Here is a 115,343-nt window from a genome sequence, read left to right on the forward strand (position 1 = left end):
TGCCAGGAGAAGCGGGCCAGCGCCACCAGCATCCCGGCGACCGTCCACCCCACGAGAACCATCAGGTGTCCCACAGCGAATCCGGCACCGCCCGTCGGCTCGAACGTTCCCGACATCGCCAGAGCGAAGTGCTTCAACGGCAGCAGGGATCCGAGGACGTCGAGCCAGCGGGGCAGTGCGGCGCCGATGAGGAACACGTCGGAGATGAAGGCCAGGCTGATGAGTACGCCCTGCGCCAGTGTCTGCGCGGCGAGGACGGTGCGGGTCGACGCCGCCAGATCCAGTCCCAGAGCGGCGCAGCAGGCGATGCCGAGCAGCAGTGTCAGCAGCAGAGCCGGCACCTTGCGCCAGATCTCGACCGTGGTGGTTTTGCCGGCACCGTTGGGGCCCAGCAACGCGAAGATCTCACCGTCGTCGACACGGAAGCTGATCCGGTCGACGGCTCGGACCGGGCCGTACACCGATGAAAGACCTTCGACTTCGATGGCCGTCATAGCTTCAGCGTCAACCGCTGCCGGGACGACGGTAGTGACCGGGTCTGGCAGAGTTGCAGGTCACGGAACGTCGTGGCTCGGCGACGACGTGCCACTGGTGAGGTTCTCGACGGCCGCGGCCACGGCGGCCCGGTCCAGGGAGACGGCGGCCTCAGCGAACCCTTCGCGTACCGATGTGCGGTCGCGGGGGCCGACCAGATCGAGCAGCGCACTGACCGGCCGGTTGTCGGCGAGATAGAAGGCGCTGAACGACCGGATGCCCCGGTCGAGAGCTGCCTCGGCGAGCACCTCGACCAGGGCGGTGGCCAGGCCCGCGCGCCGCCAGGACGGTGTCACCGCGACCGCGACCTCGGCGATGCCGTCGGCGGTCCCCTCGTACCGTGCCACGGCGATACCGGCTCCGGTCTCCGGGTCGATGGCGACCAGCGCGAAGCGGCGCCGGTAGTCGACCGTGCACAGGTAGGTCAGCAGTTGCGGGGTGATTCGTGGTGGCGACCCGAGGAACCGGCGGTGCACAGTGTCCGGGTCGGCGGTGCGGATCGCGTACGCCAGCGGGCCGCGGTCGGCCGGGATGATCGGGCGCACGAAGACCGTACGGCCGTCAGGTAGACGCACGTCCCGCTCGAACTGCGCCGGGTAGCCCGGCGGAACGGTGGTGGGGTGCCTGATCGGGCCCGACGTCACGGGACCAATGATCGACGACCGCCGTGCCCGCAGAGATCGGATGATCGGCTGAGCCGGATGCCGGGACCCGGGGGCGGTGGACACCGCAGGTCGGGTCCGGGGCCGACCGGGGACAGCCACAGTACCGATGAGTTCGGTGATGCCGTGCTTGCCGACAGCGGGCGGCCAGGTGTTCCAGGAGCAGCGTACCGATGCCGCGATCGTGTTGCCGGCCGGCGGGTCGCCGAGCCGCTCAGCGGAGGCGACCCCGACAAGAGCGTCGCCCTTCGTGGGCGAGCACGTTGACGTTCTGGTCGTTTCGGGCCGGCACAGCCATTTCGCCTCGCCGGCGAGCGTGGCCGGGCTTGGCTGGGTGACGAAACGCAGTGAGACGGCGGCGGTTGTGGACGCTGGACCCCTGGCGGGCGCGGCCGGTTTCCGCCGCCGTGCAGCGGGACGGCCGCGCCGGACAGCGACGCCGGTTCCGAGTCTTCCGATGACCAGGGGCGAGATGTCCACGTTCAGGGCAGGAAGAGCGGGCATCCGGCGCGCTGGATCATGGCGCGGCTCACCGAGCCGAGCCTTGTCGCAGGGTGCCCCCGACCTGCGCGTGTGCGGCCGGAAACAATCGTGCGCAGTTCTCGATCGCTGCGCCCGAGGGCAACGACCCGTCATAGGCGGCGAGTAGCCGTACCGCGGAGCCGTTCATCAGAGTCCTGACCCCGCGCACCGAGCCGGGTTTCCGGGCGCGCGGAATCCGTCACCAATCAGCTGATGAGCGGTCGCATCCCGCCGAAAGTGAGCTGCTTCAAGACATCGGCAGTGAGAAGGACGAGCATGCCCGGATCGGGATCCTGGCCGGATCGCTGATCTCCGCGCTGCCGGCCATGGTGGGCCTGCGGGCTCGTAACCGGCATTACCGGCACCTGTGCGCGGCCGAGGCGGTTGACGCCGACGGCATCCCCGACGTCTGGGACGACGACGCGGTCCGGCGCTGACCGACGGCGGGTCTTCCCGGCCGGTACGTGACAGGCGTACGGTGAGCGACAGGTGTGCCGGGAAGTCTGGTCGGCGGTCAAGGATCCACGCCCCGATCCGGAAGGCTTCCCGCGATGACCGATCCCGCGCTGCGCGCCGTCGACCTCACGAAACGCTACGGTCGCCTGACCGCCCTCGACACTCTGAACCTGGACGTCGTCGCGGGGGAGGTGTTCGGTTTCCTCGGCCCCAACGGTGCCGGCAAGTCCACCACCATCCGTCTGCTGCTCGGCCTCGCCCGTCCCTCCGCAGGGCGGGCCGAGGTGTTCGGCGTCGACGCCGCCGACGTGGCCCGCGCCCACCGGCACCTGGCCTACGTGCCGGCCGATGTGGCGTTGTGGCCGCAGCTGACCGGCGCCGAGATCCTGCACCTGCAAGCCCGCACCGGACCGGGCACCGATGTGTCCTACCGCGACGAGCTCGTCGAACGGTTCGCCCTTGATGTGTCGAAACCGGCCCGCACGTACTCCACGGGCAACCGGCAGAAGGTCGCCTTGGTCGCCGCGTTCGCCACCCGAGCCCCGCTGCTGGTGCTCGACGAGCCGACCAGTGGCCTGGACCCGCTGATGGAACGCGAGTTCCGCACCGCGGTCCGCCAGGCCCGCGACCGCGGGCAGACCGTCTTCCTGAGTTCGCACCAGCTCGCCGAGGTCGAAGCCGTCTGCGACCGCGTCGCCATCCTGCGCGCCGGCCGCCTCGCCGAGGTCGCCACCATCAGCGACCTGCGCGGCCTGCATCGGGCCGAGATGACGATCAGCTACACCGGCAGCGCACCCGACCTCGGCATGATCCCCGGTGTCGAGGCGATCGAGCCGGCCGGCGGACAGCGCCTGCGGTTCATCCTGGCCGGTGATCCGGCCCCCGCGTTACGGGCCCTCGCCGAGGCGCGGGTCACCGGGCTGAGCATGCGGGAGCCCAGCCTGGAGGAGATCTTCCTGGACTACTACGGGACGGAGACGGCCCGATGAGCCTGGGCACCCGTCCCGCCGTCGCCGGCTCCCGGGTGACGTCGGATCCCGCGCCGGGGCGGGCCGTCACGTGGCTGGCCGTTCGTCAGATCCGGCGCGGCGCACTGATCGTCGTCGGGCTCGCAGCAGCGATGACGGCGCTGGTCGCCGCCACCTACGCGCAGGTGATGGCCGATCCCGCGGCGGCCGGCAGTCTGAAGGCCCTGGCCGGGAACCCGGCGATCCGGACGCTGTTCGGCGCCCCGATCGGCCTCGACACCGCCGGTGGCTTCACCGTGTGGCGGGTCGGCACCGTCATCGCGGTTCTGCTCGGCAGCTGGTCGATCATGGTGACCACCCGTATCACCCGCGGCGAGGAGGACGCCGGCCGCTGGGATCTGCTGCTGGCCAGCCGCCTTCCGGTTCCGGCCGTGCTGCTGCGCCACCTGGCCCCTGTGATGGTGGTCGCGGTCGCCACCGGGACCGCCATCACTGCCGTTCTGCTGCTGGCCGGCACCGCACCGGCCGGCGCGGTGCTGCACGGCGCCGGAACGGGGCTTCTCGGGATGTTCTTCGCCGCGGTGGCCGCGCTGGCGGCCCAGGTCTTCCCGGCCCGTACGCCCGCGACCGGGACTGCGGTGGCGGTGCTGGGCGTCGGTCTGCTGGCCCGCATGATCGGTGACGGTGTCACCGCCCTCGGCTGGCTGCACTGGCTGTCGCCGTTCGGTCTGCTGTCGCTCACCGGGCCTTACGTCCACGACCGTGTCCTACCACTGCTGTCACTGGCCGCCGCGACAGCGCTCCTCACGGTGCTGACGTTGCTCGTCGCCCGGCGTCGCGACGCCGGCGACGGTCTTCTGCCCGCAACGGCCGGGCGACGTCCGCGGACCCTGCTGCTGGCGGGGGTGGCAACGTTCGCGGTCCGTCGGGTGCTGCGGCCGATGGCCGGGTGGATGCTCGGTATCGGCGCCTACTACCTGCTGATCGGACTGACCGCGGTGTCGGTCACCGATTTCCTGCGCGACAACCCGGCCATGGCCGGCGAGGCGTCGCAGGCCGGCTTCGACGGGCTGGGCAGCATCGCGGGCTTCGCCGCGACGCTGTTCGCGATCCTCGCCATGCCCATCGGGGGTTTACGTCACCGTCCGGATGACCGCGTTCGTGGCGGCCGAGTCCGACCGGCGGCTCACCCTGCTGGCGAGTCAGCCGCTCACCCGGCTCCGGCTGATCGGTGCCGAGATCACCGTCACCGCCGCAGCCGCAGCGGTCCTGGCCAGCGGCGCAGGCCTGGCGACCTGGCTCGGTGTCACCGCCATCGGCGGTGACCTGGCCGTGACCGACGCCCTGCGCGGTACGTGGAACGTGTTGCCGATCGTGTTGCTCAGCCTCGGCGCGGCGGTGTTCGCGGTCGGTTGGGTGCCACGCTGGACCGGGCTTGTCGGTGGCCTTCCCACCGTCGGCGGGTTCCTGCTGCTGGTCACCGCCGAGAGCGTCGCAGCACCGGCCTGGGTTCGCGACATCTCACCGTTCGCTCACCTGGCGCCCGTACCACTGGCTGAGGCCGGCCTGGCGGATTCAGCCGTCATGCTGGCACTCGCCACGCTCCTGACCGGGCTCGGCATCGCCGCCTATCGCCGCCGCGATCTGCTGTCCTGACCGATGGCGAACAACAAGCGCGTACCGGTGAGGCACCTGCTACGACACTTTCCGGGCCTTGCCGACGGTCACTACGGGCGCCGCCGGTGAAGCGTTGACCGGGGCGGGTGATGAGCCGCCCCGGCGCGAACGTGTCAGCGTTGCAGGGTCAGCAGCCCGGGGCGCCACGGCAGTTGGTCGTAGGCGCCGCCGGCGTTGGGGTTCTTGCCCTGGTAGAGCAGTTGCAGGTTGCAGGGGTCGACGGTCTTGGTCTGGTCCGGGTTGCTGCGGACCAGGTCGCCGTGGCTGATGTCGTTGGTCCAGGTGGCGCCGCTGTTGGCCTTGCCGGCGAACGGGTTGTTCTCGGTGGCGGCCTGCGGTGTCCAGGTTCCGTTGAGGCTGGTGGCGGTGAAGGATCGGAAGTAGCGGCTGCCGCTGGCCCCGATCGCCTCGACGATCATCAGGTACTGGTTCTGGCCCTGCACCTTGTAGACCTCGGGTGCTTCGAACAGGTTGTTCCTCGTGTCGCTCATGATCGTGGTGTAGGAGGAGCCGAAGTTCCCGGGGAAGTTCCCGATCGGCATGCTGGCCCGGTAGATCCTGCCGTTGTCACCGGCGAAGAACAGGTACATGTTCTGCCCGTCGGCGATCAGGGTCTGGTCGATCGGGCCGGTGCCGGAGTCGGTGATGCTGCCGGTGAACAGCGGCTGCGGCGCGGACCAGCCGTTCGGGTTGGTCGGGTCGCTGGAGGTGCGGTAGATGAACGGCCACTGACCCCACTGGTAGGCCAGGACCCAGATGTTCTTCGGGGCGAAGTAGAGCAGTGTGGGTGCCACGGCGCCCTGGCTCATCGCGTTCTGGCTCGCCGACGCCATGTCGGACCAGTTGGTGAACGGGGTGAAGTTCATCGAGCCGTACGACGAGCCCTCGACCTTCGAGGCGTACACCAGATGTTTGCCGTTGTGGACGACGTTGGTGAAGTCCTTGAGCGACACCCAGCCGTTCTTCGGGTTCGCCAGTACGCCGCTCGACGACCACCGGTAAGTCGACGGCAGCGTGCAGTTCCCACCCGGGGTTGACGGTGACGGGCTCGACGGTGAGCTGGGCACCGGCGCTCCGGTGCAGGCCACCCCGTTGAGGCTGAACGCCGACGGGACGGGGTTGCTGCCGGTCCACGAGCCGGTGAAGCCGAACGACACCGAGCCGTTGGTCGGCACCGAACCGTTGTAGGCCACGTTGGCCGCGGTGACCGTGGTGCCGCTCTGGCTCACCGTGGCGTTCCAGGCCTGGCTGACCTTCTGCCCGGAACCGTAGGCCCAGGTCAGCGTCCACGCCGACAGGGGGTCGCCGAGGTTGGTGACGGCCACGTCGGCGTTGAAGCCGCCCTGCCACTGCGATGACACGGTGTAGGTGACCGAGCAGCCGGCCGCCGCCGCACCCGCGGGCAGGGCCACGGCGACCGCCGCCGAGGCCGTCATCAGCGCGGCCGACGCCAGGCCGGCCTGGAGCAATCGAGATCTGGTCATGAGTTCCTCCTAGGGCGTGGTCAGGTCGAAGCGGTTGACGGTGACCGTGCCGCCGAGGGCCTGGGTGGCGTGGTTGAAGATGCCGAACCGGTAGCCCATGAAGAACTGCCACGCGTTGTTGAGCGTGAACGCCGGGCCCAGCGTGGTGAAGGTGCTGCCGTTGGTGCTGTAGGAGAAGGTGGCCGTACGCCCGGAGCCCGGCCGGATGTCGGCGGAGACCCGCAGCCAGATCTTGCCGCCGGAGACGTTCGTGCCGGCCGCCTCGCTGCCGGTGCCGGTGGTGGCCCAGCTGGAGTTCATGGTCAGGCCGTTGGTCATCGAGACCCTCGTGGCACCGTTGTCCTTGCGGATGCCGATCCATGCCGACGAGTCGCGCAGCATCGCCAGGCCGGCCCGGTCGCCGTTGGCCATCTGGGAGTAGTCGAGTTCGATGGTGGCGGTCGAGGACGGGCCCTGGATGCGGTGGGTGAGGGTGTTGCGGGCGTTGTACAGGTCGTTGGTGACCGTCGCGGTGGACAGCCGCAGCCCGTTGCCGACGCTGTACTTGCTGGTGTCGGGGTTGTGGTTCCACTCCCAGCGGTGGCCGAGGCTGGTGAACGTGTCGGGGCCGGTCATCGGCTGCACGGTTTTCGACGTCGTGATGTTCGGCTTCGGGTAGGTGGCGCCCCACCGGCCGTTGACGGTCGTCAGCACCGGCCAGTCGTTGGTCCAGGTGATCGGCGCGAGCGTCGGCACCCGGCCGCCGGGGAAGGCGTCGGTGAACGCCATGTACCACCAGTCACCGGCCTGGGTCTGGACCAGGCCGCCCTGGTGCGGCACCCCGCCGCCGGAGATCGGCCCGGGAAGATCAAGAAGGACCTGGCGTTGTTCGTACGGACCCCACGGGCTCGTCGAACGCAGGACATACTGGCCGTTGGCCGGACGGGTGAGCCAGATGTAGTAGTAGTTGCCGCGCTTGTACATGCGGGCGCCTTCGAGGGTGCCGATGCTCGACGGTGTGGTGTAGACCGTCTGTGCCCGTACCTGCGAGGTCAGATCGGACGACAGCTGGGCGACGCTGATCGTGCCGTTGCCGTAGGCGACGTACGGGGTGTCGTTGTCGAACAGCAGGCCGGCGTCGTAGTAGCAGTTGTTGATCCGGGCCTTCTTCGACCAGGTGCCGTCGACCGCGGTGCTGGTGTAGACGTAGGTGCGGTTGAACTCGGTGCAGCCCAGCCAGTAGTAGGTGCCGTTGCTGGGCCGGTAGTTGAACGCCGACGCCCAGATGCCCTTGACGTAGGCGCGGCCGCCGGACAGGTCGTAGGCGGCCGAGTCGAAGTCGAGCCGGGGCACCGAGTGCCCGGCGTACTCCCAGTTGACCAGGTCGTAGGAGCGCAGGATCGGTGCGCCGGGCGAGTAGTGCATGGTCGACGCCGACCAGTAGTAGGCGTCGCCGACCCGGATGATGTCGCCGTCGGCGAAGTCCTGCCAGACCACCGGGTTGGTGAAGGTGCCGGTGCCGGGGGTGGTGGTGCCGAGTTTGACCAGCTGCCACTGCTGGTTGGCGCCGTTCCAGTCGGTGTACTGCACGATGTTGGCGTTGTCGGCGGTGGACGCGCCCTGCACCTCCAGGGCCTTGCCGCTGTTGCGGTTGATCAGCTGGATGTAGCCGTCGATGTCCTGGACGCTGAACTGCTGGTTGGTGGCGTTGTTGTCGGCCCACTGGACGATCGCGGCGCCGTCGGCGGTGGATGCCCCGGACACGTCGAGGACCTTGCCGGAGTGCTTGGACCGCAGCCGGTAGTAGCCGCCGCCGGAGTCGACGAACTGCCACTGCTGCTGGGCCTGGTCGTTGCGGGTCCACTGGGTGATCCGGGCGCCGTCGCCGGTGGCCAGGTTGTACAGGTCGAGAGCCTTGCCGCTGGTGCGGTTGACCAGCACGTAGGAGGCGCTGGTGTCGATCGTCGCGGCGTCGGCGGGGGTCATGGCGGTGAGGCCGAGGGCCACACCGAGGACGGCGGTCAGCACGACCGCGGCGAGTCTTCTCATCGGATGCTCCCGGAGGTGCCGGTGAACTGCCACCAGTTGACGTTGAACAGGTATCCGCTGCCGCCGGCGAAGCGCAGGTAGAGGTCCTGGGTGCCGGCGGTGCCGCTGACCGGGCAGGTGACCGTGGTCCAGGTCTGCCAGCCGCCGGTGCCCGGCACGGTGCAGGTCCCGGCGAGCGTGCCGGTGGGGCTGCCCAGCCGTACCTCGATGCGGCCGCCCGCCGCGGCGGAGGCGACCCGGGCGGAGAACGCGGTCGCGCCGGCTCCGAAGGCGACGCCCTTGACCTTGACGTGGTCGCCGTTCTCGAGGAAGCCGATGTTCATGCCGCCCTCGCTCGCGCGTTCGGTTTCCACGCCGGAGCTCCAGGCGATCGTCTCGGCCTCCTGCCGGGTGTACGGGTTGAGCGTGCCGTTCTGCGGCGCCCCGCCGGTGGTCATGGTGATCTGCGGGATGCTGCCGTCGGCGTTGTAGGTGAACTTCTCCACGGCCACCGAGCGGGTGAATCCGCCGCCGCCGGGCAACGCGCCGTTGTGGTAGAAGAAGTACGAGCCGCCGTTGAAGTCGACGATGCCGGCGTGGTTGGTGAAGCTGCTGCCCTGGGTGGGCATGACCGTGCCGCGGTAGGTCCACGGTCCGGTCGGGCCGGGCGCGGTGGAGTAGCCGATGAACTCCGAGCAGCACTTGGCGGCGAAGACGTTGTAGTAGAGGCCGTTGCGTTTGTAGACCCAGGGGCCCTCTTCGTACAGGGTGGGCCGGTTGGCGTCACCGGTGCGGGTGCCGAACCCGGCGGTGGTGAGCGGGATCTTCGTGGCGCTGCCGCTGTAGCTGATCATGTCGCTGTTCAGGCGCACGTACCAGAGGTTCGGGTTGCCCCAGTACAGGTAGGCCTGGCCGTCGTCGTCGATCATGACGGTCGGGTCGATCTCGCCGTTCTCGACCAGCGGGCGGCCGAGCGCGTCGGTGAACGGGCCGGTCGGGCTGGTGGACACGCCGACGCCGATGGCCATCCGGCCGGTGGCCCGGTTGGTGACCGGCACGTACCAGTAGAACTTGCCGTTGCGCTGGACGACCTGGCCGGCCCAGGCGTCCTTGCTGGCCCAGCTGAAGGTGGCCAGGCTCATCGGCGAGCCGTGGTCGGTCCAGTTGACCATGTCGGCCGACGAGTAGACCCGCCACTCCTTCATGGTGAACCAGGTCGAGCCGTCCTCGTCGTGGCCGGTGTACAGGTAGACGCGCCCGTTGTGGACCAGCGGCGCCGGGTCGGCGGTGTAGATGGTCTGCACGATCGGGTTGTCGGCGCGGGCCGGAGCGGGCGCCACCGCGGTGAGCAGGGTTACGGCCAGGCAGAGCAGGCCGGTGAGGGTCTTCCGTGGCATCAGACTCGGCTCCATCGCTGGTTGGCGGCGGCGCTGCAGGTCCACAGCAGGACCGGGGTGCCGTTGGCGGTCAGGTTGCGGTCGACGTCCAGGCAGAGTCCGGAGGCCGTCCCGCGTACCGTGCCGTCGCTGTTGAAGGTCCACTGCTGGTTGGTCTGGCCGTTGCAGTCCCAGAGCTGGACCTTGCTCCCGGCGGTGGCGCCGGTCGGGGCGTCCAGACACTTGCCGAGCGCCTGGATGCTCTGGCCGCTGACGGTCCAGCGCTGGTTGGCCTGCCCGTTGCAGTCCCAGATCACCGGTTGGGTGCCGTTGGTGGTGGTGCTGTTCGGCACGTCGAGGCAGCGGCCGGAGGCGGCGCTGACCAGGGTGGAGCCGGTCGGCGTGGGGTTGGTGCCGCCGCCGCTGACCCGGAATACCGCGGTGCCGTGCGCGGGCACACTGGCGCTGATCGTGCCGGTGCTGCTGCTGGTCGCACCGGACCACGCGTCCAGCAGGGTGAAGGAGCTGCCGGACTTGCCGATCGCCGCGGCGGTGGTGGTGATCGTCGTGGTGGAGCCGCCCTGGTTGAACAGGGCGACCGCGACGTCACCGCTGGCGAGCCGCTTGGCCAGGACGCGGCGGGTGCCGTCGAACGACACCTGGCTCCCCTGGAGTCCGAGGGTGTCCTGGTTGATCGCGATGAGGCGCGGGTTGGTGAGGATGTCGCGGGTGGTGGTGCTCTGTGAGCGCACGTCGTTGCCGGCGATCAGCGGTGACGCCATGATCGCCCAGAGGGCGAAGTGGCTGCGCTGTTCGGTCTCGTTGAGTCCGGCCCGGCCGACCTCCATCATGTCCGGGTCGTTGAACGCGCCGGGGCGGGCGTACCCGGCGAGCGGCACGGTGACGTCGACGATGTTCTTGACACCCATCGGGTAGCCGTTGGTCTGGCCGGTGTCCCACGCGGCGCTGATGTCCTCGGTGGTACGCCAGATGTTCGCGACGTCGCCCCAGTTGCGCTGCGGGCCGGTCTTGGCGTGGATGCTGTTGGAGTTGATGCTGTAGAGGATCGGCCGGCCCGTCGCGGCCAGCGCGTCGCGCATCTTGGCGAACGTCGTGACCTGGTCGTTGATGGACCCGGACGGGGAGCACCAGTCGTACTTGAGGTAGTCGACGCCCCAGGCCGCGAACTGGCGGGCGTCCTGTGCCTCGTGTCCCTGGGCCCCGGTGGCGCCGGGGTAGCTGTTGAAGTACTGGGCGCACGTCTTGTCGAGCGGAGCCTGGTAGATGCCGAACTTGAGCCCCCGGGCGTGCAGGTAGTCGCCGAGCGCCTTCATGCCGCTGGGGAAGCGGGTCGGGTCGCCTTGCAGATTGCCGGCCGAGTCCCGGTTCGGGTTCATCCAGCAGTCGTCGACGACCACGTACTGGTAGCCGGCGTCACGCATACCGTTGCTGACCATCGCGTCGGCCACGCCGCGGATCAGTGACTCGTTGATGTTGCACCCGAAGGTGTTCCAGCTGTTCCAGCCCATCGGCGGGGTACGGCCCACGCCGTTGTCGAGCGCGCGGGCGGCCGGGGCACCGAGCAGCGTCAGGGCCGCCGCCAGCAGAATCGCCAGTGCTCTTCTCATCGCCTCGTCCAGTTCTGTGCGGCGGACCCGGAGCAGGTCCGCAGGGTGACGGTGGAGCCGTTGGCGGTGCCGCCGCTCTCCAGGCACAGGCCCGACTGGGCGTTGCGGATCGGGCCGCCGGCGGTGTGGCTCCAGTTCTGGTTGGCCGCGCCGCTGCAATCCCACAGCTGGGCCTTCGCGCCGCTGGTGGCGCCGGTCGGCGAGTCGAGACACTTGCCCAGCGAGCGCAGCGTCTGCCCGTTGGCGGCCCACTGCTGGTTGGTGGCGCCGCTGCAGTCCCAGATGATCGGCTGGGTGCCGTTGGCGGTGCTGCTGCCGGGGACGTCCAGGCAGCGGCCGGAAGCGGCACCGACCAGTGTGTTGCCGCTGCCGCCGGTCGGGTCGCCGATGGTTCCGGGTACCGAGCGCAGTGCGGCGTACCAGGTGGCGGCCATCTTGTCGTAGCCGGCGGCGGTCGGGTGGACTCCGTCGATCAGGTCGGCGGTGGTCAGGGCCGCGTGCATGTCGACCAGGTGCACCCGGGCGCCCTTGCTCCGTACGACCGTGGACAGGGCGCTGTTGTAGGTGCGGGCGGCGGCCTCCTGCCCGGAGTTGGCCAGCGGGATGATCGTGGCGACGAAGACGTCCGCCGACGGCACGGTGCTGGTGATCCGGTCGATCAGGGTCGACAGCCGGCCGGGTGCGCCGGACACGTTGTAGTTCTGCAGGATGTCGTTGGTGCCGATGTGCAGCAGCACGGTCCGTGGGGTGGTGGTGCGCAGCCAGCCGGTGACGTTGGCGTCGATCTGGTCGATGCGCCAGCCGGGATGGCCCTGATGGTCGTGGTCGCCGAGGTTGGCCGGCCCGTTGAACTGGGTGCCGACGAAGTCGACGCGGTATCCGGCGGACGCCATGCGCTGCCAGAGCCCGATCCGGTAGCCGCCGGGGATCTGGGTGCCTTCGGTGATGGAGTCACCGAGCGGCATGACGCGGGTGCCGCCGTTGGATTCCGCGGCCGCCGCGTCCGGATGGAAGAACACAAAGGCCACGGCAAGAGCGGCAGCGAGTACGGTCGAACAGAAATGCCGTCTTCGAGTGGGCATGGCAAAGCCTCCTGGGGAACGAGCAGGATCGTTATCGCTCACACATCCGCATTTGACGGGCAGCGGACTGGGGATGAGAGCGCTAACACCTTCCGGCAGATTGCCAGGATGTTTCCAGACATTCAAGGATGACTTTTTGTCCGCGCGGTCTCGCTCACATCGCGAAAGAATTGGTTTCCGTGAAAGTGTTATACCGCCGGCACATCGATTGTCGGGCTCGCATTCTCAGAAGATTGTCGATTCGCACTCTCCGGCGCGACACGGATCTTGTGTTCACGGGGTGTGGCAGGGTCCCATCGCGGCGAGATGTGACCACGGTCACGGAACTCGTCGTCGTGGGCGGACAGGACCAGTAGTGAATCTTTCTCAGAGAGCCCGGATACGTGCCGGTGACACCGCGGTCTTCGGGCAGCTCTTCGAGGACCATGCGCACGAGGTGTATCGCCACGTCGTGCGCAGTTCCGGCAGCTGGAGCGCAGCCGAGGACGTGGTGTCGCTGACCTTCCTGGAAGCATGGCGGTTGCGCGACAAGCTGCGACCCGAGGGTGACAGCGTGCTGCCCTGGCTGCTCGGCATCGCCACGAACGTGCTGCGCAACACCAGGCGTACGGCCCGCAGGCACGCCGCCGCGCTGATCCGGATACCACCGGCCGAGGCGATGCCGGATTTCGCCGACGAGATCGTCGATCGCATGCGTGACAGTGAGCAGCTGGCCGCAGCAACGGCTGCACTGGCTCGGCTCCGGCCGGCCGAACGGGAGGTCTTCACCCTGTGCGTCTGGTCCGGGCTCGACTACGCCCAGACCGCGGAAGCCCTCGGTGTGCCCATCGGTACGGTCCGGTCCCGCCTGTCGCGTGCCCGGATCAAGCTCCGGGAGATGGCCGCGCGAGTTCCGGCGCCACGGGAACCCGGCGCGGGCAGCGGACAGGAACAGGGTGGACGTACTGGTATGGCCCGGTCGAATCAGGAGCGAAACCGATGAACCACACCTCAGGGCCCGATTCTGCGGAGCGCACCGAACTGGCCCGACTGCTGCCGGCGCCGGGGAAACCGGAACTGCCCGCCGGCCGCCACCTCCTGCTCAAGGAAGCCTTCATGCAACAGATCACCGAACCGGCCGTCGTCCCGTCCCGGCGCAGCATCCTGCTCGCCGCGCCGGTCGCCGCCGCGGTCCTGGTCGCGACGCTCGCCATCGGAGTCACGGTGCTCGACAGCCGTGCGACCGGCGGGCCGTCCATCGCCGCTGACAGCCCGCGGGTGGTGGTCGCGGCTGGTGACGCTGCCGGAGTGGCGCCGCTGATGGAACGGGTGGCGCTGGTCGCCGGCAAGAAGCCCCGGGTGCCGGTCGGCGATGACGAGTACGTCTACATCAAGAGCAGGGTTGCCTGGCTGGACTTCGTCAACGACGGCAGATCCGGTAACAAGGACGCCGGTGTCGACCCGATGGCGCTCAGCCCGGTGCGCACCCGCGAGATCTGGCGCCCCGCGTCGCAGGGCAGCGAGGGCCTGGTCCACGACCGTGGCGATACATTCGGCTTGCACGACACGGAACCGAACAGCTATTACGCCACCCTGCCCACCGACCCGGCCGCGCTGCTTCAGCAGGTCTATGTCGTCACCGAGGGCCAGGGCCACGGTGCTGACGCGGCAGCGTTCGACTTCATCGGCACGGCACTGCGCGAGTCGCTGCTGCCCCCGCAGGTGGCTGCCGCTCTCTACCGGGCCGCCGCGAAGATCCCCGGTGTGGTCCTGGTGGCCGACTCCGTCGACGCGGAAGGTCGCCACGGCGTCGCGGTCGCCCGTACCGACGAGGTGGACGGCCAGCGACGCGAATGGATCTTCAATCCGGCCACCTTCGAGTACCTCGGCGAGCGGTCATACCTGGTGCGTGACACCGATCTGGGCAAGGCCGGCACGCTGACCGGCACCACCGCCGTCCTGCAGCGCGGCGTCGTCCGCAAGAAGGGCGAGCTTCCCGAGTGATCACCCGACACCCCGGAGGTCACAGTGTCGAACGCATCGGCGGATCTGTACACATCGGATGATCGTGGTTGGCATGTCGACCGGCCGCCGAGAACGGCTCCGCTGCGGTCGAGGGCAACGTGAATCGGAGGGGTCAGAACTAGAACCATTTTTCAGGCGCCGTCGACGCGCTGTCGATCTCTGGAATGAATGCGAGGTAAGTGTCGGTCCTGTACAGCGAGCTTCGGGTCTAATCCCGGTTGCGGAGCTCCTTGCGCTTCGCGTCTCACTCTCTGTGTCGAGGTCGGCAGAGGATGAGAGATCCGCTCACGATCTCGCGGAGAAAACATCACATGCGGATTCTTCTACTCGTATCAGCGTTCAACGGCCTTAGCCAGCGGACGTGGCGCGTGTTGCGGGAGGCGGGTCATGACGTTGGGGTCCTCCTGGCCTCCACTGAGTCAGAGATCATCGATGGCGTACGGGCGGCAATGCCTGACCTGATCGTCTGCCCCTATCTCAAGGACCGGGTACCGGCAGAGGTATGGCGGCATTGGCGCACAGTGATCGTTCATCCGGGTCCGGTCGGTGATCGTGGACCCTCATCGCTGGATTGGGCGATCAGCGAAGGTGTCCCCCGATGGGGTGTCACCGCTCTGCAGGCTGTGGAGGAGATGGACGCCGGTCCGGTCTGGGCGACGCGCACATTCGCCATGCCACCCGACGTACCCCGCAAGTCCACGCTGTACAACGGGCCTGTCGCCGATGCCGCCCTGCACTGCATCCTCGAGGTCGTGGCCAAGGCGACCGACCCCACATTCGTCCCGGTACCGGCCGAGATGATGCCGACCGAGATTCCCGGAGCCAGGCTGCGCCCCTTGATGCGGCAGACCGATCGGTGCTTCGACTGGGGCCAGCCGAGCCAGGACATCATCCGGGCGATTCGCGCCGCCGATGGGTCGCCCGGTGTCCGTACATCTGTGGCGGGTCTCGATGTGTATGCCTATGACGCCCATCCGGGCCCGCCCGTGCCGGCGTCAGCGGGAACCCTACTGCACCACCGGCAAGGGGCACTCCTGGTCGCTACTGGCGACGGCAGTGTCTGGCTTGGTCATCTACGGCTGGCCCCGACGAGTGCGGGACCAGCAGGCGTGAAACTGCCCGCCGCCGACGTACTCGGTTCCCGTCTGGCGGGGATCCCTGAAGGCCCGGTTGATGTCGACGCCGATTCGGGTTTGCTGTACCAGCAGGTCCGGTACCGACGTACCGGCTCAATCGGCTGGGTGCAGTTCGACTTCTACAACGGCGCGATGGCGCCGTCTCATTGTCTGCGGTTACGCAACGCGTTGCGGTACGCGGCGGCTCAGGACACCGAGGTGCTGGTGCTGGTCAGTGGTGACGACGTCTTCAGCAACGGCATCCACCTGAACATGATCCACGCTGCCGCCGACCCGGCCGCCGCGGCCTGGGCGAACATCCGTGCGATCAATGAGGTATGCCGCGAAATCCTCTGCTGCACGGGCCAGACCGTGATCGCCGGGTATGCGGGAAGCGCCGGTGCAGGTGGCGTCATGATGGGCCTCGGCGCCGACATCGTCGCCGCCCGGGACGGGATCGTGCTCAACCCGTACTACGACATCGGCCTCTACGGATCCGAGCTGCACACGCTAACGCTGCCACGGCGCGTCGGCGGCGCCACAGCACGTCGTCTACTCACCGAGAAGCTGCCGCTCAGCGCTGAATACGCCCGCAGTATCGGTCTGGTCGACCAGGTAGGGCCGCGAGACCCGTCCGCATACCGGACATGGCTGACCGATCTGGCTGAATGGCACGCATCGCAGCCGGAAAGCTGGAATCTGGACGGCCGCAAGTACCCGGCACCCGGCCATGAGGAGCTGCCCTCGGATGCCTACGAAACCCGGGAGTTGGCGGAGATGAGCTATGACATGTTCGCGGACCGCTCCGGCTTCGCCGCGGCTCGCCTGGCGTTCGTCGCCAAGGCCAAGCCCACGCATACACCGGAACGTCTGAAACTGTCGTCGGCCAGAACCGCTGAACAGAACGTGATGGCGACCACCTGACCCGGGATCTCCCCGTTGGTACCGGGTGGGATCATCGGGTGCTTCGGCAGTCGACGATCCGCCCGAGCCCTGGCGGGGCCCGCACGGCAGCGCCAGCACCGGTCTGGAACGCCGTCACAGACGCGCGCCGACGTCCCCGGTGAGGCCAGCTTCTTGGCCTCGCCGGCAACCACAGCGAAGCCTTGCTGAGCTCACCCACGCATGATCAACCGGCAGCCCTTCCACGGTTTGTCGCGGTGCCCGGAAACCCATGGGTTCCCGGGCACCGTCGCGAGCGGCAGCCGTCAGCCGGCGCAGGTACGCCGGTACGGCACCTCGGGAATGTAGCGGGCCCACTCGTCGGCGCCGAGGCCGCGACCGGTGATGGCACAGGCGTATGCGGCCGGGTCAGCGCGCAGCTTGTTCAGCTTCGCGTAGTTCCACAGCGTGACGGCCGCGGGCCGGCTGGAGGACTGGGCGGCGACGGCCATGGTGCGCCCGTCCGGCTTGAACAGCACCGCCTGCGCATCACCACCGAGGCCACGCATCGAGACGAGCCGGATCGGTCCGGCCGGGTTGGCGGTGTCCCACAGGAACACCTCGGAGTCCTCGTCCCCGGTTGCCAGGGTGCGCCCGTCCGGGCTGAAGGCCATCGTGGCCACCGCGTCGTAGTGGCCGTCCAGCGTGGCGAGCCGGAGCGGACGGGACCGGTCGGTGACGTCCCACAGCATCGCCAGGGTGTCGGAGCTGCCGCTCACCACGGTGTGCCCGTCGGGGCTGAAGGCCACCGCGGTCACCACCTCGCTGTGTCCGGCCAGCGTGGCGAGCTGTACGGGGGTGGTGCGGTCGGTCATGTCCCACAGCGTCAGCCGGTTGTCGGCGCCGCCGGTGGCCAACGTGTTCCCGTCGGGGCTGAAGGCGATCGCCGCCCCGAACGTGCCGCCGCTCAGCGTGGCCAGCAGGGCGGGGCGGGTCCGGTCGGCCACGTCCCACAGCAGCAGCCGGGTGGGGTCGGCGACGACGGCGAGCGTGCGCCCGTCCGGGCTGAACACCATCGGGTTGAGCCCTGCCGCGGACTCGGGCAGACCCGGGAGCGTGACCGGCTGGTCCGGTTGGGTCAGGTCCGTCAGCGTCAACTGCCCGTCCTGGCTCCCGACGGCCGCCGCCGTACGGCCGTCGGGGCTGAACGCCACCGCCCGTACCTCTGCGCCGCGGATGGACAGGTCGGCACCCTTGACGGGCCGGGCGGGGTCGGTCACGTCCCAGGACTTCGCCGTGCCGTCGGCGCCGGCGGCGACCAGCGAACGTCCGTCCGGACGTAACGCCGCCGCCTGGACCTGCCCGCCCTGGACGGTGAGCGCGGCGAGCGAGTCCGGATTCCCGACGGGCCTGACGTTCCAGAGGGTTGCCGTGTCCGAGCTGTCAGCGGTGACCAGTGTTTTCGCGTCCGGGTCGAAGGAGACCGTGTTGATCGCGCCGTTGGCCCGTGCGGTGATGACCGGCCTGGGCCCCTCCGCATACGTCATGTCCCACACCATCGCGGTGCCCTCCAGGCCACCGGCGGCCAGATAGTGTCCGTCCGCGCTGTAGGAGATCGTGTTGACGTTGCCGGTGAGGTCGGCCATGCGGTGGTACGGATCGTTGTCCGGCTCCACCGGCGGCATGGTCGGCGGCGTGACCGGATCGGTGTCCGGCTCCTCGGGTGGCATGGTCGGCGGTGTGATCGGATCGGTGTCCGGCTCGTCGGGTGGCATGGTCGGCGGCGCCATCCGGTTCTGGTCGACCTGGGCGGTGGCCGTACGTTTCATGTCGTACAGATCCACCTCGCCGAGGAAGCCCCCGGCGGCCAGTGTCGATCCGGTCGGATCGAACACCATCGACATCATGCTGAAGCTGGCCATCTCGCGGAGGCTGACGGGATCGGCCCGCTCGCTCAGGTCGAAGATCGAGGTGAATCGGATCTTGTTCACGACCAGGGTGGCGCCGTCCGGGCTGAACGCCAGACCGACCACCGGATAAGGAGCCCAGTTGTCCATCGTGGCGAGCTGCCGGGGCCGGGACCGGTCGGTCGTGTCCCACAGGGTGGTGATCCCGCCGCCGTCGCCCGTGGCGAGGGTGATCCCGTCCCCGCTGAATGCCACCGCCTGCACGAATCCCTCGGACGCCACCGTGGCGAGCCGGGCCGGATGGCGACGGTCGGTCACATCCCACAGGACCGCGGTGCCCTCCTGGCCGGCAAAGACCAGGGTCCGTCCGTCCGGGCTGAACGTCAGGTTGGTGTGGGCCCAGGCCGGGTCGCTGAGCGTGCTGATCCGGGCCGGCTTGGTCCGGTCGGTCGTGTCCCACAGCGACACCTTGCCGTCGGTGCCGAGTGCCGCCAGGACACCGTCCGGCCCGTAGACGGCCGATGTCACGTCGTTGATCGTGCCGGCGTAGCTCGTCGCTGTGACGACACCGGTGACTTCGCGCAGCGTCGCGGCGTCGGGCAGCAGTTCCTGGGCTGCCGCCCCCAGCATCAGGGCCGTCTTCGGATCGCTGCCGATCGTCGCGTTGGCCTGAGTCGTCAGCCGCCGACTGATCGCGACCAGCTGCTGATGGTCAGCTTTGGCCTGCTGCCTGGCGGCTTCCGCAGTCGCCTCCTTGGCCTCCTGCTGCTTCTGCTCGGCGATCTTCGTCAACCGCCGTGCCTCCGCCTCCAGCTGCTGCGCCTCCTTCTCCAGCTGCTGTGTGCGCTGGCTGGCCTCCTTCGACAGCTGCTGGAGTTTCCGGGTCCGCTCCGCCGCCTGATCGGCAATCCGCTGCTGCCGCCGGGCCTCGGCGGTCGCCTGATCGGCCAGCCATTGCTGTTCCTGCGCCGACTGCTTCGACTGCTTCGCCTCAGCCGCCGCGGACACCGCCAGGGCCTGCTGCTCCTTCGCCACCTGCTGCTGCCGGGTCGCCTCCTGCGCGGACCGCTCGGCGCTGCCGCGCTGCACCTCCGCCACCTGCTGCTGGTGCAATGCCTCGGCTGCCGCGGCCGTCGCCCGGTTCGCGTTACGCACCGACGACACGCTGGTCAGCACCGCCAGCAAGCTCAGCACCACCAGCATCGCCAACGCCCCGGACCCGAGCCGGCGCGCCCGGCGGTGATGCCGGACGTCCTCGCCCTCCAGCTCGTCCTTGCTCACCCCGTGCATCGGGGCGGCCAGTTGGGCGATCGCGTCCCGGAAGCGGGAATGCTGCAGGCTGAGATGCTCGCTGCCCCGCGCCCACCGCAGATCCAGGAACAGGGGCTCCTCGGCGAACACCCCACGCAGTGCCGCGGGTACGGCCGTCGAGTCCTCGGTGAAGTCGTGACGCTCCGGGTCCCACGCCCATTCCCCGTCGGTCACCACGGGCAGGATCCGGTCCGCGGACTTGGTGGCGATCCAGTGCTCGATCTCCCGGTTCACCCACCGCGATTGCGCGGCTTCGGGCGAGGAGAGCAGCACGAAGTACTCCGAGCCGTCCAACGCGGTCTGGATGGAGGACCACAGACCCGGGGTCACCGCCAGTCCGGTCTGATCCCGGAAGATCCACAGGGCGCGCCGGCGATGCCAGGGTTTGGCCAGGCGGTGCAGGCCCCGTTGTACGGCGGGAGCCAGCCGGCCGTCCGCGGCATGGCTGTACGAGATGAAACCGTTGAAGGTCACTACGGGTCCCCCGGCGATCAAAGACGTTCGGCGACCACAGATTGTCGCCTGTCGTTGCCTCTTCAGGAAGGCCCAAGATCATAGCGTCACGGTGCCGCACCACCGTGACGGGTGCAGTCATGCCGGCGGGCTGGGGTGATCAGGCAGAACATCGAATGTGATATGGCTCCCTCCGCTGCGCAGATGCGGATATCCGAATGCTCTGAATGCGTCAGGCCGGCGGCGGGTCTCTCCTCGGGCCGGACTTCGCCGCAGCCGCAAATTGGCTTCGGCGGCCGAAGTTCGACGGTGGGCCGCGTAGCAGACCAACGCCGCACCGGATGAGGCCACCAGGGCTGCATCGCTGCTCTGAACCGGCGGTACTGGAAAGGATGGGTATTCCTACGAGTTCGGGGCCAGGACAATACGAGACGTCAGTTCGGGCAACGACAGCAACGACCGTGCCGGTGGGACTACAAGTCGGTGTAGCGCAGGTGTCCGGAGGTCTTGGCGCGGCTCACGATGGTGACCCGGTCGCGGTAGGCGGGCTCGGTGGCCTTCAAGGTCCTCGATCGCAGGGTTGGTGGCGGCGAAGGTCAGGGTGAGCAGGTCAGCGAAGCCGCGGTCGCCGGACTGCATCGCGTACACCCGGCGCACGTAGCCACAGAACCCGGCCCACGGATCGGGGTCGGCGAGCGCCTGGGCGTCGGCGTAGTCGGTCATCTTGTCGGTGCACTCTCAAACAGTCACTCAGATGAGTACAACGCGCACACCGAAGATCGACAGGGCACCGAGAATGATCAGTGCCGCCCCGACCGCGACCCGCCGGAAGGACCGCTTCGGATCCTTGGTGAAGATGCCGATGGCGGTGACGACGATGCCGGGAATGATCAGGGGAGTCCCGGCCAGAACCGGGGCCACCGGGAAGTCCGGCTTGCCGATCTTGATGGTCAGCATGGTGAACACCATCTGCGTGCCGATACCGAAAAAGATCACCGCCACGCCGGTGCAGCGACGCAGCTCGCTGCCCGCATCGACGTGGCTCATCTCGTTCTTCCTCGGGGCGGCCATGCATCGACGGTAGCGAAAGCGTTAAACCGGCGATGCCCCGTCTTCGCAGGTAAGGATCACCGACTACTACGACGAGGCCGGCGTCGAAGACCGCACCGCCTGCGAGCGTGCGGGCATGAACGCCTACCTCACCAAACCCGTGCGGACGCCCGTCCTGACCACGGCGCTCACCCTGCTGCTTCGGGTGTGGCGCGACGATGCAGGCGCCGACCCGACCAGACCCGCGCTGGCGGCCGGCCCGGCTCAAAGGGTCCGCATCCAATATCGGCGCCGATCGCCTGGTGAACCTGGGCGCCGACGTGGAGGGCAAGGCCCGGGCCGGTCACCTGCCCGACCCCGCCGCAACGGTGCACGCTATCCGCGACGAGTTCCAGACCATCGCACCGACCTGCGCCGACATCACCGAGGGTTTGCACCCCACCCACCATTGACCAGGCCAGCACCCGGGACCCGTGGTCACCGGCGCAAGATCGCGGCCGGTCGATCATTGCGGGCCGGTCGGCATCGACCACTCGTACCCGCGCCCACCTGACGGCCGCTCCCGGTACGAGCGCACGGTGCGGCGGCCGGTGATGGCCGCCGGACGGCCATGTGGCGCGATAATGTGCGGCGTGCGACGCCACCTCACGCCAGCCGGGCGGCCTGAGCCGGTTCCGGGGCACCCGCGCGGCACGGCGTGCCGTGGCTAGGCCGGGGTGGACCAGACACGGCGCGGCAGCGGCGGCATCGACCGTGTGCGCGGTCGGCACCGGGGCGCTCACCAACCTCGCCACCTCGTCGTGGACCTGGCCACTCGGCACCGCCCTGGTGGCCATGGCCAGCGTGTGGATCGGCATTGAGGTGTGGCGGTCACGGCACTCCGAAGCCGGCCAACCGCCCGGCTCCTCCGGCGTAGCGGCCCGCCGCGGGCTGGTACGCGAGCAGGTCAACCGCATCTCCGATGCGTTGGTGAACCTGGCGGCCGGGCCGGCCGATATCCCCCGCTTCTTCGTCCTCGAAGTCGACGAGCGGCGGGGAATCTTCGCCCAGTTCCTGCGCACCGAGACGGGCATCTGGGCAGAGATCGTGTCATCACAGTTCCTCGCGCCGTGGCATCGCCTCACCCCGGATCAGGAGGGCATGCTCATCGAGCATGGCTGGCTGGCGCCGGACGAGGTGAGCCCGAATTTCCATCGGGAGTTCGTGATCACTCCACCGGTCAAGCATCTGCGGGGCTACGCCATGCTTGTCCTGGACACGCTGATGCACGTCTACGGCGTCCACGAGAGCGATCCGATCACCATCGAGTTCCGGGACGGCTGAACGGCGGCGGCCTCGAGCGGTGTCGGTCAGGCGGCGTGTGTGTCGCGGCGCAGGCGATAGCCGGGAACGCCGGGGAGGTGTTGCGGTCGGCGATAACGGCGGACGGGTGGTCGAGGAAGACGGCGACCTGGTGGTCGTCGCCGAGTTCGCAGGCCGCGGCCAGGGTGCCGAGGTTGATCGCGTCGAGGTCCTGCAGGTCGTGCAGGTCGACGACCAGGCGCAGCGGACGCGTGTGGCGTACCGCGTGCGCGATGGTGCGCTGCATGTCGACCGCGTCGCCGGCGTCGAGGACACCGTGGGGCTGGATGATCATCGTGCCGTCCGGACCGGTCGCCACGTCGACCGCCGCACCGCTCACCGCGCGACGTTCCGTTGCCCGAGATCTTCCCGAACGGTCAGGCTAGAACGCTCCATATGCGACATCCGGGCGCCGCGAAGGCGATCGCGGCCACTACCGCGCGGCCGGCCGATTTCACCACCAGAGTGTGATCGCGCCATCCGTGGGATCCCGGCCGGGCGGATACCGCGCGATGTGAGCTGCGAGCCAATTTGTGTTCAGGCGCTCAGTGACGCGGTGATGCCGTCGAACCAGCATGCGAAGCCCTGGTGGCCGTGCCGGTCCGGGGCCGTGTACGGGGGAGGTCGCTGTGGCGTTGCTCGTGGTGGCTGAAGACGATAGCGATATCCGCGGCATCCTGTTGCGCCTGCTACAGCGTGACGGGCATACCGTCATCGAGGCCGAGGACGGTCAGGCCGCGTGGCGGGAGGTCTTGGCGCGTCCTGGTGTCGAGGCGGTCGTGACCGACATCGACTTGCCGGTGATGTCAGGGTTGGAGCTGTGCCGCAGTATCCGGGCGGACCAGAATCGTGCCTGCCTTCCGGTGATATTGGTCAGCGGCAGTCTCATGCCGGGCGATCAACGGCCGCGGCAGGCCCAGGCCACGGCCATGCTCCCGAAGCCGTTCCGGTCGGCTGAACTGCTGAGATGTTTGCGTGAGGCTCTGGCGGCCGGTCACTCGCCGGGGCAGGAACCCTGTGCCTGCGGCGGGCGCACCGCCGAGCGTCACTGAGCAACTCAAGGTGCGGCCGGGGGTCAGGGCGCCGGGTCGCCTCCAAGAGCGGGCAGCCCGCCGGTCCTGGCGAGGATCCGCCGGACATGGCCCTGCGGGTTGATGACCCGGAGCAGGACGCCGATGGTCCATGAGTCGAGGATCGCGGCATCACTCAGGTCGACGTGGACGGCGGTGGCATCGGGCAGATGGCTCTGCCCGGCCAGGGCGTCGGTGAGCTCGTCGCCGACGCCCAGGTCGGGTTCTCCGCGCAGCGTCACTGTCGTAGTGCCGCCGTCGTGGTGGGTCGCGTACTCTCACGTATTGTTGATCTTGTTTTCTTCTGTCGTGGTCCGTCGCGGTGCCCGCCGTGCCACCGCCGTCGCAGGCACCGAGCGGGGTCTCCGGTGGCCGTACGCATGCAGTAGTCAGCTGTCTGCGAAGGGTGGCTCCGTCCATGCCGTAGGCCGGACAGCTGGGGCGAGCGATGGGCCGCGAAGGCTCCGGGGGCCAGGAACTCATCACGAACCATCCAGAAGGTTGCCGGCGTGGTCTGTGTGCGGTGGCCTGGATGTGCCTTACGTGAGCATGGTTGTGGTTTGCAGGTCGAGGGTGAAGATGGATCCGCCGGTGGGGTTGGGTTCGTGGTGGATGTCGCCGTGGTTGGCGTGGGCGAGGCCCCGGACGATGTACAGGCCGAGTCCGGTGCCGCGGACGGTGGTGGCGTCGCGGTCGGCACGGGTGAGGCGTTCGAAGAGCCGTTCGCGGAATTCCTCGGGTACGCCGGGTCCGTTGTCCTCGACCGCGACGTGGACGTGTCCGGGGTTGCTGGCCGGCTGGCTGGTGCGGATGGCGGTGGCGCCGCCGCCGTATTTGGCGGCGTTCGACAGTAGGTTGACCAGGATCTGCTGGAGTTGGCCGGGGTGGAACAGGACCCGGGGGTTCGGCCCGTGCACCGGTAGGTGTTCGTTGTCCGTGGCGGCTAGGGCGAGGGTGATGTGCTCGTGAAGGTCGAGGTCCTGGCGGGCGGCGGTGAGTTTTCCGGCGTCGATGGTGACCATGGCGAGGACCTCGCCGACGATGCTGTCGAGGCGGTCGGATTGGCGGGTGATGGCGGCGATGCTGCGGGTGCGCTGGGCGTCGGTGAGGTCGGGCCAGTCGTCGGTGAGCAGTTCGGCGTTGCCGCGGATGCTGGTGAGTGGGTTACCGATTTCGTGGCCGAGCATGCCGATGATGTCGAGTTTGAGTTGGTTGGCGGCTTCGAGTTCGGTGTTGCGTTCGGCGAGTGCCGCGGCGGCGGTGTCGCGGGCGTGTTCGGCGGCGCGGCGGCTGGTGATGTCGGTGATGACGCCGAGGATGTGCTTGGGACGGCCGTCGGGGTGGTGGGTGAGCGAGACGGTGGCTTCGACGTCGACCCAGTGGCCGTCGGCGTGCCGGAGTCTGCCTTCGTGGGTGTAGTGGTCGGTGTCGCCGGTGAACAGCCCGGCGATCAGGTGGCGTGAGTCGGCGAGGTCAGTGGGGTCGAGCAGGTCGGCGTCGGTCAGTTGCAGGAGCTGGTCGACGGTGTAGCCGAGCATGCGGGCGTAGGCCGGGTTCACCGCCAGGAACCGGCCGCCGAGTTCGCGGACGACCTGGCCTGCCGCGGAGTTGGTGAATTGGGCGCGTAGGCGTTGTTCGTTCTCGGCGAGGGCTTGCTCGGCCGCCCGTTCAGCGGTGATGTCGGTGTTGATCTCCAGGACTTGAGGGTCTTCGTCCTTGCCGGTCGGGTGGTGCAGCACTTGCTGGCTCAGGACGGTGACGGTGGTGCCGTGTGCGGTGTGGTGCTGCAGTTCGCCGTCCCAGCGGCCGTCGCGTAGCAGGATGCGGGCCTGGTCGTCGGCGGTGCTGGTGCCGGGGAAGGCGGTGCCGAGTAGCCGGTGGCTGATCTTGTGGCGGGCGGCGGTGGACGGCCAGCCGTAGAGGTGGGTGGCGCCGTGGTTCCACCAGCGGATCCGGCCGTCGAGGTCGCGGACGATGACCGCGGCGGGGATCAGTTCCAGCAGCCGGGCCTGCCGGCGGAGTTGGATGTCGGTAGCGCGGCGGCTGGTGACGTCTTCGACCTGGTTGACCAGGTAGAGCGGGCGTCCGGTGTCGTCGCGGACGGCGGCGGTGGTGACGGCGACCCAGACGGTGTGTCCGTCCTTGTGCCGGTATCGGTACTCGGCGCGCGCCGGTGTGCTCGGGCCGATGTTGACGCGCTGGAGGTAGTCGGCGCCGCCGGGCACGTCCTCGGGGTGGACCAGGTCCCGGTAGGTCATACCGGTCAGTTCCGTGGCCGTGTACCCGGTGATGCCGGTCATCGCCGGGTTGGCCTGCAGGTAGTTGCCGAGGGTACCGGGTTCAAGGCTGATCAGGGTCACGCCGAGCGGAGAGTTGTCGAACGTGAGCCGGAACCGCTGCTCGCTGATCTCCAACGCGGTCAGGGCCCGGGTCCGGTCGGCGAGCAGGTCCGCGAGTTCGGCCTGCACGCGGGCCATGGCGGTGATGTCGAGCAACTGTACGACCGCAGTGGGGGCGTCGTTCTCATCGGTGATGATCGACGTGTGTGCCGAGACCGTCACCCGGCGGCCGTCGCGGTGACGTATTTCCAGCTCGCGGTGCCGGGGCCCGTGTCCGCGGGCCAGTAGAGCCAGGCCCCGTTCGACGGCGGCGGCGGGATGGCCGGTGAGGTCGGCCAGGTGCAGATCCGTGGCCTGTTCGCCCGGGTAGCCGGTCAGGTCTTCGAAGGCGGGGTTGGCCAGGGTGATCCGCCCGGCGCCGGGGCCGGCAGCGGTGACCAGGATCTTCGCGACCGGGCTGTTGCTGAAGACGGTGACGAACCGCTGTTCGGAGCGGGCCAGCTTCTCGAGGGCGGCCAGGGTTGAGGTTCGCTCCTTCTGCAGCGCGTCGACTGCCTGGGTGGCACGGTCCAGCAGTTGCTGGCTGCGGGCAGCGTCGTCGGCGTGTTGCAGTGCGCCACTGAGGGCGTGGGCGAGCAGGGTCAGTTGTTGCTCGTCAGCGTCGTCGAAGGCGTACGGGCGGCCGCTGCCGGCCAGCAGCACGCCCGTGATCCGTCCCCGGGTGTCACGGAGCGGAGCTGCGACCAGCGATCGGGTACCGGTCGCGGTGCGCATCGCCCGGCTGGCCCTGGGGTCGGTGGCGGTGTCGTCGCATCGCACCGGTATACCGCCGGTGACCGCGAGACCGGCCAACGATCCGGTCAGCGGCGCCGCCGGGATCGCCTGGCCGGCGAGCCGGCCGGTCCCGGCGACGGTGTGCAGCAGGGCGGCGGTCTCGTCGAGCATCTGCACCACGCAGGTATCACCACCGGGCAGAACCGCCAGGGTGCGGTCGGCCATCAAGGCCAGCACCGCCTCCCGGTCGGAGGCTGCCGCGGTGATCTCGCGCTGGACCTTGATGGTGGCCCGCAGCCGGTCGGTCTCCCGGCCGGCCAGGACGGCCGCCTGCCGGCTGGCGGTGATGTCTTCGATCTGCACCAGGCGATGCTGCTGCCCACCGGCTGCGTCCATGCGGCTGTTGCTGGCGCGTACCCACACCACCCGCCCGTCCGGGCGTAGCACGCGCTGCTCGTAGACCAGGGTGGCGTGCGGGTCGGCCGCCATCCGGTCACGGTGCTCATCACCGGCTCGCAGATCGTCGGGATGGGTGAACTCCGCGCATCGCCGCCCGAGGAGCTGTTCCGCAGGCCGGTCGACCAGCCGCGACAGCGCCCGGTTGACGTTCTGCAGCCTGCCGGTCTCGTCGGTGACCGCCATGGCGAGCGGGCTGGCCTCGAACACGGCACGGAACTGCGACTCACTGCGGCGTAGCGCCTCCTCGGCGACGATCGCGTCGGTCACATCCCGGGCCATCCCGCACACCAGAGCCGTGCCCGGCAGCGGGGCCCCGCCCCACTCCAGCCACCGATAGTCACCACTCTTGGTCCGGTAGCGATTGCGTAAACCCTGCGCAGACTGATCGCCTGCCTCGGCCACCCGCTGCGCCTCGGCGACAGTGGCCGCGACGTCATCCGGGTGCATCAGCGTGGTCAGCCGGACATCCTGCATCTCAGCCTGGCTCCAGCCGAGAACCCGTTCCCAGGCGGCGTTGACCCGCACCACCAGGCCGTCGGGTGTGGTCACCGCCAGCAGGTCCGGCGTGGCATCCAGGACCGCCTCGACCAAACCCTCAACACCCGGCGACGGCGGCTGCTCGATCACCTCCGCGACAGCGCATCGCGCATCAGAAGGCCCCGCAGGCACCGCCATCAAACCGGCCGACACCCGTACGCTGGAACCGTCCGGCTGAACCAGCCGGCAGGCAACCCGCGCCGCTCTGATGTCATCCTCGAGCAGCGCCTGAAGCGCTGCACCGACGGCGGGTCGATCCGCCTCGGCGACCAACTCCTGCCACGGCAGGCCCCGCAGCTGGTCGGGTCCACGACCCGACAGCACACAAAACTCGTCGTTGGCGTCAGCCAGCACCGCGCCACGGCCCGGACCCAAGTCGATCACGACCCTCGGCACCAAACTTCGCGCGAACGCTTCCGCCAGCAGCCCGCCACCCTCATCGGCAGGCCGGTCGAGGAACTCGACACCCACGAAACCCTCTTCGGCAGACACACGGCAATCGTTAGAGGCCCCCACCGATCACACTGCCGCCCGTCGAGCACGACCAGCGCCGAACGCCTCATCACCCCTGCGGGCGACTGCCATCACATTGGTACCGGAGATGCTTCACCTGCACCCCGAACGCGCGGGCTGGTGGCTCTTCAGACGCTGGGGGCAGTACACGTATTCCGACGGTGGGAATGGGCTGGCCCTGCTCGCCGCGCATTGCGACCTTTCGAGGAAAACGGGGTACGGGCGATCGCTGCCGCCCGTCTCGCCTGAGGCCGGCAGATCAGACGGCATCTGTCCAAGGGCCCAGTTGCTCCAGGTCCACAGCAGTGACGTTAATCCGCACGTCAGCAGCATCAAGGGCTTTACGTGACCGGTGCGAATTTTGCATCTAATGCTATATCGCACCTTTTACTGGGGCAGTACAGGCATTCCAACGGCGTGAATGGGTTGGCTCAGCTGCCCGCTGCGCTTCGCCTCCAGCCCGGCAAACTGCGGACCAACGGTGTGCACTCGGCGCCCCCTCGGGCCCGGTCTCCTCATATATCTCCTGCGCGATCTTCGCCTGGCGGGCGGTGAGCGTGGGTTTCTGGCCAAGCCGTCGAGGGTGCGTTCGGACATCAGAGAGTGTTCGAACTCGGCGATGGAGCCGAGGATCTGGAAGAACATTCGGCCCATTGCGGTGGATGTGTCGATCTTCTGGTCGGGCACGACTAGGCCGACGCCGAAAAGGCGAGCCCCGCTCCGACGAGTGGTCGTCGGAGCGGGGCTCGATTCATGCGGCCAGGCGGTCGCGCCGATGCTCGGCTAGGAGAGCGACGCCGTGAGGCGTTCGACCAGTTGGCCGGCTTCCTCGCGGGTCTGGTCGCTGATTCCCTCGACGGCGCCGTTCGCGATGGGCATCAGGAACGTGCGGATCGCGGCGACTCCGCGACGGAGCCGGCCGGGGTTCTGTTCGTGCTGGACGATCTCGCCGACGATCTCTTCGGCGGCGTCCTCGACGTCCTGCCGGTCCTGCTCGGGGAGTCCGAAGGTGGGCAACGCGCGGATGAGGTCGGCGACCGCGGCGGCGAGCGGTTCATAGCCTGGGGCGATCTGCTGACCGCCGGCATTCTGGACAACGTCGCGGTTCTGCCAGGCGAGCTGGTTGCCCTCCGCGGCTGCGTTGAACACCGGCCCGTGGTAGTTAGTGGTCGGTCCGTAGCCGCGCTGATCGCGGAGGTATTGGGCGACGTCGCCGGACCAGTCGGTCACGCAGTCGATTCCTTCGGTGGTGATTTCGGCGCGCACCGGGCCGCGGATCTCTGCGACGGTCGCGCCCTTGATCAGGTCTTTGTTGGCCAGGTATTCGGCGGCGTGCTGGATCTCGATTGCGGTGAACGGTGTGCCGTCATTCTTCGCCGCATCGGTCTGCCCGAATCCGTCGGTGAGGGGGAGGCGGACGGCAGCAACGTGCTGCCGGTAGAACCAGCGGAGCAGGCCGGTTCGGCAGGCCGCAGCGCGGATGGCGGGGTCGTCGCGGCGTTCTCGCATCTGGCTGACGTAGGCGAGTCCGCGTCCGGTGAGGCTGATCCTCGGGCTTCCCATTGTGTCCGACCGTTCGGTCATGTCGGCGTCGTAGAGCGCTCTGCTGATGGTGAAGGCGTCGTCCATGTCGAGGCCGAGGCTTTCGCAGAACTCCAAAATCGGAACAACCTCGGTGGATTTGCCTCTGGCTTCGGTGTAGACGTAATCCAGGACTTGATCAAGGTGCGATAGCGCGTCAGGCATTGTGGATCTTTCCTCGCCTAGTCGAATGGCGGGAAGGATGCTACGGCGGAATCCTTCAACGTCAAATCGCGCGCTGACTCCGGCTTGTCGGATTGCCCTACATTGAGTTGGTGCAGCTCTTCATTGGAGGGATGATCACCCTCACCGTCACCGCGATAGTGCAGATATTCGTCATTCCGATGGTCCAGCGGCGGACTCGCCGGCTGGAGCGGTGGGAGGAAGACCTGGTCGAGTTGGCCACGATGCACGACGAGGAGATGGGCGCGCCACTGGACCGGCATTCCGGCGCGGTGATCGGGTACGCCCTGGCGCTTGATCAGCTCCAGCGCGGCGAGGACGGGTCGAGCCAGGAGAAGGTCGACCAGGCGCACCAGGAGCTGGTCGAGTCGTGGGACGCAGTCGATGAGCTGTGGCACAAGGTGCTCCGCATCCGGAACCGGGTTCGCCTGGTCAACCGCGACGCCCCTCACTGGAGCCGGATGGAGCGGGTGACGATGGATTTCGGCACGGTGCTCGCTGAGCTGAGCCCGCACCCGTCACCGCACAGAGGACTCCTGGACTACGACGAGCAGGACGCGGCGACCTCCCGCCTAGCGGAGCTTCACGACTATGTCGGCGAGGCTATTCACCGGGTCAGCGACACGATGCGCCCTCCGCCGACGTATCCGTGGCGCCGCTGGTGGATCTTGACGAAGTGGCACGCGCGCCGGGTGACGGGCACGCTCAATCCGGCGCCTGCGCCGTTCGACATGGAGGCCGCCCTGGCGAAGATGTGGGATGAGTCGGAGGCGCGGAGGGCTGCTGTCGGCGAGCTGTCGCCGGAGGAGCGGGAGAAGGTCGAGATCGATTGATCGAACATGCGCTCGATAGCCTCGGCGGGTGGCGTGGAAGCGACAATGGTCGTACGAGCTGCGCTGGCAGCCGCACTACCGGGGACTGCGGTCTGCGGCGTAGGTAGCCCAGTTGCCGTTGGCTTCGTGCGCCCATTTCGTCGCGGTGTCGGTATGGACTCCGAGTAGGTCAGCGATGACGACGGCGGGGAGTTCAGCCGCGAGTTGGAGCATGGCGTGGTTTTGTTCACGAGTTTGGGCACCAGATGTCGCTGAGTTTCGGCACCATCGATATCTCACCGATTTCGATGTTCGCGAGTTTGGGCACCACCCTCCGGTGGGTTGGGAGACGCTGTCACCAGTCAGCGGACCGCTCACGCAATGTGATGGGTACCAGAACGTGATCGCGTCCGCGGATAGATTCACTGGTCGGGAAGCGAGCCGAAGCGGTCGGCGTCAGCGCACGTGCTGAGCGATGACACGGGCGCAGTCCAAGGATTCGGCGTGGGTGGTGTCAACTTCGATGTCGTACATGACGCCCTTGTGCACTTTCTCAGCCTGCAGCGCGGCCATCCCAGGTACGCGGTCACCCCGGGCGAACTCCCGCGCTGAGGCAGCCTCCGGCGTGCAGCGGACACCGACCCACAGAACTTCCAGTCCGTCGAGGTGGCCGTGGAGGCGCTCCTGCGAAGCCCGGCCGTCGAGAAAGACGTCGTCGATGATGATCCGTGCACCCGCTCGAGCCATGGCGGCAACCCCCTTCGTCCAGGCCGTCTCGATTGCTCGCCATTCCTCGCCGAGGACCACTTCGCCGCCCTGCCCGAAGGAAATACCGGAGCCGGACTCGAGGAGGGCAGGCGGCAGACGGTCGACCAGGTCGTCCACACCCATGTTGATCCACGGTTGAGGAAGGATTGCCTTGAGGCAGCGGACGATGCCCGACTTACCAGAACTGGACCCGCCGTTCACAACGATGACGTTGATGCTCACCCGACGAAGCTCCCTCCAGGAATCAGCCGTCCCGCGATGCGACGAAGCGGCTACAGCATCGAACGATGATGCCGGCCAGCCAGGATAGCGACATTCTTGATCGCGGCCGCGCGGGTTTGCTGAGGCTTGCCGAATGGCCGGTGACGACGCGCTCAACTCGGCTCCATGTCCGGGTGCCCGCGTCCGCCTCGCTTCGTGATCGTATGCACGGAGCGTGAACGGGCTCCAGAGCCAGCGCCGGCACTGCCGGTGTAAAGATCCGTAAGTGGTGCCGGTTCTCGCGAACATTGCGGCACGTGGCGCCGGTAAAGCGGTGCCGAAAGTCGCGAACAACTGGCGCCCAAACTCGCGAACGAAGCCACATGGCGGCATTGCGGTTGCTGCGGGCGTAGATGTCGAGAGCGTTGAGTCGGCGCATGAGGGTGGCGGCGTCTGCGGGGCGGTCGGGGTGTCGGCCGGGGAACAGCCAATGGTCGGTGTAAAGAGTTCGAGCCATGCCGACGGGCCGCCGCTCGGGAAGGCTGGAAGCGAGGTCGGCCAGGGGTGATGGGAGTTGGAGGGCGTCAGTGCCGACGTCGAGCATGGTGGTGCCGTCGACGTGGCGTAGGTGGCCGGTAGTCAGGCGCGCGATGCGGGCCACCGGTTGGGCATAGAGCAGTACGAGCAGGCCAGCGAAGCGGTCACTAATGGTGGCGGCGGAATCGTCGTGCAAGAGGGTGCGGGCCAGGTTCCAGCGGTGTTGGTCATGGGCGAAGTGCAAGGGCTGGCTGGTCTGGTGTTTCGGCAGCTGGATTCCGGTGATGAGCCGGTGGCTGTCGGCCCAGGAGAGAAACGAACGCAGGGTGTCACGGCCGGGGAGGAGCGCGTCGATGTCGGGTTGGCGCAGGGTGTCGAGTGATCGTCCTTGCTGACGGATGTTGGCCAGAAGCCGTGCGGCGGCGGTGATCTCGTGGCGGGCGCGATATCCGGCGGCGGGCCAGCTCGCGGGGCGGGGTCGGTCGTTGCGGATGCGGTGGATGACATGCCAGGTGGCGTAGGAACGCAGCAAACGTCGGTCCTTGGGATCCTCGATGGCCTCGGTGGTGCGCTGGGCGAATGCTTCGAGTCGGGCGAGGTGTTCGTTGCGTTCGGGCAGGGCGTCGGCGGCGACGAGCATGCGGCGCAGGTGCTCGACGGATTTGCCGGCTGGTTGGCGGTCGAGGGCGTCGTGGGTGAGCAGGAGGTGCCCGGAGGCGAGCTGGGCGAGGAGGGTGGCGCCGCGACTGCGGCCGAGCCAGCCGAGGCCTGTGGCGGGGTTGTCCACCGACAGGACTGCGGCGCGGATCGGTTGCAGGGCGGGCAGGATGGTGCCGTCGGGTTGGACAAGCAGCGCGTCGAGGCGGTCGGTCAGGTGGCAGCGCCAGCAGATGGCGTGGCGTCCGGTGGTGGTGCCTCGGCAGCGGGTGACGGTGCCGCATCGAGTGCAGGCGGTGATCGCGGCCTGGTGGCAGGTGCCGCACAGGTCCGGTGAGGTGGCGGTGGCCTTCACTCGGACGCGGCGGGTGCGCCCGCAGCCGCCGCAGAGTCGACTCTCGCCGCGGTAGCAGCACGGGCCGAGGGTTTCGGTGTGTCCTCCGCGTCCGCCGGCGCGGACGATTGGGTGCACGAGCTTGCCGCACCGGTCGCACGGCAGCTTGGGCTGGGCGGACTTGCGGTAGCAGTTCGGGCAGCGGGCGGTGCCGTCGGCGGCGCGGGCGTTGACCCGCTTGGTCTGGCCGCAGCCGCCGCAGGGCTCCCAGGTCGCCGGATCCTGGTGGAAGCAGTTGCGGCAGCGAGCCCGGCCGTCAGGCATGCGCTGTCGGACCGGCTTGTCCTGTCCGCAGAACGCGCAGACGGCGCGGCTCACCGCAGGTCGTCGCCGACGATGCGGGCCCGTTTCGGTCGGCGGGCAACCGACGTGGTCGGTGCCTCGCCGCCCGCTGCTTTGCGGGCGCGTCCGCTGCGGGTCTCGACGGTGGGCTCGAACAGCTCGGCTGCGGTGCAGCCGAGGATGTCGCACAGCGCGGCAAGAACGGTGAGGTTGAGCCGTTCGGGCGTCTGGGCGACGAGCCGGTAGACCTGCACCGGTGACAGGTCGACGCCGCGTTCGGCCAGGTGAGGGTGGATGTCGGTGGTGTGGAACATGCCGTTGGCGGCCATGACTTCACGCAGCCGCCAACGGTAGCCGACCTTGCGTGTCATCCGTGGCCTTCCTTCCCGAGTGCCGGGCCGAGAGCTCGGCGCAGCATGGTGTTCTTGAAGTCGGAGCTGACGCCGGTGTAGAGAGCCGTGGTCGAACCCCACGCGTGACCGACCTGCTGCTGGACGAAGAACGGGTCGAACCCGTCCTCGATCAGATGCGTGACGTACGAGTGTCGCAGACAGTGCGGGTGCAGCTCGGGCGGCAGACCCACGGCGTTGCGATACTCGGCGAACCTCTTGTTTATCGACACGACGGAGATCCGGCCGCCACGTTCGGTGGGCCACAACGCAGTCCGCTTGCCCGGGACGTAGAGGCCGCGGATGTCCTCGACGTATTCGGTGAGCACGTCGACGGCCCAGCCCATCGTGGTGAGTACGTTGCGGCGCCGCGGGGGCGAGCCCTTCACGGCCTTGCCGTACCGGACGTTGCACATGCCGTAGCGGCCGAACTGCGGAGCGGCGGCGTTGCGGGTGAAGTCGATGACGTCCAGCATCGCGACCTCACGACGTCGTAGTCCCCAGGCGTAGGTGACCTTGAACAGTGTTGCGTCCCGGAATGCAGCGAGCCAGCCCTTGCGGTTCAACCGTCGGGCCTGGTCGACCTGTTCGTCGGCGAAGTCGAAGAACTCCTGCAGCTCGTCGCGGGTGAACGGCCGTACCTCGGGCCGGGCCTCGTGGTCGCTGGTATGCCTGGCGGTGTCCCACTCGTGGAAGATCTGCACCGGATGGGTTCCGAAGTCCTGCTCGCACCGGTCGGCCCATCCGTAGCGGGCGTCGGTGATGAAGGAGCAGAACAGCGCGACGTCGTTCTGGTAGCCGCGAATTGTTGAGTGCGCTCGGCCGCCGCGCAGCTCCGTGGTCCATTCCTCGACGTCCACCGGTGTCCACTGCCATGGATACGAGCCGACGAACTGCGCGAACCGACGCACCGCGTCCGTCCGCTGCTTACGTGTCGAGGCTGCGAGCATCCGGCTTGCCTGTTGCCGGTCCCACCCGGTCAGCATCGCCGCGAACATGGCCTCGGCCGGATCCAGGTGCCGAACCACCCCACGATCAGCAAGCACAAGGTGCGCGGCACCCGCCAAATCGACTGCCCGAGAGACCACCACAGCACCTTCACCAGGGGAACGAATCATTCTTCTGATGAAAGGCTACCTGACGACTGTCCTGGTTAGACATCCGAAAGCCTGCGTCGCCTACTGGCTCCGTGGCGGCTATAGTTTGGCCTGGTGAAGGCGATATAGCGGTTGGCACAACGGTGTGAATCCATCATCAGATGAAACTTTCAACGGTTTCACTGGATGCTGATGTGAATGTGGTTGGTGTGCCATCCGGAGGGGTCGTCGCCGCCCCACGGGTTGTTGTAGGGGTGCCAGCCTTCGGTCTGGGTCCAGATCTGGCGGAACCAGATGACGTACTGGATGCCGAGGCGGTCGGCGTTGGCGACCGCCCACGCGGCCATGAGGTCGCCGTGGGTTTTCTGGGCGCCGGATGCCTCGCCGCCGGGGGTCATCATCCAGTCGCAGGCGCGGCCTTTCGGATGTTCGCCGTGGTCGTCGACGCGGTAGCAGTTGGGGGTGGGGAAGCCGGCTGCGGTGGCTTGCCGGACGAGATGAAGCAGCCGGGGTGTCACACAGCCGAAGCCGGTGGTCGGATCGGGACGGATCGTGCAGCCTTCTTGCGGCCATGAGCCGTCGGCGTTGCGTGGCGCCGGCTCGGCGGTGCCGAGGACCATGGAGCAGCCGGGCCCGAGGCCGCCGTGTGACGCGGCCTGCTGGCGTACCAGTGAGATCGCTTCGTCTTCCCATTTCGTGTAGGCGTCGGGGTAGGCGGAGCGTTGGACGGCTTGGGCGGCGTCGGTGAGTGGCATGGTCTGCCAGCCGGCGACGGTGGTGAGTCTGTCGTAGAACCTGCCGGTGGCGTAGGTGGGGTCGCGGAGTTGGGCGGGGGTGCCCCAGCCTTGGCTGGGGCGTTGCTGGAACAGGCCGATGGAGTCGCGGTCGCCGCCGGGCAGGTTGCGTAGTCCGGATTCCTGGAGGGCGGTGGCGACCGCGATCACCCGGCCCCGTTCCGGGATCTGCCGCTGCTGGCCGAGGTGGACGATGACCTGCACGTTCGCCAGCTGTTCGGCGTCCCAGTCGCCGGTACCTGCCACCGTGGTCGGCGGGCAGGTCGAGTTGGTGCTGGTGAGTGCTGCTGCGCTGATGGCTGGGATCGCGGCGAGTGTGATCACGATCCCGGTGACCAGTTTTCGGATCACGGTGTGGTTCCTTTCGCGGCCGTAAACACGAAAAGGGCCTGCCGGCCACCCGGTGGGTGGCCGGCAGAGCCCGCGGTCTTCAGTGGTGCAGGTGGGTGAGGACGTCGTCGGCGTTGGTGACCAGGTGCACGCGCCGGTCGCGCAGCGCGCGGTGGCAGCCGGCTGACTGGGCGGAGGTGACGGGGCCGGGGACGGCCATGGCGATGCGGTTGAGGGCGGTGGCCGCGGTCATGGTGATGACCGGGTAGGTGGTGTGGGTGGTGGCTTCGACCAGGACGGTGCCGGTGGTGAGGGCGGCCAGGAGGCGTTGCCGGGCGAGGAACCGGCGGCGGATGACGTCGGTGCCGGGCGGGGCTTCGGTGATCAGCAGTCCGGTGCTGCGGATGTAGTCGAACAGGTGGTGGTGGCCGGCGGGGTGGGGACGGTCGAGGCTGCCGGGCAGCACGGCGACGGTGGGGGCTTCGGTGGTGAGGGCGGCGCGGTGGGCGGCGGCGTCGATGCCGAAGTTGCCGGCGGCCACGATGGTCCAGCCGGCTCGGGTGCAGCCGGTGGCGATGTCGGTGGCGACGTGCAGGCCGTAGGCGGTGGCGGCGCGGGAGCCGGTGATGGTGACGGCCCGTTGCAGCACTGTGGTCGGGTCGACGGCGCCGGTGACCCAGAGGGCGAGTGGCGGGGCGTAGCCGGCGATGCCGCTGTCGGGGGCGGGGCTGACGGTGGTGAGGTCGTCGAGGGCGGTGGGCCAGTCGGGTTCGCCGGGAACGATCAGCCGTCCCCTGCGGGTGCGCAGGGCTGCGCGGGCGCGGCGTACGTGGGCGGTCTGTTGCCAGCCGGTTCCGGCCTGTGCCAGGTGCCGGTAGGTGGCGACGGCGCCGTCGCGGGTGACCTGAGTGTGGACGTCGGGGTCGCCGGGAGCGGTGAGGTAGGTGAGGGCGACCCGGGCCAGCCGGTCGTGTTCGTCGGATGCCACGAGAACTCCATGAAGGGCGAGAAGGAGGTTCCCGGGCACGGCTGGTCGGCCGTGCCCGGGTTGCGCGGTCTGCGCGGGTCGGCCGGGCAACGGCCTGTGGGGTGGGGGAGGGGGTTAGCGGGTGGGCCGGTAGCGTTCGGGTTCGTCGCCGACCTGTTCGGCGCTGCCGGTGGCGGCGAGTCTGCGCACGGCGGCCAGGATCGCCGCGGGTGCGTGGCCGGGCAGGTGGGCGCCGATGCGTGCCGAGGTCCAGCCGGTGATGTCGCCGAAGTCCGGCAGTGGGTTGGCGCCCATCACCGCAGCTACGGCCTGTTGCAGGTCACCGGACCGGGGCCGGTCGGTGCCGCGAGGCCCGGGGGTGTCGCTGTGCAGGCAGGTGCGGCAGTAGGCGGCAGTCTTGCGGGAACAGCCGTCGCAGTGGGTCGGCATCTGTTCCCGGCAGCCGCGGCACAGTTTCGGTGCCGTGGAGGCCTGAGTGTTCAGTTCGGGTTCGGTCATCGGACCGTGTGGGTCCTTTCTGCTGGATGGTCCAGGTCAGGCGGTGAGAGCGGCCAGTTCGTCGGGGCTGAGGTCGGCGGGCGTACGTCCGGAGCCGTCCGGGGTCTGCTGCAACGCCCACCACCGCAGCAGTGCCCGGCAGGCGGCGTCCTCGGTGGCCGCGGGCGGCAGCTGGCAGGCCCGCGGGGTGTTGCGGTGGGCCGGGTCGGTGAACGCGGTGGCCTGCCACCCGTCACGGCTGGACCAGATGGTGCCGACCATCCCGCCGGGACCGGTCAGCCCGTACGCGGTGGCGGCGACCGGGTCGGCGATGACGAACCAGGCGAGCCCGGTCTCGTCGGCGGCCAGTGTCGCGATGCCGTGGGTCGGGTCGTAGGGCCGCACGAGCAGGTGGTGGCGGCGCAGGTCGCGGCTGGTCGGCCGGTGCCGGCGCCACAGCCGGTACAGGGTGATCAGGGTTTCCCGCCGCTGGCCGTACGCCTCCAACAGCTGGTGGAGTCCGGTGATGTCGGCCGGCAGGGTGTGCGGGTAGACGGTCGCGTGGTCGGCGACGGTGGCCAGGTGTCGCCGGCAGGTGTCGGCGACGGTCGTCAGGGCGCGGCCGAGTTCGTCGCTGACCGCGATGAACTCGGCGGCAGCTTCGGCCAGGGCGGCAGCGATGTCGGTGATCGGGTCACCGGCGAGGGTGTCGTAGTTCCAGACGTGTTCGATGAGCGCGTCGTTGGTGGCCGTCGCGATGGCGGCCAGCGCGGGGTCGTACAACATCGTGGTTCTCCTCGGGCAGGAACGAGCAGCCGGCCGCGACGAGGTCGCGACCGGCTGCGAGGGTGGAAAGGGTTTTAGGGTTGGGTGGTGACCCTGAGGGCCAGCAGCTGGCTGCCGGACGGCAGCCGATGCAGGTAGGCCAGGGCCTGGCTCAGGTAGTGCAGCCGGTCGGCGACCGCCCCGGACGCCGGCCGTAGCAGCCGTCCGTCGGCGGTGATGACCATGTCGCCGGTGATGGCCCGCTGCCAGTGCAGGGTGGCGTAGGTGCCTTCGCCGGCCTGGTAGGCGTCGAGTTCGTTCGGGTCGAGGGTGACGGGCCGGGCCGGGTGGGCGTTGTGGGCCAGCATGGCCAGCACCCGCGGCTGGGCTTCGAACCGGCGGACCGCCTCGCGGTACGGCACCTTGGCCGGGGTGGCCTGGTGCTGGGCGAGGAAGTACGGCCACGGCCGGGCGACCGGCAAACCCCTGACGACCTGGTCCCAGCACCGCCACCGGGCGACAGCGGCCCGGTGCGCGTGGCCGGCGGCGACCGTGAAGTCGAGACGGCTCTTGCGGCCGCCGGCGGTCAGGGTGACCGCACCGAACCGGCGGACGACGCTGATCAGGTGACGCGCCGACCAGCGGGTGAACCAGCCGAGGATCCGGCGGCGCCGGACCGGGTATCGCGGGCACGGGATGCCCGGCGGCAGGTCGTGGGTGTCGACGATCTCCGACGCGGTGAACCAGTCGAACGGTTCGTCGGGTGATGCGCAGACGATGACGGTGTGGGCGGATGTGGACACGGCAGGGTGCTCCCTTCGCAGGATGCGGACAGGTGGGGACAGCACCGGAGCCGTCGCCGAGGGGCGACCGGGCCGACCTTCACGGTGGGCGCGAATGGGTCGCCGCGGGGCGACGGACGGTGTGGTGGGAAAGGAGGTTCTGCGCGGCACCGTATCGCCGGGACCTGACAGCCGGCCCTATGACAGGTCGTCCTGACCAGGGCTGTCAGGTCGTGACAGGTCCAGTTCGCCGTCCGCCCAGTTGGGGTTCCCGGCGACCGGCCGGCCGTGGTTGCTGGGCAGGTCGGCGAGGGGCACGCGCTTGCGGGCACCGACCGTGAGCCATACCGGGCCGGCCGGGTCGGTGTCGTGGGTGGCGGTCGCGACCGGTACCGGTGGGCGCTGGCGTAGCAGGGTCTGGTGCAGGTTGGCTTCGCGGACGGTGCCGGGTAGCCAGAACAGCACCGGGTAGGTCGGTCCGTCGGTGCGGGCGAGGTTCTCGTAGGCGGTGAGTTTGGCGGCGAGCCGGGGCTGGGACTCGGTGCCCATGTCGCATTCGAGGAACCAGCCGACGAGGTGGCCGGACGCTTGCCACATGCCGTGGGCGTCGGGGTGGATGCCCCGGAATCGGGCGGCCGTGGTGCGTTCGGACCACCAGCGTGGCAGGCGGGTCTGCGGGTCGGTGCGGGCCCGGTGGGCGAGGCGGACCCCGAACTCGTTGGTCTCCCGCAGGTGACGCAGGTTGACGTAGCCGGTGAGCCGGAGCAGCTGATCACGGTGGGCGTGTTCGGTGGGGATGGGCCGGCCGAGGGTGCCGGCCATGAAGCGGGCGCCGTACAGGCCGAGCGTCCAGTGCCAGGGGTCGTCGCCGCCTCCGGTGCGTGCGTAGCGGAACCGTTCGAGCAGGCCGAGGTGCTGGAGGTCGCGGAGCCGGATCTGGCAGGTGCGCAGGGCGGTGAAATGCAGCCGGGCGATCTGGTCGGTGGTTAGGACACGATGCTCGTCAAGTAATTGGAGGATGTGCAGGTCGCGGTCGGTCAGACGGGAGTAGAAGGCCAGCATCTGCTGGATCCAGGTGATGGCAGGCATGACTGCCCCCTCTCATAAGAAGAGGACTCCCGGCATGGGAGTCCGGGTTGTCAGCAAGCCCGCTGCGATGCTGTTCAAGCAGGTCAACGGCAGGGTCAAGGGCGCGTTTGGGTACGCGTTTCGCCATCGGGGCCGGCGTGGGGCCCAGCGCGCCCCCGAACGCGTACCCGGACGTGCCGGTGGATTTCAGGGTTTGCGGCCCCGGGCATGGCGTTGGGCGTGACGTGCCCGGATCTGACTGGCGTGCCCGAGCGGATCGCCGGCCCGGTTGGTGGTGAACGTGAACGCCGGTAGTTCCCGGTTGCCGACCAGCAGCCGTCCGGCGGCGGTGTAGACGTCGAGGTGTGCCAGGTCGTGGGCGTCGAGTTCGGGTTGGGTGTGTTTGGCGAGCTCGCGGGCGTCGGCGGGGTCGACGTTGAACACGATTTTGGTGCGGGCGTTGGCGGATATGGCGTCGGCGGTCTCGCGGGGGAGTTGCGCCAGGTTCTGATGGGCCAGGACCAGACCGAGCCGGAACCCGCGGGCCTCGGCCAGCATGTCCTCCACCGACCCGGGCAGGTTCAGGAAGTTGTGCGCCTCGTCGACGTACAGGGTGGCGTCGCGGCGTTGTTGTTCGGGTTGGGTGGCGCGGTTGATGGCGGCCTGCCAGGTGCGGGCGACGATCAGGGAGCCGAGGATCCGGGTGGTCTCCTCACCCAGCACGCCCTTGGGGAGCCGGCAGAGCAGGATGCCGCCGTCGAGGATCTGCGGCATCCGCAGCGAGCTGTGTGCGGTGCCGATGACGTTCTTGACGAAGTCGCGCAGCAGGAACTGCCGCAGGCGGGCCAGGACGGGGCCGATCACGACGGAGCGCTGGGCTTCGTTCATGCTGTCGTACCAGTTCCAGAATCCGCCGAGACCTTCCGGATCGGACAGGTCGTGGGTGAACCGGGCCCGCCAGGTCCGGTCGTTGAGCAGCGGTGGCACCAGGGCCAGGGTGGGTTGGGGTTGGCGCATCAGGGTCAGGCACGACACCCGGAGCGTGTCGTCCATCCGTGGTCCCCAGTGCCGTTGGAAGATCTTGGCGAACACGCCGACGAGGTTGTCGACGGCCAGATGGGGGTCGCCGTCGTCGTCGAGTGGGTTGAAGTGTGCGGGATTGGGCTGGTCGGGGTCGATGATCGCCAGCCGGTCGGCGCAGCCGGCCGGGAGCCGGTCCAGGACGTCGAGGACCAGGTCGCCGCGGGGATCGATGACGACGACGCCACGGCCGGCGTGCACATCCGACATGATCATGTTCAGCAGCAGCGTCGACTTGCCGACGCCGGTCTTGCCGATCAGGTGCACGTGCTGGCGGGAGTCGACCACCGGCAGCCCGACGGCATGCCCACCCACCTGGGCCCGGCCAAGGACCTTGATGGTGCGGCCGCCGGACGGCACCGCCGCGGGTGCCGGCATCGCCTTGGCCCGCGCCCGGTCCAGACCGGGCACCGCCAGGTCCTGCGGCAGACCGGCCAGGACTCCGAGTTCCTCGACGGTGGCGAGGAACCCGCGCCGTAACTGCCGGCCGGCGAGTACCGCTACCGGATGGCGTATCGGCTGGTGCCGTAGCCGGTTGGGGCGGGTGTAGGTGGCGGCGGCCGCCGCGAACCCGTGCGCCAACCCGGCCAGCCGTGCCGGCGTGTGGTCGCCGGGTCGGGTGCTGGCTACGGCGTACCGGATGGTGATCTCGAAATGCGGCACCCGGATCGCCTTGTCGACCACCTGCCGCTGCCGGGCGTCCGCGACCGGATCACGCACCGGCCGGGCAGGTGCCGCCGTCTTTCGTGGCGGGCCGGGGATCAGCGCATCCACCAGCCACAACAGCGGCTCGATCAACGCCCGCACCAGCTGGTCGCCGCCACCGGAGGACCTGGGCGAAGCGGCCAGACGTGTGGCCCGCCGGATCCGTCGGCCGGTGGCGGGCCGGGCCAGGACCTGCACGCACGCGTATTCACGGTCCCGGATCCCGGACCCCGCCGACAGCAGCGCCCGCAGCGGGTCGGCGTCGTGGTCGGTGCGTAGCGGCAGGGTTTCGGGATGCTGTAGCCACAGTCCGCCGCCGGCCTGCTCTGCCACCCCGTCCGGGATCGGCGGGCCGGGTGCCGGGGCGACGGTGATCGTGCTGGACGGCCATGCGGCCCGGATCGCGTTCTCCGCGACGCCACTGGGTACGGTGCCGGGCACCCACAGCCGGATCGTCAACGTCCGGCCCGCCCAGCTGTACTCCCACACGACATGCGCGATTCCGAACAGCAGGCGCCGCCAGCGGTTGCCGGTGCCGAGGACGCCGGCCATCGACGTCCAGAACGCGGCCGCCGACGACGCCTGGACCTCCGGCGGCGCCGCGATGATCACCCACCGTGCGCCGGTCAGCAGGCGGCGATGCCGCCAGACCTTCAAACGGCCAACCCCGATCTGGTACGCGACCAGCACGCCGACTGCCACTGCGGCCAGCCACGGCCGGTCCACCAGCCATGCCACGAACCCTTGCACGTCGATGCCGGTGGTCACCGCTGTGCTCCGATCCCGGTGACCGCGAGCCGGTGCTCGGCCGGTGATGCCAGCGACCGGAACGGCACCCGGCAGCGGCCCGCGACCAGCAGGCCCTCACCGCGTTGCGCGGACAGCAGCATGCGGGCCTCGCCGCCGGTGAGCGCGAACGCGTCGGTGACCGCGTCGATGGCCTGCGCCGACTGCCGCATCAGCACCTGCGTGGCCGCGTTGCCGACCACCGTCAGGCCGAGCTCGGAGCTGAGAACATCGGCGGCGTCCTGGGTGACGACGGTGAGCCCGGCCCGGCGTTTGCGGGCGGCCTTCGCCATCCGGGCCAGGAACCTCGCCCCCTCACCGTCACGCATGATCAGCCACGCCTCGTCGACCACCACCAGCCGGCGGGTGTCGGTGGTGGGCTGGTCGATGCGGCCCCAGATGTGGTTGAGGGCGAGCATGGTGGCGACGGTGCGCAGCTCGTCGGGCAGGTGCCGCAAGCTCCACACCACCAGGTGTCCGGCCGGGACGGTGCTGGTCGGCCCGTCGAACAGGTCCTTGTAGGTGCCGGCCACCCAGGGCTGCATCCTGGCCACCAGCTGCCGGGCGGCCGGATCCCGGTCCGCCGCCAAACCGGCTGCCAGGTCCTTGAGCAGCGGTGCCGGGTGATCCCAGGTCGCCGGGTCGTGCGAGATCCCCGCGCCGGCATACGCGGCGGTGATGGCCCGGTCCAGGGCCGCCCGCTCGGCGGGGGGCATGCCGCCGAGCATCACCTGAATCACGGTGTGCACGGTCAGCTGGTGATCGCGCAACGCGGTTGCTGGGCGGTGGGCGGGTAGGTCGAACGGATTGAGTCGCACGCCCGGCGCGCCGAGCTGGATGACCGCGCCGCCGACGTGGTCGGCCAGGGCGGTGTACTCGTCCTCGGGGTCGATGACCGCGACTTCGACACCCTGATACAGGTTGCGGAGGATCTCCAGTTTGACCAGGTAGGACTTGCCGGCCCCGGAACGGGCCAGGACGACCTGGTTGTGGTTGTCCTGCTCCCAGCGGTTCCACATCACCACGCCCGGCGTGGTGGTGTTCACCCCGTACAGGACGCCGTCAGCAGTCGGGATGGTGCCCGGGGTCGGGGCGGGCAGGTCGCCGGAACCGATCGGGAACGCCGCGGCCAGCGAGCGGGTGTCGAACATCCGCCGCATCCCCAGCGAGTCGACGCCCAGCGGCAGGCTGCTGGTGTAACCCAGGTGGTGGCGGAAGGTGGCCGGCTGCACGTCGAGCAGCATCGAGGCGGCCGCCGACCGTACCCCGGCGGCGGTCTGTTCGAGTTCGTCGAGGGTGCTGCCGTGCACGGTGATGTAGAAACCTGCCTCGTGCAGCTTCGACACGCCCCGGGCGACCTGCTCGGCCAGCCCGGACACGTCGGCGGCGGCCGCCTCCACCAGCGGATCGGTCAACCGGCCGCGGACCGCGTCGATGCGGCGCGTCGACTCCAGCCGCGCCCGCTGCCGGGCCAGCATCGGTGCTGCCACCTGCGCCGGCACCGGCCGGGTGTGCACGGCCACGGTCACCCGGCCCGGGTACGACAGCAGCGGGTTCAGCCACGCCGCACCGACCTCGGCCGGGTAGCCGACGACGCAATACGTGGCCGCGTAGCCGTCGTTCACCCGTACCCAATGAGGGTTGATCTCCAAAGCGGCCGCCGAAGGCGCGGCCGTGCGGGTCTTCATGTTGTCTCCTTGAGCGTGATCGGGATGTCGGGAACCGCCCGCGGGCCCGGCACCGGAGGCTGGAACGGGTCGGCGGCTGCGGCCAGCGCCGCCGTCACCTGACCGCCGTCCAGGGGTGCCGCGGTCACGCTGAGTGCGCCGAACGCCCGCACCGTCGCGTCCCGTGCCGGTCCGTCCGCGACGACGGTGAGCACCTGGCGGCGCAGCGGGTCCCGGTCGGCGTCCAGGCCGAGCAGGAATGCGGCATGCTCCTGCGCCGCAGCGCGTAGCGCCGGATGCGGCAGCCGGTCCAGGCCGGTACGGATCGTGTCGGCGTAGGGGGTCAGGTCGTGGCGTTGGGCGGCGACCACGATCTGCGCCGGCCCGGTCAACGCGTTGAGCCACGACCCGAAACCGTCCAGCAGCGCCTGCTGCTCGGCGCCGGTCCGCAAGGCGATGTCGGTGGTGCCGCACGCGATCACCCGGCGGCCGGTGCCGTCGACGGTCAGTGTCCCGTCGGCGGCGATCGTCGTCACCGGACTGCGTAACAGCGCCGGTGGTTTCGGTACGGGGATGTCCAGCAGTGGGGCAGTGGTGTCGGGGGTGCCGGGGGTCTGCCGGCGTGGGGTGCGGGCCATGGTCAGGCCGTGGCGCAGCCACACGTCCAGCGGCAGCCCGTCACGGCGGCCCAGCACCACGACGACCGTCACCGCCGCAGCCGGTACCAGCAGCGCCAGCCACACCGGGCCGGGCAGCCACGGCCGGAAATGGGAGTACGCCAGCCAGCCGGCCCCGGCAACAGTGCCGAGGATCGCCAGCTGGCGGAAACTCAGGCCCCAGGCGATGGTGTCCGGGGCACTCACGTCAGCGGGGATACGAGCTCTATAGGGCTCGTCGTCAAAGTTCTTCTTTGGATTCATTGGTCGTTACGCACCCTTTCTATCCTTTGGTGGGTGAGGAGTTGCCGGTGTTGCCCGGACCCGGCCGCACCCCGGCCGCCGCGCTGGAGTTGATCCGCCGGCACAGCGCCACCCACACCAACGAACAGCTCTCCCAGATGCTCAAGGCCGCTGACCTGCGCACCGGCCGTGGCCACAGGCTGGACCGCTGCCGCTGTCGCCCGGGTTCACGCCTCCTACACCATCCGCGGACCCCGCACCGTCGCCGTTTAAGACGGCGAAGTCAGCGTCAAGCAAGCCGCCGCTGAACTCGGCATCCCGGCCGACGCGGTCGACTGAAACCGGGCCAGACGGCTGGTCAGCAGTAGACCTGCGCACCACACGCCGGACCACAACTCATGCCAGAACCGATGTGGAACGATGCCGCGATGACGATCCGGGTCGCCACCACACAACCAGCAGGAAGCGCTGACAGCAGAGAAAACGGCAGGAAAGCTCGCGCGTTGATGCGTCAAGCCGCTGCTGAGCAGGTCAGGCTGATCCAGTTCCCGGAGGGTTTCCTGTCCGGCTACGCCAAGGAGCAGATCGCCGACTGGAGCGACGTCGACTGGGCTGCCGTCCGTGACGAACTCAGCAAGACCGCCGCCCTCGCAGCGGAGCTGCGGATATGGGTCGTGCTCGGCTCGGCCCACCCATTGACAGCACCGCACCGGCCGCACAACAGCCTCTACGTGATTTCCGACCAGGGTCAAATCAGCACGCGCTACGACAAACGCTTCTGTTCGAACACCGAGATCACCCGCTTCTACAGCCCGGGCTTCGAGCCGGTGGTGTTCGACGTCGACGGCTATCGGTTCGGCTGCGCGATCTGCATCGAGATCAACTTTCCCCAACTGTTCGCCGAGTACGAACGTCTCGGGGTTGACTGCCTCCTGCTGTCGGCCTGGCCCGTCGACTCGATCTTCTTCCTCAAGGCCCAGGCGCACGCCGCGATCAACAACTACTGGCTCAGCCTGTCGGTCCCCGCGCAGAGCGCCCACCTGATGCCCTCCGCCATCTTCGGGCCTGACGGCAGCCGCCTGACCTCCACCGGCGGGGACAGCGAGCTGGCCGTCATCTCTCTGGACCGAAACGCTCCCGAGTTCCACATAGCGCTCGATCTCGCCCGCCCGTGGCGCGCCGAGGCGAACCGTGGAGACATCTACCGGACTCGTCGCGTCGACGACCCCCGAAGCGCGGATCGATCCTGCACATAGCCAACAGGACTCGCCAGCAGGCTTCGCTCAGCAGTGACACATCCGGCCCGGCATTCGAAGGACCACAGACTTGGCGACTCTGATCCCGCCGAACGGTTCGGGTCAGCGGCCGGGCAGCCCCAGCCGTCGGGTGACCGCCTGCATCAGCACCGCCCGCACCATCACCCCGGCGTTGGTCGACGGTTGCTGGATGAGATAGCGGCCGACGAGTTTCGGGATCCGGGCGGCGACCATCAGCAGGCACAAGGCGATGAGCAGGTTCGCCACCTGCATGCCGGAGGAGTCCGGAAGGTCGAGCAGCTGCGGGATCACCGGCGCCGGGCCGGAGATCAGGCCGGCGCCGAGGGTCAGGAACACCGCCTGCAACGCCGGCACCGTCAGACAGCCGGCCAGGGTGCGCCACCACAACACGGCCACCGGCTGGGTCTGCGGCAGACCGTGGCACGCCAGCGCCACCGGCGCGAGCCCGGCCAGCACGATCAGCACCGCGATCCGGGTGAAACAGCCGAGCAGCAGCTGCACGAACAGGACCGCCACCACCAGCCCGATCACCGTGACCAGCAGCATCGTCGCCTGATGCGCCCGCGCCGGCTCCAGCTGATCGCGGACCTGCTCGACCACCCGCGGCCCCGCGGCGGCTTCACCGGCCAGCGACGACGTGACCGCGTTCGCGACCTCGATCAGCAGCCGGCACGCCTCGACACCGAAGTTGGCCGCGACGAACCCGAACACCAGCCGCGGCAGCAGATCCTTCACCGCGAACCGTGACTCCACACCGCCGGTGAACTGCATCAACCCGGCCGCGGTCACCGCCAGCACGTAGACGGCGTCGACGACCGCCAGCGACCAGCCGGCCAGCTGCTGCACCTGCGGCAACCCGGTCACGTCCGGCGACACGAAGAACCGGGCGGTCATCAACGCCAGCAACTCGCCCAGCACGGCGAGGGTCTTCTCGGCCAGCCACTCCAGGAACCAGTCGTACAGCCAGCCCTGACCGAACACCTCAGCCGCCGATGATGCCCTGCAACACCTGCAGGATCACCGGCGCCAGTACGGCCAGAGCGTAGCCGATCAACGCCGACCGGAAGTTCGCCTTGGCCTGCTCCACCTGTGCCGGATCACCACCGGCAGCGGTGTACCGCAGTCCGGCGATCACCAGGAACAGCGTCGCCACCGCCACCAGAATCCCCATGATCCACAACCGGATCCCGTCGACGACCTGGGGCAGGGTCTTGGCCGCCAACACCTCCGGCGGCAGTACGGCGAACACCTCGTACATGTGCATGAGCGGTCTCCACAGACTCGTGTCGAGACCGCCCCGGCAGCTTGCAGGGCCGGCTGGGGCGTTCCTGCCTACGGCAGAGCGAAGGTCGGTAGGTGGTACGCCGGAACCGGCCGGCCCGGGGTCGCTGCCGGAGCGGGCACACCCGCATCGGGCATGCACCCACCCAGATCCGGCCTGTCAGGTCCCACGAACCCCACCCCGACCTGACACGACCTGACCGAAACCAACAACGGCGCTGCGTCTGCGAGCCTTACCCCCGGAACTTGGACACGGGGGTTATGCGGCTTGTGTGACGGTAGCTGATCTTTCTTGGGTCCGCTCGTAGGTGATCGGGGACTGCTGTCCGAGCCGGGAGTGGCGGCGGGCGGTGTTGTAGCGATGCAGCCAGCGGAAGCTGGTGAGCCGGGCGTCGCGTTCGTCGGTGAACGCGCGGCGGCCTTGCAGGGTCTCGCGTTCGAAGGTCGCGTTGAACGACTCCGCCAGGGCGTTGTCGGCCGAGCTACCGACCTTGCTCATCGAATGCCGGACCCCAACCGCCGCGCAGGCGGCGGCGAAGGCCCTCGAGGTGTACTGAGCTCCGTGGTCGCTGTGGAAGATCGCTCCGGCCAGGCTGCCCCCGGGTTCGCCGGGCGGCGGTGAGCGCGTCGGTGATCAAGTCGGTGCGCATGTGGTGCCGCCAGTGTGGACGGATGATCAGCGTCGAAGTCTGGCCGGTTGGTCGACCCGCGTAGCGAACCGGCCGACCAGCTCGTTGACGTGGCGTACTGTCGATGGCGGCGGCCGGTGTCTTGCGGCCCGGCCGCCGCCACCCTGACCGCAAGCAGGGGATGTGACGCCGTGAACCCCATGACGTTCGGCGACCAGCTCCGCGCCCTCCGAGAGAGCCGCGGAATGACGCTGCGCCAGCTGGCCGACCGCAGCCACCACTCCAAGAGCAAACTCTCCAACTGGGAACACAACCGGCTGCCCCTGCCCACCCGGGACGAGGCCGTCGCGCTCGACAGCGTTCTCGACGCCGACGGCACCCTTCTCGCCGCAATCCAGGCGCCGGGCCTCAACGGCGACCGAGACCGCATCGCCTACGTCACCGACAAGCCGCGCGCCGTCGACCCCACCACCATCACCGCCCTCCATGGCGCCCTCGCCAACATGCGCCGCCTCGAAGACACGCTCGGCGCCGGACGGCTGCTCGTCATCACCGCCGAACCGCTTCGCCTCGTCGAACAACTCGCCGACGAAGCCGTAGGCGACCTCCGACCCGCCGTCGTTGATCTCGCCGGCCAGTGGTCACAGTTCGCCGGCTGGCTCCGTGCCGCCGCTGGCCGGCCGGATGAGGCCCGGGAGAAGTACGTTCAGGCGCTTGAGCACGCCGAGGAGGTTGCGGCGACGTCGACCCTGCCAACGGCTGCGGACCTCATTGCCACTGCTCTGTCGATGCGTGGAAACCTGGCGTGGAAGGCCCGCAAGCCGGGACCGCTGGTCGGCCTATCGGCGGCGGCCGCCGCAAAGAGCCGCAGCCCCGGCGTTCGGGCGATGGCCGCCCAGCAGGAGGCGCGAGGGCATGCTCTTCTTGGCGACGGCACCGCGGTGGACCGGCTCCTCGAGGTCGCTGAGACGCTGATGGCCTCCGCCCGGGAGCACCCGGATGAAGAGCCCCCGTGGATCTACTTCTACTCGCCGGGCTACCTCGACATGCAGCGTGGTCTGGCGTTCCGTCTCCTCGGCCGGCGGGCCGCAGCGATCGAAGCGCTGACGGCCGGCTTGGAGGTGGCCGCCGGCGGCGAGGTTGCTGGTGCCGAGTTCGTGGCGACCTACAAGCTGGCGCTCGCTGAGGCGCATCTGGAAGGCGGGAACCTGGACGTGGCGCGGCGGCTCCTGGACGAGGCGCGGGCAACGGTGACGGCGACAGGCTCGGCGACCCTGGCGGGTGACGTCGCCAGGGTTGAGGCGCGGCTGCCCTGAACTGCGTCCACGTCTGGTCGTCCTGTCCATGGACAAGGCATGGACAGGCTGGTCCTCCACTGGTGGTGATCCTTCGGTGACGATCAGGTCTGCGGCGGCGGGCAGCGCGACCGTGGGAAGGACCCGTAGCCCGTCGTCGCCCCAGATCGGCGGCGGGCGCACCCGTGTAGCGTCCGCCGCCCCTGACGTGGGGAGGCCGGGGTGTTCGCGGAACTCAGAAGCCGCATGAGGTGGCGGCGCCGCCTGCGCGAGGCACGCGCCTGGCAGGCCGCCGAACGCGTGCAGGCCGCTGAACACAGTGCCGCGGTCCGGCGCATCCTCGACCGGGCAGGGCGGGCCGCATGAGCCTCCGCGACTATCCGCCCGGCGCGGTTTTCCACACGTCGTCCTGCCCCGACATCGATGGGCACTCCGCGCCGAGCTTCGAGGTGCTGCGGGCGGTCGCCGAGAACCCGTCACACCGGTACTGCCTGTGCACCGGAGGCGGCCCCGACCAGGCCCCGTACGTCGTCATCGAACGCGTCGACTACGGACCGCACATCTACGTGCCGTCATCCAACCGGCCACGCGACGCCGTCCGGGCGCTGTGCCGGACGTGCCGTGGTACCCACGGCGAGACGGCTACCGGCGCGCAGCCGCCAACCCTGATCGTTCCTCGTGGCTAGCCGCGCGGGGCTGCCGCCGATCGACACCGTGGAGCAGCGCGTCGCCCTCGCCGAGTCCAACCGGCAGGTCCTCGCCGAACGGTGCGGCTGGCCGGCCGGGCACCTCGAGGCGTGCGAGCAGGTCGACGCTACCCGGCCGGGCTGGCACACCACCTGGCACCGCGCGAACCCAGGTCCGCCGGGGTTCGAACACCCGGCCGGGTTCATGGCGTTTCTCCGTTCACCCCGCGACGGCCGCCCACTGTGTGATGCCCGCGGCGAGACGGTCGCCGACCTGCTGGCCGACATGGCACGCGCCCCCGCTGCTGTGCACCTGCCGTACCGGGTGACGTGGAACTGCCGGGCATGCGGCCAAGCATGGCCGTGCGATCCGGCCTGCGAGTATCTGCTCGCGTCGACTCGGAGGCGCGCTGATCTGCTTGTGCGGTTGGCGGCCGAACTGGAGGAGGCGACGCTCGTCCTTGACGGGCCGTACCTCTATGACCGATTCGTCGGCTGGGCACGCCGGCCCGGCCGGGAACAGGAAGGCAGCACTCATGGAAATCGCGTACAAGGGCATGATGGTCAACCCGCTGGAGCTGGCTGACGCCACTTGGACGAAGAGCACCAAGTCAGGCCCGAACTGCGACAACTGCGTGGAGGTGGCGTTCGTCGGGCAGGCGGTCGCAGTCCGCGACAGCAAGAACCCGAACGGTCCGGCGCTGCTGTTCACCCCGGGCGAGTGGGACGCGTTTGTCGGCGGTGCGGTTGCTGGCGAGTTCGACCGGAAGAACTGACCACGCGCACTACGGCGGCCGGGGGCGATGGGCGCTCCCGGCCGTTGGCCTAGTCGCCTTCGCCTCCCTCGCCCGGCTCCTTGGCAACATTGGGCCGGTGCTCGCGGATCCGCGCCTCGACGTCGGCGGCTAGCCAGATGCGGCGGCCGCCGATCATGTATGGCGCCTCGGGAAAGACTGGGCGGTCAAACGATGTTCTGTGTCCACTGGCGGGAGTAGCCGAGGCGTGCACGGATCTCGCCGGTGCCGTAGAGGCGGATCGGGCGAGCCAAGCGGCGCTTGGGGGCCATATCGGGCGATGGTATGGCTGTGGATACTGGCGGTAGAGCCAATGACTCCACAGCCAACTGTGCACTCGACTGGCTGACCGCGAGTGGTCAAGTAGTTATGTTTCGTTCAGTGAACGCGAGATCCATTCAACCGTTCGGTTGACTGCCTGTACTCCAACAGCCTCAAAGGGCGCCGCACCTCGTCCGCGCGCAGCCCGGCGTACGCGGCGAGGCGGGTGGTGGTGGTGGTGGTGGTGGTCCAGGGTCCGGCGATCACTCAAGGGCGATCTCCAGCTCCTGGGTGGCGACGGGCTTATGGGATGAGCCGAATCCGTCCTCGGGTGCCCTGACCGTTTCGATCACGTCCGGTCGGTGGTCATGGAAAGTGGCGTCCTAGCGACGCGGGCCGAGTCCTCGACTCTCCGCGAGCCGTCGCCGGGGCGCCGGGTGGTCCCGGGGCGGGCCGCCGGCGAGTCGGCCCACCCCGGGATATCAAGCGCCTCTCGTGATATAGATGCCAGCCACGATCAGCGCACCAAGCATGATCACCCCGAACACTGCCAGCGCCGCCACGGCGAGGGAAGTGTGGATCGCTCCGAGAGCCGAGGCCGTCAATATGCCGATGATCCCGGCGCCAGAGCCCCCGGCGGTTCTGAGCGCTGCCTTGATGACGTCAGGCTCTTGATCGGATCTTTTCTCGCCATGCCCGGGCGGGGTGGCTACCGTGTCCATGCTGTTTCCTTTCATGTGATGTCCGTTGCGCGGCTATCTGTGAACTCGAGCAGCACGGGCGGTCCGTTGCAGCGGGCCGCCCACCGTCTACCTGGTTGCCGTGCTCGTTCTCGGCATGACTGTGGGCTGCTAGATCTATGGCTGGCGATGCCTCCTGTGGATGGGCGGGGCTGTGGACAATGTCGGCACGGACCTGACTCCGTGATATGCCTTCCTGCCTAGTAGGCAGGAAGCAATCCTGTGACATGGTCTTGAAGCCTTACGGGTCATGTAACGGGGCGCCCTGAAGTGGTCGTTCAATTGGGTGCGAGTGATGTGTGTCACGTAGCGTTGGCCGTCGTCGGCCAGTGAGGTGATCCCGTTGCTTCGCCTGGTTGCGAATCGACCATATCGGGTGATCTACGCACCCCAATCATGCCGTGTGCCGGGGTCTCGCCTGTATATCTCTCGGGTCATACCCAACGTCCGACTAGCCGCCGGACTGACCGTGCGGTGAGGTGACTGTGATCCACGGGCACCTATCGGCAACCAGTGAGGAGCGGCTTCAGTGTTAGGGCCTTCGCGTTCAAGGCAAGTCCTGCAACGGCCGTACGCACTTGCGACAGCCTCAGCATCCATGGACCCCTGCCGAGCTCAGGTGCGCCGGACGCGCGATCTCGGAGATCTACGCCGATCGCGACCGCCGCCAGCGTTCGAGCGGACACGAATCGCGGCTGCACCGCAGCGAAGAGACCGGCGGTAACACGGGCCGTGCCCCGCTCCAGCTGGATCTGCGCGAACCGCGCAACGTCGCCTCGGTCGGGACGTCGCCGCACGCGACGACTGGATGACCCCGCTTGGCACCCTGAAGGCCAAGACTTCCTGAAATTCGACCCGGTGAATCTGAACAGCCTGGATCCGCCTGGCTGCCTCGTTCTACCTGACCGGATCGGCGGCCGGCAGCCGACCAGCGGCGCGGTGGATCTGGCGAGAGCCGCAGTCGCTGCCGACCGGAGCCACCCAAGCCAAACACAATCGGGCGATCTGGCTGAGAGTGTTGTGACAGATCTGGTGGAGCGCGAACAGCGGGTCAGGCGTCGTGTGCCTCAACTCGCTCCTGGATCGCGGTCATGAGGTCGGCGAGGAGACGGTCACTGAAGGCACGGGTCACCTGGTTGTGGTTCTGGAACCTGCCGTCTCGTGTCGCCCGGACCCAGCCGGATCCGAGTCCGTCGGTGACGGCGAGGCGTTGTTCGAGGTCCTGATGGCTGGTCATGGCCTGGACCTCTCGCCAGAAGGGCAGCTCGTGCCCGGGCAGCAGCGCCAGCCGCGAGCCGAAGTACACCCGCATCTTCGGCGGGTCGACGGCGATCTCGAGCACGCGAGGGAGTTCGACGTCGAGGGCCTCGGTCAGGCCCTGGAGAACCTCGAGGTCGAAAGCGCGGCGCCGCTCCGCGGCGATCGCGGCGCGCGCCTTGCCGGCTTCGACGTTGGCCTTCTCCGCCTCCTGGGCGGCGGTCCTGCCGATCTGTACCGCCCGCCAGGCGAGATAGATCGAGGCGACGCTGGTCATGATGCCCGCGATGAACGCGACGACGGAGAGCACCAGACCGGCGATCGCGACGCCGTCGGGGCCGGGGTCGTCGACCACCACGACCGGTGCGGGGGAGGCGGTGCCGACCGTAGCGGCCGGGGAGGTGCCCGGCAGCGTGCTGGGCGTGGGTGAGGGAACCATCGACGCAACGGGCGGCGCGCTGGGTGTCGGAGCTGTCACCACTCGATGATGTCGTGTCGAGGCCATGGCGATCAGACGGCGCGGCGGGCCGATTCCCTCCGATGTGGATACGCTGCGGGTCGACTGTGACGACGGTGTGATGGGGTGGGACGGCGTGGCGGCTCGTGACCGGATTCCTCTGACGGTTGTCTCCTCCTCCGGTTCGACGGCCGATACGCAGACATCGGCGGCGTTCATCGCGGCCCGGGACCGGTATGTGCGGCGGCTGCGGGAGCGGTACGGGCGGGTGGATCTGGAGATCCTGATGTCGCCGGCCGATCCGGAGAATCATCCGGCCATGCTGCTGGAACGGGTGTTCGTGGCGCAGCAGGCGCGTTCGGATCCGCCGCCGGTCGAGGTGCCACGGGAGGTGTGGCAGCGGCTGGCCGAGGCCGGGCACGCGGATGACGCGCATCTGCCCGAGCAGGTCGACCGGGACACGCTGGAGGCGGCGCTGCGTGCCTACCGGGAGCGGCCGTGCCGCCCGGTGCTGGAGGTGATCGCCGAGCCTGCCGGACATAGGGTGGTGTTACTGGGCGATCCGGGGGCGGGTAAGTCGACGCTGGCCCGCTACCTGCTCCTCATGCTGGCCGCCGCCGGTGACCCGCGCCGGGACACCGGTGTCGCCCAGGAGCCGGCCGGGTTGTCGGGATGTCTGCCGCTTCTGGTGGAACTGCGCACCTACGCCGAGCCGGGATGGCGAGCCGGACGCGACAAGGGTGACGGATCGTTTCTGGACCTGATCGATCATCTGCACGGCAGCCAGGACGTGGGTCTGCCGCGGTCGGTGCTGGAACCGTACCTGGACTCCGGTGGCGCGGCCGTGGTGGTCTTCGACGGGTTGGACGAGGTGTTCGACCCCCGGCTTCGGGAGCAGGTCACCAAGGAGATCGAAGGGTTCGCCGCCCGCTACCGGCAGGTCCGGGTGGTGGTGACCTCCCGGGTGATCGGCTACCGGCGGCAGCTGTTGGACGCCGCCGGTTTCGGGCACTGGATGCTGCAGGACCTCGATCCGGGCCAGGTCCAGACCTTCATCACCGGATGGTACGACCAGTCCTGCCCGGGGGACCGGGGCGAGGCGATCCGGCTGCGGGATCGGCTGCTGTCCGCGGTCACCGCCTCACCCGCGGTCGGTGAGCTGGCCGGCAACCCGATGCTGCTGACGATTCTGGCCATCATCGGCCGGCGCCGGGAACTACCCCGGGACCGGCTCAGCGTGTACGAGCACGCGGTCACCGTGCTGATCGAGCAGTGGGACGTCAACCGCCATGTGAGTTCCGAGTTCGCGACAGCCGGACGGCAGATCACCGTCGACCTGCTCGACGCCCGTGACAAGCTCGAACTGCTGCAGCTGGTGGCCCGGCACATGCAGGACGCGCCGGAAGGGCTGGCCGGCAACCACGTCCCCGGCCCGAGCCTGATCGACTGGTTCCAGGACTACCTGCAGGAACGTTTCGGGCTGCCGGCCGAACGGTCCATCCCCGCGGCGCGGGCGATGCTCGCCCAGTTCCGGGAACGCAACTTCATCCTGGCCCGATTCGGTTCCGAGGTGTACGGATTCGTCCACCGCGCGTTCCTGGAATACCTGGCCGCCGCCGACCTGACCCGTCGGCTCACCGACTACGACCTCACCCCCGAACAGGTACTCGCCGTCTACGACCAGCACTGGGCCGACCCAGCCTGGGCAGAGGTCCTGCTCCTGCTCACCGGCATGATCCCCGACCGGATCGCCACCCAGGCCATCACCCGGCTCCTGGCCGCCGACCCCTACTGGCGGGTCCGCGACCGGCTCCCACGGCATCTGCTGCTGGCGCTGCAGGCCACTACCGAGATCCGCAAGACCGCGGCCCTGGCCCCTCACGCACCCGCCCTGACCCGGGCCCTGACCAGCCTGCTCGACGAGACCGCCGCCCGCGAGGACCGCTACCAGCGGCCACTTCCCGACGCCGTCGAACGCCTGGCCCCCTACCTGACCGGAGTCTTCGGCCCCACCTGGCCCGCCGCCACCGTCTACCAACACTGGTATCAGCAGGCCAGCCACCGGCTCTTCACGCGCCAGCCGTACACCGCGGCCCGGACCGCCGCGAGCATCCACACCACCCTGATCAGCCACGACCTCGACACCCTGCACCAGGCCACCTCCAACCCGCATTGGGCCACCCGCGAAGCCGCGGTGCGCGCGCTCGCGGCCGGCTGGGCCGATGATCCGGGCACCCTGCCGTTGCTGCGCGGCCGGGCCACCGTGGACGACGACAACGACGTACGGCAGGAGGCGGTCCGCGCGCTGGTGGCCGGCTGGGCTGACGATCCCGGCACCTTGCCGTTGCTGCGCGACCGGGCCACCGCCGACGACGACGGGGACGTCCGGCAGGCGGCGGTCCGCGCGCTGGTGGCGGGCTGGGCCGATGATCCCGGCACGCTGCCGTTGCTACGCGACCGGGCCACCATCGACGCGCACTGGGAGGTCCGGCAGGAGGCGGTCCGCGCGCTCGTGGCCGGCTGGCCTGATGATCCCGGCACCCTGCCCTGGCTACGTGACCAGGCCACCAACGACGACAACTACGGCGTCCGGCAGGAGGCGGTCCGCGCGCTCGTAGCCGGCTGGGCCGACGACCCCGGCACCCTGCCCTGGCTACGCGACCGGGCCACCATCGACGATCACTGGGACGTACGGCAGGAGGCGGTCCGCGCTCTGGTGGCCGGCTGGGCCGACGACCCCGGCACCTTCCCGCTGCTACGGGATCGGGCCACCATCGACGCACACTGGGAGGTCCGGCAGGAAGCGGTCCGCGCACTCGTGGCCGGCTGGGCCGACGACCCCGGCACGCAGCCCTGGCTACGGGACCGGGCCACCAACGACGACAACTACGGCGTCCGGCAGGAGGCGATGCGCGCCCTGGTGGCCGGCTGGGCCGACGACCCCGACACCCTGCCCTGGCTTCGGTACCGGGCCGCCATCGACGCGCACTGGGATGTGCGTCAGGAGGCGGTCCGCGCGCTCGCGCTCGGCTGGCCCGACGACGCCGGCACGCTGCCGTTGCTGCGCGACCGGGCCACCATCGACGACGACAACGATGTGCGTCAGGAGGCGGTCCGCGCGATCGTGGCGGGCTGGCCTGATGATCCCGGCACGCTGCCCTGGCTGCGCGATCGCGCCACGGACGACGACAACTACGATGTGCGTCAGGAGGCGGTCCGCGCGATCGCGGCCGGCTGGGCCGACGACGCTGGCACCCTCCTACTAATACGCGACCGGGCCACCGACGACGACAACTGGGCGGTGCGTCAGGAAGCGGTCCGCGCGATCGCGGCCGGCTGGCCCGGCGACACCGAGACCCTGCCACTGCTGCGCGACCGGGCCACCACCGACGATCACTGGGCGGTCCGTCAGGAAGCGGTCCGCGCGATCGCGGCCGGTTGGGCCGATGACCCCGGCACACTGCCGTTGCTGCGTGATCGAGCCACCATCGACGGGCACTGGGAGGTGCGGCAGGAGGCGGTCCGCGCGCTCGTGGCGGGCTGGGCCGACGACCCCGACACCCTGCCCTGGCTGCGCGAACGCGCAACCACCGACGACGACAACTGGGCGGTGCGGCAGGCGGCGATCCGCGCTCTGGTGGCGGGCTGGGCCGATGATCCCGGCACCCTGCCGTTGCTGCGCGACCAGGCCACCATCGACGATCACTGGGAGGTGCGTCAGGAAGCGGTGCGCGCGATCGCGGCAGGCTGGGCCGGCGATGTCGGCACGCTGCCGTTGCTGCGTGATCGCGCGACCACTGACGAGGACGAGGATGTGCGTCAGGAGGCGGTCCGCGCGCTGGTGGCGGGCTGGGCCGATGATCCCGGCACCCTGCCGCTGCTACGCGATCGCGCTACCACCGACGAGGACGAGGATGTGCGTCAGGAGGCTGTCCGCGCCCTTGTCGCCGGCCGGGCCGATGATCCCGGCACCCTGCCGCTGCTGAGCGACCGGGCCACCACCGACGGGCACTGGGCAGTGCGGCAGGAGGCGGTCCGGGCGATCGCGGCCGGCTGGCCCGGTGACGCCGGCACCCTGCCGCTGCTGCGTGATCGGGCCACCACCGACAGGCACTGGGCGGTGCGGCAGGAGGCGGTCCGGGCGATCGCGGCCGGCTGGGCCGATGATCCCGAGACGCTGCCGCTGCTGCGCGACCGGGCCACCATCGACGATCACTGGGCGGTGCGTCAGGAAGCGGTACGGGCGATCGCCGCCGGCTGGCCCGACGACCCCGACACCCTGCCCTGGCTGCGCGAACGCGCCACCACCGACAAGGACGAAGATGTCCGGCAGGCAGCGGTGCGTGCGCTCGCGGCCGGCTGGCCCGACGACCCCAGCACCCTGCCGCTGCTGCGCGATCGCGCCACCGCCGACGACAACAACGACGTGCGTGAGGCAGCCGAGGAAGCGATCGTACGGCTGGTTGCGGGATGACTTCGATGGTCAGGCACCATCGGCGCTGGTACCGGCCCCCGATTTCCGGGCCGGCCAAAGGCCGACCGCCGGACACTGTCGAGATCCGCTACCTTCAGGCTCGCCGTAGCTTCGGGATCACCAGTGCGTTGAGCTCGCCAGGCTGCGACAACGACCGTTGTCGCAGCCGGACTCGTGTCAAAAGGGCGTGACAACAGTCGCTGTCGGGCCTGTTTCGTGTCGAACAGGTGCGACAACGTTCGTTGTCGCAGCCGCCGGACGGCCCGACAGAGACAAACGCGGCTGACAACGACCGTTGCCGCACCGATAATGCATCGACAACGATCATTGTCGACCGACGGGGGCCGCATGACCGACATCGCACCGCCGCTCACACCCGCAGACCGCCGCCGCATCACCGACGCCATCGACGAATTGACCGTCCGGATCGCACGGCAACTCTGCGCCGACAACCCGCACGCCAGCGAACGCGACGTACGCCTGGCCGTCCTGACCGCCACCCACCTGCTGCACACCGAACTCGGCACCCAACTCGACCAAGCCGCCCACGGCGCGGCCCGGGCCGGCGCCGGCTACGTCGAGATCGGCACCGCCACCGGAATGAGCCGCCAGGGCGCCCGCCGCCGCTGGCCCGGCCTGGCCGACCTCAGCCGCGGCGCCCGCCAACCCTGACCGCCGGCAGCGCCAGATCGCCCCGGTGCAGCGCCGCCACCAGCTTGAGCTCGGCCCGCCGGCGCCGCATCCGCACCACCGAACCCGACTCGCCACCAGCGGCCGCGATCTGCTCGATCAGCACGTCACCGAGCCGGGTCGCACCGATCAGATCAGCCTGATCGGCGGTGAGAACACCGGCCCGCACCGCCCGGCCGAGCACGATGTCGGGATGCCCGTACGGGCGGCGCGGCGACCGCGAACCGACCGCGACATCGGCCGGGAGTTCCAGCAGACTGTCGGTCTTACGGGCCTGGTCACCGGCTCGCCACGCCGCCCAGCACAGCCGCAACCACACCCGCGGCGGCACCAGATCAGCCGTCCGTACCGCAGCCAGGAACCCGGCCATCAGCTCCGAATCGATGTCGTCGGCCATCCCGGGAGCGGCGACGCGTAGCCGGGCGGCCATCCGGGTCAGGCCCGGCAACGCGACACCGACCGCACCGACCACCCACGCCGGACCGTCATCACGCGCCCGAACAGCGAGCGTGCGCCACACCGGGTCGGACACCTCCGACCCGGCACCGGCTACGAGCAGGGTGCGCAGTTCATCCAACGGCAGCAGCCGGTCGGGCAGACCGGCCACCGGACGGCCGTCGAACACCAGAGGCGCAGGCTGACAGACCAGCAGCCGGAACGCGTCCTCAGCAACAGACAGGGCAGTACGCGACATGGTTCGTACTCCGTAGGGTCGACAGCATTCAGCGGCCCCATTGCTTCACGGCCCCCTGTCACAACCAGACAGATCTCCGCTGGTCGCAGCCTTGTCAGCGATCCGGCACCGGGCCGTAGCGACTCGTTGCGATGGGAGGAACCCTGCCGATGGCGGCGCGTTTCACAGCAGGCGAGGCCCCCGTCTTAAGTTCTCTTGAAGCCGGAAAATCTCGAAGAGGCTTCAACCATCGGCGCGTGGGCTCCGTACTGCTGATAAACGCGGGATGGAACTCTACAAATCTCGGTGGATGTTCGATCCGTTGGTGGCTCGGAACGCGTACTTCAATCTATGCGAACCGCTGCGCGCTCCATGAAGAGTCACATGACACCTCGCCCACCAGCCCCTTGCTCTGCCCGTGACGGACCCAGCTGGTGCCTGTCGAGTCCCACCACATCAGCTGGCCTCGCTGTCGCTCCGGGCGACCCCGCGGAGGTGACGGCCCGTCCCCCGGCAGGGACGGGCCGTCCAGCCGCCCCCGCAAGCAGCACCTTTCACGGCTTCCACCCGAAGGAACGACATGGCCAACGATACTGACCCGAGGTCCCCTGGCCAGCTCAGCAAAGCCTCTGGCTCAGGAAACGACCCGTCTTCGGTGATCAAGACGGCACTCAAGAGCGCCGCCGCATCCGCCACCGGTCTCGCGGCCTTCCTGAGCGCGGCTGCCTACGGCGACGCCCCTGAACGCCCGATCATCGTCGTCGCCGTGATCTTCGGCGTGATCATGGTCGGATCTTTGCTGGTTGCCGCGGTCCACGCCCTGAGCTTCGTCGCTGAACGCCTGGCCATCACCATGACCATCGTCTTCGGTGTCGTACTGATCGCGGCGCTGATCGTGCTGGCCAACTACCTGAGCCGCGGATGAACACGGGCGGGCCGGGACCACTGACGGCCCGCCCGGACATCACCTTGCAGCTGCCCTGACAGGTCCGGTCAGGAGCTGTCAGGTGCGGCTGTCGTGCGTGGGGGCCGACAGCGCGGTTCTGGGACACGTCAATGTGTCCCACCGCGCTTGGAGCTACCGGCTCATGAACAACACCACCGAACCCACCCCGGTGCCGATCACTGTCTGGCACGTTCCCGCGGCAAGGGTGGGGGAGACGCTGTCGCTGCCGCTGGCGCACCGGCTGATCGTCACCTACACCCGCGGCCGTCAGGTCATCCTCGACCTCACCGTCGGCGAACAACTCGCCGCCGCTGCCGACGCACGGCACCGCCGGCACACACGACACCGCAGCGCGAGAGAGCCCGACCGGCCGGCGTTGACCGTCGCCACCGGCGCTGATGCGACCGCAGTGATGGCCGGCTGTCCGATCCGGCTGGCCGTGGTCCTGCCCGGCGTGGACTTCAGCGTCAACCAGACGCTCATCGCCGCCGCCGACGATGCCGGACTCATCTACCGCGACCGCGTCGTCGCCGTCCACGACGACCTGACCGTCCACACCGACATCCTGGTGTTCACCGGACGCTGACAGCACGGTTTACCAGGCCTGTCAGGCCGGTCCGCTACCGTCGCCGCACGTCTTCTCCTGCACCATAACTGTTCCTGCTGGAGTCCCAGCTGCCGTGACCCGGTGACAGCCCACCACCTCGTGGTCGGCCACCGACGTCGCCTGCTGAGCTCCAGCACATCCCACACACCGTCTGCGAGGACGGCCGCCCCGAGGTGGCCGTCCTCGTCGGCATGCCCACGAAAGGAGCGCCGCCAACCGGTAACACCGGGATATTCGGACCCCCGGAATAGGTCGTGTTTGAACAGGCCAGCGCCGTGATGCGCGTGCTTCTTGACATCGAGCTTGGTACGGAGGGTGGTTATTGGCCTGCGCTCTCCGTGCTGCTCTCCATATAAGTCTGTGTCGTCAGACGGCGCCAGAACTGCCGTGGAGTGAGGCCCCTCGCGGCGTAGCCAGCGCTCGGTGTAGACGATGCGGTCAGCGGTCTTGGTGCGGAGGGCCTTGACCGAGGCCCTCCGGGATTCGATCAACGGCGATGGAGATCGTTTCGGCCGGTGTGGTGACCTGGGCCAGCGCTGGGCCGTTCCACCATTCCTTGACGGTGTAGGCACCTCCTCGGGAAGCCACCAGCGTGGCGAAGCTCGGGGTGAATGGATATGGGGTGGCGGAGAAGCTCAGCTCCCAGTGGCTGGTGTAGGGGTAGAGCCTGCGCAGCTTCGGTTCGGCGTAGGCCGCTTCGATGAGTGCCAAGTACTCGGGCCAGTCAGACTGCTGGGCGTCCTTGAGCGTGTACTGCCACTCCGCGGCGATGACGTCAGCGGGATTGCCGTCCGGCACCTCGAAACGCCCGGTCAGGACGTCGAAAGGCGCAGCCTGGGCGATCTCCCCGAGGCTGGCTCCCTCTGCCCAGCCCAACACCACCCTGGGAAGCAGATGCAGGTCAGGGGTGGTCCCGCTGATCAAGAGCCCGTTGTTCGCCGAGCCCGAAACCCACCATTTCCGCTCGAAGTGCCAGGCCGAAACGAACAGCGCTTCGCGATGTGGGAGAACGCTCGGCATGGTGGCATGACGCACGAGATCGGACGGGGTGGCGATCATGGTGAGAGACAGGCCTTGATCGGCCGCTGCGGCTTGGAGCGCTGCGGCAAGGCTGCCGTGTGCAGCCACGTCCGGATACAAGACAGCCGGGTCTGGCTCTTCCCTCATCGTCAGCTCCGATCAAATGACGGACGAAGACGGATCCTAACCGCGACAGCCGCTGGGCCCTTCAAGATCGGCCATCTGCAACCAGGGGTCGCAGACCGGGCAAGCGACGTCCGCCATCTATCGCTGGTAACCGCAATCTGTCGCTGGCGGTCATACATCGGTGGCTGCTCCAGTCGATCGGGCAACCACGAAACGTCATGGCTCTGGCCGACGGGAGCGGGTGGCGGCATAGGTGGTCCAGTTTCCCCCGCCGAGCTTGGTCCATTTGACCGCGGTGGTGGGGTGGATGCCGAGGAGGCCGGCGAGCATCGCGGGTGGGATCTCGGCGGCGAGTTGAATCAGCGCGGCTTGCCGCATGGCCCGGGGCTGGATCCCGAGGCGTTGCAGCCGGGCGGAGACGGCTCCGGGGGTCGCGTGGCTGCCCGCTCGGGCGCTGGGAAACAGCCATGGGCTGGGCAGGTGCGCGGCAACACCGTGGCGGCGGCGGTGCGGCAGCCGGGTGATCAAGGTGGCGAACGGTTCGGGTAGTTCGAGCCGGTCCGGGCCGAGCGCGACGGTGACCGCACCGTCGAGGGTGTGAACGTCCACGCTGGTGAGGGTGACGATCCGGCTGATCGGTTGGGCGTAGAGGACGACCAGGGCGGCGGCGACGCGGTCACTTGTGTCGAGGGTGTCGTCGTGGACCAATCGTCTGGCGATCCCCCACCGGTGTTCGGCGTCGGCGGGCGCGGCTGGTGATCCCCGGCGGCTGGGCGGCAGGTGCAGCGTGCGGGGTAGGTGCCGCCGCTGCTGCGCCCAGGTGAGAAACGGCCGGATGTGGCTGCCGGTCGACGGCGCGGCGGCGAAGAACCCGTCGAGGTCAGCTTGCTGGCAGGTGGCCAGAGCACGGCCCGCCCCGTGCAGGCCGGTGACGAAGGCGGTGACCTGTCCGACGGTGGCGCGGGCGTGGTAGATCGGCGCGGTCAGCTCGGCGCCGATGTCGGCCGCGTTGCGCAGCCGGGCCAGCAGCCGCCACCGGATCCAGGAGCGCAGGACGCGCCGGTCGGGCTCGCCGCAGTCGCTGACGGCGCCGGTCAATTCCTCGGCGAGCCGGTCGATGAGCCGGTGCGGGTCGGCGGGCAGCGCTGCTGCGGCGACGAGCAGGGCGCGCAGGTGTTCCAGGTCTCGACCGGGTGGTTGGGTGTCCAGCGCGGTGTGGCTGCATTCGAGGCGCCCGTGGTGCAGATCGCCGAGGATCGTGGCGGCGCGGGGCCGGGTCAGCCACGCTCGAGTAGCGCCCGGTTCGGCGGCAAGGATCGCCTGGCGAAGCTGCCGCAGCGGTGCACTGGTCTGCTCGGGCAGGATCCGGTCGAGGGTGCGGCGTAACGCGCACTGGTCGCAGACGCCGACGCCGTCGATGTCGCGCATCGGAGTGGCGGGCTCGCCGCAGTCGACGCACCGCCGCTCGCCACGAGTCCGGCAATGGTGGCATCGGCCGTGGGCGTCGAGGATCTGGTCGGTGTGCTGGCAGATGGTGCAGGTGCCACGGTGCCGGTGCCGGTCGCGACGGCACCGGCTGCACAGTCGTTCGCCGGGCTTCCGGTAGGACCGTGTGCAACCGGGACACGCGCGGGCGCAGGGCCCGCAGTCCACGCCGGTGCTGGAGGCGTGCCCGTCCGGGCCGGCGTCGGCGCCGCAGCCGGAGCAGATCAGCCGCGGCAAGCCCGCAGCGGAGGTACCGACCAGCGTCAGGATGAGCCGCGACAGCGGCAACGGCGCCGGGTCAAGCACCGCTGGGACCGCCTCGATCTGCGTGGCCAGCAGCCGCCGGTCCAGCGGGCGCGGCGCGACGGCCTGGATGATCCCGGCAAGCACCTCATCGGTCAGGCCCGGGGCGTATACGGCACGGATCGCGGTCGCGATCGTCGAGGTGACCGTGGTGTCCCGCACGCGCTGGCGTTGCCGATTGGTGCACGACTGGCATAACGGCCCCGCCGGGGCACGGGCATACGCCCGGCGCAGTTCGCCGCATCCGTGACAGGGCCGCAGAATCCGGCCATGGCAGCTGCTGCACAGCCACCCGTCACCGGTACGCAGGTGCGGCGCGCGAGACTGTCCACACCCGACGCATACCGGGTGGCGAGGGCCGATCTGTCGAGCTCCGGCGACGGCGAGATGCTCGGCCAGCCGGTGCAACGCCGGGACGGTGCTGGTCGGCCCGCCGGTCAACGACTGCGGGTGCGCGACCAGATACTCGGCGAGCCGCCTCACGGTGCGTGGCGCGGCGGCGGCCCGCGTCAGGACGTCCTCGATCACCACGGTCTCCAGGTGCGGCTCGATGGCGGCCACGACGGCGACGATCCGATCCCGATACGCACGCGCCCCGGCGGCTGACTGGTGCCGCCGTGCGCATCGCTCGCACCAGCGCCGCCCGTCCGGATGCCGACCGACGAGCCGGTCGACCCGATCGCAGCACCCACACGCGCCGGTGCGCCGCTTCGCGCAACAGTTCGAGCAGATCCGGCCCTCCGCGACGACGCCCCGCAGCCGCACCGCCCGGCCGCACCAGGCACACGCCTGGCCACTCACTGGACCCGGCGGATCTCCGCCCGCCGCGGACGGCGCTCGCGCACGGCGGCCGACACCGCGGCGTCGTCGGTCCCCGTCGCCCGTGCCGTGGTGTTCAGCGCGACCGGCTCGATCAGATCAGCAGGCGTGCAGTCGAGAATGTCGCACAACGCGACCAGCGTACGCAGGCTCAACCGTTCCGGGGTCTGCACCACCAGCCGATACACCTGCGCCGCCGACAGGACGACGTGGCGTTCGGCCAACAGCGGCGCGAGGTCAGTGGTGGAGAACATGCCACGCGCGGCCATCAACGTGCGCAGATGCCACTGGTATCCCAGATTCCGGGGCCGAGCCATCGTTTCGGAGTCCTTCCTGCTCGTCACTGTTCGGGGATGAACGCACGGTCCAGCGCCCGCCGTAGCGCGGTGTTCTTGAAGTCCGAGCCGACGCTGGTGTAGACGGCCGTGGTCGAACCCCACGAATGCCCCGCCTGCTGCTGGACAAAGAGGTGGTCGAACCCATCCTCCAAAAGGTGCGAAACGTACGAATGGCGTAGGCAGTGCGGGCTGAGGATCTTGTCCAAGCCGAGCGCGTCCCGGTACGCGGCGAACCGGTCGTTGATGTGCTCGACCGAGATCCGCCCACCCCGCTCGGTCGGCCACAACACGGTGCCGGTGACCCGGTAGGCCGGCCGGATCTCGGTCATCCACTCCGCGACCGCCTCAGCAGCCCAGCCCATCGTGGTCAACACCGTGCGCCGACGCGGCGGGCTGCCCCGCGTCGCCTTGCCGAACCGCACCGCCAGCGCACCGTGCCGGCCGAACTCCGGTGCTGCCGCGTTCGCCGACCAGTCCACCGTGTCGAGCTTGGCCGCCTCCCGCCGGCGCAGGCCCCACCCGTAGAGCACCTTGAACACGGTGGCATCGCGGAACGCGGCCAGCCAGCCCTTGCGCCCGGACTGCCCGGCCCGGGTTACCTGCTCATCGCAGTAGTCGAAGAAGGCCTGCAACTCCTCCCGGCTCAACGGCCGGTTGCCCGGCCGGGCCTCGACGGCGCTGCGATGCGCGGCGGTGTTCCACTCGTGCAACACCTGCACCGGATGCGTGCCGAACCGCTGCTCACACACCTGGTCCCAGCCGTAGCGGCGATCAGTCACGTACCCGAGGAACAGCGCCACCGCGTTCTGATAGCCACGCACCGTCGAGTGCGCCAGACCCCGGCTGACCATGTCCGCGCTCCACTCCTCGACATCCGCCGGACTCCACCGCCACGGGTACTCGTTCGTGAACGCGACGAACCGGCGCACCTGCAGCTCCCGCTGCTCCACCGTGCCCGCAGACAGCAGCCGTGACCGCTGCTGCGCCGCCCAGCCCGACAGCATCGCGTCCAACACCGCCTCCTCCGGCTGCAGAAACACAACCCCGGAGGCCAGCACGGACGCCGCCGCACCCGGCACCGCGACCGCCTCAACCCGGTGCTCGGCCCGCACCCCACCACCTCCAACCGAAGGGAGACCAGATGAACGCATCGTTCATCCGATGCAAACGAGGCCCACCGCCCCAGGTCACGGCCCCAACCCATCGAGCAGCAACCACGGGCGCAGCCCATGCCTGGAACCCCTTTCCAAGCACCGCAACGAACACCGAAAACCCCGAATCATTCATCCGATGCAATAAAGGAGCTTTAGTGGCGCATGAGATCGAACAGTTCACCGACGGGACCGCTGCGTTCTTCACCGCCCGTCAGGATGCCTGGCACCGGCTGGGCACCGTCACCACCGACTGCCTGAGCGCCGACAGCGTCATGCAGGTCGCCTATCTCGGTGGCTGGGACATCCGTAAGGAGACCCTGCACACCGGCTCGGGTGCCGTCGTGCCGAACCGGTGGGCCACCACCCGCCTGCACCCGAAGACCGCCGTGCGTGAGGTTCTCGGGCTGGTCGGTGACAAGTACCAGATCGTGCAGAACGAGCAGGTCTGCGACCTGCTGGACTTCATCGTCGACGAGACCGGCGCCCACTTCGAGACCGCGGGCAGCCTACGCGGCGGCCGTGAAGTGTTCGTGACAATGCGGCTGCCGCAGCATCTGACGGTCGCCGGCATCGACCCGATCGACCTCTACCTGGCGATGTGTACGTCCCACGACGGGACCCGGCAGGCGCGGATCCTGGTCACGCCGGTGCGGATCGTCTGCGCGAACACCCAAGCCGCGGCGTTCGCCAACAATGCTGGTGAGTACACGCTGCGGCACAGCGGTGACATCGCCGCGAAGCTGACCGATGTGCGGGCCGCGTTGAATCTGGTGCCGGTGTTCCTGGACCGGTTCCAGGACGCCGCCGAGCAGATGATCGCCACCGAGCTGGAGTGGGAGCAGCTGCAGCGGGTCACCGACCGGTTGTGGCCGCTGGCGCCCGGTGAGCCGGAGTCGGCGTTCCTGCGGAAGCTGGCCCGTGACCGGGACCTGCGGCATCTGTTCGAACAGGCCGACACCCAGCAGAGCATTCGTGGCACCGTGTGGGCCGGCTTCCAGGCTGTCACCGAGTGGCTCGATCATGTCCAGCCGGCGCGCAGCGACCACCACCGGGCCAACAAGGTCCTGACCGACACCGCCACCACCGCGATCAAACGGCAGGCGTTCACCTTCCTGGCCGGGCGGCGGTGACCGGGGTTCGGGTACGGGCGATGCTGCTGGCCCTGGCCCGGCGGGCGAAGGGGACCCACCTGTACTGGCAGGCCGGGCTGGCCGCGGTCCGGGCCCGTGACGAGATCCCGCAGCGGAGCGAGGCGTTCGCCCACGCCGTGCAGGCCGAACTGTGTCTGACCGACGCGCTGCACGCCGCCGGGCTGCCCGCTGGTTTCTGGATCGACGGGATCACCCTGGACCGCGACCCCGTGACGGCCATGAAGCAGCTCCGCGATCACGTGCACGCCTGGACCTGGAACGGCCCGATCGAAGCTGGCCACGAACAGGCCCGCCTGGCCTACCGGCAACTGGCCGCCGACCCCCTCACCGACCAGGAACACGCTCTGGCCGTACACCTGGCGGGTTTGATCGCGGCTCGCCGCGACAAGGTCATCGACACCGCCGAACACCTCGCCCGCCACCAGCAGTAACAGCAAACACCGACCATCCGGCACGGCCCGCCCTCGTGGCGGGCCGTCGCTGTCTTCCCCGAAAGTGCCGGGACGCACCTAGCGTCCCGGCACTTTCCGTCTGCGAAAGGAGCACGCGTGTTGACCATGACCGCTTTGCTGGCCGGGATCCTGCTCGGCTATCTCATCGCTTGGCCGCGGCTGCGGACCCTCACCGGCCTGCGTACCGCGTTGGCCGAGGCCCGGCAGCTGGCCGATCACGACCGGCTCACCGGTCTGCTCAACCGGTGGGCTGCCGCCCGGCTCGTCTTCGCCTCCGTCGAGGTCGGCCGCCGCCCGACCTTGCTGGCCCTGATCGATCTGGACAACTTCAAGACCATCAACGATGGGTACGGCTACCAGGCCGGCGACCAGCTGCTGCGTATCGTCGCCGCCCGCCTCACCCAGGCGGTACTGCCGCACCGGGGATTCACTGCCCGCCTCGGCGGCGACGAGTTCCTCATCGTCCTACCCCACACCAGCACCGGCGCCATCGGCGACGCACTGGCCCGGCTCGCGGCACCGGCGGTCCTGCACACCGACGACGGCCCGATCAGCGTCATCCCGGCCGGCAGCGCCGGCATCACCGTCTACGCCGGTGCCGGCCCGACGACGTTCGTGGACCTGCTGCACGAGGCCGACGTCGCCCTGCACCACGCCAAACACCAGCGGGGCAGCCACCGCACCTTCCAGACGGGGATGAGCATGCCCGGCAACGCCGGACGCCACGGCCCGCGCCGCCGCGACCAGCACCCCACCGGCGGCCAGCAGTGATCGACCACGACATGGCCTGCCGGACCTGCGGCTACGCCCTCACCCCGATCCACCGTGACGGCCGCGTCACCTACGAGCACCCGGTCACCCCGGACACCGACCACCCCACCATCGCGGTCCCCGCCCATCAGCGGCCGAACCTGTTCCGGCGCTGCCACCTGTGCAGCATCCACCAGCCCTGGTGGGAGTACCACACCGACGACGCCCCGATCATCGTCGAAGCCGCCGGCGACACCCTGACGGTCGCGCAGCGCTACAGCAGCCGCTGGCACGTCTGCGGCGCATGCGCCGACCTGATCGAAACCGGCGACCAGCCGGCCCTGACCCGCCGCAGCCTCGCCGTGCTCGGCCTGTCCACCGACGGGCTGGCCGCGCAGATCCTCGGCGGCCTGCACCAGGCGATCCTGCTCGCCCGCGCACCCGGCCGCACCCTGATTACCACCGGCATCTGGCCGGCAACCACCGTGAGACCCCCGGCGCTGCCACGCATCCGCGACCGGCTCACCGCCCTGCTGCGTGGCCCCGTCGGCCTGCCACACCCGCTCGCCGACCACCGGGCCCGCCGGCACATCGCCGACGGACTCGACCAAGGCCAGTTCACCTGGATCGACGGCGAGTTCACCGACCTCGTCGAACAGGTCGCAGAACAACTACCCGACACTCCGGTCACCACGCGGATCGTGCCCACCGGCGTCAGCCTGCTCACCTGGGCCCACCCCATCGGCCCACACCACCTCGACGCCGCCTCCTGGACCCGCCACCACGACGGCTGGCGCATCGTCGCCTACCGCACCATCAACGCCGACCTGCCCGCACCCACCCTCACCGCACTACGCCACGAGGTCGGCTGGCTGATCCCGGTCCACGTCCGCGACATCCCGCACGGGCACACCATCACCGCCCAGGACCCGCTCGCCCCACTCGCCGCGACCTGGCTGATCATCGCCCAGCAGCTGACCCGCGACGACACCGTCGCACCCGAAGCGGGACTACGGCGCTCGTACCACCGCGCCCGACGCCACACCCCGGACATCCGCATCGTGCGGATCAAACCCGCCGCCCGCCGCATCGCCGCCACCGGCGGCACCGGCGGCCGCGCCCAGCCGACCCACCGCTACTGGGTCAGCGGCCACACCCGCCACCAGGCGTACGGGCCCGGCCGCACCCTGCGCCGTGACATCCCCATCGACCCGTACCTCAAAGGACCCGACGGCGCACCCATCAAGGCGAGCACCACCGTGCGCATCCTCGGCGACCACCACTGACCTGACTCTGCCTGCCCGGGGCGACAGCACCACACGCCCCCGGCACCAGCCGAGGGGACCAGTGCGTGTCGCCCCGGGCCACTTCCCATCGAAGGGCCCATGCCGTGACCAGCAACGACCGCCTCAACCTGACCGACCCGGCCGACACCGCCGCCCTCGTGCCCTACCTGCTCGGCCACCACCCCCACGACCGGCTCGTCATCCTCGCCCTCCGCCAGCATCGGCTGCACTTCCTGGCCGCCGCCGACCTGCCCTACACCGCACCGGCCGGCGCCGACGTCGTCGCCGTGGTCGCCGACACGCAACCCGACCAGATCCTGCTGTACGGCTACGGCGACCACGACACCGTCACCACAGCAGTCGACCACACCACCGCCGGATTCACCGCCGCGCGAATCCCGGTCCTGGACGCCTTCCGCGTCCACGACAACCGGATCTGGCACCTGCACTGCCACGACCCGCACTGCGACTACGACGGCACCCCGTTCGACCCCGACAACACCGTCGCCGCCGCCTTCGCCACCTACCACGGCCTCACCGCCGCCACCGACATCCAAGCCCTCGACGCCCGGCTCGACCCGGTCACCGGCGCAGAGCGCGACGCCATGACCCTCGCCTACCACCGCGCCCACCACCAACTGCTGCGCCTCACCGACGGCCCCGACGCCGCCGACCGCCTCCACCTGCTGCTCGAGGAACTGCTGACCGAGACCCGCAGCGCCTACCGCACCGGCCGGCTCTGCGACACCCGCGCCGCGCTACTCACCGTCCTGCTCGACGTGCAACCCCTGCGCCACCACGCCGTACGCCAGATCCCCGCCGACGAACTACACCTGCGCATCTGGACCGACCTCACCCGACGCGCCAGCCCCGCATACACCGCCGCACCCGCGACCATGCTCGCCGTCGCCGCCATCCAGCTCGGCGAGGGCACCCTGGCCCGGCTGGCCATCCAACGCGCCCAGCACGCCGCCCCCACCGACCCGCTGATCACCGTGATCGCCGAATGCATCAGATACGGCGTCCACCCCGACACCGTCCGCCGCATCCTGCACGACTGACCACACACCCCAAGAAAGGCCGCCGACCCGCAGTCGGCGGCCTTTTTCTATTCCCAGAGGTACGAGATGACCAGCACCGAACTCATTCCCGTGACCGTCCGCGAATGGACCGACATCCTCGCCCGCATCCGCTTCGGCACCGTCAAAGTCGCCGGCAAAACCTACAGCGCCGCCCGCATCAAACTCATCGCCCACCGCCTGGCCAACTACGCCGACAACGACGGCACCCGCATCCACCCCGGTATCGCCCGCCTCGCCGTCGACCTCGAAATCGAATACCGCACCGTCCGCGACACCCTCTCCCTGCTACGCCGCCTCGGCCTACTCCAACTCGTCCACCCCGCCACCGGCCGCCGCAACGCCGACGAATACCGCCTCACCCTCCCCACCGACCTCCTCGACCGCGACGACCTCGAAGTCTGGACCCCCACCCGACACGCCACCCAAACCCAGAAAATCCGCGACACCCACCGCGGCACACCCCGAACAACCCACTGCACACAAAGTCCTCAGACCCCCGCACGGACCCGCGCCGGCACCGCAACGCCGGGTCCACAGGACCCTGCACCAATGCCCGAACCGCCGCGCGCCGCAAGGTCCTCAAGGACCACGAAATCCAGTGATGCGGGGTCCTCAAGGACCACGATGCAGGGTCCTCATGCCCCCACCACCTACCAGGACCACAACACAACCCCGACCAACCAACCGACACCCAAGGTCTGCGCGACCGTCACCGTCTCGCGCGCGACCCGATGCGTGCACGGCCTCACCGCCGATCGCCGCGGCGACGGACGCCCCGCCTGCGCACTGTGCCGCGTCGCCGAATACCGCCCCGCGGTCCATCTGCGAACGGCGCCGTCGCCCCGCTGGCCGGCATCATCATCGACCGGTCGCCGAGCCTGGCGACCCATCACGGAACGGGAACCCAGTTCCAGGGGCGATGGCCGGCCTGGCCCTGTATGCAGGCCAGCCGGTAGAGCGCTTGCGTCTTGAGCTGGGGGAACTGGGTCGCCATCTGTGCAGCGAAGGTGACTTTGCGGAGTTCCCTCGCGTCGCGGAGGATGGGGTATCCGGACCAGGCGGTGATGTCGTGGCCGTACTGCTGACAGAAGGCGACCCAATCCGCAGCCGACGTGGTGCCGAAGGTGAAGTGGTCGACGGCGATGGAGGCGAGGTCCCACTCGGGTGGGCCGTAGGCAAAGCGCTCAAGGTCGAGCACGACAGGCCCGTCGGCGGTGTCGATGATGTTGCCGCCCCAGGCATCGCCGTGAACGGCTGACGTCGGTAGGCCGGCGGGCAGGTTCGCGTAGCGCTGTTCGAGTCGGGCCAGGTGTCCGAGGAGCCAACTGCGAGCGGTGTCGTCGAGTACGGTCGCTTCCGCGATGCGCTGCTTCAGCCTGACGAACGGTTCCAGCGGCGGCAGTTTGAGATCAGCGGGTGGTTGAAGGGCGTGTATCCGGCGTAGGACGTGGGCGACCTGCCGGATGGTGCCTTCCCGATGCGTGGGTAGCTCTCGCCAGAAGGTGACCGCCCGGTCGTCGATCTTCACCGGCTGTGCGAGGTTCGGGAGGATCTCCACGACCGGGATGCCCTGTTCTTGCAGCCATCGGGAGACGCGGGTCTCCTTGCGGGCCGTCTCGATCTGACCGGCGCGAGTGACCCTGGCAACGATTCCACCCGAAAGCCGGTACAGCGTGTTCTCGCCAACCCGGATCAGTTCGGCGCCAGTCGGGTCGATGTCAAGACCCTGGCAGGCGGCTTCCAGAACATCCGATGCCTGCCTCATGCGGCCGTTCCCACCGCCGCAGCGATCCGGTCCCGGAGGTCGGCGACTTCGGGGATCGTGGCGTGAGCGCCGGCCAACCGGTGCAGTTCACGTAGATCGGTGGCCGCTCGGCGGGAGTTCACGGTGCCCGCGTCGTCGAGCGCTCGTTGGCCGGCCACCGCAGCTTCTCTGGGATCTCCTTTCGCCATGGTGAGGGATGCAAGCTTGGTGCCGGAGATCGCACGCGATCGCGCGAATTCGCGTTGGTGATGTTCTACGGAGTATCGGAAACGGTCGGGCGCTTGGGTGTCCAGTCCGGTACGCATCGCGATGTCGAACAGTGCGTGTGCGGTGTCGCCATGGTGTTGGGCATCGTCGTAGAACCGCATCCAGGGCGGGTCCTCGCTCGGTTTCGCATGGCTGAACGCCTCATCAGCCATGCCGACCGCCCGGAGTGCGTCCTGAGCCCTCGGCGGACCCATTTTCGCGAGGGCTCGGGCTCGCACGGTGTGAAGCATGGCCTTCTCGGTGGCGGTGAGTCGATCGGATCGGACGAGGCCCATCTCGGTGTAGGTGAGCCCGTCGTCGGCGTGTTCACACCAGATCTCCTGGCGTGCCATGTTCGCGTACAGGTTCGCGCGCTGGTGCCAGTTGCCGCCGATGTCGTTGCACTGCAAAGCGAAGGCGAACCGGCGGCGCGCGGCGTCGTGGGCGTATGCGTCGAAGAGCATGAAGGCGACGACGCCCGCGAGATGCGCCATGGCCGTGGCCAGGTCACCGGCCAGGTCCAGGGGACAGGTCACGTCGAGCAGACGAGCTTTGGCCCTGAGCTTGTCGTCGGCCAACTCTGTGGCCAGAGCACCTCCGTGGGAATTGTCCCAGCGCTCGAGCATGCCGGCGGCACTGAGGACCTCCGCGACATGCTCGGGTGACACGACGCGTGGAAGATCATCAGTGTGGTCAGGCCTCAGCAGATCCGAAGCCGGACGACGCGTGACCGATCCAGGCCCGGGCGAGACACCGGCGCGTGGTGCCTCCGGAACGGCGGGATGCGGGGGAGTCCAAATGCGGCTGGAGAAGCCGAGTTCCTCGTCCGTGGCTACCCCGAGCACCGCGCGTAGAGCAGCGCGATAGTCGGGTCGGTTCGGGCGTCTGATGACCCCGCTTTCCAGCTTTCCCACGTAGTTGGCGTTGAACGGGCTGTTGACGCGCTGGCGGGGATCCGGAAAGAGGATCTTACTGACGGCGCCGGCCAACTCGGCCCGAGACATGATCTCGCCCGGCAGGGTAGGCGACTCCTGTCGCTCCCGAGCCCGGATGAGAAGCGGGTTCGGCTCCGGGTTGGCATTGGGCACGGCGGCCTCCGCGAGGGCACGGGCGGTGTGAAAAGCGCATCAACTGAACTGTTCAGTTCTGTTAGGACAGGATGGCACCGTACGTGGTCGTCATCAACCGCCTGGGCAAAATTGACGCCTTGGGCGACAGGCTGATGGCAGACGGAAGGTGGCCGGGTTCGAAGGGCCCCGGCCACCTTTTGGTCTGTCAGTCCAGGTCGAACTTGCCTTCTCGAACACCTGCGATGAAAAAGGCCCAGGCCTGATCGGTGAACACGAGGGTGCCGCCGTCGCGGTCCTTGGTGTCTCGGACGGCGACCAGTGGGCCGTTGTCGGCGGGAGCGGCTTCCACGCAGTTGGCGCCGCCGCTGCTACGTGACGATTTCCGCCACTGGGTGAAGCTGGGGTCTGTCACGCTGCTGTTCCTGTAGAAGTGAGCTTTCCGGGTTCCGCGGCCGTGTTCCTGAGCAACCGTATGCTGTCGAGCCCCGTGAGGGCGGCGGCCTTCAGCCGTGTGTAGAGCTCCAGGTAGTGGCTCACGGCATCCGGATTGGTGAGTACCAAATCGTCGGTGACGGTGTCGACAGCCACGACCACCGGGTCGCCCGGATCGGGGTAGGTATAGATGGAGAATCCCGATCGGGGAACGCTGAGCCCGTCGATGCGGGCATCGATCGGCAGCACCTTCACGGTGATCTTCCGATCCACGGCTGCCAGGTCGGCGATGTGAGCCAGTTGGACGTGCAGAACATCCAGGGTGACAGCCGGCCGTCGGATGGCGAGCTGGTCGATGACGACCTCGTAGTCGGGTCCGTCAGGGCGGCGCAGCATTCGCTGGCGCCGCTCGCGGGCCTCGACCGCACGAGTCGGGTCGAACCGTGACGACCAGTCGGCCTTATCGATCTGGGCACGTTGCTCACTGAACGCGGAGGTTTGCAATAGGCCTGGAAGGAAGGTCATCTGGTACTCGCGGATGGAGGCGGCGCCGGCTTCCAGGTTGGCGTACAGCGCCTGCCGCGTCCCCATCTCATTGGCCCACGACTCCCACCAGCCGCGCTCACTGGCCTCGCGGGCGATCGTCGTGATCTGCAGCCACCGTTCACCGTCGACGATGTCGAGCGCCTGGAGGATCCGCATGACATCGTCGGGATCCGGCCGCATCCTGGCGTTTTCGAGCCGGGAGACAGTCGTCCGTGGCAGACCGGCGGTACGGGCGAGTTGATCAGAGGAGACCTTGCGTAGCTGCCGCAGTGCCGTCAGTTCCGACGCCAGACGAAGCCGCCGGACATACGTACTGATCAACCGACACCTCCGCCAAACCCGAGACCCTGAACAGTGCAGATGCGCGGACACGGCACCCGCGAAGCGTACCCCGCTCAGATCGCAGGTCGATACACCCCTGCCTGGGAAGGGCCCGGGATCCATCCCCACGCATCCCTCCCGATCCTTCCCGATCCCTCCCCGGCGGAGCGCCTTCACCCGTACCCCCGAACAGGACATGGTGTTTCTAGATCCCAACCCACCTCACACGGCGTCGCTCGCGGTCACCGAAGGCCGGCAAGAGCCGGCACCGCGAGTGGGCCCACCTGCTGTTATCCGGTGCGCCTGTCGCGCGAACAGGGAGGCGAGCGATGACCGAAACCAACACGTACTACGCAACAACAGCTCAGAAGCAGCTGCATCAAGCGCAGGCGATCCTCGACGAGCATGTGACCTCCAGTGCGACAGGCCGGTGCCTGGCCTGCGGCTCGTTCGGCCCGTGCTGGCGCCGTGAGAACGCGGTGGTGATCTTCTCCCGCACGCTTCGGCTCCCGCTGCGCCAGCCGGGCGCCACCCGTCCTGAACTGATCGGCGCTGTTCGTGTCGGCGGGTCGAGCCGCCTCGCGGCGCGTTGACCATGAGTCTCAACGCCCCGGCGGCGCATGCCCACTCTCGACGTACACGCATCAAGGCGGACGACCATGACTAGTGACTCGCCCGGTAGGTCATGGCCTCAGCAGCCATTCGATGCGTCAGTGCCGCAGTCGGCTCGCGTGTGGAACTACTGGCTGGGCGGCAAGGACAACTTCGCCCCTGACCGGGAACTCGGCGACCAGATCGAGCAGATTCTCCCCGGTATCCGCGACATCGCCCGAGAATCACGGCTGTTCCTCACCCGCGCTGTGCGCTACCTGGTCGGCGACGTCGGCATCAGGCAGTTCCTCGACATCGGCGCCGGCCTGCCGGCGACCGACAACACCCACACCATCGCCCAGATCCTCAACCCGGACGCGCGAGTCGTCTACGTCGACAACGACCCGCTGGTGCTGGCGCACGCACGAGCCCTACTGACCGGCTCAGCGGACGGCATCACCGCCTGTATCGAGGCCGACATCCGCGACCCGGACAGGATCCTCCACAGTGTGGAGAGGGCCCTGGATCTCACCGAGCCGATTGGTCTGATGATGCTCTGCGTGCTGGGCCACATCGAGGACTACGAACAGGCCCGAGCCAGCGTGGACCGACTGGTCACCGCTCTTCCACCGGGTAGCTACGTCGTGGTCAGCGACGGCACCAACGTGGTCGACCCCGAAGGCAGTGATGAGGCGACCCGCCTGTCGCTCAAAGCTGGCATCCCGTACATCCCCCGCCATCCCGATCAGATCGCCGGCTACGTCCATGGTCTGGAGCTCGTGGAACCCGGCGTGGTGTCCAGCAGTCTGTGGCGATCGGACCCCGGTGCCGGTAGTCCAGCCGTGCTGGATGTGTTCTGCGGAGTAGCGCGGAAACAATGATCGAGGCCACGGGGAAGGCAGGAGAATTCGGCGGGGCCTTCGCCGCGATCTGGCAGACACGGGTACAAGCGCGCTTCGCTAGCCCGCGACTGCGGCAGGCGTCCGACTACCTCAAGATGTCGGCCCGGCGCCCGGACGCCGTGACCGTCGAGCTCGACCCATACGCCGTGCATCGAATGGTCCTAGTCGGCGGGTTTCGCTGCGACGAGCTACGGATCCTGCTGGCCGGGCTCACCGCCACCGGAGTGCTGACGCCGATTCGGCCGCCCCCCAGGCCCAGCAATTCGGCGTCCACACGTCGACCTTGCCACCGCCTTCGGTGACCAGTGCCCTCGCCACCGAACCCGGCGCCTGACCAAGAAGGAGGAACATGCCGACATCGACTCACGTCGGACGATCCGAGAAGCCGACCCTCGCCACGATCATCGGCTCGCCGCAGTACCCGTTTGCCACTGATAGCGCACCCGATCTGCTGACCCGCAGCGTGGCCGAGCTGGTTCCGGATCTGCTGGTCGAGGTGGATACACCGGACACCACCGACAGCGTGGACATCAATGTGGCGTTGATGGCGGCGTCCGACCTGTCGAGTGTCGTGAGCCTCAACCTCGATGCACCCGACGGCGACGAGGGCTTCTACCCGTTCTCCGAGTGGCGTGTCGTCAGCCATGGATACCGGCGAGTCGACCTCACGCTGTCGCTGCCCTACAACGCTGAACAGGCTGAGCCGGACTTCGTCATCCAGCTTCTCCAGACGCTTCACGTCCTGCCGTCGATGCCGAGGTGATGGTCCTGGACGCCCGTTGTTCGCTGTCTCGCCTCGCCTGAGGTCTTCCAACCTCGACGTCCACAGCGACGTTGAACCGCCGCCTGAGAAGGAGTCACCATGCCGAAATCCGGGCCGACTGTACGCATCGTGCTGGATGCGACTGAGCACGAGCAGCTCAACGATGCCGTACTCAAGGTACACAAGTTCTGTCCTGGTCAGAGCGACTATCGTTATCTGGCGATTCTCCGCTGGTACACCGCCGAGGCACTGGAACGAATTCGTGCGGCCTACGAGGCTGCCGGTGACCAGCCCGTTCTGGTGAGTAACCTGCCGCAGTTCCAAGACGTGGAACGCACCAAGATCCTGACGCTGCTGCTCGGGCAGACGATCGGCAACTGTGTCGCCTATATCAACTACAACGGCTCGTACCTCACCGATATCCGGCCAACCTCGTTGTCGGCGGAGAAGAGTGCCGGCACCGATCTACTGGCGATGCACAACGACCTGTCATGGGCCGCGGACGCCTGCCGCCCACGGACACTCGTGCTGGTGCCGCACATCGCCAAGGGCGATGTGCCGCGGACACTTCTCGCCCCGGCGACCGAGGTGGTGGCCCAACTCGACAGCGCAACGATCGACATCCTTCAGGAGCCGGTCTACGAGGCCCGCTCGGGCGTTCTGGCCGGCCGCAGCTACGAGCTCGTCCGCCGCATGGCTTTGCTGGAGAAATCCTCCAGCGGCAGGTTCGTCATTCGCCTGAACTTCGACTCCTTCGCCCCGGCCGCCGGATTGACTTCGACCCGGCGGGAAGCTGTGGCGCGCGCCCATGAACGGCTGCACGAGGCGGCCCTGGACATCGGCCGGGTCCGTGGTCATGCCGTACTCGAGGGCGAGGCATTGATCATTGCCAACGATGAGTGTGTGCACGGTCGGGACCCCATCGACACCAGCGCCTGCGAGCGGCTGCTGCTGCGCGCCTACGTGGTACCGGACAGTGTGGTGGCGCAGCACGGGCACACCCTGATCTCCCTCGACTCCTGATCGGCGACAACATGTCTGATGTCGTAGTGATCGGTGCGGGGCATGTCGGTGTCACCCTTCTGACCGACCTGGTGTCCACGCAGGAAACGCACGGTTCGACCTTTTGTCTCGTGCCCGCTCGGAACACGAATAGACAGCGGATCCGTGACCTGTGCGGGCCTTTCACCCGGACCAACATGATGACCGGGCACGTCGATATGGTCCGACTCGGCGCTCCACATCTTGGCCACCTGGACGACGGCGTGCTGGAAGCGGCACGGCACATCATCATCACGGTGCCGGACATTCCGGCCGTGCGCCTGCCTCTGATTGATCGCATCGCCCGGCTCAGCTCGCTGCCCGGCAAGGTCGTGACGATCGTACAGGCTGGCCAGGGCGGTCAACCGGTGCTCGCCGACTGGGTCCGCCGGACACCACAGCTGCGAGACTCCTCGCTGATCCTGATCGAGGACTCCTTCTACGGGACCCGCGTCACCGGTCGAGACATCGCCTACAAGCGCAAGCTGACAGTGAACGTCACGGCCTATTCACGGACCCCAGAAACGGCCCTTGACCGACTACGCGGCCTGTTTCCATTGGGGCATCACATCGACCAGCCGTCGTGGCCGCACTTCGTCGCCCGTGACGGCATCGGGCTGTTGTTCGACGCGCTGGGCTACATCATCCACGTCGGGGTCGCGCTTGATCGCCGCAACCTCGACAAGACCCGAGCCGGCATCACCTACCGGCACTACACCGAGGGCGTGCATCCGGACCTGGCGGTCCTACTCGACGCGCTGGACCGCGAGCGGGTGCAGCTGGCAGCTGCGTACGGAACCGAGACACCAACGTTCCCGCGGATCATCGAACGGCAATACGGCATCGCGTTTCGCCCGGATTTCTACGACATGATGCAGGCCTGCGCCGACATCTACCGGTCGATGTCCTGCGCCTCCATCACAGAGCTGATGCGATCCCGGTTCATCCGCGAGGACCTGCCCGGCCTGCGCACCGTCCAATGGCTGGCCAAGACGGCGGGCGTCCGACTGCCGGTCACTGAGCGGTTCGCCAGCGACGTCACCCGGACCGCCGTCGAACTCGGCGCCGCCGCCGGGGATGTCAACGGCTACGAACCCCAGCTCACGGCGATCCCCGCGACCGTGCCCCACATCAAGGCGCTACTCACCGACCCGCACCACGCGAACCTCGCAGAGGCGGCGAAGCGATGATCACCGAAGCGCTGAACCACGTGCACCGCCGGTACGCCGACAAACACCCGAACAGCGCGAGACAGCACCGCCTGTCCAGGACCGTCCTTCCCGCGGGCATTAGCCGATCGGTACTCAACATCGAGCCGTTTCCGCTCGCGGTCGCCTCGGCGTCCGGATCTCTTCTGACCGACATCGACGGAAACGACTACCTCGACTACCTCGGCGATTACAGCGTCGGCCTTGCCGGACACAACCCCGAGGCGGTGTCTACCGCCGTCACGGGTGTCCTGGAGTCAGGCTGGGCGTTGGGGGCCGTCACCGTGGAGGAATACGTCGTAGCGCGAATGCTGTGTGACCGGATCGAGTCGATGGATCTCGTCCGGTTCACCGCCTCAGGCACCGAGGCCAACCTACTCGCCGTCTCACTTGCCCTGCGATCCTCGGGCCGCCGTTCGGTTTTGGTCTTCGACGGCGGTTACCACGGTGGCTTCCTCGACTACAGCCACGACAGCTCGTCGCTGAACGTCCCGTTCGACGTCATCGTTTGCGACTACAACAACCTCGACGCCGTCACGGCGACCTTCGAGACCGCCGGGGAGCAGATCGGGTGCGTCCTGGTCGAACCCATGCTCGGCGCTGCTGGCCGGATACCCGGCTCTCCGATCTTCCTACAGGGACTCCGCGAAATCTGCGACCGGTACGGCACCGTACTCGTCTTTGACGAGGTCCAGACCTCACGGATGGCGTACGGCGCGGCCCAGTCATTGCTCGGTGTTCGCCCCGATCTCACGACGCTCGGCAAATATCTCGCAGCAGGGTTCGGATTTGGAGCCGTCGGTGGTACTGCATCGTTGATGCGGCGACTCGACCACGCTGCCCAGCCGCACTATGCGCACTCCGGCACCTTCAACAACAACCGTTTCAGCATGGCCGCCGCCATCGCCACGCTGAACACCACCTTGACCCGCGACAACCTGGACCTGCTGTTCGTTCGCGGCGAGAACCTCCGCGTTCACGCCGATACACTCCTACGCCCCCACGGTTTCCAGGCCACCGGATGGGGATCACTGATCAGCATCCACCCGACCACCACACCGATCACCCACGCCGCCGATCTGGCAGGCGCCGATCAGCGCCTTACCCAACTGCTGTTCCACGAGATGCTGCACCGCGGCATCTACATCGGCAAAACAGGATTCGTCACCCTCTGTCTGCCGCAAACAGCCGACGCCGACGGCCTCTTCCTGACCACGTTGAAAGATGCCCTGGCCGCAATCCCCACCTGTGTCAAACCCTCCACAACAGGAGCGCGAACTCGATGACGAACCTAGGTCCGATCACCCTCGAATCCGGCTTCCCCTCCATTGCCCGTCCGACCGGCCACACCACGCCCGCCGACCTGACGAACCTCGGACCAGCAGCACGAAGCGCCATACAGGAGCTACTCGACACCACCGGCGCCGTATCCTTCCGCGGGTTCGGCATCCGTACCGTCGACGAGTTCGAAGCCGCAGCACAAAGCCTGCTCGGCCGCCTCGCCCCCTACAAAGGCGGAGATGCCCCACGACGTGCCGAGAAAGGCCTCATCTACAACGCCGCCGGCCCCGACAAATCACGGCTACTACGCGCACACAACGAACTCTCCTACGCACCCTGGCATCCCACGACACTCTGTTTCGGCTGCGCCCGGCCCGCCGACCAAGGCGGAGCAACCACCCTGATCGACGGCCACCGCGTGTACTCGTCCCTGCCTCACGACATCCAAGACGCCTTCCGCACCCGCGGCGTCACCTACATCCAGCACCTGCCGCACACCCCCACAGACCCCGCCAGCGGCATCAAGTCATGGCCGGAAACCTTCGAGACCGACGTCAAAGACGAGGTCATGCGCCACTGCCAGGCCAACTACACCACCGCAACCTGGACCCCGCTGGGCCTGCTGACCACCCACCGGACCCCAGCAACACTCGACATCGGGCCGGCCCCGCGGACCACATGGTTCAACCAGGCACACATCTGGCAGGACCCCACCACCACACCGGACCCCACCGACATGCGGCTCTGGCAGACCAGACTCGGATACGGTGCCATCTACGGCGACGGCACTCCCATCCTGGCCACACACCTCGACACCATCAGCGCCACTCTCGAGCAGTGCACGATCCCGGTCTATTGGAACAGCGGCGACCTGCTGCTCGTCGACAACCGCGCCGTCATGCACGGCCGCACCCCGTACACCGGCGACCGTCAGGTATACGTCGCGTTCGCCTGACACCGTCCTCTCTCCGGTCTGCCCTCAGGCGAAACCGGACTCGACGCCGTCGTCGAAGAAGCACAGGATAGGAGAGGTCGGACCTGATATCGGGATCTTCACCCGGATGGCTGCCCCCCCGGTGTGACACGGTCACCCGCGAACCTGAGCAGCCGAAACCGGCCGCCTACCCACACCGATAAACCCCGCACAGGCCCCACCATTCTCACGGGACAGGACCAATTCGGTGAATGTCGAGACTATGCTCGAAGACCTCAAGGCACTCGTCGAAGTCGAATCACCGTCAGGTGACCTCGACGCGGTGTCCGCGTCCGCCAAGACCGTCGCCGCCATCATCGAGAACCGCATGGGCGGGCACGCCACCCTCATCGACAGCGCCGCCGGCCCCCATGTGCACTGGACGGGCGGCGGCCAGCCCAAGGTCCTGCTCCTCGGACACCACGACACCGTCTTCCCGCTCGGCACGCTCGCACGGCGTCCCTTCAACGTCCAGGACGGACGTGTCACCGGACCCGGCGTGTTCGACATGCTCACGGGCCTGGTCCAAGCCGTTCACGCCGTAGCAAGCCTCGAGGATCGGTCCGGCGTGGAGATCCTCATGACCGCCGACGAAGAGACCGGATCATCAACTTCACGGGCACTCATCGAAGAACGGGCCCGAGCTTGCGGCGCGGCCCTGGTTTTCGAAGGCGCGGCCGAGGGCGGTGCCCTCAAGACCGGCCGCAAAGGCTGCGGCACGTTCATCGTCACCGTCACCGGTAAGGCCGCACACGCGGGCCTGGAACCCGAGACGGGAATCAACGCGCTCGTCGAAGCCGCGCATCTGGTCCTGGACATCGCGGAACTCAACCGGCCCGAGGCCGGCACGACCGTGACACCGACCCTCGTCACCGCCGGCACGATGGACAACGTCGTACCCGCGAAAGCCACGATCAGCGCGGACGTCCGGGTCGCGTCAGCCGCGGAGCAGCAACGGGTGCAGGCCGCGTTCGCAGCATTGACGCCACACCTGCCGGGAGCCCGTATCACCGTGCACGGCTCCATCGAGCGGCCGCCGTTGACCGAGGCGATGTCGGCGAGCCTCTTCGCCATCGCCCAGCAGTTGCTGCCAGGGCTGGAGGGCACCTCAGTCGGGGGCGGCAGCGACGGCAACTTCACCGGAGCACTGGGAATACCCACTCTGGACGGCCTCGGGGCAGTCGGCGGAGGTGCTCACGCCGACCACGAATACGCACTCACACAACCGATGACCGAGCGAGCAACATTGGCCGCCGGCCTCGTACGAGCCCTGCAGTACGGAAGCCAGAGCGCACCGGTGTGACTGACGCGTCCGCCGACAGCCCTGAGGTGAAGTGCTTTGCCAGCGCTGGATTTCACGTCAGCAGAGTGGGACACATCGGCGGCGCCAAGAGCGGAGAACTCGACCGGACCTGATCCGGAGGCGGCGTGGCGGCGTGGCGGCCGGAGCCTGTGGCGGGCTCCGACCGCCAGGCTACTTCCGCCTGTTGGACCGGAAGGGTACTTTCCCGGATTCATCTCGCCCGCCCCGTCGACGACCAGCCCCCGTCAGGTACGCCGAGCCGGCACCGAAACCCACGACGTTGCGAACCTCGTGGCGGAAACTGTCGTACCCGTACTTCAAACTTGCCCGCGACGAAGCGAAACGGAGGACGACGGCGATGACTCGACGACGGGATCGTGCCCGTGTCCCGGTGACCTGTTGCGTGTGTGGTGACACCCGGGAGGTACGCCCGGCGCTCGTGAGACATTTCGAAGCCCTGGCCTGTGCCAGGCATCCGCTGACCGCGATCGACCTAACGGTCCCTGACGGCCACCATCTTTCGATCACCCCTGGTGTCGCCGGAAACTTCATCGGATACACCGTGACGACAACGACGCCGGTGCAGGGCCGAGCCGCGCACCGTGCTGCGACGATCCTGGCAGTCGCACAAGGGCGCCCCGCACCGGAACCGGCGTGCGACCCCGCTGGCGACGACAACGATCCAAGGCTCGTCGCGGCGTTCACCGATGCGCTCGGCCCACACGGATGGGAGATCGCAGACTGGTGCCGCGAGGGCCGCGACTACCAGGTGAAGGTCTACACCGAATTCGGCTGGGCCGGATTCCTCAACGGACGGCCCGCCGACATCGCCGCCGAACTGGCCGGCCACCGCGCCCAAGCCCGAATGACCTTGAGCGCACTGCGCTGCCCGTCGTGTGAAGCCCGTCTCGATCCCTTCGCTGAGGAGCCTCGGCCATGCGTTTGCGGGAGCATCGCCTGGCGGCCGCTGTCCTGGGAGAACCCGTGGGAATCGATGCGCGGTGCCCTGCCGTACATCGACGGGGCCGGTGATCCCGAGACCGTGCCGACATTGGCCCGCCTCACCGCGGCCCTTGCCGGTGGCTGCGAACCGGCCGGGGAGTGGACCCAGGACGACGACGACTTTGCCGGCGTTGTCGAGGCTTTCAAACAGCTGGTCCCGGACGCGCAGTGGACCTTGCTCAACGACCGCCCGGTGGCCGTCATCCCTATGGGAGCAGCCCTACGGTCCGGCCCCGCAATGCAGCTACTCACCGCGGCCACCGAGATCGGCTACCGATTGACCGCCAACTCGTCCGTCGACTACGGCAGGCGCCGCACCGTTCTGCGTTTCTCCGCCTCCGAGCCGATCGACGGCCATGAGGCATGGTTCGCCTGCGGTCACACCGACGACGGCCTCGAACTGGTCGTCGGGCAGCCCGACTGGTTCCAGCCGTTCGAGGACAACGACGACCACTGGCGTGCGATGGAGGAAACCGACGACTGGTGGATCCTGCGTCCCGAGCAGCATCGACGACATGGTGCGTGGACCGTCGACCGGCACCCGACCGAGTTCACGTACGGTGCCAGTGCCCTCGCTGCCTCACGCACCCTTGCATTCGACGCGCTTTCCGCCGATGTGCTGCGAGCCACCTTGGCCGAGGCCGCACTGGTGATCAACGAGAGCCGGACGCAATTGGAGCATCACTATACGCAGGTGTTGTCGTAGCTGTTGGTGCTGCTGGCCGTGTTTGCCCAGCTCCATGTAGCCCAGTTCATCGGTCTATTGACGCTCGAGCCTGGCTACCACCTCCCGTCAACTCGTGATGGACAGTGTGGCCGTACGCAGAGCGGGGGAGCACGCACCCGAAGCCGCCGCCACCAGCAGGGCCGCCGCGCAGACCACCAGGGCCGCATCGGCGTCGAACAGGTCGCTGACCGCACCCAGCGCGTTGTTGGTCAACAGCAGAGGCAGGCTCTGGGCCAGCACCAGCACGGACTGGATCCGAGCCAGATGGGTCGACGGCGCGCCACCGAGGATGAGCGGGCCTACGTGCGCGGTGAACAGACCGGATCCGACCCCCACCACGGCCGCTGCCGTGATCGCCGCCGCGGTGCCGGGAGCTACGGCAAGAGCCAGCACCCCGCCAGCCGCCACCGCGAGCCCACCAGCGGCGGCCAGCCCGGGACGCCGGAAGGCTCCAGCGGCAGTGACGGTGACGGCCACGGCGACGACTCCCAGCGCGACGGTTCCCGCAAGGACACCACCGAGGTCGGCGTCCCACCGTCGCTGAGTCGCCAGCAACGGAATCAGCAGGCCGGACACCGGCAGCAGAAACGCAGCGGTGGCGGCGATCAAACCCAGCGCCAGACGCAGCACCGGATCTGACCAGGCCACCCGCAAACCGTCGACGACGCTGCGCACGTCACCGCCGGCCGGCGTGGACGCGGGCACCGCGGTGGCGCGGGGCCGCAACCCGACAAGGATGACGGCCATGACCAGATAGGTACCCGCGTTCACGACAGCTACCGAGGCGAGTCCGGCGACAGCCACGAGCAGGCCACCTGCCGGCGGCCCGGCGAACATGGCGAACTGTCCGGCCACCTGCCGGGCCGACATGGCCCGGGCCAGCGACTCACCGGCCACCAGACGGCGCGGCATCGAACCCGAGCTGGGCAGATAGAAGGCGTCCACGACGCCGATGATCAGAGCAACGGCGACCAACAGGTACGGCTGGACACCGAGCAGCAGCACCGTCCCGCCGAGCACGAGCGCGGCCACCGCCATGGCGAAATCCGAAACGATCATCACCCGCCAGGCACCGACACGATCAGCCAGCGCCCCGCCGAACAGCAGCAGCATCACTCGCGGCAGATTGATCGCGGTGAGCACGACGCCCGCGAAGGCCCCACCCCAGGCCGCTGCCGCCCAGGTCATGCCGAAAGCCATCATCTGCGATCCGAGCAGTGACAGCGTCACCCCACCCAGCCAAATCCCGTAGCGACGCGGCACAAGCCCTCGCCCGTGCTTCGTGACCAGTTGCTCCGAAGGCGGGGGCATGACACTCCTGAACGTATCGACGGCTGCCTCGACGGACCGGGGCAGTCTCGAGCCTCGACCTGGTCGAGAGTCAACGCCGGCAGGGCCGTCTCCCGCCTGCTTACCGGCGTCACAGTGGAGCGTTCACCGGACCTTTCCCGCCACCGAGACAGGCGTTGGCGCCTATCCGGGGTCCGTTGGTGACCATCAGAGTCACGACGGAGCCCTTCTCCACCTCGGAGCCACCATTGGGGCTCTGCCTAGCGACCCTGTTTAGGTCCGTCCCGTCGATGCACTTGATCTGCACTCTCAGCCCCGCCTTTTCGAGGATGGCTGTAGCCGAGTCGACAGTGCTGCGGATTCCGCTGACGTTGGGAACCTCGACCAGGTCGCCCAGGGAGAGGAACACGGTCACCTCCGAGTCGGGTTCCACTTCTTCTCCGGTCTTCGGCTGCGAATCGGTGACCTGACCCTTGGCCGCGCTGCCACTGATGCTCTTGAAAACGGCGCGTAAACCGGCGCTCTCCAGCGCCGAGCCGGCCGAGTCTTCCGTATCGCCGAGATCGGGTACCACCAGGAGCGGCGATGTCTCGGGGGACACCTTCGAGGAACGGGTGGGTGAGGGCGTGGCCGGGCCGGTCGAACGCGGCACCACTGACGGCGAAGCTGGGTCCGACGAGGCCACGTCTCCGCAGACTTCGATGACGACAACGGTTCCGAGACGGGTCGGCTCGTCGGCCGCCGGGCTCTGCCCGACCACCTGTCCAACCGTGCAGGGCACCGCAGTCGCCGGCACCAGGGATGCGTTGAGCCCCGCCTTGCGCAGCCTCTCCTCAGCATCGGCACTGGTCAGGCCGACCAGCATGGGTACCGCCGCGTCGCCGCTGCCGCCGCTCAGCCCATAGGCCGTCCCGGCCACGGTCAGCAGCATGCCGGCCACCGCGAACGCCGCGGTGCGGCGCCACCCTCGGAAACCGCCGCGACCCGTCTCCCACCGGGCCGGTGGATCGCCGATCGGAGGTACGGCCGGCGGCACCTTCACCGAGGCGCGAGCCACGACACGCGGCGGTTCGGCCGGGCCGCCCTTCATTCGTGCCGTCACACGGGTTTCGGATGCGGACCTGACCGGCCCGGCCGCGTACGGTGGATCGTTCGTACCGGGCGGCGGTGACGAGGTGGGCGCGTGCAGGAACACGTGGACGCGCAGCACCTGGGCCGTCCGGGTGGTGCGGTCCACGACCCGGATCTTGGCCCGGTTGTGCCCCGTCAACGGGTGCAGCTCGACGACGACCTGCTGCCCACGCACCTCGGCGCGCAGCCATGTCTCCTCGGTGGTGGCCGTGCAGTCCAGCGCCACCTCACCCAGCCGATAGATCTCCACGATCTCGGGCTTGAGGCGTTCCCGGGGATGAACATCGTTCAGGTTGATCTCGTTCTCGGAAAGCACGAACGCCGGATCGCCGGCCCGGCCGGGAGGGACCGGTTCAGGCTCCCGCCGCAACTCCGGACGGCGGGCCAGGACCACGGCCGCGTCACCGTCGAAACGGCTGTGTGGGACCTGCTTGGTGTTCGCGGTGAGCCGGGTGCGCACGTAGTCGTAGATCTCACGCAGGTCGAGGTACCCGTCGCCGTCCCGGTCCTCTGCACCGCCCAGCAGCCCGGTCACCAGGTGCTCGGTGAACAGACTGGTGCCGGTCGGGACGGCGGCGTCGTTGGCCAGCGCCGAGCCGCGAGTGCTCGACACCACGTACCGCCCGGGGCCGGCCAGGGGAACGGCGACGTCACCGCCTTTGAACATGCCGCTGCTGCAGCAGTCCAGGATGATCACGGTGCAGCGGGCCACCGACTGGTCGATGAACTCGTTGATCCGCACATTGCTGACCGCGGTGCGCAACAGCCGGTCGGATCGCGTGTTGCGCCCGCAGAGGAACAGCTGGTTACGGTCGTCGAGCAGCCCGTGCCCGCTGTAGTAGAGCAGCAGCAGGTCGTCACGGTGGGCGGCGGCGAAGAACAGGTCGATCTCATCGAGCAGATCTTCCGAGGTACGTTCGACGACCAGCCGGACGTGTTCGTCGGAGAAGAGCCCGGTGGCCGTGTCGACCAGGGAGCGGTGCAGCCGGGCGACGTCCTTGGTGGGCGCGTTGAGCGGGTTGAGGCTGCCGTCCGCGTCGAAGATGCTGTTGCCGATCAGCAACGCCCGGTAGGTCATGATTGCTCCTGGGCCAGTTTCTCCGCGGCGGCGACCAGCGGTGCGAACGCTTCGCGGCTCGCGTTCTCGGCCGACACCCGTACGGTGTGCACCCGGCCTTGGGTATCGGTGTAGGTGATCTCGACCGAGCGGTTCCGGTCCCGGGACAACCACGTGTTGATCATCTGGACGGCGACGCTGAAGACGCCGGCCGACCCCAGCGTGAGGATGACCTGATCGACAGCACCCTTCGTGTGAGGCACAGGTGTACGCCGCGTGTGGACGGCACCGGTACCGCGGCGCAGATCACTCACGAGCGCCGCGATCTGATCGAGCCAGCGCGGGTCGTCCTCGTGATAGCGGCCGTTGCGGACGACCAGTTCGACATCAATTCTCTCGGACATCGGCGCTCCAGACGCATATCTATTTACGATGGAGAATTCGTCACGTAACGGAGGAAGTTCTGACGGACGGAAATGGCGGACGCTCGCCCGGCGAGTCTCCAATCGCCCGCCCGGCGGAAAAGTCCCCGTCCGGCGAATGCGAATGTCGTTTGGTCTCGATCAGTTGTCCTGGCCGGGTGGAATGTTGAGGTTGCGGCAGAAGACGTTTTCGGGGTCGAAGGATCGTTTCACCGCCGCCAGCCGCTGGAGGACCGGTGCCGGGAACGGAGCCGTACGGTGGTGATCGCTCTCGAAGTTGGTGTAGCCGCCGTCCAGACCGAAACCGGCGGCGGCGCGGACCGCGGTGCGGGTCCAGGCCGCGTGCAGCGAATCTTCGGCCGGTTCCAGCCAGTGACTCCCGTAGGTGACCAGCCACGATGCGGATCGGAACGGCACGCAAGACGCCGCATCGGGGTTGGCGACGGCGCCGCCGAGCTGGAACAACGCGATCAGGCTGCCCGGAGCCGACAGCGACCGGGCCTGGTCGATGAGCAGTTCGACAAGATCGGCGTTGAGGGTGTCGACGTACTGCGAGGACCAGAAGTAGCGGTGGCCGGCCGGGTTTGCGGCGTCGAGGACGGCCTGATGTGACAGGAAGGGGGCGGGTGCGATCGTGTCGACATGGGATGCGCCGAGGCGCCGCAGCGGATCGACTGCCCGTAGGGCGGTTTCGTTGTCGCCGGTGTGGACGACGCCGACCATGATGACGGGTTCACCCACCACCGCGGCCGGCATCCACGGTAGTGGCGGCGCGAGCCGGAGGAACGTGATCGTGGTGATGGCGGGGTCGTTCAGGGCCGCGACGGCCGCCAACCCGGCCAGGACCTCACGGTCGAGCGGGTAGACCACGAACCCGGCCACCACGCTCGGAGAGATCCGCCGGGTGCGGAAGGTGAATCGGGTGACCACAGCGAAGTTGCCGCCACCCCCGCGCAGCGCCCACAACAACTCCGGAGTGTCGTCCTCGGACGCCACGAGTATCCGGCCGTCAGCCGTCACCAGTTCGGCTTCGGTCAGGTGGTCGCAGGTCAGACCGAACCGCCGGCTCGCCCAGCCGATGCCGCCGCCCAGCGTCAGGCCGCCGATCCCGGTGTCGGTGACGATGCCCGCAGGCACCAGGCAGCCCTCGGGCACGGTCACGGCGTCGAGGTCACCGAGACGGGCTCCGCCCTGCACCCGCACCCGACCGGCGGCATGGTCGAGGACGACACCACGCATCGCCGACAGGTCGACGACCAGACCCGCGTCGCACAGGGCGTGCCCGGCCACGTTGTGCCCGCCGCCGCGGACCGACAACGGCAGACCCGCACCGCGGGCGTACCGGATAGCCGCGGCGACATCGGCGGCATCCCGGCAACCAGCGATGACCTCAGGCCGGCGATCGACCTGACCGTTCCAGATCGACCGGGCAGCGGAAAAGCCCGCATCACCGCGGCGGATCACCTCGCCGCGGAAACCAGGAATGAGGCCTGTCATGACAACGACCGTAGAAGCGGTCCTCGATGGTCGGAAGTTCGACATCCGAACCGCCGACCCCGACGAGATGCCGTCAGGGTGCGCGGCTACCCGCATCAAACGCCTGCTCAAAGACGGCACATCGAAAACAGGCCGACGGACGGTACGCGTTCCCCACCGCTGGCGAAGCCTTACGACCCGCCGTGCGCGCTCGGCGACTGGGTGGCCCGTTGGATCACGGCCACCCCCTCGTGTCCGCCCAGGTCACCGTGGACACGAACTCGACCGAGATCACGTCGTTCGCGCGGCTGTTCGACGCCGCCACGGAAGCGCCTCTGACATCCGATGAGGCGTCCTTGATCCGGTGTCGTGTGCGTTCTGTCAGCGGTCAGCAGAACCGGGTGGGGCAGAGCCAGCCCGGAACATTCACATCATCGTCATCGTCGTCGATGTTTGGCAGGTTCGGGATGTCGCCGGTGCCGCCACCCTCCGACTGGCTGCCCTTCGGTGCGTCCTTGACGGTGACGACGATGAACTGCCCGGCCCGCAACGGTTTTCCGGCTGCGGGGATGCTTCCGACGATTTTCGTGCTGTACGAGGACGCGCTCTTCAGGTTCGCGCGCTGTTTCTTCTCACTTTCTGGCTCTTTCCCGGATCCGTACTCGTCGCCGTGTCCCGCGATCACGGTGGTGGCATCTTTCGGGGCCTTACCCGGCGCGTAGCGAAAGAGAACGAGTTCCTGCACCGGTTCCAGGATCCCGCCGCCAGTTTCGACGGTCATGGAGTCCTTGCCAGCCGGTAGCTTCGGCATCGCCTGATGCTCGGCGAACCATGCAGCCTCTTCGTTGCGCAGCACATTCAGCATCACCGGAACCCCGTCCGGTACCGGTTCACCAGCACCCGGGACCGTGGCGATCACCGTCCAGTTGCTGCGCGCGAACACATGACGTCCCCGAGGTGATGCGTCCTGTGTATCGGTGCGTACCCCGCGCCCGAGTAGGTTCTGAGCCTCGTCGTACCGCTTACCTCGGAGATCTGGCATTTCCAGGACCACCGGTGCCGGGGACGGCGACGGCACCGCTGTGTGAAAAGCCGGCCGGGAAAGGCTGAGCGCGGTTGACGGCGCCGTAGCAGGCGCCGGGGCTGTTTCGGACATTTCGTCGAGGATCACGCTCGGGTAGATCGCCGCCGACGCGATGACCGAGACCACTCCGACGACCGCTGCAAGCAGCGCGCGGCGGTCCGGAACCTCGTCGTGCGTACCGCGGCCACGATGCCACCGATAGACGGTCCGAGCTCCCCAAATGGCACCGAGCAGCGGCAGCACGAACAGTGTGACCAAGCCGATGCCGACCTTCACCGCTGCACTTTCCTTGGGGCCAGTACTGGTGACCTGCGCCATTGCCCGGGCATCCTCCCTGTAGATCCGCACCATCTTCACGCAGCGCGCCACGGCCCTTTCAACCGGAGTGCCGAGCACCGTCACCGTCGGCCTGACTGACGATTGAATCGGTCGTTCAGGGGATCCTCTTCTGGCCGGATGCCTGCACGTACTGGCGTTGTAGCTGTGCGAAACTCCGGGCCGTGCCTAACCTTGATCGCCGAAATCGGCGTGACTACATCCTGATGGGTGTCTTCGCCTTCCTCCTGCTGGGTTGCATCGTTCCGGCGAAGCTCATCGGAAGTACGGGTGAGGCCGAGACCGGGACTGAACGACCGGCGATCACGCCGACAAGGACGACGCGACCCTCCACCACAGCGACATCGGACGCCTCGATTACCGATGGCACCGGACCCGAGGCGAATGCCACGAGCACCGAGGAACCGTCCACGGCCGCGACGACCTTGCCGCCGACAAAGAAGCCGACGAAGAAGGCAACCACAAAACCGGCCCCAGAAATCACCGAAGAAGACGAGGAAGAGGACTCCTACTACGCGAACTGTTCAGCTGCTCGCGCTGCCGGAGCCGCCCCGTTGTACGCCGGAGAGCCGGGTTACCGCCGGGCCCTGGACCGTGATGGTGACGGCGTCGCCTGTGACTCCTGACCGACACCCAGTAGTGAGGTTCCTGCCGAAGAACCAGAAGAACGGGCCGACCGGAAACCCTACGTCCACCGGTCCATCTGACGTCTTGGCCGGACACGATCGGCACTCCAGCAGAACGGATGCAACAGCGGTATGAGTTTCTACCTCCGGACCAGCCTCCGCGCCGGACCGTTCCGGTTCAACCTGTCTGCCTCAGGCGTGAGCGTTTCCGCCGGCGTTCCCGGATTCCGGGTCGGCACCGGCCCCCGCGGCAACTACGTCCGCGTCGCTGGACTCGGCACCACGTACTTCACCGGCCAGCAAATCCAAGCCGGCCAGCACCAGCCGTACACCCCGCAGCCGGCACCGGTCGGCGCACACCCCGTCGTCATGCAGGATCTGACAGGCGCCGCGGTGCAACACCTCGCCGCAGCGCATCCCTCCGACCTGATCCAGCAGATCCAGGCCGCAGCGAAAAGCCGCTCGTTGTGGCCATGGTCAGCGGCGCTGCTCCTGCTACTGGTGGCGATCCTTCCGGTGTGGGGCCTGCTACTACTGCTGCCCGGTATCCCCGCCGTGTGGTGGCTGTGGCAGCGCGACGTCGCCCGCCGATCGGTTGTCGTGTTCTACACCGTGGAGGACGACGCCGCAGCACAGTACGGAAACCTGAACAACAGCGCCGGTATCGTGGCCGCCGTTCAGCGGATCTGGCTCGTCGAATCGCAGGGTCAGCTGACGAACCCCTACCAGCGCAAGGTCAACGCCGGAGCCGGCGCTGTCGTCGGCCGGCACGGCGGTGGCGTCGATCTGGCAGGACCACCAGTACTGGTCACCAATATCGCGGTACCGACCTTGCACGCCAAGGACCGCTCGATCTACTTCCTGCCCGACAGGGTCCTGGTGCGCCACGGCAACGACTACGCCGACATCCCCTACGCGGCGATCAGCGCGCACATGGAACAGCAGCGCTTCATCGAGGAGCAGGCGCCTCCGACGGACGCTCAAACGGTCGGCACGACATGGCGCTACGTCAACAAGTCAGGCGGCCCAGATCGCCGGTTCAAAGACAACCGGCAACTACCGATCATGCTGTACGGACGGATCACGTTCACCGCACCACCTGGATTCTTGATGGTGTGGGACTTCTCCCGCCCTGACGTCGCGTACGCGCTGGCATCCGCCGTTCACAACATGCGTTGAACGGCGAACGGAGTCGGCCTCATGGCTTCTCTCCCGAGCGGATCTGCGGCGTGCTCGGCGGCGTGATGAAGGCTGCATGTGAAGATGCTGGTATGGCATGGTTGGTCGATGACGAGCGGCTCGGCGGGTGAGCGGATTGCGGCGTACCGTCGGCGGCGTGGCCTGAGCCAGACGGCGCTGGCCGGTCTCGTCGGACGTTCTGAGTAATGGTTGTCCCAGGTCGAGCGCGGGATCCGGTCCGTTGACCGGCTGTCGGTTCTCCTCGACCTCGCCAAAGTCCTGCACGTCGACGTCGAATCGCTGACCGGCACTCCGTGGCAGTACGCACCCAATGGTGCTCCTTCCCGCGATCGGCTGGGAGAGGTGCGTCAGGTCCTGTCGCGGTACGACAACCTCTTGGGGATCGCCCCCTCCCAGCCCTCCACGCTGTCCGAACTGAACCAGGCCGTCACTACCGCGCACGAGGCGTATCAGGCCGCGCGGTACGAGGACGTGATCGCCGAGTTGCCGGTGATCCTCTCTCACGCTGACTCGCTGGACCGGACTGCTGTCGACGGCCGGCGGGACGTTCTGCTTGGCTATTCCGCGGCCTACCATGTGGCGGCGAAGCTGCTCACGAAGCTCGGCTCGGGTGACCTGAGCATGCTCGCGGCTGACCGCTGTGCATCGGCCGCGGTCGAGGCGGACTCGGTGGCGGCTCGCGGTATGGCGGCGTACCAGGTGGTGTGCGCTCTTCTGCGTAGTGAACGGCCCGAAGACGCCGAACCGCTGGCAGTCGGCATGGCGGAGGAAGCCCAGCGCCATGCCCGCACCGATCGGCCCACCTTGGCATCCGTGGCGGGCGCCCTCTGGTTGATCGCCGCTGTGATCGCGTCGCGTCGCACCGACCAGGTGGAGGCGTGGCGCCGTTTGGACCAGGCGCAACTGCTCGCGGAGATGTTGGGCCAGGACGGCAACTTTGCCTGGACCGCGTTCGGGCCCACTAACGTCGGCATCCACCGTGTCACGGTGGCGGCGGAACTCGGCGACCCGGCTACGGCGTTGCAGGCTGCTGAGTCCGTCGATCTGTACCGGCTTCCGGTCGGTTTGAATAGCCGGCGTGCCCAGCTGCACCTCGACCTCGGCTGGGCGGAGGTGCAGCGCAAGCGGGACGCCGACGCCGTGCTCCACCTGCTGGAAGCTGAGCGGATCGCTCCTGAGTCGGTGCGGTACAACGTCATCGTGGGTGAGCTGGTCCGCAGCATGCTGGCCCGGCAGAAGCGCGGCGGACGGACGAGTGCGCTGCACCACCTCGCCGTACGCGCCGGCGTCCTGGACTGATCGGTCGTGCCTGGCCATGTGACGCTCATCGTCTGCGGCGCGCCGTTGACCGCGCGTGCCCCCGATCTCATCCGCGCGGTGCAGGGCGCCGGCCGGAGCGTCGTCGTCGTGGCGACGCCGGACTCCCGCCCGTGGCTGGACGACGACGCGGTACGTGAACTGAGCGGCGTCCCACCACAGACGGAGTTCCGGGATCCGAACCAACCGAAGCGCACCGGTGACACGGAAGCGGTGATCCTCTGCCCGGGAACCTTCAACACGATCAACAAGGCCGCCGCCGGCGCTGCGGACACATACGCGCTGGCACAGCTCTGCTCGGCCATCGGTGAAGGGCTGCCGATCATCGCCGTCCCGTTCGTCAACAACAAGCTGTGGGGGCACCCGGCTTTCCCTCGCAGCCTGGCCGTCCTGGAAGGCGTCGGGTTCAAGCTGCTGGACGTTCACACCGGGAAGGTCGGCGCGACTCCCGTACAGTCGGGAAGTGGCCCTGGGGTTGTTGCCGGTTTTGATCCGGCCTGGGTGGTCACGCATCTGAACTGACGACCCGCACTTTTGTGCGGGCCCTCATCCACAATCTGGTACGGACCGCATCGCGCTGCCCGTTCTCTCTCCTGAACTGATTCACGATCTGTGCCGAACCGGTTGCACATCGACGTGTGCGACATGGCTGATCTTGAGGAGCTGTCTCGTGAATCGCCTGACGGAATCGGCTATCGCTTCGTGCCGGTCGTGCTCTGGCAACGGTTGGAAGTACACCACCACCCGGACAGCTCCGCATTCGCCGGCGCAGTCGTGCCTGGCCGCACGGTTTCCCGCTCGTGACCGAGGGTGATCGCGGCCCTACGGGCTGGTGGCTGTAGGAGGAGGAGTAGCAATGCAGCAGCATCTCAAGGCGAAGCGAACGTGGCGGCGACTCCTACGGCGATGCCGGTGCACCTGCGGTCTGCCCTGGCCCTGCATCGAGGTGTATGTGGAGGCGTGCCGGCGGCGTGAGGCGGATCGGATCCGTACGGCCATCACCGACCCCGCGCCGTCGATCGCCGTGGACATCCGGTCGAACCCGGTGGCCTGGGACGCGCCGACGATGCCGCTGTTCCAGGTCGCGCGGGCGGGGACGCTGACTCCGGCCCAGGAGCACCGAGCGGGAGGGGTTCCGTCGTGCTAGTTCCCCGGACGGCGCACCAAGGTGCCCGACCCGACTGGGACTGCAAGGTCTGCGGCGAGCCATGGCCGTGTGCGGTCGCGAAGGTCGAACTCGCCGAGCAGTACCAGCGGTTTCCGCATGGCCTGGTGCTATTTCTCGGCTCCTGCATGCTTGAAGCGATCGATGACTGGGACGCCGGCTCGGGCGGGCCGCCAGCCGACCTCCACGAGCGTTTTCTGGGCTGGGTCGACGCGGCGTGGCACGCGTCGCTGCAACACACCGAGGCGTACACCGCGGCCTGCCAGCAGATCGCGGGACACTTCGTCCACCACGTGCCGATCCTGACCGAAGGTATGGCGGACGGCTCCTCCCTGGAGTACACCCGCCAGGCGCTGAAGGCGACCGGCTACTACATCGACCCCGAGTTCTGGGACGGCGCGGCGAACTCCTGCTGCCCGCCGAACCCGGGAATCTGAAGGATCAACTGACCGATGCGCATCGACTGGGCAGCATTGCCCAAAGCCGTCACCGAGCAGGTAGCCCACCGTGTCGGCGGTTCCGACGTCACCCCGGCATCAGCTGGTGACCACGCGGAGGTAGCCGCGACAGTCGCCGGGGCGCGCGGGAAGGTGTTCGTCAAGGCGGCCCGCAGCGACTTGGCTGTCCGGTCACTGCGCTACGAGTTGCGGGTGAGTGAGGCCGTCAGCAGGTCCCACTCACCCGCCGTCGAGTGGCACTTCGAAGCGGCCGGATGGCTGGTGGCGGGCTTCGAACACTGTGAAGGTCCGCACGCCGACCTGTCACCCGGGAGTTCAGATCTACGACTGCTCGCCGCAGCCCTTGACGACCTCGGCTCGACACCGGCACCGGACGTGCGACCGTTCATGCCGTACGAGCGTTTCGGGTTCGCGAAACCCGCGATGGACGGTGACACCCTCGTCCACACCGACCTCACCGCGGCGAACCTGATCGTCACCCGTCACGGTCTGCGCATCGTCGATTGGGCCATGGCGGCGAAAGCCGCGCCCTGGGTTGAGCTCGCCGCACTCACCGCATGGCTGATCGGCGCCGGCCACACCCCGGAACAGGCCGAACAGTGGCTGGCACAACGCACGGCCTGGGAAGCGACCGATCCGGCGACACTGACCTTCTTCGCAACGAGCAACGCCGAGAAGTGGGCGAGAAAAGCGCAGCACAGCACAGCAACGTGGACCCATGATCTCGCGAACTGGACCGGCCAGTGGGCAGCGTATCGACTCCGTTTCGGCTCGGCCCGTTGCCTTGGAACCAGTCCCATACGAGGCACAAGCCGTTCAATTCCTCCTACAACTTGAGCGGCGTCGGCGGGCGCACACGTAACCACGCCCAGCTGACACCGCGCCGCCACGAACCGGCCGCTTGGCCTTGCGCGCGGGTTGCGGTCCCAATCAGGCGATCAGTTCGGGTCCAGATGGGATCTATCGGTTGGGTAGGGCCGGTCTCCGCTCGAACCGCGTCCGCATTGCACCCGCCATTGCCGGCGCCCGCAACGTTCCGGGGAACCGGCCGACCACGGATGGGGGAATTGACAACCTTGTGTAACAGGTCGATGGACAGGTTTCGAGGCTACTGGTAGTAAGTGGTTGTGCTGAGGGCCATCGAATGGTTGGTGCTGGGAATCGCCAGCGCGGGGGCCATCGTCCACGGGGTCCGCAGGCACCGGCCGGCCCGGGTCGGACCCTGGTTGCTGCTCGCCGGTGCCATCGCAGCGAGCACGGCAGGTGACGTGCTGACCGCGCTGAGCCGGCCTGGCCTGGCCAACATCTGCTTCTACGCCATGTTCGCGCTGGTCACCGGTTGTCTGCTGCAGCTGACCCGGGTCGGTGCGATTCTCGTCGACCGGGCCCGGCTCATCGACCTGCTCGCGTTCGCCTGCTCGGCATCGCTGGTGGTCTGGGTGTTCGCTGTCGGCGACGCCAGTCGGATCGGCCAGATCTGGGCGGCGTACATCATCGGCGCCCTGCTGCTCCTCGCGGTCGTCATCCGGCTGCTGGTCGCCGTGGGCCGTAACCTCTCTGCCGTACTGCTGCTCATCGGTGCCGTGGGTGTGCTGGTCAGCGACATCGTGCACCCGTTGTGGCCGGGCCGGCTGAGCGAATCCGGGTTCGTCGTGCTGTACGTGGCCTGGGGCGCCGCCGCGCTGCACCCGTCGATGGTCAGGCTCACCGAGCCGGCGACGCCGCGTCCGAGCCCATGGCGGGTGCGCTGGGCGATGTTGTTGGGTGTCTCCGTCGCCACCCCGCCGGTAGTTCTGCTGGTCGAGGCCGTCAACGGGACCGTCGGTGACGGCGTGGTGATCGCCGTGACCGGGGCACTCACCCTCCTGCTGACGATCACACGGCTGGCCGACTCGGTGACCTTGAACGGCCGCGCCCTGACACGCGAACGCGGATTGCGCCAGGCGAGCGCCGCGCTGGTCGCCGCCTCCGACACAGCGGCCGTGGACAAGGCCGTACGAGACGCCGTCGCCGAGCTCATGCCACCCGGCGCGGTCATCAGCGCGGACTTCGCCACCGACGATCACCGTGTCCCGCGGCCGGCGGCGCCCTGCCTCGGAGCCGGCCCACCACCGCGCAGTTGGTGGGTGGAGGGCCCGGACGGCGGCTACGCCACGCTGGTCTGCCCGCTCTGGCTGGAGCCGTTGACCGTCGCCCGGCCAAGCGGCGGCGCCCTGATTCTGGTGGGTCGCCGGGAGCCCTTGACCGCCGCCCGCGACACCCTCGAGGTGCTGGCCGGTCAGGCGGCGCTCGCGCTGGATCGCATCTGTCTGGTGGAGGCGGTCGGCCGCCGTGACAGTGACCTCTACCTGCGTGCGGTAATCCACGACAGCGCCGAGATCATGGTGGTGATCGACGAGGACCGCCGCATCCGATACGCCACACCCTCACTACGCGAGTTGCTCGGGGTCGACGACCTGCCGCCGCTGGCGACCCTCGACGAACTGGTACATCCCGACGACCGCAGCCAGCTGTGTCAGGCATTCCATGACGCCGGCGACGGTGTGGTGTTCTGCTCCCTGTCGCGGGCTGACCAGAGCGAGGTCCTGGTCGAAATCACCTACCGTGACCTGCGCGAGGATCGCCTGGTCCAGGGTTTCGTGGTGACGATGCGGGATTTCCCCCAGGGCCATGAGCCGAACGAGCGGCTGCGCCATGGCGACAACCTGGACGAATTACCGGCCCGGGCGAACCGGCGCAGCTCACGGCACAAGTTCTGCGACTAACGATCCCCACGGACAGATCCTGGGGATTTCCCTCCGGCGCGAGGCCCTGGATTCCCAGCTCGGACAGCGTCTGATCCATCGTCTCGGAAGGAGGCGATCTGGTGCCTCACGTCGTCGGCACTGACACCGTGGCGTTCAGTCGTGGCGAGGATCGTCGGGTCGGTACGGGCGGCGGGCCGGCCGCTACCGCAGGCACTGTCAGAGCCCGAAACCCGAAACGGGAAGCGCGTGCGCGTACGTAACCGAGCGTCAACGAGATCGGGAACACTCCAGTTTCTCGCTGACGGCGGTTTCGCGGGCGCCCTGATGACCCGGTGTACCGGCTTGTTGAAAGCCGACCTTGGAGATCGTCGCGCAGGCCCGAGGGATAAAAGGATTGCTGGTCGCTGAAGCCTTCCCGCTGGATCACCGTGTCGACGATCTCGTTGATCGACGCTGACCCGCCCAGTTCACGCACGGCTCGCAACGTAGGCGCCAGGAGATCACGGCGCCGCGGCAGATCAGCCATCTCGCCATCATGCCGCTCCGGCCGGGCCCGTCACCGCCGAACCCGAGACAGTCTCCATCCCACCTGTCCGGCCGGCGGGATTCGGCTCCGCTGGGGTGAGCGTCGCCGCCTCGTAGCTCTCGGGCCCGATACGCCGACGGTTTCCGGATCCCCGGCGTGGTTCGGCAACGACGGCATCGATGACGTCCCCCAGCCGAAGTTCGGGAACCGTGGCCTGCCAGAGATTGGTCGGAGGCCACAACGTGGTGTCGAAGATCAGATCCCAGGTGTCCTCGATGATCCGTTCTAGTTGTGGAGGCTTGGGCTCATGCGGTTTCCAGCCGGTGAACTCGGCGATCGCGCTGTCGATCCGGTCCATCTCCGCGTCGGTGGCGGTCGGCTCGAACGCCGGCCAGTCGTTGAGTACGTAGTGCCAGGCATCGAAGTGGCTCAGCAGGACGCGGTGCCGGGGAATGCGTGCGGTAATCAGGACGCTGCCGGGTTTCTCGCGAGCAGCGAACCGCACGCTGTCTATCAGGTCGCGGCGAGTGGTCCGTGCCCACAACCAGACGGGCCACTCGTCTCCCAGCCCTCGAAGGGCTGCAGCCCGGCGGATCCACCGATACGAGGCCACGAAGAGCGGGTCGATCAAGTCCTCGCGTCCGGTGAGAATCCCGTCGCCGGCGAGTGTGTCCCATGCCTGCGGGGACAGGATGGAGTACAAGGTCAGTGTGGCGTGCCGGATGTCGCATGCCAGGCGGCCGGGCGCGACAGCCGTGTCTACGGTCGTGATCCGGGGAATCACCATGCCTGAATCAGATACGAGCAAAGGTACTCCGAGGGGAATGATCGGCGGATAGGGACCACCTGCGATTGCGGCTGCCTCTGGAGGCCTTCATCAATGCCTGACGCCGAGTTGGCCGGCTGTGGGCGCTGGGCAGAACCGAGCTTGCCGGTGCCGATCGATGGGATTGGCTCCAGGCGATGGCGTCGCCGAGTTTATCCAGACCACGGCAGGGATCTCATCGGGCCGGTGGACTACATCCAGGCTGCCTGAATGGCCGATGGGGTACTGGCTGCAGTAATGAAATGCGTGCCCACCGTGCGATTTTCATCGCTGATTGTCCGGATCGCGGACAAGTTCTGTCGGACCCCGCTTCTACGGTCTGGCCCGTGTCATCGCAGGTCGAGACGAATCTGGTTCAGACAGGCCGGATCGCCGCTCTTGCCGATGGCCGAAACACACATCCCCCGTGTCGCGGTCGAGCGGCGCTTGTCAACAGGAGGACGACATCAGCGAACAGAACTTCGAGGTTCGGGTGACCGCTTTGGAAGCGCACGCGTTCCGGACGAACTGCCGCCTTCGAGACCTCGAAGGCCTTGTAGCCGAGCTGGTCGGTGCCGGCACTGATAGCCCAACCGGTGCGGCAGCACGGCCGACGGTGGATCAACGGCTGGACCGGATCGAGGAGGCGTTGGAGAAGCTGCGCCGGTGGAAGACGATCCTTCCGAAGCTGGAGTACGAGAGCGCCCGGACCGCGGCCGCCGCGGACGGGCTCACCGTCACCGAATGGGTGTCACGGGCGATCGTCGAAAAGGCTCGTCAGGAGGCGATTCGTGACGGGCAGCGTGGCGGGGCACGCATGGAGGCGATTCCCATCGCGCCGGCGGTGCACCGGATCCTCACCGTGCAGGCGGACGCCGAGATGGTGAAGCCGTGGGCGCTGGCCGCCAGATACATCCGGGACGGAGTCGAGGCGACTGCCGCTCGGACGGCGACGACAGACGCTGACCCGTCCGCCTGAACATGAAACCGGAAGCCGCCTTCACGCCTCCCCGGTGCGGAGGCGGCCTCCGATCACCTTTCCGTGCCTGAGATCGGCGACCGCAGTGAGGGCCGAAGCGGTCCGCGAAACAATCGATGGATCTGTATCGACTCCGGAGACTGCGCCGCGCGGCCAGCGCCGTGGGATGTGCTCACAGAGGCAGCAAACCGAAACGTTCACGTCGCGCCCGCATCGTCCGATCGACCAGGCGGTCCGATGACGAAGCCATGGATAAGAGGATCGAATGGGTGGACTACTGACCGGCGGTGGCACCAGCGCCGTGGCGGCCTCGGCGCATGCCGGTTGTGAGCGCTTCCGGCTGACCGATCCGTTCATCACCCGGGAGAACCGCCGGACCTTGGCCGTACGGCTCGGTGAACCCGACACCGGCGCCGGCATCCCGCAGGCTCGCTGGATCCGTGCGATGACCTTCGAGAAGCTGGTACGCGACGACCGTTTCGCCGCGGAACTGGTCACCACAACGATCGGGCAGCTCGGATTGCCACGCCCGGCGGCGGTGCGGCGCCGGGCGTGTCGTGCCGACGTGAACGCCACAGCCACCGAACTGGCCGACGCCCACCGGCAGGCGATGGCCGCCGGCGAAGCCACCATGCTGGTCGGGCCCGCCGTGCCGTACCTGAACCTCGAACACGTCTCCGACGCCAGCAACATCCTGCCCGACTTCGCCGTCGTCTGTCCGCGCCGTGCCGGCGACCGGATCAAAGGCTCCTGGCTGATCATGGGAGACGCGAAGGACCTCGAACGAGTCCGATCCCGCATCGACGACGGCCGGATGCTCAAGGGCTTCTTGCAGGTCGCGCTCGGCGCGGAATCCGCTGCCGCGTGGACCCGGCTGCCCGACGGCATGCACGTCCACGATCACGGCGCCCTCGCCGTTCCCCGTAACGCGTTCCTGCGCCCGCAGGCGGTCGTCGAGCGGCTCGACGACCACCGTACCGAGGTCCGCGCCCGCGCCCAGGAACGACTCGCTGCCCGCTCGGCGCTCGGTGACGGCGCTGCGGCGCAGGAAGATCTGGCGGCCTACGTCGCTCACCTCGAAGCGACCTTCGACCCCCGCAGCTGTACGACCTGCAATCTGTTCTCCTACTGCCGTACCGAACTGCGGTCCTCCGACGACCCGAAGTCGCTGCTCATCGAGATCGGTGTGGCCCCCGCGCACCGCAACGCGGTCCAGCCGCTGGTCACCGGCACCGGCGAGACAGGCCGGGCACCGCACACCACCGTCGCGCAGGTCACCGCCACGGTCACCGGCATGCCGCAATGGCATCACCGCCCCCGCATCGACCCGTGCGGCCTCCCCGGCACCGTCAACCTGGTACTCGTCAAGTCCGACGGCTCGGCGCTGGGCGTGCACGGCGTCGCGGTCCAGACGGTCGGTGCGACGGGGCCAGGGCGGTGGACCCGGCTCAGCTTCGCCGACCCGCAGGCAGCCGACACCCGCCGGGCGGTGATGAGCCTGCTCGGCCGGGCCATCCGGGAGCAGCACGAGAACGGCGTCGAGCCGGTCCACCTGGTCGTCCCGGACCGGGCGACTGCCGACCTGCTGGCCAGCGCCGCCGACTCGCTGGCCGGCGTCGAACTGAGCAGGCTGCGGTGGCAGCGCGACCAGGACTGCGGCCGGCCGTTGCGCACCTTCGACGACGAGGAAGCGACCCTGCCCGTACCGCTGAGCGCCGACGAGCGGCTGGCGGTCAGCTTCCTGCTCGAGGAGGACCGTGCCCGCACGATGCGGCTGCGCACCCCGATCGTCGACCTGCACGGTGTCCTGTTCGCACATGTCGTACCCGGCGGTCCCGTAGTCGACGCCGGGCGCTTGGACTACCTGATCACGTGGGCCGAGGCCATCGCCCCGTTGGATCACCGCAAGGTGTCCGACACCATCGCCGAACAAGCCGAGACACCGGGCGCACGGCTGTCCAACCGGACCGCCGACGAACTCTTCCACGCCCTGCGCCGCGGGCCCGCGACGGAATACCACCGGCTCGTGACCACGGCACTGGACTACCGCATCAGCGTTATGGAACGCGCCCTGACGATCCTCGACGGCCTGGCCGTCTCCCGGCTGCGGGCCGTCCACCAGGCGCTGGAGAGCGACGCCCAGCAGGTCTGGCGCCGCAGGCAGATGCTGCAGGCCTCCGACCTGGTCAGGTTCTCGCGCATGTATCCGCACTGGCGTAACTCCCAGGTCGACATGCTCGACGCCGACCGTACCTGCGGCGACCAGCTCACCTGCCTGACCGACCTGTCCTTCGCCCAGGACAAGGGCCGCGACGCCGGCGTACGCCAACTCGCCCTCGCGACGGTCGTCGGCCTGAACCCGATCCGCCTCGACGTGCAGTCCCGACGCCTGGGGCACGGCGTGAACGTCGTAGCGCTGCACGTCAACGACCGCAGCCTCGTCGAGGACACCAACACCACTGTGACCGTCCAGAAAGGGTCCTTCAAACTCGGACGGCTCCCGCTTGGCCTGCTGACCCAGACCCCGGACACCGACGGCCTGGTCTGGGCGCCCACGATCGCCCCGAACCTGGCCGTCGGAGACGAGCTGGTCCTCGCCGACGCCGGCTGGTTCGGCAAGCTGTTCAAATCCGGTCACGAGATCGCCATCGCCCGCCCGGCACTGGACAAACAGTCCGCCCCGACGATCGACTGCACCCCCGCGAGCTACCCGGCCGACCCGGACGCCCACCAATGGTGCTGCAAACCGCACGCCGTCGCCGAGGCCGAGTGGTCCGACGAACTCGCCGCCCGCCGCGCACGTGGCGAACTGAACCCGGCCGTGTGGCCGCCTCTGGTCGACGACGAGCACTTCGACGTCACCCCCGGCCCCGACATGCCCGAACCGGACACGGCCGCCCCGGACACCCTCACCCGCGACGATCTGGACTGAACCGCGATGCCCATCACCTTCACCGCACCCACCACCGCCATCGCCGGGGCGGTCCACCACGACCGGGCCGCGTACGGCAACAACCAGGCCGCCGCGGAAGCGAGCAAGGCACTCACCGACGCGTTGAGCGCCACCGCCGCGTACGACAAGATCCTGCTCCGCGCCGCGGCCGGCGCCGGGAAGACCCATGCCCTGCGGCATATGGTCGGGCAGGCGCTGGACCATCCGCACTGCTCCCGGGTGGCGGTCACCGCCTTCGCGAACAAGCAGGTCATTCCCTTGGCCGGCACGCTCGGCCGAGAACTCGGCGCAGATCGGGTCTGTCTCTTCGTCGCCCAGGACCGAGTGCCGGACGTCCCACCGGCGGTACGCGACAACGTCTCGATCGCCTCCAGTACCGCCGGCATTCCCGCCTCGTGCGACGTGATCGTCGGCACCTCCCACAAGCTCGGCGCCTTCGGCGAGATGAAACGCCTGATCGACAACCTCGGCCCGGCCGACAACGGCACCCTGCCCTTCGACGTGCTCTTCGTCGACGAAGCCTGGCAACTACCCGCGCACCGCTACGCCACTGTCGAGAAACTGGCGCCGATCTCCGTTGGGGTGGGCGACGTCGGGCAACTTCCGCCCCTGGAACCCGGACAGCAGAATCCATGGCGCGGAGATCCCGGCTACAACCCCTACCGGGCCTGGCCCACCGCCTACCCGGCCGGGCCTACCACCCGCATCGTGGACCTCCCCACCGTCTGGCGGCCCACCACCGCCCAGCTGCCACTCTGGCGCGCCTTCTACACGGACTGGGACCACCTGCACTGCGTCGCCGGGCCCGGCGACCGCACCCTGCAGCTACCACCCCTGACCGGCGTGGCCGCCTCGGTCTGGGATGCCGTCGCCAGCGGCGACCCCACCCTGCTGGAGGTCGACGGCCTGCCCGACCCCGAGGCGCCCGACATCGACCTGCCCCTACTCGATGTCCTCGAGCAGCTCCTCGACCCACTGCTGGAGGGCGGCTTCCAAACCGTCGCCCGCCGCTACAACAGCCAGGGCATGCCCGACGGCACGACCATCGTCGACTCGGCCGAACCGCACGGCGACCCCCTCATCGTTATCCTCGCCACCCGCAACCAGGCCGTGGACGACGCCACCGACCTGGTCGAACGACTCACCGAACGCTACGACCTGCCCGAAGGCGTCCTGGTCGCCTCCACCGTCGACTCGTGGCAAGGCCAGACCAACGCCATCACCGTGGCCATCCACCCGCTGTCCGGAGCCGACCAGCTCGACGAGTTCAACTCCGCTTTCGGTCGCCTCGCCGTCACCTGCACCCGCGCCACCCACGGCCTGCTCATGATCGCCCGCCGTGGACTCGACGACCTCCTCGACACCACACCGGCACGCCCCGGCACACCCCTCGGCGAACCCGGACCACGATCGCTGCCCCGGCAAACCCACCAACGCATCCTGTCCGCTTTCACCAGGGGCCAGCTCACCAGGCGGCCCGGTCCCACGATCGACTGATCGCAGACGAGTACCCCGGTCACTGTCCTCATGTGCGGTGAACAGCCGCCGACGAGGAAGCCATGTCAGTTGAAGCGTCGCCGCGCAATCACGTCAGTCTCCTCACCGGCCTCTGGCCACAGACCGACGTGCAGCGGGTAGCTGTGGCCGGCAGTGCGACGGTGGCCGAGCAGGTGCTCGCCGCCGCCGGCCGTTGCGGCATCTACGTGCTGTCCTTCTACGACGGGCAGCTGTACGTCGGCCAGGCGGTCAACGTGGTGAGCCGGTTCAATGACCACCGAAAGACGTACAGCGACATCGCCGAACTGCATTTCTGGCGGGTTCCGCACGAGGATCTCGACGATTTCGAGCAGCACGCCATCCGTGCGCTGCAGGCCGAAGGTTTTCTGCTGCGTAACGTGATCCACGCCGCCGGCCGGCTCGGAGCCAGTGATCTCGACACGATCGTCTCACCGGAAGAGCAGCAGCAGTGGCTCAGCTCCGCGTTGTCGGACCACGCGGGCGACGAGGTACGCGTGGACCGGGCTCAGGTCCGGATCGCCAACCACGGCAGATTCGAACGGGCCATGGCCGACCCGCGTATGACGGCGGTGCTCCCGGCGATCCGGCGTTATCTCGCGTGGACCATCCCGCATCCCCGACGCACGGAGTTCTCCCGCTGGACGATCAGCGCCGTACCCGACACCAACAAGAACGTCTTCCCCCGCCTGCTCACCATCACGCTGCACTCCCTCGAAACGCTGTTCGTCTACGCCCCCTTCGAGGAGCAGCACCGGACCATCTTCGAGCTCAACGTCGACATGGCCACGATGCAGCGACACTGGCCGGACGCCGACGACCTGTACGACGCCTTCGGCGCCGTACTCGCTCGCGAAGGCCTCTACCGGGTACGCCCTGGAGTGCTCGGGTTGGCGGTCGAAGGCGCCCGCAACTTCATGCGGCTTCTCGATGTGCGTGGAGTGGCCGAGGCGGCACGACGGCTCAACCTCGACATGATCCGCAAAGGGGCCGCCCTGCAATGGAAGAGCCACTCGTTCGGGTTGTGCGACCTTCTGCTGGAACCGCCCGTCGAGGACACCCGCCAGGACCCGATGCGTCGCGGCCTGACCGCCGACTCGCTCGGAGACCTTCCCCGCGCGAAACACTTCTACCGGGTAGCCGCCGAGGCCGGCCGGCCAGAGGCGGCCTTCCGTCTCGGCGATCTGCTCACCGAACTCCGCGACGATGAGCAGGCCGCGATCTGGTACGGCCGTGCCGAGCAAGACGGCTACCACGGGGTGCGTCGTGGCCCGGACTTCGGCAACACGTACGGGCTCATGGAACGAGGCAAGCACAGCGCCCAGGACGGCGACACATCCGCTGCGGTCGACCTCTACCAGCGTGCGATCGCCAGCGGGTCCACCGAGGCGTACGCCGAACTCGGTCTCCTCCTGGAGGAACAGGGCGACGCCGCCGGGGCCGAGATGGCGTACCAGCGCTCCGGCGAAGCAGGCCACGGCCTCGGCTGGTTCTACCTTGCGGCCATCCGGAACCAGGAAGGCAACGCTGAACAAGCAGAGGCGCTGTACCGCAAGGCCGTCACGGCCGGCTACCTGGGAGCCTTGATCTACATCGGCCTGATGCAACAGGAACGCGGCGAGGACGATCTTGCCGAAGCCAACTTCCGGAAGGCGGCAAAGGCTCGATACCCCTACGCCGAGTTCCTACTCGGCAACATCGCCGCCCTCCGCGACGACCGGACCGCCGCCGTAAAGCACTACAACCGCGCCATCAAATGGGGCAACACCGACGGCCTGGTCGGCCTCGGGCAACTGCTCGAGGCTGACGGCGACCAGGACGGCGCAGAAGCCCACTATCGCCAGGCAGCCGACGCCGGCAACCCGGGCGGATTCGTCAACCTCGCCATGCTGTACGCCCTACGACACGACGACGAGCGAGCCGAGGCCTACTGCCGCGAGGCCGTTGACGCCGGATACCCCGACGCATACGCCGACCTCGGCGACATGCTGCACGACGAGGGCTACCCCGAAGCTGCAGAACACTACTACCGCCTCGCCGACGACTGACATCACCGTGGTTGCGGCCGGTCACCCGGGGCCCGCCCGTCGGCGGCGCCCACGCCGTTTCCGTCGTTGTCATTGGCTTCTTCTCGGCTGGTCGGACGGAGCCGCTGCTCAGCGGGCCGCGATGTCGAGGTTTTGGCGGCGAAGCCCGCGGCGGCGGGGGAGTCGGCCATCTCGGTGGCGAACGCGGGGTCGGCCTGCATCCGCATCGTCTGGGTACGGATGGCGTACTCCTGCTTGTCCTTGGCGACGAACAGGAGCCGGTCGGTGAGCGCGGACGTCTGCTGGTCCTGGATGTAGGGCCGCAGCCGTTCCTCCCAGATCTTCACGGCCGTGCCGAGGTCGTCGAGGTGACGCTCGATCATGGTGCCGAGCAGGTCGGCACCGGCCATGCCGGTGGACGCGCCCATCCCGGAGTAGAGGGTCAGGCACCAGGCGGCGTCGCCGGCCAGGACCACTCTGCCGCGGTGCCACTGCGGCATCCGGACCTGCTGAACCGAGTCGAACAACGCGTCCGGGGCCAGCTCGTACCGATCGAAGAGCTCCTCCAGGACCGGCCCGGCCGGCTCGGGACCGAAGGCGGCCCGGATGTTGTCGACCGGCGCCCGCTTCCTTCACGGCCGGACCGTGCTCACCCGGGTCGGCACGGTTCCGCCGGGCGATCTGCGCAGTCAGTCGATCACGTACGTCGGTGATCGGCCCGCCGCGCGGCGGTGCAGGTTCCGGGACGCCTCCGGCCAGCGGTGGGAACGAACGCGCGACGGACACCTGACCCGGCTCCGCCGGTAACGCACGACCGCGAGATCCGAGGCTCCGGCCGCTAGGGAGGTCTCTTCATCGGTGAGCTGGTCGGTGCCCGCCGGTCTCGCCTCCACGTGGAGGGGTCGGCATCGGTACGGTGCACATATGCAAAGGACGGGGTCGCGGCTCCTCCGCGCCGTACGGGACCGGCTCTCCTACCGGCCGATACCGCGGCATCTGCGGGCAGGATGGCAACGGCCGCCACGAGCGCGTAACGGCGGCATCCGCGACACGGCCCTCGCCATGGGCGCCGGCATCCTCACCGTCGTAGCAGGGCCGTTCATGGTCGTCGACGGCTGGCGACAGGGGCGGTTCTCCGGAACCGCCCTGATGATCATGGGCGTGATCGCCACCCTGTTCGGTGGTCTCTGCCTCGTGGCCGTCACCAGAGGGTGGCGGCAAACGGCGCCGCACGCCCCGACCCGGTCGGCTCGGGGCCTGGCGTGGCGCTGTGCCGCCCGCGGTGACTGCCGCGACGTCGAAAACCTGCGGAGCCTGCTCCGTGACCTGAGCCGTGCCGACACCGACGGACCGGTCGCGCTGGCCGACCTGAGCGCCTGCCCAGGTCTGCTGGACGGTCTGAGCTTCCGGGCCCGCCGCGGCGAACTCGCCGAAGAGCTGCGACCGTTCGTCAGGGCCGTTGTTGCCGAGGTCGCGCCGTCCTCGGAACCTCGGCCGGATCCCACTCTGGCGGCCGCCCTCGCCTCCCTCGACCGTGACGGCCACGCCCGGGAGGCCGCCGTCGTCGCGATGGCGGCCGACCCGTCCCCGGCGAACGCCTGGTTTCTCGCCGAACGTGCCGCCGACGCGGTCGAACCGGTCAGGCTTCGCGCCCTGGCCGCGATCAAGCGCCTGATCATCGCCGACCCGCGGACGTACGGCCCGGTGGTCCACCAGGTTGTCGCCCGGCTGGGTGAGCGGCAACGGGTCGCGGCGCTGCGCGCTCTTGCCGGCCCGGAAACGGCGGGGCAGCCACTGACTCCATGCCGTCAGTGCCTGCGGGGCAAGCCCTGTCTCCCGGTGCAACGCGAGCGGGTCCCGGTCACGGACAACGTCGACGCCCCGCGTCAGGTGTAGACCACGAAACCGCCGGCCGGGACCGTGATCTCGACGGACCTGCCGTTGCGGGACTCCACCTCGACCGTCCGGCCCTCCTCGGTGGAATCGGTGCTGAAACGGCACGTCATGGTGCCGCCGTCGGCGTGCAGGTCGGCGTCGACCGTGACCCAGGCGGTGCGCGGCTGGTCGGGGTCGGTGTTCACGGCTGCCAGAACCTCGTCGTCGGCCAGGATCCGCGACCACGGCACGACGGACAACATCCGCCCGCCGAGGACGTGCGGCAGTCCGAAGTTCCGGCCGTCGCCGGAGATCTCCCGCAGATACTGCCTGCCACGCCGCAGCGCCGGCAGCCGGCGCCGCAGCGCCAGGAACCGGGCGAACTGGCGGTACGTCGGGTGGTCCTCGTCGAAGGAGTGCCCGCCGCGGCTGCGGAACGGCCCGAAGTCGCCGCCGAACATCGCCTCCCGGATGTACCGGTCGTTGCCGCCCGCACCGTCGAAGCCCTGCTCGCTGCCGTAGTAGACGCACGGGATCCCGAGTGTGGCGGCGTTCAGGGCCAGCGCCGCGACGGCCAGGCGCCCGCCGTCGCCGTCCGCCGCGAAGCGTGCCTTACGGTCGCCCTTGCGTACCTGATCGTGGTCGTCGTAGCCGGTCACCACACGGTCGCGGAACCAGGTGGCCGAATCCTTGCCGATCTCGAAGGCATTGCGGAACAGCCCGAAGTACTCGGCGGGGTCGCGGACTCCCTTGACCAGTCCTTCCAGCCGGTCCTGCACGTCGGCGATGCCCAGCGCGGCATCCATGCCGACCTGCTCCAGCGTCCGGTACGCGAACCCCCGGTCCCCGGTGATCTCCGCGATCAGGTAGAAGTTGTCCTTGCCGATGCTCTGCGCGAACTCGTGGATCGCCGAGGCGAAGTAGCGGGCCGCGCCCGGGTCCATGTGCTTGACCGTGTCCACCCGGAAGCCGTCCAGGTCCGCGAAGGCGATCCAGTACTGGTACACACGGACCAACGTGCGCAACGCCGGGGACGGCTGATACCGCTCCACCGGCCCGGCGCCGAGCGCGATGTCCTTGAGCCCGAAGAAGTCGCCCTCCACGAACTCGGGATGGTGGTCCCAGTTGTCGATCCGGCCCCGGCCGGTGAACGTGCCCGGCCGCTGCAACTCGGCGGGCCAGACCGCACCGTCGGGCCACGCGATGCCATCGACCGGCCCGAACGGAAGAAGCGGCTTGCCGCCGGCCTCCCGGAAACCCTCGATGCGGTACGGCCGCCCGTCCCACCGTGGGTCGAAGAACGGGACGCCGTCCCGTTCGGTGAGGTAGCGGTCGGGATCGTAGCCGAACACGTCGCCGGCGTGGTTGACGACCACGTCGAGGATGACCCGGATACCCTGCTGATGTGCGGTCGAGACCAGATCGCGCAGCTCGTCGGCGGAACCGAAGTGCGGGTCGACGTCGAGGAAGTTCTGTGCGCCGTACCCGTGGTAGCTGTCCGAGCCGGGCACCTGCCGCAGCACCGGGCTGATCCAGATCGCGGTGACCCCGAGCCGGCGCAGGTAGCCCAGCTTGCTCCGCAGGCCGGCCAGAGTACCGCCGGCCCAGTCCGCGCCGGCGGCCTCCCAGCGTGCCCTGTCCGGATCAGTGGTGATCGCGTTGCCGTGGTCGGCGGCCCGCAGTGGCGGCGTCGTGCCGGTGGTCACCGGCTCCCCGTCGTCGTCGAGGTAGTCGCGTTCGCGCCCGTCGGAGAACCGGTCCAGCATCAGGAAATACAGAACCTGGTCCTCCCACGCCGCGGGGGACGGATGGAAGTCTCGGTCGACGAGTTGCACGAAGTCCACGTCAGCAACACGGCGCAGGGTCATGCTCGTCTCCTCGATTTCGGACCTTGTCAGGCTATCGCCGCCTCGTGGGGGCTCGGCCTGTCGGATCACGGACGGGTCTTCGTCGCCGGTTCCGGGTCGAACAGGCTCGGGCGGTCCTCCACGACGCCGAGCCCCACCATGCGGTGATGCTGGCCTGTGACCTGCTGGTGGCAGGCGTGAGCGGTGACGTCGTGGCGGCACTCGCGGCGGAGTCGGCTCGGACGCTGTCGGCGGATGACGCGAACCGGCGTCTGGCGCCGGTCACCACCGAACTCGGTCTCGCCGAACCAGACCTGGCGACTGCGGTGGACCTGATCGCGGCCGACACCTGCAGATCCTCGACCGAAGCATCCCCGCGGAGGTGGGAACTCACCGCCTGTACGTGGTGGGACATGACGGCAGTCCGCTGCCCGCAGAGCCGATCGTTGATCGGCGCGGGGTTTTAGTCCGGATCGTGTCGGTTCACCCAGATGAAGTAAGGGCTGTCGGTCGCCCTTGAACTGATCTGATGCTCATCAATTTGATGGCGTAAGTGCTTCCATATCCGATCTCACGGGGAGATTCGATGATCAGGAATTTCGGAAGATTCGCCAGAGTGTGCCTCGCGGTCGCCGCCACCGTCGTCCTGTCGGCCGGCACCCTGGTGACGGCGACATCGCCGGCAGCCGCTGCTGCTACGCCCCACACCATCCACCCCGCCGGCTGGACCATCCCGCGTTGCCTCGACCAGCATTTCGACAGTGCCGGTGCCGCCACGACACTGGTCCGCAGCTGGGAGAACTGCAGCGGCGTCTACAACCAGCAGTGGCGTTTCGAGTGGGTCCAGGGCCCGAACGCGTACCGGATCGTCAACCATCGCTGGGACGCAGCGGGCCTGTGGTGCCTGTCCGCCCCGAACGGCAACAGCTCCAACGTGTACGCCGAGCTCTGCGTGAACCCGGTGCCGTTGAAACAGACGTGGACGCCGGGCGCCCGATCGTCGGGTAGCAACCAGCTCCGCAACGAGCTGTCGTATCAATGCCTGGAATGGGACCCGAACTACGTGACATGGGTCTACGTGCGAACCTGCGACTGGAGCAACACCCGCCAGGACTGGTTCTGGTTCCCGGCCTAGATGTTCCGGAAGCTGCCCTGACCTGCTCTACTGCTGGTCAGGGCAGCTCTCGTGCCTGGCAGGATTCGACGCTCGGGTCCGGCGCGTTCCCATCCGGCATGGAGCCGAGACGCTGCTTTATACGGCACTCCGTCGCGTGGAACGGCGGCGATCCGCGCTGCAGGGAACCGAACACGAACAGCCGGTCAGGTCAGGTAGGCGACGCTGCTGACCAGGGCGTGTCCGCCGCCGAGAATGACGGCGGAGAGGACCCGGAGGAGCGCGGCCATCAGCCGCCGCCGGGTCCACTTCTGCTTTGGGATCAGATTCCTTCTGCGGATACTCCGGCACTCAGCCCGGAAAGGTCCGGGTAGTCGGTGTAGCCACGGGCGTCGGGGGAGTAGAAGGTGCTGGGATCGGGCACGTTCTCCTCCGCCCCGGTGGCCCAGCGGGCGACCAGGTCGGGGTTGGCGAGCGCGGCACGGCCGACCGCCACCGCGTCCGCGAAACCGTCCTCGACCAGCGCGCTCGCGGCCTCCCGGGTGGTCGGCGTACCGAAGCCGCTGTTGAGGATCACCGGCGCGGCGGCCGCGTGGCGCAGCTTCTGCACCAGCTCACCGGCGGGTTCGGCGTGCAGGATGTCGACGAACGCCAGGCCCAGCGGCGCCAGCGCCTCGGCGAGCACCGTGTACGTGGCGGCGACGTCGCCCGGGTCGGTCTCCAGGGCGCCCTGGATGTTGTGCTCCGGCGAGATCCGCACGCCGGTCCGGTCAGCGCCGATGGCCTCGGCGACCGCCGTCACCACCTCGATCGCGAAGCGGGCACGGTTCGCGGGCGAGCCGCCGTACTCATCGGTGCGGGTGTTGGCCGCAGGCGAGAGGAACTGGTGGATGAGGTAGCCGTTGGCGCTGTGCACCTCGACGCCGTCGAGGCCGGCCTCGATCGCATTGCGGGCGGCGGTGGCGAACGCGGCGACGATGCCGTGGATCTCGTCGGTGGTCAGGGCGTGCGGCACCGGATAGGCGACCTTGCCGTCGGCGACGCGGGTCTCACCGGGGGCGGCGGCCGCGCTGGGCGCGACGATGCGGCCGGTTCCGCTGATCTCCGGGTGCGAGATCCGGCCGCCGTGCATGACCTGCATGACGATGGCGCCTCCGGCCTCGTGGACGGCATCGGCGACCCGACGCCAGCCGGCGATCTGCTCGGCGGTCTCGATGCCGGGCTGACCGATCCAGGTACGGCCCTCCCGCACCGGCCAGGTGCCCTCGGTGATGATCAGTCCCATCGAGGCACGCTGCCGGTAGTGCTCGACCAGCAGGTCCCCGGGCACACCGTGGTCGCCGGCGCGCAGCCGGGTGAGCGGTGCCATCACCAGGCGGTTGCGCAGGTCGAGGGCGCCGAGACGCAGCGGGCTGAACAGGGACATGGTTGAACCTCGTTCTCGTGGTGTCGGATCACGTGGAACGGTAGTTCGAAGTGGTACCGGGTACCAGGTTGGCACTGGATACGATCGTGTCGTGAAGGACACAGCCAAGGCCTCGTTACGTGAGCGGACCCGGCAGGCGATGCGCGCGGAGGTCAGCGCCGTCGCGACCCGGCTCTTCGCCGAGCAGGGATGCGACAACACGACAGTCGAGCAGATCGCCGCCGAGGCCGGCCTGTCCCGTACCACCTTCTTCCGGTATTTCGGCACCAAGGAGGACGTGGTGCTGACCTGGCTGGAGGATCTCGGCCCGGCGCTCGCCACGGCCTTCGCCGAACGCCCCACCGACGAGCACCCGTGGCGGTCGCTGCGC

The 115,343-nt window shown here is 68.6% G+C and carries 99 protein-coding genes and 3 pseudogenes (1 of these 102 only partly in view); 51 read left to right on the forward strand and 51 right to left on the reverse strand.

All coding sequences use genetic code 11. The features are described 5' to 3' along the window. The 3 genes and pseudogenes from ACFO0C_RS43630 to ACFO0C_RS43640 all read right to left on the reverse strand — a co-directional run. Positions 1 to 494: ATP-binding cassette domain-containing protein (locus ACFO0C_RS43630; protein ID WP_378072745.1), on the reverse strand; the 494-nt coding region annotated here is incomplete at its 3' end. Between the two features lie 60 nt (positions 495 to 554). After that, positions 555 to 1,178, reverse strand: coding sequence for a GNAT family N-acetyltransferase (locus ACFO0C_RS43635; RefSeq protein WP_378072746.1), 624 nt, complete (start codon positions 1,176 to 1,178; stop codon positions 555 to 557). 580 nt (positions 1,179 to 1,758) lie between these two features. Further along, positions 1,759 to 1,866: pseudogene (locus ACFO0C_RS43640) on the reverse strand (universal stress protein); the annotation flags it as partial. 403 nt (positions 1,867 to 2,269) lie between these two features. Here ACFO0C_RS43640 and ACFO0C_RS43645 point away from each other — a divergent pair. From ACFO0C_RS43645 to ACFO0C_RS43655, 3 genes are read left to right on the forward strand one after another with little or no spacing between them, the layout of a single operon-like run. Continuing rightward, positions 2,270 to 3,163 (forward strand): ABC transporter ATP-binding protein, encoded by an 894-nt coding sequence (locus ACFO0C_RS43645; RefSeq protein ID WP_378072747.1) that lies wholly within the window; start codon positions 2,270 to 2,272, stop codon positions 3,161 to 3,163. After that, positions 3,160 to 4,467, forward strand: a complete 1,308-nt coding sequence (locus ACFO0C_RS43650) for a hypothetical protein (RefSeq protein WP_378072748.1) — start codon at positions 3,160 to 3,162, stop codon at positions 4,465 to 4,467. Before ACFO0C_RS43645 ends, ACFO0C_RS43650 begins: the two co-directional genes overlap by 4 nt. Before the next feature lie 7 nt (positions 4,468 to 4,474). Continuing rightward, entirely contained in the window at positions 4,475 to 4,798 is a 324-nt protein-coding gene (locus tag ACFO0C_RS43655) for a hypothetical protein (protein WP_378072749.1), read from the forward strand. A 134-nt stretch (positions 4,799 to 4,932) separates the two neighbouring features. Here ACFO0C_RS43655 and ACFO0C_RS43660 read toward each other — a convergent pair whose 3' ends face one another. Genes ACFO0C_RS43660 through ACFO0C_RS43680 form a run of 5 tightly spaced genes read right to left on the reverse strand, consistent with a single transcriptional unit; the run spans position 4,933 to position 12,333 of the window. Beyond that, complete coding sequence (locus ACFO0C_RS43660; protein ID WP_378072750.1) at positions 4,933 to 6,303, reverse strand: non-reducing end alpha-L-arabinofuranosidase family hydrolase; 1,371 nt, start codon at positions 6,301 to 6,303, stop codon at positions 4,933 to 4,935. A gap of 9 nt (positions 6,304 to 6,312) precedes the next feature. Then, entirely contained in the window at positions 6,313 to 8,331 is a 2,019-nt protein-coding gene (locus tag ACFO0C_RS43665; RefSeq protein ID WP_378072751.1) for a family 43 glycosylhydrolase, read from the reverse strand. Continuing rightward, positions 8,328 to 9,707 carry a glycoside hydrolase family 43 protein gene (locus tag ACFO0C_RS43670; RefSeq protein ID WP_378072752.1) on the reverse strand — a complete coding sequence of 460 codons (1,380 nt, stop codon included), beginning with the start codon at positions 9,705 to 9,707 and terminating at the stop codon, positions 8,328 to 8,330. The genes ACFO0C_RS43665 and ACFO0C_RS43670 overlap by 4 nt, the downstream gene beginning before the upstream one ends. Then, complete coding sequence (locus ACFO0C_RS43675; protein WP_378072753.1) at positions 9,707 to 11,314, reverse strand: glycoside hydrolase family 27 protein; 1,608 nt, start codon at positions 11,312 to 11,314, stop codon at positions 9,707 to 9,709. Before ACFO0C_RS43675 ends, ACFO0C_RS43670 begins: the two co-directional genes overlap by 1 nt. Beyond that, complete coding sequence (locus ACFO0C_RS43680; RefSeq protein WP_378072754.1) at positions 11,311 to 12,333, reverse strand: ricin-type beta-trefoil lectin domain protein; 1,023 nt, start codon at positions 12,331 to 12,333, stop codon at positions 11,311 to 11,313. The genes ACFO0C_RS43675 and ACFO0C_RS43680 overlap by 4 nt, the downstream gene beginning before the upstream one ends. Before the next feature lie 418 nt (positions 12,334 to 12,751). On the opposite strand from ACFO0C_RS43680, the gene ACFO0C_RS43685 reads away from it, so the two are divergent. The 3 genes from ACFO0C_RS43685 (at position 12,752) to ACFO0C_RS43695 (ending at position 16,439) form a co-directional block, all read left to right on the forward strand. Then, entirely contained in the window at positions 12,752 to 13,378 is a 627-nt protein-coding gene (locus tag ACFO0C_RS43685; RefSeq protein ID WP_378072755.1) for an RNA polymerase sigma factor, read from the forward strand. Continuing rightward, positions 13,375 to 14,379, forward strand: a complete 1,005-nt coding sequence (locus ACFO0C_RS43690; RefSeq protein WP_378072756.1) for a CU044_5270 family protein — start codon at positions 13,375 to 13,377, stop codon at positions 14,377 to 14,379. Before ACFO0C_RS43685 ends, ACFO0C_RS43690 begins: the two co-directional genes overlap by 4 nt. Before the next feature lie 293 nt (positions 14,380 to 14,672). Continuing rightward, the gene (locus ACFO0C_RS43695; protein ID WP_378072757.1) at positions 14,673 to 16,439 is read left to right on the forward strand and encodes an enoyl-CoA hydratase-related protein; all 1,767 of its coding nucleotides are present in this window, start codon (positions 14,673 to 14,675) and stop codon (positions 16,437 to 16,439) included. Between the two features lie 284 nt (positions 16,440 to 16,723). Here the strand turns inward: ACFO0C_RS43695 and ACFO0C_RS43700 are convergent, their stop codons facing one another. Both ACFO0C_RS43700 and ACFO0C_RS43705 read right to left on the reverse strand, forming a co-directional pair. Beyond that, positions 16,724 to 20,089 carry a TIR domain-containing protein gene (locus tag ACFO0C_RS43700; protein ID WP_378072758.1) on the reverse strand — a complete coding sequence of 1,122 codons (3,366 nt, stop codon included), beginning with the start codon at positions 20,087 to 20,089 and terminating at the stop codon, positions 16,724 to 16,726. A gap of 729 nt (positions 20,090 to 20,818) precedes the next feature. Continuing rightward, positions 20,819 to 21,139 (reverse strand): hypothetical protein, encoded by a 321-nt coding sequence (locus ACFO0C_RS43705; protein ID WP_378072759.1) that lies wholly within the window; start codon positions 21,137 to 21,139, stop codon positions 20,819 to 20,821. Positions 21,140 to 21,336: 197 nt separating this feature from the next. Here ACFO0C_RS43705 and ACFO0C_RS43710 point away from each other — a divergent pair, with 197 nt between their 5' ends. Both ACFO0C_RS43710 and ACFO0C_RS43715 read left to right on the forward strand, forming a co-directional pair. Next, positions 21,337 to 21,570 (forward strand): Hpt domain-containing protein, encoded by a 234-nt coding sequence (locus tag ACFO0C_RS43710; RefSeq protein ID WP_378072760.1) that lies wholly within the window; start codon positions 21,337 to 21,339, stop codon positions 21,568 to 21,570. A 382-nt stretch (positions 21,571 to 21,952) separates the two neighbouring features. Further along, complete coding sequence (locus ACFO0C_RS43715) at positions 21,953 to 22,441, forward strand: TY-Chap domain-containing protein (RefSeq protein WP_378072761.1); 489 nt, start codon at positions 21,953 to 21,955, stop codon at positions 22,439 to 22,441. On the opposite strand, the gene ACFO0C_RS43720 is transcribed toward ACFO0C_RS43715, so the two are convergent. Next, positions 22,416 to 22,799: an STAS domain-containing protein gene (locus tag ACFO0C_RS43720; protein WP_378072762.1), complete on the reverse strand. Its 384-nt coding sequence runs from the start codon at positions 22,797 to 22,799 to the stop codon at positions 22,416 to 22,418. The genes ACFO0C_RS43715 and ACFO0C_RS43720 overlap by 26 nt on opposite strands. Before the next feature lie 289 nt (positions 22,800 to 23,088). Between ACFO0C_RS43720 and ACFO0C_RS43725 the strand changes: the two genes are divergently transcribed. Next, positions 23,089 to 23,511 carry a response regulator gene (locus tag ACFO0C_RS43725; protein WP_378072763.1) on the forward strand — a complete coding sequence of 141 codons (423 nt, stop codon included), beginning with the start codon at positions 23,089 to 23,091 and terminating at the stop codon, positions 23,509 to 23,511. 23 nt (positions 23,512 to 23,534) lie between these two features. Here the strand turns inward: ACFO0C_RS43725 and ACFO0C_RS43730 are convergent, their stop codons facing one another. From ACFO0C_RS43730 to ACFO0C_RS43745, 4 genes are all read right to left on the reverse strand, one after another. Beyond that, positions 23,535 to 23,771: a hypothetical protein gene (locus ACFO0C_RS43730; RefSeq protein WP_378072764.1), complete on the reverse strand. Its 237-nt coding sequence runs from the start codon at positions 23,769 to 23,771 to the stop codon at positions 23,535 to 23,537. 297 nt (positions 23,772 to 24,068) lie between these two features. Continuing rightward, a complete protein-coding gene (locus ACFO0C_RS43735) occupies positions 24,069 to 28,130 on the reverse strand; it encodes a PAS domain S-box protein (protein WP_378072765.1) in 4,062 nt (1,353 codons plus the stop codon). A gap of 408 nt (positions 28,131 to 28,538) precedes the next feature. After that, the gene (locus ACFO0C_RS43740; protein WP_378072867.1) at positions 28,539 to 28,928 is read right to left on the reverse strand and encodes a recombinase family protein; all 390 of its coding nucleotides are present in this window, start codon (positions 28,926 to 28,928) and stop codon (positions 28,539 to 28,541) included. Between the two features lie 6 nt (positions 28,929 to 28,934). Further along, positions 28,935 to 29,897, reverse strand: a complete 963-nt coding sequence (locus ACFO0C_RS43745) for a hypothetical protein (protein WP_378072766.1) — start codon at positions 29,895 to 29,897, stop codon at positions 28,935 to 28,937. A gap of 110 nt (positions 29,898 to 30,007) precedes the next feature. On the opposite strand from ACFO0C_RS43745, the gene ACFO0C_RS43750 reads away from it, so the two are divergent. After that, positions 30,008 to 30,748 carry a hypothetical protein gene (locus ACFO0C_RS43750; RefSeq protein WP_378072767.1) on the forward strand — a complete coding sequence of 247 codons (741 nt, stop codon included), beginning with the start codon at positions 30,008 to 30,010 and terminating at the stop codon, positions 30,746 to 30,748. A 435-nt stretch (positions 30,749 to 31,183) separates the two neighbouring features. Here ACFO0C_RS43750 and cpt read toward each other — a convergent pair whose 3' ends face one another. The 13 genes from cpt to ACFO0C_RS43815 form a co-directional block, all read right to left on the reverse strand. After that, entirely contained in the window at positions 31,184 to 31,717 is a 534-nt protein-coding gene (gene cpt, locus ACFO0C_RS43755; protein ID WP_378072768.1) for a chloramphenicol phosphotransferase CPT, read from the reverse strand. A gap of 22 nt (positions 31,718 to 31,739) precedes the next feature. Next, complete coding sequence (locus ACFO0C_RS43760; RefSeq protein WP_378072769.1) at positions 31,740 to 33,602, reverse strand: hypothetical protein; 1,863 nt, start codon at positions 33,600 to 33,602, stop codon at positions 31,740 to 31,742. Continuing rightward, entirely contained in the window at positions 33,599 to 33,937 is a 339-nt protein-coding gene (locus tag ACFO0C_RS43765; RefSeq protein ID WP_378072770.1) for a helix-turn-helix domain-containing protein, read from the reverse strand. Before ACFO0C_RS43765 ends, ACFO0C_RS43760 begins: the two co-directional genes overlap by 4 nt. Then, on the reverse strand, positions 33,934 to 34,983 hold the full coding sequence (locus tag ACFO0C_RS43770; protein ID WP_449191957.1) for a tyrosine-type recombinase/integrase: 1,050 nt from the start codon (positions 34,981 to 34,983) through the stop codon (positions 33,934 to 33,936). The genes ACFO0C_RS43765 and ACFO0C_RS43770 overlap by 4 nt, the downstream gene beginning before the upstream one ends. 248 nt (positions 34,984 to 35,231) lie before the next feature. Continuing rightward, positions 35,232 to 36,197, reverse strand: coding sequence for a hypothetical protein (locus tag ACFO0C_RS43775; protein ID WP_378072771.1), 966 nt, complete (start codon positions 36,195 to 36,197; stop codon positions 35,232 to 35,234). 79 nt (positions 36,198 to 36,276) lie between these two features. Beyond that, complete coding sequence (locus ACFO0C_RS43780) at positions 36,277 to 37,164, reverse strand: DNA-processing protein DprA (protein ID WP_378072772.1); 888 nt, start codon at positions 37,162 to 37,164, stop codon at positions 36,277 to 36,279. Between the two features lie 114 nt (positions 37,165 to 37,278). Continuing rightward, the gene (locus ACFO0C_RS43785; RefSeq protein ID WP_378072773.1) at positions 37,279 to 37,662 is read right to left on the reverse strand and encodes a hypothetical protein; all 384 of its coding nucleotides are present in this window, start codon (positions 37,660 to 37,662) and stop codon (positions 37,279 to 37,281) included. Between the two features lie 36 nt (positions 37,663 to 37,698). Then, positions 37,699 to 38,427 carry a hypothetical protein gene (locus ACFO0C_RS43790; RefSeq protein ID WP_378072774.1) on the reverse strand — a complete coding sequence of 243 codons (729 nt, stop codon included), beginning with the start codon at positions 38,425 to 38,427 and terminating at the stop codon, positions 37,699 to 37,701. 74 nt (positions 38,428 to 38,501) lie between these two features. Continuing rightward, positions 38,502 to 39,209 (reverse strand): hypothetical protein, encoded by a 708-nt coding sequence (locus ACFO0C_RS43795; RefSeq protein ID WP_378072775.1) that lies wholly within the window; start codon positions 39,207 to 39,209, stop codon positions 38,502 to 38,504. Positions 39,210 to 39,386: 177 nt separating this feature from the next. Continuing rightward, a complete protein-coding gene (locus ACFO0C_RS43800) occupies positions 39,387 to 40,277 on the reverse strand; it encodes a replication-relaxation family protein (RefSeq protein WP_378072776.1) in 891 nt (296 codons plus the stop codon). A gap of 186 nt (positions 40,278 to 40,463) precedes the next feature. Next, positions 40,464 to 42,809: a type IV secretory system conjugative DNA transfer family protein gene (locus ACFO0C_RS43805; RefSeq protein ID WP_378072777.1), complete on the reverse strand. Its 2,346-nt coding sequence runs from the start codon at positions 42,807 to 42,809 to the stop codon at positions 40,464 to 40,466. Next, positions 42,806 to 44,515: a VirB4 family type IV secretion system protein gene (locus ACFO0C_RS43810; protein ID WP_378072778.1), complete on the reverse strand. Its 1,710-nt coding sequence runs from the start codon at positions 44,513 to 44,515 to the stop codon at positions 42,806 to 42,808. The genes ACFO0C_RS43805 and ACFO0C_RS43810 overlap by 4 nt, the downstream gene beginning before the upstream one ends. After that, complete coding sequence (locus ACFO0C_RS43815; protein ID WP_378072779.1) at positions 44,512 to 45,414, reverse strand: PrgI family protein; 903 nt, start codon at positions 45,412 to 45,414, stop codon at positions 44,512 to 44,514. Before ACFO0C_RS43815 ends, ACFO0C_RS43810 begins: the two co-directional genes overlap by 4 nt. Positions 45,415 to 45,821: 407 nt before the next feature. Here ACFO0C_RS43815 and ACFO0C_RS43820 point away from each other — a divergent pair, with 407 nt between their 5' ends. Further along, the gene (locus ACFO0C_RS43820; protein WP_378072780.1) at positions 45,822 to 46,649 is read left to right on the forward strand and encodes a carbon-nitrogen hydrolase family protein; all 828 of its coding nucleotides are present in this window, start codon (positions 45,822 to 45,824) and stop codon (positions 46,647 to 46,649) included. A gap of 102 nt (positions 46,650 to 46,751) precedes the next feature. Here ACFO0C_RS43820 and ACFO0C_RS43825 read toward each other — a convergent pair whose 3' ends face one another. The 3 genes from ACFO0C_RS43825 to ACFO0C_RS43835 form a co-directional block, all read right to left on the reverse strand. Further along, the gene (locus ACFO0C_RS43825) at positions 46,752 to 47,651 is read right to left on the reverse strand and encodes a conjugal transfer protein TrbL family protein (RefSeq protein ID WP_378072781.1); all 900 of its coding nucleotides are present in this window, start codon (positions 47,649 to 47,651) and stop codon (positions 46,752 to 46,754) included. Between the two features lies 1 nt (position 47,652). Beyond that, the gene (locus ACFO0C_RS43830; protein WP_378072782.1) at positions 47,653 to 47,934 is read right to left on the reverse strand and encodes a pilin; all 282 of its coding nucleotides are present in this window, start codon (positions 47,932 to 47,934) and stop codon (positions 47,653 to 47,655) included. 276 nt (positions 47,935 to 48,210) lie between these two features. Beyond that, positions 48,211 to 48,543: an integrase core domain-containing protein gene (locus ACFO0C_RS43835; protein WP_378072869.1), complete on the reverse strand. Its 333-nt coding sequence runs from the start codon at positions 48,541 to 48,543 to the stop codon at positions 48,211 to 48,213. Positions 48,544 to 48,780: 237 nt separating this feature from the next. Here ACFO0C_RS43835 and ACFO0C_RS43840 point away from each other — a divergent pair, with 237 nt between their 5' ends. From ACFO0C_RS43840 to ACFO0C_RS43850, 3 genes are all read left to right on the forward strand, one after another. Next, the gene (locus ACFO0C_RS43840) at positions 48,781 to 49,896 is read left to right on the forward strand and encodes a helix-turn-helix domain-containing protein (protein WP_378072783.1); all 1,116 of its coding nucleotides are present in this window, start codon (positions 48,781 to 48,783) and stop codon (positions 49,894 to 49,896) included. A 341-nt stretch (positions 49,897 to 50,237) separates the two neighbouring features. Beyond that, the gene (locus ACFO0C_RS43845) at positions 50,238 to 50,561 is read left to right on the forward strand and encodes a hypothetical protein (protein WP_378072784.1); all 324 of its coding nucleotides are present in this window, start codon (positions 50,238 to 50,240) and stop codon (positions 50,559 to 50,561) included. Between the two features lie 536 nt (positions 50,562 to 51,097). Continuing rightward, positions 51,098 to 51,337, forward strand: a complete 240-nt coding sequence (locus ACFO0C_RS43850; protein WP_378072785.1) for a DUF397 domain-containing protein — start codon at positions 51,098 to 51,100, stop codon at positions 51,335 to 51,337. 761 nt (positions 51,338 to 52,098) lie between these two features. On the opposite strand, the gene ACFO0C_RS43855 is transcribed toward ACFO0C_RS43850, so the two are convergent. Together ACFO0C_RS43855 and ACFO0C_RS43860 are read right to left on the reverse strand one after the other, a co-directional pair. After that, positions 52,099 to 52,338 (reverse strand): hypothetical protein, encoded by a 240-nt coding sequence (locus ACFO0C_RS43855; RefSeq protein ID WP_378072786.1) that lies wholly within the window; start codon positions 52,336 to 52,338, stop codon positions 52,099 to 52,101. A gap of 1,069 nt (positions 52,339 to 53,407) precedes the next feature. After that, on the reverse strand, positions 53,408 to 54,091 hold the full coding sequence (locus ACFO0C_RS43860; RefSeq protein ID WP_378072787.1) for a hypothetical protein: 684 nt from the start codon (positions 54,089 to 54,091) through the stop codon (positions 53,408 to 53,410). Between the two features lie 1,711 nt (positions 54,092 to 55,802). Here ACFO0C_RS43860 and ACFO0C_RS43865 point away from each other — a divergent pair. The 3 genes and pseudogenes from ACFO0C_RS43865 to ACFO0C_RS43875 all read left to right on the forward strand — a co-directional run. Next, positions 55,803 to 58,001: pseudogene (locus ACFO0C_RS43865) on the forward strand (HEAT repeat domain-containing protein); the annotation flags it as partial. Positions 58,002 to 58,106: 105 nt separating this feature from the next. Further along, positions 58,107 to 58,544 (forward strand): annotated as a pseudogene (locus ACFO0C_RS43870) (HEAT repeat domain-containing protein); the annotation flags it as partial. 348 nt (positions 58,545 to 58,892) lie between these two features. Then, positions 58,893 to 59,216, forward strand: a complete 324-nt coding sequence (locus ACFO0C_RS43875; RefSeq protein ID WP_378072788.1) for a hypothetical protein — start codon at positions 58,893 to 58,895, stop codon at positions 59,214 to 59,216. On the opposite strand, the gene ACFO0C_RS43880 is transcribed toward ACFO0C_RS43875, so the two are convergent. After that, positions 59,191 to 59,928 (reverse strand): hypothetical protein, encoded by a 738-nt coding sequence (locus ACFO0C_RS43880; RefSeq protein ID WP_378072789.1) that lies wholly within the window; start codon positions 59,926 to 59,928, stop codon positions 59,191 to 59,193. The two genes, ACFO0C_RS43875 and ACFO0C_RS43880, sit on opposite strands and share 26 nt — an antisense overlap. A gap of 634 nt (positions 59,929 to 60,562) precedes the next feature. Between ACFO0C_RS43880 and ACFO0C_RS43885 the strand changes: the two genes are divergently transcribed. Beyond that, positions 60,563 to 60,832, forward strand: coding sequence for a hypothetical protein (locus tag ACFO0C_RS43885; protein ID WP_378072790.1), 270 nt, complete (start codon positions 60,563 to 60,565; stop codon positions 60,830 to 60,832). 163 nt (positions 60,833 to 60,995) lie between these two features. Next, the gene (locus tag ACFO0C_RS43890; protein ID WP_378072791.1) at positions 60,996 to 61,439 is read left to right on the forward strand and encodes a hypothetical protein; all 444 of its coding nucleotides are present in this window, start codon (positions 60,996 to 60,998) and stop codon (positions 61,437 to 61,439) included. 459 nt (positions 61,440 to 61,898) lie between these two features. Here the strand turns inward: ACFO0C_RS43890 and ACFO0C_RS43895 are convergent, their stop codons facing one another. The 4 genes from ACFO0C_RS43895 to ACFO0C_RS43910 all read right to left on the reverse strand — a co-directional run bounded on the left by ACFO0C_RS43895 (position 61,899) and on the right by ACFO0C_RS43910 (position 66,663). Continuing rightward, entirely contained in the window at positions 61,899 to 62,627 is a 729-nt protein-coding gene (locus tag ACFO0C_RS43895; protein WP_378072792.1) for a DUF6193 family natural product biosynthesis protein, read from the reverse strand. A 195-nt stretch (positions 62,628 to 62,822) separates the two neighbouring features. Then, entirely contained in the window at positions 62,823 to 64,955 is a 2,133-nt protein-coding gene (locus tag ACFO0C_RS43900) for a hypothetical protein (RefSeq protein ID WP_378072793.1), read from the reverse strand. 236 nt (positions 64,956 to 65,191) lie between these two features. Then, positions 65,192 to 65,530, reverse strand: coding sequence for a helix-turn-helix domain-containing protein (locus ACFO0C_RS43905; RefSeq protein ID WP_378072794.1), 339 nt, complete (start codon positions 65,528 to 65,530; stop codon positions 65,192 to 65,194). Between the two features lie 23 nt (positions 65,531 to 65,553). Continuing rightward, positions 65,554 to 66,663 carry a tyrosine-type recombinase/integrase gene (locus tag ACFO0C_RS43910; protein ID WP_378072795.1) on the reverse strand — a complete coding sequence of 370 codons (1,110 nt, stop codon included), beginning with the start codon at positions 66,661 to 66,663 and terminating at the stop codon, positions 65,554 to 65,556. 197 nt (positions 66,664 to 66,860) lie between these two features. On the opposite strand from ACFO0C_RS43910, the gene ACFO0C_RS43915 reads away from it, so the two are divergent. The 6 genes from ACFO0C_RS43915 (at position 66,861) to ACFO0C_RS43940 (ending at position 72,398) form a co-directional block, all read left to right on the forward strand. Next, positions 66,861 to 67,835: a DUF932 domain-containing protein gene (locus tag ACFO0C_RS43915; protein WP_378072796.1), complete on the forward strand. Its 975-nt coding sequence runs from the start codon at positions 66,861 to 66,863 to the stop codon at positions 67,833 to 67,835. Further along, positions 67,832 to 68,287 carry a hypothetical protein gene (locus ACFO0C_RS43920; protein ID WP_378072797.1) on the forward strand — a complete coding sequence of 152 codons (456 nt, stop codon included), beginning with the start codon at positions 67,832 to 67,834 and terminating at the stop codon, positions 68,285 to 68,287. The genes ACFO0C_RS43915 and ACFO0C_RS43920 overlap by 4 nt, the downstream gene beginning before the upstream one ends. 126 nt (positions 68,288 to 68,413) lie before the next feature. Beyond that, the gene (locus ACFO0C_RS43925; protein ID WP_378072870.1) at positions 68,414 to 69,079 is read left to right on the forward strand and encodes a GGDEF domain-containing protein; all 666 of its coding nucleotides are present in this window, start codon (positions 68,414 to 68,416) and stop codon (positions 69,077 to 69,079) included. After that, entirely contained in the window at positions 69,076 to 70,344 is a 1,269-nt protein-coding gene (locus ACFO0C_RS43930) for a hypothetical protein (RefSeq protein WP_378072798.1), read from the forward strand. The genes ACFO0C_RS43925 and ACFO0C_RS43930 overlap by 4 nt, the downstream gene beginning before the upstream one ends. 104 nt (positions 70,345 to 70,448) lie before the next feature. Beyond that, entirely contained in the window at positions 70,449 to 71,405 is a 957-nt protein-coding gene (locus ACFO0C_RS43935) for a DUF4192 domain-containing protein (RefSeq protein WP_378072799.1), read from the forward strand. 66 nt (positions 71,406 to 71,471) lie between these two features. Continuing rightward, entirely contained in the window at positions 71,472 to 72,398 is a 927-nt protein-coding gene (locus ACFO0C_RS43940; protein ID WP_378072800.1) for a hypothetical protein, read from the forward strand. Here ACFO0C_RS43940 and ACFO0C_RS43945 read toward each other — a convergent pair. The 4 genes from ACFO0C_RS43945 to ACFO0C_RS43960 form a co-directional block, all read right to left on the reverse strand. After that, positions 72,316 to 73,191: a phosphotransferase enzyme family protein gene (locus ACFO0C_RS43945; protein ID WP_378072801.1), complete on the reverse strand. Its 876-nt coding sequence runs from the start codon at positions 73,189 to 73,191 to the stop codon at positions 72,316 to 72,318. The genes ACFO0C_RS43940 and ACFO0C_RS43945 overlap by 83 nt on opposite strands. Beyond that, positions 73,188 to 74,525: a hypothetical protein gene (locus ACFO0C_RS43950; protein WP_378072802.1), complete on the reverse strand. Its 1,338-nt coding sequence runs from the start codon at positions 74,523 to 74,525 to the stop codon at positions 73,188 to 73,190. The genes ACFO0C_RS43945 and ACFO0C_RS43950 overlap by 4 nt, the downstream gene beginning before the upstream one ends. Positions 74,526 to 74,712: 187 nt before the next feature. Beyond that, complete coding sequence (locus ACFO0C_RS43955) at positions 74,713 to 74,919, reverse strand: DUF397 domain-containing protein (RefSeq protein WP_378072803.1); 207 nt, start codon at positions 74,917 to 74,919, stop codon at positions 74,713 to 74,715. Further along, complete coding sequence (locus tag ACFO0C_RS43960) at positions 74,916 to 75,806, reverse strand: helix-turn-helix domain-containing protein (protein ID WP_378072804.1); 891 nt, start codon at positions 75,804 to 75,806, stop codon at positions 74,916 to 74,918. Before ACFO0C_RS43960 ends, ACFO0C_RS43955 begins: the two co-directional genes overlap by 4 nt. Positions 75,807 to 76,135: 329 nt before the next feature. Between ACFO0C_RS43960 and ACFO0C_RS43965 the strand changes: the two genes are divergently transcribed. The 9 genes from ACFO0C_RS43965 (at position 76,136) to ACFO0C_RS44005 (ending at position 85,576) form a co-directional block, all read left to right on the forward strand. After that, positions 76,136 to 76,399, forward strand: a complete 264-nt coding sequence (locus ACFO0C_RS43965; protein ID WP_378072805.1) for a hypothetical protein — start codon at positions 76,136 to 76,138, stop codon at positions 76,397 to 76,399. 66 nt (positions 76,400 to 76,465) lie between these two features. After that, positions 76,466 to 77,278 (forward strand): SAM-dependent methyltransferase, encoded by an 813-nt coding sequence (locus ACFO0C_RS43970; protein WP_378072806.1) that lies wholly within the window; start codon positions 76,466 to 76,468, stop codon positions 77,276 to 77,278. Between the two features lie 370 nt (positions 77,279 to 77,648). Beyond that, the gene (locus ACFO0C_RS43975; protein ID WP_378072807.1) at positions 77,649 to 78,062 is read left to right on the forward strand and encodes a hypothetical protein; all 414 of its coding nucleotides are present in this window, start codon (positions 77,649 to 77,651) and stop codon (positions 78,060 to 78,062) included. A gap of 99 nt (positions 78,063 to 78,161) precedes the next feature. Further along, positions 78,162 to 79,085 (forward strand): TauD/TfdA family dioxygenase, encoded by a 924-nt coding sequence (locus tag ACFO0C_RS43980; RefSeq protein WP_378072808.1) that lies wholly within the window; start codon positions 78,162 to 78,164, stop codon positions 79,083 to 79,085. 11 nt (positions 79,086 to 79,096) lie between these two features. Further along, positions 79,097 to 80,293, forward strand: a complete 1,197-nt coding sequence (locus tag ACFO0C_RS43985) for an NAD/NADP octopine/nopaline dehydrogenase family protein (protein ID WP_378072809.1) — start codon at positions 79,097 to 79,099, stop codon at positions 80,291 to 80,293. After that, complete coding sequence (locus ACFO0C_RS43990; RefSeq protein ID WP_378072810.1) at positions 80,290 to 81,597, forward strand: aspartate aminotransferase family protein; 1,308 nt, start codon at positions 80,290 to 80,292, stop codon at positions 81,595 to 81,597. Before ACFO0C_RS43985 ends, ACFO0C_RS43990 begins: the two co-directional genes overlap by 4 nt. Beyond that, positions 81,594 to 82,547 carry a TauD/TfdA family dioxygenase gene (locus ACFO0C_RS43995; RefSeq protein WP_378072811.1) on the forward strand — a complete coding sequence of 318 codons (954 nt, stop codon included), beginning with the start codon at positions 81,594 to 81,596 and terminating at the stop codon, positions 82,545 to 82,547. The genes ACFO0C_RS43990 and ACFO0C_RS43995 overlap by 4 nt, the downstream gene beginning before the upstream one ends. Before the next feature lie 226 nt (positions 82,548 to 82,773). Next, complete coding sequence (locus tag ACFO0C_RS44000; protein ID WP_378072812.1) at positions 82,774 to 83,868, forward strand: M20 family metallopeptidase; 1,095 nt, start codon at positions 82,774 to 82,776, stop codon at positions 83,866 to 83,868. Positions 83,869 to 84,307: 439 nt separating this feature from the next. Next, a complete protein-coding gene (locus ACFO0C_RS44005; RefSeq protein ID WP_378072813.1) occupies positions 84,308 to 85,576 on the forward strand; it encodes a hypothetical protein in 1,269 nt (422 codons plus the stop codon). Between the two features lie 87 nt (positions 85,577 to 85,663). Here ACFO0C_RS44005 and ACFO0C_RS44010 read toward each other — a convergent pair whose 3' ends face one another. The 5 genes from ACFO0C_RS44010 to ACFO0C_RS44030 all read right to left on the reverse strand — a co-directional run bounded on the left by ACFO0C_RS44010 (position 85,664) and on the right by ACFO0C_RS44030 (position 92,459). After that, on the reverse strand, positions 85,664 to 86,908 hold the full coding sequence (locus tag ACFO0C_RS44010) for an MFS transporter (protein ID WP_378072814.1): 1,245 nt from the start codon (positions 86,906 to 86,908) through the stop codon (positions 85,664 to 85,666). A 109-nt stretch (positions 86,909 to 87,017) separates the two neighbouring features. Continuing rightward, complete coding sequence (locus ACFO0C_RS44015; RefSeq protein WP_378072815.1) at positions 87,018 to 89,096, reverse strand: caspase, EACC1-associated type; 2,079 nt, start codon at positions 89,094 to 89,096, stop codon at positions 87,018 to 87,020. Next, the gene (locus tag ACFO0C_RS44020) at positions 89,093 to 89,479 is read right to left on the reverse strand and encodes an effector-associated constant component EACC1 (RefSeq protein WP_378072816.1); all 387 of its coding nucleotides are present in this window, start codon (positions 89,477 to 89,479) and stop codon (positions 89,093 to 89,095) included. The genes ACFO0C_RS44015 and ACFO0C_RS44020 overlap by 4 nt, the downstream gene beginning before the upstream one ends. Positions 89,480 to 89,638: 159 nt before the next feature. Next, entirely contained in the window at positions 89,639 to 90,994 is a 1,356-nt protein-coding gene (locus ACFO0C_RS44025; RefSeq protein WP_378072817.1) for an FAD-binding oxidoreductase, read from the reverse strand. Between the two features lie 367 nt (positions 90,995 to 91,361). Next, positions 91,362 to 92,459 carry a PASTA domain-containing protein gene (locus tag ACFO0C_RS44030; RefSeq protein WP_378072818.1) on the reverse strand — a complete coding sequence of 366 codons (1,098 nt, stop codon included), beginning with the start codon at positions 92,457 to 92,459 and terminating at the stop codon, positions 91,362 to 91,364. A 98-nt stretch (positions 92,460 to 92,557) separates the two neighbouring features. Between ACFO0C_RS44030 and ACFO0C_RS44035 the strand changes: the two genes are divergently transcribed. The 9 genes from ACFO0C_RS44035 to ACFO0C_RS44075 all read left to right on the forward strand — a co-directional run bounded on the left by ACFO0C_RS44035 (position 92,558) and on the right by ACFO0C_RS44075 (position 99,924). Continuing rightward, on the forward strand, positions 92,558 to 93,019 hold the full coding sequence (locus ACFO0C_RS44035) for an excalibur calcium-binding domain-containing protein (RefSeq protein ID WP_378072819.1): 462 nt from the start codon (positions 92,558 to 92,560) through the stop codon (positions 93,017 to 93,019). 132 nt (positions 93,020 to 93,151) lie between these two features. Continuing rightward, positions 93,152 to 94,198, forward strand: a complete 1,047-nt coding sequence (locus ACFO0C_RS44040; RefSeq protein WP_378072820.1) for a DUF4236 domain-containing protein — start codon at positions 93,152 to 93,154, stop codon at positions 94,196 to 94,198. A gap of 210 nt (positions 94,199 to 94,408) precedes the next feature. Next, a complete protein-coding gene (locus ACFO0C_RS44045) occupies positions 94,409 to 95,518 on the forward strand; it encodes a hypothetical protein (protein WP_378072821.1) in 1,110 nt (369 codons plus the stop codon). 18 nt (positions 95,519 to 95,536) lie between these two features. Next, complete coding sequence (locus ACFO0C_RS44050) at positions 95,537 to 96,058, forward strand: flavoprotein (RefSeq protein WP_378072822.1); 522 nt, start codon at positions 95,537 to 95,539, stop codon at positions 96,056 to 96,058. 123 nt (positions 96,059 to 96,181) lie between these two features. Next, on the forward strand, positions 96,182 to 96,340 hold the full coding sequence (locus ACFO0C_RS44055; RefSeq protein WP_378072823.1) for a hypothetical protein: 159 nt from the start codon (positions 96,182 to 96,184) through the stop codon (positions 96,338 to 96,340). Positions 96,341 to 96,392: 52 nt separating this feature from the next. Beyond that, complete coding sequence (locus tag ACFO0C_RS44060) at positions 96,393 to 96,683, forward strand: hypothetical protein (RefSeq protein WP_378072824.1); 291 nt, start codon at positions 96,393 to 96,395, stop codon at positions 96,681 to 96,683. Positions 96,684 to 96,829: 146 nt separating this feature from the next. Further along, on the forward strand, positions 96,830 to 97,138 hold the full coding sequence (locus ACFO0C_RS44065) for a hypothetical protein (RefSeq protein WP_378072825.1): 309 nt from the start codon (positions 96,830 to 96,832) through the stop codon (positions 97,136 to 97,138). A 15-nt stretch (positions 97,139 to 97,153) separates the two neighbouring features. Further along, entirely contained in the window at positions 97,154 to 97,996 is an 843-nt protein-coding gene (locus tag ACFO0C_RS44070; protein WP_378072826.1) for a phosphotransferase, read from the forward strand. A gap of 314 nt (positions 97,997 to 98,310) precedes the next feature. Beyond that, positions 98,311 to 99,924 carry a PAS domain-containing protein gene (locus tag ACFO0C_RS44075; RefSeq protein ID WP_378072827.1) on the forward strand — a complete coding sequence of 538 codons (1,614 nt, stop codon included), beginning with the start codon at positions 98,311 to 98,313 and terminating at the stop codon, positions 99,922 to 99,924. A 515-nt stretch (positions 99,925 to 100,439) separates the two neighbouring features. Here ACFO0C_RS44075 and ACFO0C_RS44080 read toward each other — a convergent pair. Continuing rightward, positions 100,440 to 101,219 carry a DUF3841 domain-containing protein gene (locus ACFO0C_RS44080; protein WP_378072828.1) on the reverse strand — a complete coding sequence of 260 codons (780 nt, stop codon included), beginning with the start codon at positions 101,217 to 101,219 and terminating at the stop codon, positions 100,440 to 100,442. 634 nt (positions 101,220 to 101,853) lie between these two features. On the opposite strand from ACFO0C_RS44080, the gene ACFO0C_RS44085 reads away from it, so the two are divergent. The 4 genes from ACFO0C_RS44085 (at position 101,854) to ACFO0C_RS44100 (ending at position 108,732) form a co-directional block, all read left to right on the forward strand. Beyond that, on the forward strand, positions 101,854 to 102,216 hold the full coding sequence (locus ACFO0C_RS44085; RefSeq protein WP_378072829.1) for a hypothetical protein: 363 nt from the start codon (positions 101,854 to 101,856) through the stop codon (positions 102,214 to 102,216). A gap of 265 nt (positions 102,217 to 102,481) precedes the next feature. Then, positions 102,482 to 105,148 (forward strand): hypothetical protein, encoded by a 2,667-nt coding sequence (locus ACFO0C_RS44090; RefSeq protein ID WP_378072830.1) that lies wholly within the window; start codon positions 102,482 to 102,484, stop codon positions 105,146 to 105,148. A gap of 6 nt (positions 105,149 to 105,154) precedes the next feature. Next, positions 105,155 to 106,666 (forward strand): hypothetical protein, encoded by a 1,512-nt coding sequence (locus tag ACFO0C_RS44095; RefSeq protein WP_378072831.1) that lies wholly within the window; start codon positions 105,155 to 105,157, stop codon positions 106,664 to 106,666. 62 nt (positions 106,667 to 106,728) lie between these two features. After that, a complete protein-coding gene (locus ACFO0C_RS44100) occupies positions 106,729 to 108,732 on the forward strand; it encodes a tetratricopeptide repeat protein (protein WP_378072832.1) in 2,004 nt (667 codons plus the stop codon). A gap of 2 nt (positions 108,733 to 108,734) precedes the next feature. On the opposite strand, the gene ACFO0C_RS44105 is transcribed toward ACFO0C_RS44100, so the two are convergent. Continuing rightward, positions 108,735 to 109,211 carry a hypothetical protein gene (locus ACFO0C_RS44105; RefSeq protein ID WP_378072833.1) on the reverse strand — a complete coding sequence of 159 codons (477 nt, stop codon included), beginning with the start codon at positions 109,209 to 109,211 and terminating at the stop codon, positions 108,735 to 108,737. Positions 109,212 to 109,635: 424 nt separating this feature from the next. On the opposite strand from ACFO0C_RS44105, the gene ACFO0C_RS44110 reads away from it, so the two are divergent. Continuing rightward, on the forward strand, positions 109,636 to 110,607 hold the full coding sequence (locus tag ACFO0C_RS44110; RefSeq protein WP_378072834.1) for a hypothetical protein: 972 nt from the start codon (positions 109,636 to 109,638) through the stop codon (positions 110,605 to 110,607). Here ACFO0C_RS44110 and ACFO0C_RS44115 read toward each other — a convergent pair. After that, positions 110,598 to 112,454: an alpha-amylase family glycosyl hydrolase gene (locus ACFO0C_RS44115; RefSeq protein ID WP_378072835.1), complete on the reverse strand. Its 1,857-nt coding sequence runs from the start codon at positions 112,452 to 112,454 to the stop codon at positions 110,598 to 110,600. The genes ACFO0C_RS44110 and ACFO0C_RS44115 overlap by 10 nt on opposite strands. 146 nt (positions 112,455 to 112,600) lie before the next feature. Between ACFO0C_RS44115 and ACFO0C_RS44120 the strand changes: the two genes are divergently transcribed. Together ACFO0C_RS44120 and ACFO0C_RS44125 are read left to right on the forward strand one after the other, a co-directional pair. Further along, on the forward strand, positions 112,601 to 112,900 hold the full coding sequence (locus tag ACFO0C_RS44120; RefSeq protein WP_378072836.1) for a hypothetical protein: 300 nt from the start codon (positions 112,601 to 112,603) through the stop codon (positions 112,898 to 112,900). 119 nt (positions 112,901 to 113,019) lie between these two features. Next, positions 113,020 to 113,568, forward strand: coding sequence for a hypothetical protein (locus ACFO0C_RS44125; RefSeq protein ID WP_378072837.1), 549 nt, complete (start codon positions 113,020 to 113,022; stop codon positions 113,566 to 113,568). Positions 113,569 to 113,869: 301 nt separating this feature from the next. Here ACFO0C_RS44125 and ACFO0C_RS44130 read toward each other — a convergent pair whose 3' ends face one another. Beyond that, positions 113,870 to 114,973, reverse strand: coding sequence for an alkene reductase (locus ACFO0C_RS44130; RefSeq protein WP_378072838.1), 1,104 nt, complete (start codon positions 114,971 to 114,973; stop codon positions 113,870 to 113,872). Positions 114,974 to 115,064: 91 nt separating this feature from the next. Between ACFO0C_RS44130 and ACFO0C_RS44135 the strand changes: the two genes are divergently transcribed. After that, positions 115,065 to 115,343 carry the beginning of a TetR family transcriptional regulator gene (locus ACFO0C_RS44135; protein WP_378072839.1) on the forward strand. 318 nt of this gene lie beyond the right edge of the window, so the window shows 279 of its 597 coding nt (coding positions 1-279); it begins with the start codon at positions 115,065 to 115,067; its stop codon lies off the right edge, out of view.

The organism is Actinoplanes subglobosus, assembly GCF_042650585.1.
In the GTDB taxonomy this organism is placed as follows: Bacteria; Actinomycetota; Actinomycetes; order Mycobacteriales; family Micromonosporaceae; genus Actinoplanes; species Actinoplanes subglobosus.

Coding starts and splice junctions, on each gene's coding strand:
- ACFO0C_RS43705 (WP_378072759.1), bottom strand. CDS start 21,139: ATGGCCGCCCCGAGGAAGAACGAGATGAGCCACGTCGATGCGGGCAGC.
- ACFO0C_RS43710 (WP_378072760.1), top strand. CDS start 21,337: ATGCAGGCGCCGACCCGACCAGACCCGCGCTGGCGGCCGGCCCGGCTC.
- ACFO0C_RS44060 (WP_378072824.1), top strand. CDS start 96,393: ATGCAGCAGCATCTCAAGGCGAAGCGAACGTGGCGGCGACTCCTACGG.
- ACFO0C_RS43850 (WP_378072785.1), top strand. CDS start 51,098: ATGGAAATCGCGTACAAGGGCATGATGGTCAACCCGCTGGAGCTGGCT.
- ACFO0C_RS43945 (WP_378072801.1), bottom strand. CDS start 73,191: ATGAGGCAGGCATCGGATGTTCTGGAAGCCGCCTGCCAGGGTCTTGAC.
- ACFO0C_RS43980 (WP_378072808.1), top strand. CDS start 78,162: ATGCCGAAATCCGGGCCGACTGTACGCATCGTGCTGGATGCGACTGAG.
- ACFO0C_RS43890 (WP_378072791.1), top strand. CDS start 60,996: ATGAACAACACCACCGAACCCACCCCGGTGCCGATCACTGTCTGGCAC.
- ACFO0C_RS44125 (WP_378072837.1), top strand. CDS start 113,020: ATGATCAGGAATTTCGGAAGATTCGCCAGAGTGTGCCTCGCGGTCGCC.
- ACFO0C_RS43940 (WP_378072800.1), top strand. CDS start 71,472: ATGACCAGCACCGAACTCATTCCCGTGACCGTCCGCGAATGGACCGAC.
- ACFO0C_RS43925 (WP_378072870.1), top strand. CDS start 68,414: ATGACCGCTTTGCTGGCCGGGATCCTGCTCGGCTATCTCATCGCTTGG.
- ACFO0C_RS44095 (WP_378072831.1), top strand. CDS start 105,155: ATGCCCATCACCTTCACCGCACCCACCACCGCCATCGCCGGGGCGGTC.
- ACFO0C_RS44120 (WP_378072836.1), top strand. CDS start 112,601: ATGCTGGCCTGTGACCTGCTGGTGGCAGGCGTGAGCGGTGACGTCGTG.
- ACFO0C_RS44105 (WP_378072833.1), bottom strand. CDS start 109,211: ATGCCGCAGTGGCACCGCGGCAGAGTGGTCCTGGCCGGCGACGCCGCC.
- ACFO0C_RS43800 (WP_378072776.1), bottom strand. CDS start 40,277: ATGCCTGCCATCACCTGGATCCAGCAGATGCTGGCCTTCTACTCCCGT.
- ACFO0C_RS44025 (WP_378072817.1), bottom strand. CDS start 90,994: ATGACAGGCCTCATTCCTGGTTTCCGCGGCGAGGTGATCCGCCGCGGT.
- ACFO0C_RS43675 (WP_378072753.1), bottom strand. CDS start 11,314: ATGAGAAGAGCACTGGCGATTCTGCTGGCGGCGGCCCTGACGCTGCTC.
- ACFO0C_RS43650 (WP_378072748.1), top strand. CDS start 3,160: ATGAGCCTGGGCACCCGTCCCGCCGTCGCCGGCTCCCGGGTGACGTCG.
- ACFO0C_RS43820 (WP_378072780.1), top strand. CDS start 45,822: ATGACGATCCGGGTCGCCACCACACAACCAGCAGGAAGCGCTGACAGC.
- ACFO0C_RS43765 (WP_378072770.1), bottom strand. CDS start 33,937: ATGACACGCAAGGTCGGCTACCGTTGGCGGCTGCGTGAAGTCATGGCC.
- ACFO0C_RS43875 (WP_378072788.1), top strand. CDS start 58,893: ATGACCGACATCGCACCGCCGCTCACACCCGCAGACCGCCGCCGCATC.
- ACFO0C_RS44065 (WP_378072825.1), top strand. CDS start 96,830: ATGCTTGAAGCGATCGATGACTGGGACGCCGGCTCGGGCGGGCCGCCA.
- ACFO0C_RS44055 (WP_378072823.1), top strand. CDS start 96,182: ATGGCTGATCTTGAGGAGCTGTCTCGTGAATCGCCTGACGGAATCGGC.
- ACFO0C_RS43695 (WP_378072757.1), top strand. CDS start 14,673: ATGAGAGATCCGCTCACGATCTCGCGGAGAAAACATCACATGCGGATT.
- ACFO0C_RS43660 (WP_378072750.1), bottom strand. CDS start 6,303: ATGACCAGATCTCGATTGCTCCAGGCCGGCCTGGCGTCGGCCGCGCTG.
- ACFO0C_RS43665 (WP_378072751.1), bottom strand. CDS start 8,331: ATGAGAAGACTCGCCGCGGTCGTGCTGACCGCCGTCCTCGGTGTGGCC.
- ACFO0C_RS43745 (WP_378072766.1), bottom strand. CDS start 29,897: ATGCCTGACGCGCTATCGCACCTTGATCAAGTCCTGGATTACGTCTAC.
- ACFO0C_RS43715 (WP_378072761.1), top strand. CDS start 21,953: ATGGCCAGCGTGTGGATCGGCATTGAGGTGTGGCGGTCACGGCACTCC.
- ACFO0C_RS44130 (WP_378072838.1), bottom strand. CDS start 114,973: ATGTCCCTGTTCAGCCCGCTGCGTCTCGGCGCCCTCGACCTGCGCAAC.
- ACFO0C_RS43855 (WP_378072786.1), bottom strand. CDS start 52,338: ATGGACACGGTAGCCACCCCGCCCGGGCATGGCGAGAAAAGATCCGAT.
- ACFO0C_RS44080 (WP_378072828.1), bottom strand. CDS start 101,219: ATGGTGATTCCCCGGATCACGACCGTAGACACGGCTGTCGCGCCCGGC.
- ACFO0C_RS43995 (WP_378072811.1), top strand. CDS start 81,594: ATGACGAACCTAGGTCCGATCACCCTCGAATCCGGCTTCCCCTCCATT.
- ACFO0C_RS43785 (WP_378072773.1), bottom strand. CDS start 37,662: ATGACCGAACCCGAACTGAACACTCAGGCCTCCACGGCACCGAAACTG.
- ACFO0C_RS44100 (WP_378072832.1), top strand. CDS start 106,729: ATGTCAGTTGAAGCGTCGCCGCGCAATCACGTCAGTCTCCTCACCGGC.
- ACFO0C_RS43840 (WP_378072783.1), top strand. CDS start 48,781: ATGACGTTCGGCGACCAGCTCCGCGCCCTCCGAGAGAGCCGCGGAATG.
- ACFO0C_RS43810 (WP_378072778.1), bottom strand. CDS start 44,515: ATGAAGACCCGCACGGCCGCGCCTTCGGCGGCCGCTTTGGAGATCAAC.
- ACFO0C_RS44015 (WP_378072815.1), bottom strand. CDS start 89,096: ATGACCTACCGGGCGTTGCTGATCGGCAACAGCATCTTCGACGCGGAC.
- ACFO0C_RS44115 (WP_378072835.1), bottom strand. CDS start 112,454: ATGACCCTGCGCCGTGTTGCTGACGTGGACTTCGTGCAACTCGTCGAC.
- ACFO0C_RS44090 (WP_378072830.1), top strand. CDS start 102,482: ATGGGTGGACTACTGACCGGCGGTGGCACCAGCGCCGTGGCGGCCTCG.
- ACFO0C_RS43845 (WP_378072784.1), top strand. CDS start 50,238: ATGAGCCTCCGCGACTATCCGCCCGGCGCGGTTTTCCACACGTCGTCC.
- ACFO0C_RS43645 (WP_378072747.1), top strand. CDS start 2,270: ATGACCGATCCCGCGCTGCGCGCCGTCGACCTCACGAAACGCTACGGT.
- ACFO0C_RS44020 (WP_378072816.1), bottom strand. CDS start 89,479: ATGTCCGAGAGAATTGATGTCGAACTGGTCGTCCGCAACGGCCGCTAT.
- ACFO0C_RS43690 (WP_378072756.1), top strand. CDS start 13,375: ATGAACCACACCTCAGGGCCCGATTCTGCGGAGCGCACCGAACTGGCC.
- ACFO0C_RS43970 (WP_378072806.1), top strand. CDS start 76,466: ATGACTAGTGACTCGCCCGGTAGGTCATGGCCTCAGCAGCCATTCGAT.
- ACFO0C_RS43880 (WP_378072789.1), bottom strand. CDS start 59,928: ATGTCGCGTACTGCCCTGTCTGTTGCTGAGGACGCGTTCCGGCTGCTG.
- ACFO0C_RS44070 (WP_378072826.1), top strand. CDS start 97,154: ATGCGCATCGACTGGGCAGCATTGCCCAAAGCCGTCACCGAGCAGGTA.
- ACFO0C_RS43670 (WP_378072752.1), bottom strand. CDS start 9,707: ATGCCACGGAAGACCCTCACCGGCCTGCTCTGCCTGGCCGTAACCCTG.
- ACFO0C_RS43895 (WP_378072792.1), bottom strand. CDS start 62,627: ATGAGGGAAGAGCCAGACCCGGCTGTCTTGTATCCGGACGTGGCTGCA.
- ACFO0C_RS43830 (WP_378072782.1), bottom strand. CDS start 47,934: ATGCACATGTACGAGGTGTTCGCCGTACTGCCGCCGGAGGTGTTGGCG.
- ACFO0C_RS44040 (WP_378072820.1), top strand. CDS start 93,152: ATGAGTTTCTACCTCCGGACCAGCCTCCGCGCCGGACCGTTCCGGTTC.
- ACFO0C_RS43815 (WP_378072779.1), bottom strand. CDS start 45,414: ATGAATCCAAAGAAGAACTTTGACGACGAGCCCTATAGAGCTCGTATC.
- ACFO0C_RS44110 (WP_378072834.1), top strand. CDS start 109,636: ATGCAAAGGACGGGGTCGCGGCTCCTCCGCGCCGTACGGGACCGGCTC.
- ACFO0C_RS43965 (WP_378072805.1), top strand. CDS start 76,136: ATGACCGAAACCAACACGTACTACGCAACAACAGCTCAGAAGCAGCTG.
- ACFO0C_RS43790 (WP_378072774.1), bottom strand. CDS start 38,427: ATGTTGTACGACCCCGCGCTGGCCGCCATCGCGACGGCCACCAACGAC.
- ACFO0C_RS44010 (WP_378072814.1), bottom strand. CDS start 86,908: ATGCCCCCGCCTTCGGAGCAACTGGTCACGAAGCACGGGCGAGGGCTT.
- ACFO0C_RS43905 (WP_378072794.1), bottom strand. CDS start 65,530: ATGGCTCGGCCCCGGAATCTGGGATACCAGTGGCATCTGCGCACGTTG.
- ACFO0C_RS43990 (WP_378072810.1), top strand. CDS start 80,290: ATGATCACCGAAGCGCTGAACCACGTGCACCGCCGGTACGCCGACAAA.
- ACFO0C_RS43975 (WP_378072807.1), top strand. CDS start 77,649: ATGCCGACATCGACTCACGTCGGACGATCCGAGAAGCCGACCCTCGCC.
- ACFO0C_RS43985 (WP_378072809.1), top strand. CDS start 79,097: ATGTCTGATGTCGTAGTGATCGGTGCGGGGCATGTCGGTGTCACCCTT.